Consider the following 106,443-nt stretch of genomic DNA (forward strand, 5'->3'; position numbering starts at 1 on the left):
CCACGGGATCCCGGTGTAGAGCACGAACAAGATCCCGCACAACACCTTGCGGTCATCGAGGGGCTTACGGCCCGGGAACCGGTGCCTGCGCGGTGCACGGGGCGGCAACAGCGGCTCGATCTCCGCCCACAACTCGTCCGAGACGATCCACGGCGGCTGTTCACCCCTCCTCACGGCCGAGCACTCTAGTCGATCGTCCATCAAGGACAAGACCCCTAGATCATTCTGTTAGGAGTTCTTAGTCAGCTGCCGAAAGGTTCCCCGTCACATACACGCCCTTACCTTGATGACCCTCGACCAGCCCCTCAGCCTGCAGGATCAGCAGAGCGGACCGGACCGGCTCGGCGGAGACACCGTAGTGCGCAGACATCTCGCGGAGCGAAGGCAGCTTGACCCCCGGGCCGTACTCGCCCGAGCTGATCTTGTCGCGGATGTCCTGAGCGATGCGCTGACGTTCTGGGATTCGGGGCATGGCAACTCCTGGTAGGCCCCAAGATCCTCCCACGCCGCCACCTCGGCAGCCAAGACTTCGCGTGCTTAGCATGTTCGGCTCTTGTCCTTTGCATGCTTTGCATTGTATGTTGAGCCCCGGAAGCCCGGCACTGGATCGCCTGGTAGGCAACCGGCCCTCCCGGTTGGGCATCCACCTCCGCTGGCACGGCTGACTTCGCTCGTCGGCTGTGCCAGCACCCCAACGCAAGCAGCCCCTGCTGCCGCACCCCGAACCGGCCGCAGGGCAGGGCAACCTCCGCCGACCGGAATCCGCGGAGGCCGCCCACCACACTTCGACGCGACCCGACGAAGGGCGGTCCCCCGTGCGCAACCTGTTCCGTCGGTCGGCAGGCCGACGCGACGACGAGCAACTAACCGCACAAGCCAACCGACGCCAGCCACTTCGCCCTTGGCAAATCCGTGAGCGCTGCTTCAACGTCCGCCGCCGCGGCCTCGACCCAGCCGAGATCCGCACCTTCCTCCACCAGGTCGCCGACGAACTCACCGTCGCCCAGACCGCTCTGCGAGCGGTGCAGGAAGAGAACGTCCGCATCAAGAACGCCCTGCGCACCTGGCAGAGCGCCCAGTCGGCGAACCACCGCTACCGATGACCGACCGCTGGGTGATCCACTTACCCGTGACCGCCCCCGACCTGCACCGCGCCCGCATCTTCGCCCGCACCGCCGCCCGCCTGCTCGCCCAGCTCAGCGCCCGAATAGAGCCCGGCGGCGTAACGGTCTCGACCGAAGACCAGCAGTCCCTACGCCATTGGGTCTTCTGCGACCGCCCACTACCCGGCGGCGGGCGCTGCGCCCTGCCGGTCGACCACACCTCGCCCTGCGCGCGACGCGCACCCTGGCTCACCCGCAGCTGAGCACGACCGATGCGCGGCCAGCGGTGGCGGAATGGCGGCGGTCCCAGCGGGTACGCGGACTGGAGGCAGGGCGGGTAGACGCCGTGCTGCGGAAGCGCCATCTCCGATCTGACGCACGAGAGAAGAGGGGCACGCGATGAAGGACAGAATCCTCACCCCGATCAAAAGGGCGACAAAGAGCATCCAGGTGCGCCGTAGACGGGGAGACTCCCTGATCACCAAGGCGAAAGCCACCCGGCCCGGCCGGGTCTTTCAGTAAGCCCGAGACACCGGACCGACCGGTCCGCTGAAGACAAGAACTGCCAGCGCGCTCGGCCTCCACGAAGGCCGAGCGCGCTCGTTTCCGCTCATGAAGACACCGGCGACCGACGCAGGTAGCGAGCACGGCGGCCGGCGTCCTGGAACCCGAGCCGCCGGTACAGCTCAGCCGCCGGGTTGTTGTCGTTGACGCAGAGCCACACCTCCCGCGCCCCATCGGCCGCCAGACCCCGCAGCGCACGAGCCACCAGATACGCCCCGACCCGCCGCCCCCGCCACTCGGGGACCACACCCACCTGGTCGACCCAGTTGTCGATGACGTTGACGAAGCCGACGGCGGCACCGTCGGGACCACGCGCGATGAGCGACAGGTCCGCCAGGTACTCGTCGTCCTCCCCCAGCTCACCCAGCCACTCCTCCGCCGTGGGCGAGGCGAAGTCGGGCCGGTCGGCGAACGACGCCCGGTAGGTCTCGAACAGCTCGGGACCGAGCGCCACCGGGTCGGCGGTCACGTCAACGGGCCGGGCGACCTCCGGGAGCGCGCCGAGGTCGTGCCGCTGCACCCACTCGGCGAAGGTCCGCTCGAAGCCGCGCGCCGTGAACAGGGCGTCCGCGCCCGGGTTCCACGACTCGGTGGTCACCAGCAGGTCGGCATCACCCGCCTGTTCGCCGGCCCAGCTCAGCAGTCGGCCGCCGAGGCCCCGCCCCCGCCAGTCCGGATGCACCAGGCCCGTGCTGGTGGCCGTCTGCCCGCCGAGGCCGACCCCCACGGCCGCGACCAGGCCGCCGTCGTGCCAGGCGCCGAGGGTACGGGTCTGGAGCAGCCGCGCCCGCACCAACGGGGTACGGGCGAACAGCGGCAGCCCACCGTCGACGGCCAGGCACGCCTCGGCCAGCCGGGTCAGCTCCGCGAGGTGTTTCTCGCCGAACTCTTCCCAGGTCAGAGCGTCCGTCCCGTCCATCCCTACCCCTGTCGTCAATGGCCCACCGGCCGGCCATCAACCGAGTACCGGCCGGTGACAAGGCCCGGCAGGCAGTAGGCACCGCGCCCCCGCTGGGTGTCAACCAGATTCGAGCCGGATGCGGTGTCGTACCCGCCTGGGAGCATCAGCCCATGGCGACCTCGAAGCAGCCGGTGACCGTGCCGACCGACGCCAGCGTCGACGATTTCCTGGCGGCCGTGCCGGACGAACGCCGGCGGGCCGACGCCGAGCGCCTCTGCGCGCTGTTGCGTGAGGTCACCGGCGAGCCCCCGGTGATGTGGGGCCCGAGCATCGTGGGCTTCGGCACCTACCGCTACACCTACGAGAACGGGCGCACGGGCGATTGGCCGCTGGTTGGCTTCTCGCCGCGCAAGCAGCAGCTCGTCGTCTACCTGGTGGGCGGGTTCGAGGAGCGCTACCCGTCGGTGCTCGCCCGGCTCGGTCCGCACAAGACCGGCAAGGGCTGCCTCTATCTGAAGCGACTCGATGACGTCGACGAGAGCGCCTTGCGCGAGCTGGTCGACCGCACGGTCCGGGCGCACAGGGGCGTCGACCGGGCCAGCCAACGCTGACCGGAGGCGGGGGTCAGCTCGCGACCTGCAACGGCGCTCGGCGAACGCCTGCGGCACGTTACGGGCCGCCTCCGGCGGCGTCGGGGCGCGTCAGTTCCAGACTGACGCGACGGCGGCGGCGTGTGCCGCGCCGACGGCCCGCCCGGCGCGGGCGGACGCCGCCCGGGTCGCCGGTGACAGCGCGTTGGGGCCGAACGCGTCGACGGACGCCTGGTCGGCGCTGATCACGTGGACGGTGGCCGAGGCGAGTGCGGCGATCTCGGCGTCGAGGTCGCCCCACGGCTGCGGCGTGTCCGCGAGGGTCGGCTGGATGATCAGCACGCGGTCGGCGCCGGCGGCCAGGTCGGCGTTGGTCATGGAGCGCACTCCGCCGTCGATGTAGCGGCGGTCGCCGATCTCGACCGGCGGCCAGATGCCGGGCACCGCGCAGCTCGCGGCGACGGCGTCGCGCAGGGTCACCCCGGACTCGCGGGTGAAGATCGCCTCATCGCCGGTCTCGGCGTCGACCGCGGGCAGCAGCAGGCGCCGGTCGGGCCACTGCTTCACGGGGAGCCGGGCGTCGATCGCGGCGAGCCGGAGGGCCGGGTCGACGGTCCGCGCGGCGAGGGCGATCTCGCCGAACCGGCGGCGGGCCTCCTGCGGCCCGGACACACCGGTCAGGGCGGCGGCGTAGTCGGCGAAGAGCTTCTCCGTATCGACGTCTACCTCGATCTCGGCGGTCTCGGGGCGCAGCTGGGCCGCGTACAGGTCGTCGAGCGCGACGCCGCTGGTGATCTGCGCGGCGACCGCGGAGCCGGCGGAGGTGCCCACGACCAGGTCGGCGGCGAGGATCCGGTCGGCGAGGGTGGGATCGGCGTCGGCGAGGCCGCGCAGGACGCCCAGCTCCCAGGCAATCCCGGCCACGCCGCCACCGGCGAGTACGAGTGCGTTCGTCATGATCGCCAGCCTTGCACAGCGGGCGGGCACGGTGGATCCCGTGATCCGTGACGGACGCCTCAGCGGGTCAGGTCGCGACCTGCAGCACCGCGTCGGCGAACGCCTGCGGCGCTTCCTGCGGCAGGTTGTGCCCGACGCCGCCACTCACGGTCCGGTGTTCGTACCGGCCGGAGAATCGTCCGGCGTAGACGGACGGGTCGAGGTGGGGTGCGCCGTTGGCATCGCCTTCGAGGGTGATGGTGGGCACCTCGATGCTCGGGTTCGCGGCCAGCTTCTCCTCCACCTCGTCGTACTGTGGCTCCCCGGCGGCGAGGGCGAGGCGCCAGCGGTAGTTGTGGATGACGACGTCGACGTGGTCGGGGTTGTGCAGCGAGGCGGCGCTCCGGTTGAACGTCGCGTCGTCGAAGGCCCACTTCGGGGACGCCGTCCGCCAGATCAGCTTGGCGAAGCTGTCGAGGTTCTTCTCGTACCCGTCCCGGCCGCGGTCGGTGGCGAAGTAGAACTGGTACCACCAGGCGAGTTCGGCCTGCGGCGGGAGCGGTGCGCGCCCCGACTCCTGGCTGGCGATCAGGTAGCCGCTCACCGAGACGAGGCCCTGGCAGCGTTCCGGCCACAGCGCGGCGATGATGTCGGCCGTGCGGGCGCCCCAGTCGAACCCGGCGAGGGTCGCCTTCGGCACCCCGAGGGCGTCCATGAAGGCCACGGTGTCGAGGGCCAGGGCTGCCGGCTGGCCGTTCCGCATGGTGTCGGCCGACCGGAACCGTGTCGTGCCGTACCCACGCAGGTGCGGCACGAGCACCCGGTGGCCGGCCGCCGTCAACCGGGGGACGACCTCGGCGAAGCTGTTGATGTCGTACGGCCAGCCGTGCAGCAGGAGCACGACCGGACCGTCCGGGAGGCCGGCGTCGACGTACCCGACGTCCAGCACACCGGCGTCGACCTGCCGCAGGTCGGTGAACAACGTTGACGATCCGCTGGCGTTCATTACCGGCCGCTCCTCGTGCTCGCCCCGCCGACGTCTGCACGCTAGAGCCGGGCGACGGCCACCGGCGGCGTTCCGGGAGAAGGCGTTCGCGGCGACTCCGGGATGGCTAGGATCGGCCCCCGCTGGTCAGGCAGCGGCACAGATGGTGGCCAGGGGCCGACCGAGCGGCACCCGGGCGCGCACCTGCACGCCACCGAGACCGGGTGCCGGGCAACCCGTTACCCGGTGTCACAGCACCCGGGTGACTCGCTCTCCCGCCATGCGGGCGTCGCGGTCAGCCGGGTTGAGGTTGGCGCAGAGCACCACCGACGCCTCGGCGGCGAGGGGGGCAAGCAGCCACTTCAGCGGCTGCTCGTGCTCGGCCACGTCGACCAGCAGCCGGTCGCCGGCGCGCAGGTCGAGCTGGTTGGCGTACTCCCGGGCCACCGCGCCCCACTCGCCGTAGCTGGTGCCGTCCGGGCTGGCCGGGTCCGTGGGGCGGAGAGCGGCCAGGTCGGGAGCGATCTCGGGGTGCCGGAGCACCTCCGGGGACCAGTCCAACCAGCCCGGCGGCACCTCGTCCAGCGGGCCGGGGCCGGTGCCGACGAGGTAGCGGTACGTCCCCTCGGGGACGTCCTCCAGCCAGTCGTCGAGCCGCTCCGGGGTGACGAACACCGCGTCGTACGGCAGGTCGGCGCCAGGTTCGAGGACCGCCAGCCCGGCCAGGGCCCGGGGCCGGAACGAGACCGCCAGCCCGACCGACCAGGCCCCGATGAGCACGGCCGCGGTACGCCAGTGCGGCGGCAGCAGCACGGCGACCCGGTCACCGGGGCGCAGCCCGCAGCCGTCCCGGAGCAGCCCGGCGCTGCGGGCCGACCATGCGCCCAACTGCTGGGCGGTGAGGTCGGTGCGCTCGCCGGTGGCACCGTCGAGGTAGCTGAGCAGCGGCTCGTCCGTCGCGACGGCGACGGGTGCGTGGTCGGCCATCGGGTGCACTCCTCCCTGGCGGTCAGCTCACCCTAGTGCGGTGTCCACTAACGTTCACCGGGTGTCCGGTGGGGGTTGTGGATCCTCGCCTTTTGGGCGAGCGACTCCCCACCGGGTGGTGGGGCGGGCCTCCGCGGGCCAACTGATCCTCGCGCCGCCTGGTGTGGGCGGCGGGGGTCACGTCGGGACTGGCCGGCACCGGGGAGGTGTCGTCCGGCTCGACGGTGCGTGACCACCCCGGGCACCCGAGCGGGTGTGGGGGTGGTGGTTCCGCCGCCCGGGGTGCGGGTGGCGATGGTGGCGGCCGCGACGAGGTCGCGGTGCCCGGTAAACGTGCAGTGTGGGCAGGACAGGGTCCGGCCGCGGGGTTTCGGTACCCGCCGCCGGCAGGCCGGGCAGGTCGAGGAGGTGCCACGTTCGTCGACGAGGTGGACGGTGATGCCGGCCAGGACAGCTTTGTCGGTGAGGACCTGCAGGAGCCGGCCGATCTGCCACTGCCGTAGCCGCAGGTTGTGCCGCCGCCCGGCCGGTAGGTCGAGCACGCCGCGCGGATCACCCACGTGCAGCACACCCACCCGCTGGCGTACCGCCCAGGACACGACCTGGCGGGCGGCCTCGTGTTGGGCCTGACGCACCCGGCGCCGGTGCCGGCCTTCGACCAGCCGCGCCCGACGCCGGTACTGGCGCCACCGCCGTGACCCCTTCTGCCCCGGTTTCGGGGCCCGCCGGGCGACCGCACGGCGGCGGGCCTTCGTGTCGGCCAGGTGCATGCGGTGTTCGCCGCGGATCGCCCGCCCCGACACCAACAGCCCCGCACCGTCGGGGCCGGCCACCGCGTACGGGTGGATGATCCCCAGGTCCACCCCGGCCACCCTGGCCGGGTCCGGTTCCTCACCGGGCGGGTACGTCGCCACCGGCACCTCAGCGGTCACGTCCAGGAACAGCCGGCCGCCCTCACACAGCAGCGTGATCGACCGGACCTGCTCGACCGGGTAGGGAAGAGCGCGCGCCAGCCGCACCCACAACGGTGCGGTGCCTCTCGCCGTCGGGATCCGCACCCGGGCACCGTCAAGGGTGAACGTGCTGTGATACCAGCGCACCGGCATCAACCCCCGCCGCCGGCGCGGGAAACGCGCCGACACGTCACCCACCTTGCGGCGTTTCGTCGCCGCGAACCAGGCATCGGAGAACCGGCGCAACACCGACCGGGCACCCGTCGAATCCAACTCCCCGAACGTGCCCGGCCCCGACACGGACAGCTCCCGACACAACTCCTGATAGCCCACCAGCGGCGCGTCGCGGCGGCGACGTCGCCACCCATTGACCTCCAACACACACGCCCACACGTCACCGGCCGAACGCAGCAACCCGAAACACCGCCGCCGCTGCCCTGACGTCACCCCCAACGCCACACGCGCGGTGCGATGCACCACCCGAGGCGCGGCAGGATCCCGACGACGAGGCACAACCCCACCCAACACCACCAGTACGACAAACTCCCCGGCAACCGACCCGGCGAACGTTTGTGGTCACGGCACTAGCCGGGTGAACCGGTCGACCAGGAGGCCCAGCCGCCGCTCGTGCTGCTCCCGCCGCAGCCGGCCGGTGCGCATCAGCGTGACCAGCCCGTGCAGCCCGCTCCAGAAGGTCTCGGTGAACGTCTCCAGGTCGTCGTCACCGGCGAACGGGCGCAGCGTCTCGGCCAGCTCGGCGAAGGCCCGGGCCAGCTCCACCGGCACGTCCTGGCTGGCGAAGGGCAGGCTGGTGGGGAGGATGAATATCGCGTCGTAGAGCGCGGGCCGGCGTTCGGCGAACGCCGCGTACGCCGTGGCGATGCCGGCCACCGCCTGCCGCGGGTCGGTGGCGGCGGCCCGGGCGGCGGCGAGTTCGGCGGCCAGATCACCGCTGCCCTCCACGGCGACCGCCGCCATGATGGCGTCCTTGCCCTTGAAGTGGCTGTAGAGGACGGGCTGGCTGTACTCGATCTCGGCGGCGAGCCGGCGGGTGGTGACCGCGTCCCAGCCCTCTGACTCGGCCAGTTCCCGGGCCGCGGCGACGATCGCCCGCTCCCGTTCCGCCCGCTCTCGCTCCCGCCGCGCCTGAATCGACATGACCAGAACTCTAGCACCGCTAGCCAATCTGCCGCCGCTCTGTTAGCGTCGCTCTCACATCTAGCACTGCTAGCCATCGGAGTCAGAGATGCTCAGCGCCATCGCCTACGGGCTCGCCGTCGTCCTCAGCCTCTTCTGCGTCTTCATCGGCGCCCGGTTCCTCCTCGCGCCGCAGGCATCGGCCGCCGGCTACGGCGTTCCGGTCAAGCCGGACGAGGACCCCGCCTACCTCACGATCAAGGGCCTGCGCGACCTCAGCTACGGCCTGCTCGGTCTCGCGCTGATCGCCTTCACCAACGCCGAGGCGGTCGCCTGGTACATGCTGATCGTCGCGATCAACCCGTTGGGAGACACCCTCATCGTGCTGCGCCGCGGCAGGAAGGCCATCGCCTTCGGCGTCCACTTCGCCACCGCCGTGGTCGTCCTGCTCAACGCCGTCCTGCTGTTCGCCCTCTGACCCGCACCGCCACGACAGGAGTAGCGCGATGTCCCTGATCACGCCCGACTTCGACCGGTCCGTCATCGTCCGTGACGCGGACGCCGAGGTGGTGGGCCGCGCCCCCACCACGATCCGGCTGCTCGCCGACAGCAGCGCCACCGGCGGGGCGCTCTCCACCCAGCGGGTCACCCTCACCGACGGCGCGGACGGCGCCCGGCCGCACCACCACGGCAACTCCGCCGAGCTGTTCTACCTGCTCGACGGCACCGCGCAACTGCTCTCCGGCGAGCAGGTCGTCACCGCCGAGCGCGGCGACCTGGTCATCGTGCCGCCCGGCGTGGCGCACGCGTTCGCCGCCGCCCCGGGCGAGAACGCCGACATCCTCATCGTGATCACCCCCGGCGTCGAACGGTTCGAGTACTTCCGCCACCTGGAGCGGATCGCCTACGGGAAGGTGCCGCCGGAGAGCCTGCTGGAGGTGCAGGAGCTGTACGACACGTACTTCCGGAGCAGTGACGCCTGGGACGCCGCCCGCCGGTGACCGACGATCGGGCCCGCGACCGTCGACTTTGGTCGCGGGTCCCGTCGTCCGACGGCCGTATCGGCGGACCCGGCAAACCCGGAACGGTGGGGCCATGACAACAAAGCGAAGTCGCCTCGCACCGGCGATCGCGTTGCTGCTGCTCGCCCCGTGGGCCGCCGAGTGCGCCTGGGGCGGCTTCACCCTCGCCGGCATGCCGTTCGTGGTGCTCGTGCTCGCCCCGATGTACGGGGGCGCCGCCCTGCTGATCCGCGAGACGGCCCGGCGGCTCGGCCTCGGCTGGCCCGGGATCGTGGCGCTCGCCGCCGCGTTCGGCGTGGTCCAGGCCGGCCTGGTCGACCAGTCGCTGTTCAACCCCGGTTTCCTCGCCCACACCGAGTTCGCCGACACCCAGCGCGTCGCCGAGGCGACGATGGTGCCCGGCCTCGGGTTCAGCGCCCGGCAGGTGGTCGACTACGTGGGCAACCACGTGGCGTTGAGCATCTGCGGGCCGATCGCGCTCGTCGAGTCCTGTCTGGGCGCGGACCGGCGGCTGCGCCCGTGGCTCGGCCGGCCGGGCCTGGTCGTGGTCGCCCTGCTCTGGCTGGGCGGCAGCCTGCTGGTCTTCACCGACGACGGCGGCCGGAAGAACTTCCTGGCCACCCCGACCCAGCTGGCGTTCGCCACCGCCGTGGCGCTGGCGCTGATCGTCGCCGCCCTGCGACACCGCCCGCGACCCGTCAGCCCGGACACCCCGCCCGCGCCGCGTCCGGCCTGGGTCGGGCTCGTGGTGGCCGTCGCGTACGCCGGTTCCGGGCTGGTGTCGGGCTGGCCGGGGATCGGCCTTGCGCTAGCCCTCGCCGGCATCGCGGCCGTTCTGCTCGTGCGGTGGTCCCGGCGCGCCGGCTGGGGGCAGCGGCACGTGCTCGCCGCCGGCTCGGCCAGCCTGCTCGTCGCCGCCGCGTACGCCTATGTCGTGCCCACCTATGCCCCGGCGACGCCGGCGGCGGCCCTGGTGGGTGACGTGGCGATCAGCGCGATCGCCCTCGCCCTGGTCGGCGGCGCGTGGTGGCGCCTGCGGCGGGTCAGCTGCCGGGCAGTTCCGGGCCGCCGTCGAGCAGCGGGGCCAGCAGGTCGCCCTGCTTCTCCACCCGCTTGAGCACCTCCGGGGCGGTGTAGGGGCGGGTCGACGGGCGCTTGCCGGCCGCGCCGGCCTCGACCTCGTCCCAGGTCAGCGGGGTCGACACCGAGGGCACGTCCTGGGCCCGCAGCGAGTACGGCGCCACCGTCGTCTTGGCCGCGTTGTTCTGGCTCCAGTCGATGAAGACCTTCCCGGGGCGCAGGTTCTTCGCCATCTTCGAGACGATCTGCTTTGCGTGCTCCTTCTCCAACTCCTGCGCGATCCGCCTCGCATACGCCGACACGTCGTCGGAGGACTGCGTGCCGGCGATCGGGCAGCAGAGCTGCATGCCCTTCTTCCCCGACGTCTTCGGATAGGCCGCCACCCCGTCGGCAGCCAGCCGGTCCCGCATAACCAGCGCCACCTGGCAGCACTGCCGCAGCGCGGCCGGGGCGCCCGGGTCCAGGTCGACCACCATCATGTCCGGGTGCTCACCGACCTTCCACTGCGGCGTGTGCAGCTCCAAGGCGGCGAGGTTGGCCAGCCAGACCAGCGTGGGCAGGTCGTCGGCGACCACGTAGTCGATGGTCTCCCGCCCCTTGCTCGACCCGGGGGCGGGCAGGTTCACGGTGCGTACCCACTCCGGGGTGGCGGCGGGCGCGTTCTTCTCGAAGAACGAGCCGCCGTCGACGCCGTTGGGGTAGCGGATCCGGGTCAGCGCCCGGTCCTGAAGGTGCGGCAGCAGCACCGGGGCGATCCGGGTGTAGTAGTCGATCACCTCGCCCTTGGTGAAGCCGGCCTTCGGGTAGAGGACTTTGTCCAGGTTGGACAGCTCCAGCGAGCGGCCCTCCACCTCCACCTTGAAGCGGTCAGCTGGCATCGTCGACCTCCTCGGCAGGCTTGTCCGGGCGCAGGCGCAGGATCCGGGGGAAGCGCAGCCGGCCGTCCGGCGTGCGCTGGCCGTACTTGACCTCCACCACGACCTGAGGTGTTACCCAGATCGCGCCGCGGGCATCCTCGCGCGGCACGTCCCCGGCGAACGGCGACCCGCCGGAGCGCAGCGGCTCCAGCTCGCGCAGCAGCTCACGCTCGATCGCCGCGCCGATCCCCCCGCCCACCCGGCCCCGGTAGATGAGCCGCCCGTCCGGGCCGGGCACCCCGACCAGCAGGCCGCCGACCTTCCGCGCGCCGGGCCGCCAGCCGCCGACCACGAAGTCGCCGGTGACCTCCAACTTGACCTTCACCCAGTCCGGCGAGCGCACCCCGGGCCGGTAGACCGCGTCGACCCGCTTGGCCATCACCCCCTCCAGGCCGTGCTCGCCGGCCGCCGCATAGGTGGCCGGACCGTCGGCGAAGACCGGCGGCACCGCCCACCGGGCGGCGCCGAGCCCCAGGGACTCCAGCGCGGCGCGCCGCTCCCGGTAGGGCCGGCCGGTCAGGTCCGCGCCACGCAGCCGGAGGACGTCGAAGATCATGTACGTGACGGGGACGGTCGCCGCGAGCCGGGCGGCCTTGGCCGCGTTGCGGACGTGCATCCGCTCGGCGAGGGCGGTGAACGACGGCTGGCCGTCGGTGAAGAGAACCACCTCGCCGTCCAGCAGGGCGTCGTCGACCTGCTCGGCCAAGGGGATCAGCTCGGGGTACGCGGTGGTGATCTCGACGCCCGAACGGGCATAGAGGTGCTGGTGGCCGCGGCTGATGTCGGCGAGCGCGCGGACCCCGTCCCACTTGAACTCGTACGCCCAGCCGTCACCGGCCGGGAGCTGCCCGGTCATCGCGAGCATCGGCTTCAACGGCGCGCCGGGCACCTTCTGACTGTAGTTGCACGCGGAAGCGCGTGCGTCCCGTTCGATCATTTGCGATTCTGGTCAGAACCGGGGAGAGGAGCGCGTCATGCGGGCGATCTGGAAAGGAGCGGTGTCGTTCGGCCTGGTGTCGATCGGGGTGAAGGTCTACTCGGCGACCGAGGAGAAGGACATCCGCTTCCATCAGGTGCACCGCGAGGACGGCGGCCGCATCCGATACAAGCGCACCTGCTCGGTCTGCGGCGAGGAGGTGACCTACGACGACATCGCCAAGGGCTACGACATCGGCGGCGGCGAGATGGTCATCCTCACCGACGAGGACTTCGCCGAACTGCCGCTGACCACCTCGCACGCGATCGACGTGCTGGAGTTCGTGCCGGCCGAGCAGGTCGACCCGATCCTCTACAACAAGGCGTACTTCCTGGAGCCGGAGGGCACGGCCACCAAGCCGTACGTGCTGCTGCGCGACGCGCTCGCCGACTCGGAGCGGGTGGCGATCGTCAAGGTGGCGCTGCGCCAGCGGGAGCAGCTCGCCACCCTGCGGGTCCGCGAGGGCGTGCTGCTGCTCAACACCATGCTCTGGCCCGACGAGGTGCGCCAGCCCGACTTCGGCTTCCTCGACGAGGACCTCAAGGTACGTCCCCCGGAACTGGCCATGGCCAGCTCGCTGATCGACTCGATGGCCGGCGAGTTCGAGCCGGACGCCTTCACCGACGACTACCGGGCGGCGTTGCAGGAGGTCATCGACGCCAAGGTCGAGGGTCGCGAGGTGGTCCAGCCGGAGGAGGAAGAGGCCGCGCCGGCCGCCGCGGTGGACCTGATGGCCGCCCTGAAGGCGTCGGTCGAGCGGGCCCGGGCGGCCCGGGGCGAGGCGCCGGAGGGCGGGGCGGGCGAGCCGACGCCGATCTCCGCGGCGCGCTCGGCGCAGAAGGCGGCCAAGGCCACGAAGGCGCCGGCCAAGAAGGCAGCCGAGAAGAAGGCCACGGCGAAGAAGGCGCCCGCCAAGAAGGCGGCGGAGAAGAAGGCCGAGCCGGCCAAGAAGACCGCCGCGAAGAAGGCCCCCGCCAAGAAGGCGGCCGAGAAGAAGGCGGTCCCCCGCAAGACCGCCTGACGTCGAGGGGCCGGGGCCCCGCCCCTCGACGGCGGTGGCTCAGCCCCGGCCGAGCTTCTCGGTCGGGGTGATCCGCACGATCACCCGCTCCTCGCCCGGCCGGCGGAACGGGTAGGTCTCCTGCCCCAGGTACTTCTGCGCCATCCGGTCGATGTGCTCGTCCGCCCCCTCGGTGACCAGCTCGGCGGTGCCCTTGACCCAGAGGGTGCGGAAGTCGTCCGCCTTGTCCACCACGGAGACCGCGACCACCGGGTTGCGGGCGATGTTGACGTACTTCTGCCGGCCCTTGGCGGTGTTGAAGACGATGTGCTCGCCATCGGTGTCCACCCAGACCGGGGTGACGTGCGGGGTGCCGTCGACCTCGATGGTCGCCACGTGGGCGAGCTGCGGTTCGGCGAGCAGGGCCAGGTCTTCTTCGGTGAGGATCGCCATGGTCGAGAACCTACCCCGCCCGCCCGATCGTCACCCGCGTTCCGCTGCCGCCCGCGCCGCAGCGAGCTGTCCGAATCCGGCCGGCCGAGGGAGCACCGCGGGCGTCCGGGCGGGTACCGTGTGCGCTGGCTTCGGCGGCGGCCCGCCGGAGGCGCACCCACCCCACCCAGCAGGGAGTCGACGTGAGCGAGCGCGTGGAGAACCGGTCGGCGGGCCAGAGCCCGGGCACCAAGGCAGAGCGGCGGCTGGCCGCCCAGCTGGCGGCGAAGAAGGCCGCCGAGGCGCGGCGCCGCCGGCAGTCGATGCTGGGTGCCGCCGCCGGTGTGATCGCCGTGGCGGCCCTGATCGGTGGCATCGTCTGGCTCAACAACGGCGACGACGACAAGGCGGCGAGCCCCACCGCGTCGGCCAGCGCGACCGCCCCGGCCGAGCCCACCGCGGCCCCGGAGCAGCAGTTCCCCGCGGACCTCGACCCGGCGCTGAAGACCAAGCCGACCGTCGAGGCGGGCAAGGGCGAGCTGACCAAGCTCGCCGTCACCACGCTCGTCAAGGGCAAGGGCCCGGCGGTCAAGGCCGGCCAGCAGATCACCACGAACTACGTGGGCGTGTTCTACAAGGACGGCAAGGAGTTCGACGCGTCCTGGAACAGCGGCCAGCCGGCCACCTTCCCGATCGGCGTCGGGCAGGTCATCCCGGGCTGGGACCAGGGCCTGGTGGGCGTCCCGGTCGGCAGCCGGGTGCAGCTGGACATCCCGGCCGAGCTGGCGTACGGCAAGGACGCGTCGGGCGGCCGTCCGGCCGGGCCGCTGCGCTTCGTCGTCGACGTGCTCGCCGCGCAGTAGCTCACAGCAGGCTTCCGCCCGGTCACCCAGCGGCAGTAGGTTCATGGTCACCGCGGGCGGTCCACCGCCCGCGGCGACCCGCCCACAACCGCGGAGGTGCACGTGGCGGCGCTGGACGACACCGGGCTGGCCCGGCTGATGTGGACACACTTCGAGCCGGTCCACGCGGTGACCTACTTCCACCCCCGGGCCCGCACGGCGTACGAGGCGGTCGGGTTGCGCGGCTACTGGCGGGGCTACTTCGCCGGCCGGGCCGCCCCGCTCGGGCCAGTCGGCGCGCCGACCGTGGTGGCCGCGTTCTTCAGCTTCGCGCCGTCGATGGTGGCTCGGGCGCTGCCCTCGGTGTGGCGGCTGGCCACCCCGGAGGAGGCGCTGCGCGCCCGGCTCACCGGCGCCGTGCAGGCGCTCGCCGAGTTCACCTACGAGCTGCCCGAGTCGCACCTGGTCGAGGCGGCCGACCTGCTGGAGGAGGCGGCCGGGCGGGTGGAGACGGCCGGCCGGGTGCTCGGCGCGGTCAACGCGGCCCTGCCCCGGGGCGAGTACCCGCTGGCCCGGCTCTGGCAGGCCGCCACCACGTTGCGCGAGCACCGGGGCGACGGGCACGTGGCGGCGCTGGTCACGACCGGCCTGGCGCCGGTGGAGGTGGTCGCCTGGCGGTGCCGGGTCGACCAGTCCCGCGAGTTCCACCAGCCGGCCCGGGGCTGGACCGACGAGGAGTGGGCCGCGGCCGAGGAGCGGCTGGTCGAGGCGGGCTGGCTGACCGCCGACCGGGCGCCGACCGAGCACGGCACCGCGACCTTCCGGGCCGTCGAGGAGGCCACCGACCGGGCGGCCCTCGGGCCGTGGCGGGCGCTGGGCGCGGAGCGGACCGCCCGGCTGCGGGAGCTGCTCGAACCGATCGCCACCCGGTGCCGCACGATCATCCCGCCGAAGGCACCGATCGGCCTGCCGGCGCAGCGCAGCGTGACCACCGACGCAACGAGCCCGGCCCGCTGAGCGGCGGACGGCGTAGCCTTCCGGGCATGTGGATCGTGGAACTTGCGTTCACCGAGGCGCCGGAGCGGCTCGCCGCCCGCCCCGCCCACCGCGCGCTCCTCACCGAGCTGCACGAGAAGGGCGTCGTCCGGATGGCCGGGCCGCTGCCCGACGACTCCGGCGCCGTGCTCGTCTTCGACGTGCCGGACCGGTCGGAGCTCGACCGCGTGCTCGCGGCCGACGCGTACTTCACCACGCCCGGCGTGGCGGTCGCCCGGGTCCGGGAGTGGGCGCCGTTCCTGACCTGACCCCGGGCCGTCCGGCAGGATGGGGTACGTGGTGGACGCGGTGCTCTTCGACCTGGACGGCGTGATCGTGGACTCCGAGCCCGTCTGGGAGGAGGTCCGGCGGGCGTACGTGGCCGAGCACGGGGGCACCTGGCAGCCGGACACCCAGCACCGGCTCATGGGGATGAGCACCGGCGAGTGGGCCGCGTACCTCAGCGGTGAGCTGGGCGTCGACCGCACCGCCGAGCAGGTCGCCACCGAGGTGGTGGCCGAGATGACCCGGCGGTACGCGCAGCGCGTACCCCTGATCGACGACGCCGACGCGGTGGTGCGCCGCACGGCCGCGCGGTGGCCGCTCGGGCTGGCCAGTTCCTCCCCCACCCGGCTGATCGCGGCAGCGCTGGACGCGACGGGCCTGACCGACGCGTTCGGCGCGACCCTGTCGACCGAGGAGACCGCCCGGGGCAAACCGGCGCCGGACGTGTGGCTCGCCGTGGCGGCACGGCTCGGCGTCGACCCGGCCCGGTGCGTGGCGGTGGAGGACTCCTCGAACGGGGTCCGCTCGGCGGCCGCCGCCGGTTGCCGGGTGGTGGCCGTGCCGCACGGCTCCTATCCCCTCGATCCGGACGCGGAGGCGCTGGCGGCCGCGCTGCTGCCCTCGATCGACGCACTCACCCCCGAGGTGGTGGAACGCGCGGCTTGCGCCTGACGCGACGGCGGCGGCCGGCTGACCCGACCGTCGGTGGAACGCCACGGGTGTCACCGCCGCCCTTTGACACCCGTGGCGTTCCACTCAAGGGGCTGATGTCCCTCCGCGCCCCGGTTGTACGGTTTCGGGGGCGCGCCGGATCGGAATGATCGCGAGGCGTCCGGGTAGCGCAGCCGGGCAGGACGGCGGAGGGGACGGCGATGAGGGCGATCGTGTACGAGAACAACGGGGACGCCTCGGTGCTCCAGCTGGTCGACCGGCCGGTGCCGGAGCCGGGCCCCGGCGAGGTGCTGGTGCGGATGGCCGTGGCCGGGGTGAACCCGACCGACTGGAAGGCCCGCCGCGCCTGGCCGCTGCCGCAGGGCTGGCAGATCCCCGGGCAGGACGGCGCCGGGGTGATCGAGGCGGTCGGCGAGGGCGTCGACCAGATCCTCATCGGCGAGCGGGTGTGGCTCTGGGAGGCGGCCTGGCAGCGGCCCTGGGGCACCGCCAGCGAGTACACGGTGGTCCCGGTCCGGCACGCGGTGAGCCTCGGTTCGGCCTCGTTCGACCTGGGCGCGGCGCTGGGCATCCCGTTCATGACCGCGCACCGATGCCTGACCGCCGGCGAGTTCATGCCGGACAAGCTGCACGCCGGCGCGTTGAGCGACCACGTCGTGCTGGTGCAGGGCGGGGCGGGCGCGGTCGGCAACGCGGCGATCCAGTTGGCCCGCTGGGCCGACGCGTGCGTGATCGCCACGGTGAGCAGCCCGGAGAAGGCGCAGCTCGCCGCGGCGGCCGGGGCCAGCTTCGTGGTCAACTACCGCGAGCAGGACGTGGTCGAGGAGGTCCGCAAGATCGCGCCCGACGGGGTGCACACGATCGTGGAGGTCTCCGCCGCCCGCAACGCCGCCGCCGACGTGCAGATGCTGCGTACCGGGGGCGCGGTCTGTGTGTACGCGGACGACGGTGGCGAGCAGGTGACCCTGCCGATCCGGCCGCTCATGATGCCGAACGCCCGCTGGCAGTTCGTGCTGATCTACACGGCACCGAAGGCGGCCAAGGCGCAGGCGGTGACCGACATCGCGGCGGCGGTGGCCCAGGGCGCGATCCGGGTGGGCGAGGAGGCCGGCCTGCCGCTGCACCACCACACGCTGGACGCGGCTCGGCCGGCGCACGAGGCGGTGGAGAATTCGGTGGTCGGCAAGGTGCTGATCACGACCAGCGACACCTGAGAACGCGAAACGTATTTCGCCATCATCGGGACAGAGACGAACAAGTTTCGCGAGAATGACATTGCGGGTCGCCCCGCATGGACGGGCGGCCCCGGCGCGGTGCGAACGCCGGGGCCGCCCTCTGGGGAGGAATGTCCATGAGAGGAACACGTCCCTACCCGTGCTGGCGACGGTACGCCGGAAAGTGTTACGGCGCGGTCAGTTCGCGTACGTCCAGGCCACCCTCCGCGTACCGGGAACGCACCACCTTTTTGTCGAATTTGCCGACGCTGGTCTTCGGCACCGCGTCGATGAACGCCCAGCGCTCCGGCAACTGCCAGCGCGCCACCGACGTCGCCAGGAACTCCCGCAGCTCCTCGGCGGTGACCGAGGCGCCCTCCCGGACCACCACGGTCGCGAGGGGCCGCTCGTCCCAGCGCTCGTCCGGCACGCCCACCACGCACGCCTCCAGCACCGCCGGGTGCGCCATGAGGGCGTTCTCCAGCTCGACCGAGGAGATCCACTCCCCGCCCGACTTGATCACGTCCTTGGCCCGGTCGGTGAGGGTGATGTAGCCGTCCGGCGAGAGCATGCCGACGTCCCCGGTCCGCAGCCAGCCGTCGCGGAACTTCTCCTCGTCCGGGGTGTCGTCGCCGACGTACCGGGCGGTCACCCACGGCCCGCGGACCTCCAGCTCGCCCACGGACGTGCCGTCGGCGGGCAGCGGCTCGCCCAGCGGGCCGACGATCCGCGCGGCGACGCCGGCCGGCACCCGGCCCTGGCTGTAGCGGTAGCGCCACGCCGCCTCGCCGGTCGCGCCGGCCGGCGCCCGGGAGACCGAGCCCAGCGGCGACATCTCGGTCATGCCCCAGGCGTGGATGACCTCGATCCCGTGCCGGTCGTGGAAGGCGTGCATGAGCGACGGCGGGCAGGCCGAGCCGCCGACGATCACCTCCTGGAGCGACGAGGTGTCCACCTCGTGGCTGTCCAGGTAGGTCAGCAGGTCGGTCCAGATGGTCGGCACCGCGCCGGCCAGGGTGGGGCGCTCGGCGGCGATCATCGCGGCGATCGGCTCGGCCTGGAGGAACCGGTCCGGCATGATCAGCGACGCGCCGGAAAGGAAGGCCGCGTAGGGCAGGCCCCAGGACATCGCGTGGAACATCGGGACGATGGCCAACTCCCGGTCCTTCGGGCCGAGGCCGAAACCCTCCGGCATGCAGACCTGGAGCGAGTGCAGGTAGATCGAGCGGTGCGAGTAGGCGACGCCCTTGGGGTTGCCGGTGGTCCCGGAGGTGTAGCAGAGCGCGGCGGCATCGCGCTCGTCCACCTCGGGCCACTCGTAGGTGTCCGGCCGGTCGGCCAGCAGGGCGTCCCAGTGATGTACGGCGATGCGATCGCCCGCCGCGGCCACCAATGGGGCGGGGTCGCCGCCGCCGACCACCACCACGTGCCGCACCGTGGTCATCTCGCCGATCACCCGGGCCAGCAGCGGGATCAGCGTGGTGTCGACCAGCACCACCCGGTCCTCGGCGTGGTTGGCGATGTAGGCGACCTGGTCCGGGAACAGCCGGAGGTTGAGGGTGTGCAGCACCGCGCCCATGCTCGGCACCGCGAAGTAGGCCACCAGGTGCTCGTTGTTGTTCCACATGAAGGTGGCGACCCGCTCGTCGCCGGTCACGCCGCACTCGTCGCGCAGCGCGTGGGCCAGCCGGGCGGCAGTCCTGCCGACCTCGGCGTACGTCATCCGACGGGGCTCGGCGCCGGTCCAGGTGACGACCTCCGCCGTGCCGTGCACGGTGGAGCCGTGTTCGAGGATCCGGGCGACCTGGAGGGGGGCGTCCATCATCGTGCTACGCATGGGTAACAACGTAGTGTCGCCGGTCACACGTACGGAACCCCCGGAACGGCCGAGCCCGATCGGGGAAGCTGCGTAGATTGTCCCGGTGAGCATCTCGTGGGCCGACTCGTACGTGGGGCAGCTCCGGGCCTTGGCCGGTGACCGCACCCTGATGTTCGTCGGCGCCCGCGCCGTGGTCCGGGACAACGCCGCCCGGGTGCTGCTGATCCAGCGCTCGGACAACGGCCAGTGGGCGCTGCCGGCCGGCGCCATGGAGCTGGGCGAGTCGATCGCCGACTGCGCCGTCCGGGAGGTCCGCGAGGAGACCGGGCTGCGCGCCCTGCGGGTCTGCGCGTTCGCCCTCTACACCGGCCCCGACTTCACCAACACCAACATGTACGGCCACACCTACCAGGTCTTCACCTCGGCGTTCCGGGTCGAGGAGTGGGACGGCGAGCTGGCCCGGGTGACCGACGAGACGATCGACGCGGGGTTCTTCCACCGGGGGGAGCTGCCCGCCCCGCTCTCCGGCAGCGTCCTCGAGACCCTCGCCGACCTGGACGTCTTCGAGCAGACCAACCGCCTCATCCTCAAGTGACGGCCCCGGCCGCCACCGGCCGCTCGTCCGGGGCGGCCCCGGTGTGGCCGCCCGGCCGGGCGCCGGACCGTTCCGCGCCGATCCCGGCCACCACCACGAAGGCGATGCCGGCCACCGCGCCGACGCCCGGCACCTGACCCAGCGCGACCAGGCCGACGACCAGGGCGATGGCGGGCTCCAGGCTCATCAGCGTGCCGAACGCGGCGGTGGTGAGCCGGCGCAGCGCCAGCAGTTCCAGCACGAACGGGACGACGGGCAGCAGCACGGCCAGCCCCAGACCGGCCAGGAGCACCGGCCAGGTCAGGTCACCGAACACCGACGGACCGACCACCACGGTGGCGACCACGGCGGCCACCGGCATGGAGACCGCCAGGCCGCGGATGCCCGAGACCTCATCGCCCACCCGCTGGGTGAGCAGGATGTACGCGGCCCAGCAGGCGCCCGCCCCGAGCGCGTACGCCACCCCGACCGGGTCCGCCCCACCGTGCCACGGCTCGGTGAGCAGCAGCACGCCGACCGCCGCGAGCGCCGGCCAGAGCTTGGCGCCGCCCCGACCGCGCGCCACGGCCACGCCCAGCGGCCCGAGGAACTCCAGCGCGCTGGCCGTACCCAGGGGCAGCCGGGCCACCGCCGCCATGAACAGCATGGTGACCCCGGCCGTCACCACGCCGAGCGCCAGGCAGGCCCGCAGTGCGGAGCGGGTGAAGGCCGACGGGCGGGGGCGGACCACGACCGCCAGCAGCACCCCGGCCCAGGCCAGCCGCAGCCAGGCGGCGCCCTCGGGGCCGACCCGGTCGAAGAGCCCCACCGAGGCGGCCAGCCCGAGCTGGACGCAGGTCATGGAGGCGACCGCCATGGCGGTGCCGGCGCGGGCCGGAGTCGCGGTGCTCATGCGGACAGTAGAACCGCTCCGGACCGCTCACGTCCACGTGCCATTCCTGGACGAATCATTCGGCAATCGTGAACAATCGCCGCCATGGACCTGCGTCGCCTCCGCCTGCTGCGGGAACTGGCCCGGCTCGGCTCGATGCGCCAGGTCGCCGACGAGCTGCACGTCACCACGTCGACGGTGTCGCAGCAGCTCGCCGTGCTGGCCCGGGAGGTGGGCACCGAACTGGTCGAGCCGCACGGCCGCCGCGTCCGGCTCACCCCGGCCGGGCGCCGGCTGGCCGAACACGCCGTGACGATCCTCGCCGCGGTCGACGCGGCCCGGCTCGACCTGGACGCGCGTGCCGAGCCGACCGGCACCGTACGCGTCGCCGGCTTCGCCATCGCCATCCGGCGCTCGCTGCTGCCGCTCACCGCCCGGCTGGCGGTGGACCACCCGCGGGTGCGCCTCCGCATCCACGAGCACGAGCCGGCCGAGGCGTACGCGGCGCTCGCCGCCGACGACGTCGACCTCGCGCTGACCTACGACTACAACCTGGCCCCGCTCTCGCCGGACCCCGCGTTGGACGCGACGCCGCTGTGGTCGGCGGCCTGGCAGCTCGGGGTGCCGGCCGGCGCGACGTCCGGCCCGGCGGCGGACGCACCGGCGGTCTTCGACCGGTTCCGCGAGGCGGACTGGATCGTCAACTCGCGCAACACGGCCGACGAGGTGGTGGTCCGGACCATCGCCTCGATGGCGGGCTTCGAGCCCCGGATCGTGCACCGGGCCGACAGCCTCGACCTGGTCCAGGACCTCATCGTCGCGGGACTCGGCGTCGGTCTGCTCCCCGGCGACCAGCCCACCGCGCCCGGCGTCCGCCTGCTGCCGCTGACCGGACCGCAGGCCCTGCTGCGCGCCTACGCCCTGACCCGCCGCGGCCGGGCGGCCTGGCCGCCGCTGGCGCTCATCCTCGACCTGCTCACCGCCGGGCCGCCGGACACCCGGTGACCCACGACCGCGCCCGCCCGCACGGGCGGCCGGTCAGAGCATCGTCTGGGACTTGGACTCCATGTCGGCGGCGGCCTCCTCCTTCGACTCCTTGGTGAGGGGCTTGCCGCCGGGGGCGGCCGCCTGGCCGCCGAGCGGGTCCGCGCCGCCGGTCGAGCCCTGCGGACCGGCGCCGCGCAGCTGCTCGTTCGGCATCAACAGGGTGACCAGCACGGCCAGGATGGCGATCAGCCCGGTGGTCAGGAAGACCAGGTGCAGCGACTCGACGAACGAGGCCTGGATGGCGGCCCGCACCGGCCCGGGCAGCGCCAGGACGGTCGCCGGGTCGTTGATCGAGACGTTGGCGCCGCCGCTCGCCGCCACGGCCGCCCGCTGGTCCGGCGGGAGCTGGGCGATCGCCGCCGGCAGCCGGCCGGCCAGCTCGCCGGTGAGCCGGGACGACAGCACCGCGCCGAGGATGGCCACGCCGAACGAGCCGCCCAGCGAGCGGAAGAACGTCGCCGACGAGGTGCCCGCGCCCAGGTCACGCGGGTCGACCGCGTTCTGCACGGCCAGGATCAGCGACTGCATGCACAGGCCCAGCCCGACGCCGATCACCACCATGTAGCCGAAGGCCGCCCAGAGCGAGGTGGCCACCTGCAGCTGCCGGAACAGCAGCATGCCGGCGACCAGCACGGCGGCGCCGGCCACCGGGAACCACTTGTACCGGCCGATCCGGCTCATCGCCCGCCCGGTGATGATCGAGGTGAAGATGATGCCGGCCATCATCGGCAGCATCAGCAGGCCGCTGCGGGTCGGCGAGGCGCCCTTGACGATCTGGAGGTAGAGCGGGATGAAGATGATCGACCCGAACATCACCAGACCGAGCACGAAGCCCGCCGAGTTGGCCAGCGCGAAGGTGGCGCTGCGGAACAGCCGCAGCGGCAGGATCGGCTCGCGTACCCGGGCCTCCTGGAGCACGAAGAGCGCGCCGAGCACCGCCCCGGCCACGAACAGCCCCATGATCACGCCGGAGCCCCAGGCGTACTCGTTGCCGCCCCAACTCAGCGCGAGCAGCAGGCAGCTCACCCCGGCGACCAGCAGCCCGGCGCCGATCCAGTCGACGGTGTGCTCCCGGCGCTGGAACGGGACCAGCCGCATGACGTGGTAGCAGACCACGATGGCGAGAATCGCCAGCGGCACGTTGATGTAGAAGATCCACCGCCAGTTGGTCTCCGCGAAGTAGCCGCCGACCAGCGGGCCGGCGACCGAGGAGATGCCGAAGACCGCGCCGAACAGGCCCTGGTAGCGGCCACGTTCCCGGGGTGGGACCACGTCCGAGATGATGGTGAACGCCAGCGTCAGCAGACCGCCCGCGCCGATACCCTGCACACCCCGGGTGACGATCAGCTGGGTCATGTTCTGCGACAGGCCGGCCAGCAGCGAACCGAGCAGGAACGTGCCGATCGAGAAGAGGAAGACCGGGCGGCGCCCGTAGAGGTCGGCCATCTTGCCGTACAGCGGCGTCGAGGCCGTGGAGGCGAGCAGGTACGCGGTGACCACCCACGAGTAGTGGTTGATCCCGCCCAGCTCGCCGACGATGGTGGGCAACGCGGTGCCGACGATGGTCTGGTCGAGCGCCGCCAGCAGCATGCCGGTCATCAGGCCGAGCATCAGCAGGCGGATCTGGCGGGCGTGCAGCACGGGACGAGCGGCCTGGGCTGTCATCCCGCTTCCTTTCCCACCGAGGGCGGAACATGCCCCCGGTGGGAGAAGAAGTCAGTGCTTCCCCTCGGCGAACTCCTCGACGATTTTGTCGCAGAAGGCCGGCAGGTCGTCCGGCTTGCGGCTGCTCACCAGGCCGTTGTCGGTGACGACCTCCTGGTCCACCCAGTTCGCGCCGGCGTTGGTGAGGTCGGTGCGCAGGCTCGGCCAGGAGGTGATCGTGCGGCCGCGCACCACGTCCGCCTCGACCAGCGTCCACGGCCCGTGGCAGATCACGCCGACCGGCTTGCCGGCCTCGAAGAACGACTTCACGAAGCGCACCGCGTCGGGGTCGGTCCGCAGGAAGTCGGGGTTCGCCACGCCGCCGGGCAGCACCAGCGCGTCGTACGCCCCCGCGTCCGCCTCCTTGGTCGTCACGTCGACCGGGTACTGCTTGCCGTGGTCGAGGTGGTTGAAGGCCTGGATCGAACCGGACTCGATCGAGACCAGCTCGACCCGGGCGCCGGCGCTCTCCACCGCCTCGCGGGGCTTGGTGTACTCGACCTCCTCGACGCCGTCGGCGGCCAGGAACGCGATGCGCTTGCCCTGCAGTGTCGCTGCCATGGTGGTTCTCCTCTCCGGGGTGTGCCTGCACCCGTTCCCGGGCGGGACCGGCCGAAACCGGACGCCGGGGGTGGCGTGGGGCGCAGGTTTGGCCGGTCCCGCTCGGGGGACCCGAAGGGGCATGGCAGGAGCAGCAGCGGAAGAGCGCCGGCTCGCCACCGTCGTGGCCGGTTGGCAGGGGCGTCCCGTGCTGGTCGTCGGCGATGCCATGCTCGACGAGTGGCGGTTCGCGGAGTCGGAGCGGCTCTGCCGGGAGGCGCCCGCACCGGTCCTCACGCTGCGTCGCCGGATCTCCGCCGCCGGCGGGGCGGCGAACACCGCGGTCAACGTGGCCGCGCTCGGCGGCCGGGCCGCCCTGGTCGCCCCGGTCGGCGCCGACGTGGCGGGTGACGAGCTGCACGACTGCCTCGACCGGGCCGGCGTCTGGGACCGCACGGTCAACCACCCCGGCCGCCCCACACCGGTGAAGCGGCGGATGCTCGCCGGGAACCAGATCCTGCTCCGCGAGGACTCCGGCGACCCGGACGACGCGCTCGACGACGACGGGGTGGCCCGTCTGCTGACCGCGCTGCACTGCGCCACCGAGGAGCTGCGGGCGGCGGCCGCCGGGCAGCCGCTCACCCTGGTCGTCTGCGACTACGGCCTGGGCGCGCTGCCCTCGGCGGTGCGCGCCTGGCTGATCGCCAACCGGGACCGGTACGCCACCGTGGCGCTCGACGCGCACGACCTGGCCGACTGGCGCGGCCTCAACCCGACCGTGGTGACCCCGAGCTTCGCCGAGGCGACCCGGCTGCTGGCCCGGGCGGCTGCCGGCTTCGGCGGTGGGCACCGGAGCGCGGCGCGCGGCGCGACCGCCGGTGACCTGCACCTCGACCACCTGGCCGACCCGGCCGACGGCCCCTCCGAGCTGGTCGTCGGCGCGGCGCCGGGTGGGGCCGGTGAACGGGAGCCCGGCAGCCCGCATCCGACCTCCGGCGCGCCGGGGACCGGGCGCGCCGGCGGAGCCCTGGACCCAGGCATGGCCGAGCACGGCGGCGGGGTCGCCGGCCCGACCGGCGAGCCGACGCCCGGTGAGGAGCGGGTCGCGCTGACCGGGGACGGGCTCAGCGTCACCGGCACCGGCGTGACCGTCAACGCGGCGGCCGGCGCGGGCGTGGACCGGGCGGTGCTGGCCCAGTCCCGCCTGGACGAGCTGCGCGAGCACACCGGCGCCGACGTCGTTGCGGTGACCCTGGACACCGAGGGCGCGGTGGTCGGCGGCGCCGACGGCGAACCGCGGCGCAGCCACAGCACGCCGGTCCCGGCCAGCCACGCGGTGGGGGCCGGGGACGCGTACCTGGCGGCGATGACCCTGGCGCTGGCGGCGGAGGCGAGCCTGCCGACCGCCGCGCAGCTCGCCCAGCTCGCCGCGACGATCACCGTCGGCGACACCGGCACCTGCGTGTGCCGCCGGGAGGACCTGCTCGACGCGCTGGGCAGCGGGCGGGAGGAGATCGGGCGCCCGACCCAGGTGGGCGCCGACGAGCTGACCGCGATCGTCGCGGAGCACCGCCGGGCCGGCCGGTCGATCGTCTTCACCAACGGCTGCTTCGACGTGCTGCACCCCGGGCACGTCCGCTACCTGACCCAGGCCCGCGCGCTCGGCGACCTGCTGGTCGTGGCGGTCAACTCCGACGGCAGCGTACGCCGGCTCAAGGGCCCGGACCGGCCGGTCAACCCGGTCGAGGACCGCACCGCCCTGCTCGCCGCGCTGGAGTGCGTCGACCACGTGGTGGTCTTCGAGGAGGACTCCCCGGCGAAGCTGATCGAGGCGGTCCGCCCGGACGTCTACGTCAAGGGCGGCGACTACCCGCCCGAGATGGTCCCGGAGGCCCCGCTGGTCCGCCGGCTCGGCGGCCAGGTGCGCACCCTCGGGTACGTGCCGGACCGCTCCACCTCGGCGATCATCGACCGGATCCGGGCGCACCCGGTGATCCCGCCGGTGGGCGAGGGCAGGCCGGCGTGAACCGACCGCTCGACCCCGGCGCGCCCGACGGGTTCCGCCGCCCCCGGCAGCTCGACGTGCTGATCCCCACCCGCAACCGCCCCGCCGAACTGGCGGTCACCCTCTCCGGGCTGGCCGCGCAGGAGGGCATACCGGACTTCGGGGTGGTGGTGAGCGACCAGTCCGACGGCGAGCCCGCGTACGCGCACCCGGCGGCGGCCACCATGGTCCGGGCGCTGCGCCACCGGGGGCACCCGGTGCTGCTGACCCGGCGGCTGCCCCGGCGCGGGCTGGCCGAGCACCGGGCCTACCTGCTGGACCGGTCGGCGGCCCGGTACGTGCTCTGCCTCGACGACGACGTCTGGCTGGAGCCCGGCACGCTGGCCCGGCTGGCCACCGCCATCCGGGAGCTGGGCTGCGGGTTCGTCGGCAACGCCGTGCACGGCCTCTCCTACGCCGACGACGTGCGCCCGGAGACGCACGGGCACTACGAGGAGTGGCCGGGGCGCCCGGTGCCCGAGCGGATCCGCCCCGGCACCCCGGAGTGGCAGCGGGCGTCCATCCACCCGGCGGCGAACCTGCTGCACATCACCGAGAAGCTGCGGCTGCCGGCCGGGGCGTGGCGCGCGTACAAGGTGTCCTGGATCGGCGGGTGCGTGCTCTACGACCGGGCCAAGCTGGTCGACTCCGGCGGCTTCGACTTCTGGCGCCGGCTGCCCGAGCGGCACCAGGGCGAGGACGTCGCCGCGCAGCTCGCGGTGCTGGAGCGGCACGGCGGCGCCGGCGTGCTGCCCAGCGGGGCCTACCACCTGGAGTCGCCGACCACGGTCACCGAGCGGGAGGTGGAGGCGTGGGAGGTCGTGGCCTACGAGCCCGACACCCCGCAGCCGGCCTGATACTCACTCCGCAGCAGGTCGCGGGCCGCCTCGACCACCTCGGCCACCGGCACGTCGGCCACGAACGAGTCGCGGTGCGGGCACACCCCGCCGCCCGGTCGGTGCGGATAGATGTCCCGCGTGCAGTCGACGCCGCAGACTGGGCAGCGGATGGTCCACGAGGCGATCGGCCGGTGCCGGACGCGCAGCGGAGTCGCCCCGTTGATCAGGTTGCCGATCCAGTAGACGCCGACCGTCGGCGCGCCCACCGCGGCGGCCAGGTGCAGCGGGCCGGTGTCGTTGGAGACCACCAGCGCGCAGCCCGCGTACGCGGCGGCCAGCCCGCCCAGGCTGAGCGTGCCGACCTGCGGGCGGACCGGCACGCCCGCCGCGGCGACCACCTCGTCCACCGTCTCCCGCTCGGCGGGGGTGCCGGTGACCAGCACCTCGTACCCGTCGCCGGCCAGCGCCCGGGCCACCTCCCCGAACCGCTCCGGCGGCCAGCGCCGCCGGCTGTCGGTGGCCCCCGGGTGCAGCGCCACCCGGGGCCGGGTCGGCTCGCCGAGCACCGCGCCGGCTTCGGCCCGGTCGGCGTCGGTCACCGCCAGCGCCGGGGTGATCGTCACCGCCTCCGCCCCGACCAGGGCCACCGCCTCCAGGTAGCGGATCACCTCGTGCTGGTAGTAGATGTACCGGATCCAGCGGTCCAGCGGCGGCGCGTCCTCGGCCCGCAGGCCGGCGGTGACCCGGGCGCCCAGCCCGGCCATGATCGGATTGGAGTTGGCGCCCCCACCGTGCAGTTGCAGGGCCAGGTCGAACCGCTCCGTGCGGGCCGCCGCCACGAAGTCCGCCAGGTCGGACGCCGGCTCGTCCGGGCCGGGTTCGCGGATGCCGGGCGCCGGCGGGACCACCAGGACCCGGTCCACCGGGCCGGGGCGGTCGCGCCAGAACGTCGCGTGCCACGGCGCGCCGAGCAGCACGATCTCCGCCGACGGGTACGCGGCCCGCAGCGCCTCCAGCGCCGGCAGCACGAAGATGAAGTCGCCGAGCGCGTTCGCCCGCAGCACGGCGATCCGCTCGACGTCGGGGACGCGCTCGCCGACCGGGCCGAGCACCGACGACGGCTCCAGGTCGCGGCGCGGCGACAGACGCGCCGCGCTGGCGTCGTCGGACGGCGGCTCCAGGTCGCGGCGCGGCGACAGACGCGCCGAGCTGGAGTCGTCGGACAGGGTGGTCACGCGACCCCTACGGCCGGTCGATCTCGTCGGCCGTGGTGTCCGGGTGGTGCAGCTCCCGGTCGGCGGCCGGGTCGACGAAGCTCCGCGTACCCCCGGAGGTCGCGTGCGGGCCGGTCCGGCCGACGGTGATGGTGCGCGGCGCGGGCCGGGCCGCCCGGGGCAGCCGCACCCGGAGCAGGCCGTGGTCCATCACCGCGTCGATCCGCTCCGGGTCCACCCGGGACGGCAGGTCCACCCGGTATTCGAAGCCCCGGGTGGTGAACCCGCCCGGGATGCCCTGATCGGCGTTGACCTCGGCCTCCGACCGGGCCCGCACGCACAGCTCCCGGTCGTCCAGCTCGACGGCCACCTCCTCGGGTGCCACGCCGGGCAGCCGGACGACCACCTCCCAGCCATCGGCGATCTCGGTCAGCTCCACGTCCGGGCTGCCGGCGCGGCCACCGACCAGCCGGCTCAGCTCGGCACGCAGTGACTGCAGCTCACCCATCGGGTCCCAGCCCTGCTGTCGACCCCGCCAGCCCCGCCCGCCACCACTCTGTTCCGTCATCGCACGTCTCCGATCCGCTGGGTCGCCGAAGGGGGTCGCAGCGAGCTGGGGGCGTTCAGGTCGTGCTCCGGGTCGACGCCCACACCCAGCCGGTCCACCAGTTCGCCGCCCAGCCAGGCGCTGACGCCGAGGATGGCCACGGCGACCACCTCGATGGCGATCAGGGCACCGCCGGCGGCCCGGGAGTCGGCGTTGAGCCGGACCACCCAGACCGCGGCGAAGAGCAGGATCACCGCGACGTTGGCGGCGGCGTGGGTGAGCCCGACCCGCTTGGCGCGGGTGCCGGTGGGCAGGGCGAGCAGGTCGAAGGCCCCGGCCGCCGCGGCCAGCAGGCCGCCGACCAGGCCGACCGTGATGTTCCAGTACGCGACCTCCCCGAGGAAGTCCGGCCCGCCCACGGTGTCGATCACGTCGAAGATCAACGCGGTCACCAGGAGGGCCACGGGGAACATCACCAGCATCGGATGCACGGGATGGCCGAGCACCTTCAGTCGGCTCTCCATCTCCGCCTCCACCGATCGCGTCCGGGCGCGCTGCGGCTCAGTCCGTACCCGCGGGCTCCGGGGGCAAACCTCGCCGTCGACGCGCTCTCCTAGGCTGACGATGGCGGAAACCGGCCGTTCGCGGGCCGGAATCGCCGTCAAGGTCAACGGACGGGGGAGGCAGACGTGACGACACGGGAGATCACCAGCCCGGAGGAACTGGCGGAGCTGCTGGGCGCGCCGACGCCGCGGGCGCGGGACAAGGAGCGCACGGTGCTGCACCAGCGGGACCGGGAATGGCTGGCCGCCTCGCCGTTCTGCCTGGTCGCCACGGCCGGCGCGGACGGCAGCTGCGACGTCTCCCCGAAGGGCGACCCGGCCGGCTTCACCCTGGTGCTGGACGAGACCACCATCGCCATCCCCGAGCGGCCGGGCAACCGGCGGGCTGACGGCTACCGCAACATCCTGGCCAACCCCCACGTCGGGCTGATCTTCCTGATCCCCGGTCGCACCGACACGCTGCGGATCAACGGCCGGGCCCGGCTGGTGACCGACGCGCCGTACTTCGCCGACATGGTGGTCAAGGGACACCGGCCGGTGCTCGCCGTCGAGGTGGCCGTCGAGCAGATCTTCTACCACTGCGCGAAGGCGTTCCTCCGCTCCGAGCTGTGGCGGCCGGAGACCTGGCAGCCCGACGCGCTGCCCACCCGCGCCCGGCTGGTCAAGGAGGTCGAGGCGCCGACGTCGGACCTCGCCGACCTGGAACGCCACTACGGCCCGGACTACGTCAAGACCATCTACGCCTGACCGCGCCCGGCCGCCACGGCCCTGCCGGTGCGGCGGCGATCAGTTCGACGGCGAGAAGCGCGCCGGCACGCCGATGTCCGACAACGCCCGAGCGAGGTGCGGGGCCGTGGTCTTGACGTAGGCCGCGCCGATGTGCGAGCCGCCGCGGTAGATGAGGACGTTGCCGAACACCACCGGACACTTCTCGGTCGGGCAGATGGCGTCGAACAGGTCGATCATCTTGACCTCGGGCATCCCCGCCACCGCCTTCCGCTGCATCAGGAAGGCGGGGTCCTGCTCGTGGCGCTCGCGGTCGAAGGCACAGGCCGAGAGGTGCTTCCGGTTCTTGTCGGCGCACTGCACGATCGCCGGGCCGGGATGGGGGTTGTTGGCGAGGACGACGACCTTCACTCCCGCGGAGTCCAGCGCCTTCCACGAGGACCGCACGCCCGCGATCATCGCGTCGACCGACTCCTTGCCCGCGGCGTCGAGGGCGCTCCCCGCCGACTGCGAGGTGACGACGTAGTCGGGACGTTCCTCGGCCAGCCTGCGCAGCAGCGTCCTGTTCCACTCCATGCAGTCGGTGTAGGGCTTGTGGGAACCATCGCCCTTGAGCACACGGGCGCTGGTGAACGGGCACGCCGCCTTGGCGGCGATCACCAGCTTCCAGTCGTTCTGCGCGGCAAGCACCTGGAACGCCGGCAGCCACTGGTCCATCTTGGAGTCGCCCACGAGGGCGACGGTGGTGGCCCCGTCCGGGTTGCCGTAGGTGCAGGACAGGACCTCGGCCCCGACGACCTGCTGGAAGCACTTGTCCCGGTTGGTGTCGGGCACATCCATGAATCCCTGCGTGAGTTTCAGGGGATCCGGCGCGATGAAGTCGAACCGCTCCGGGACCGGGCCGATCGGGGCGGTGCCGGGCGTGGTCGCCAGCAGCGCGGCGCCGGGCGCGTACCTGTCTCCGCTCGGCGTCGCGGCGGCCGCCCACGCGCCGGTCAGGACCAGGGCGAGGCCGGCGCAGATCCCGGCCATCGTGAAGTTGCCACCGAGGCTCAACGCGAGACGCGGCGACGTCGAGATCGCCCGCGAGTAGCGCAGTGGGTTCTCCACGAGCCGGAAGGTGATCCAGGCGGGGACCACCGAGGCGAGCGCCACCGCCAGGCCGCGCTTCAACGACAGATCGCCCCAGTACGCGCCGGCCACGATGAGCATCGGCCAGTGCCACAGGTACAGGGAGTACGACAGGTCACCGACCCAGCGGAACGGGCGCGTGCCGAGCACCAGCACCGGACCGCGGGAGCCCGCCGCGGCTCCGGCCGCGATCACCGCGGCGGCGCCGAGCGTGGGCAGCGCGGCCGCGTACCCGGGCCACGCCGTCGCCGCGGTCACCAGCAGCGCCGCTGTCACGATCGCGGCGAGACCGAGCCACCCGAGGATGACGGCCAGCGCCCGTGGCATGCGCGCGGCGCTGGTCGCGATCAGGGCGATGCCCGCCCCGATCGCCAGCTCCCACAACCGCGTCGTGGAGACGAAGAACGCCCGCTCCGAGGAGGTCGCCGTCTCCACGATCGACCAGACGAACGACGGCACCGCCAGGATCGCGAGACCGACCCACAGGACGGGCCGCACATTCGACCGCCGGAGCCTCCTCGCCGCGAGGATCGCGAGGATGATCAGCAGGGGCCAGACCAGGTAGAACTGCTCCTCGACGGCCAGCGACCAGAAGTGCTGGACCGGCGAGGGCGGAGCGTCCGCGGCCAGGTAGTCGACCGCGCGGTCGGCGAATCGCCAGTTCACCACGTAGATCGCCGCGGCGGCGATGTCGCCGCCGATCTCCTGCCACTGCCCCCGGGGGACGAACAGCCGGACCGCCACGGCGGTGGCCGCCAGCACTACCGTCGCGGCGGGCAGGATCCGCTTGGCCCGCCGCGCGTAGAACCCCAGCAACGAGACGCGGCCGGTGCGCTCGATCTCGGTCAGGAGCTGCCCGGTGATGAGGAAACCGGAGATCACGAAGAAGACGTCGACCCCGACGAAGCCACCCGGAAGGAACGGCAGCCCGGCGTGGTACAGCAGCACCAGCCCGACGGCCACGGCGCGAAGCCCGGCGACATCGCCCCGGAAGCGACTCGGCGAGGGCTCCCGGCGCGGCTCGGGTCCGGTTGCGGCGCCCGGCGACGTGCCGGATTCCGCCGGGACGGCCGACTTCTCGATGTGGGAGCTTCCCCGGGCGGGAACTGTCGTCAACTCCGGGGAAGTCATCACGATCCTCAAGCTTGGGGGCTCCGGCCTCGGAACGATAGCGGCTCGTCAGGTGGGTGGGCAATCGTGACTGCCCAGGTCAGCCTCACCTGCCGCACCGTCCATGCCGCACCCGGTCGCCGGCCGTTTGGGGGCTGAAGGTCGACGCTCCGACGGGAAGCAGAGCAACTTCTTCCGGCTGAAGAGCCCGGACCGCGAGGACGGCTGACAGCCCACCAACTCCGATAGGCCGGGTCGGCGCGCCGACCCGGGCCTTTCGGTTCGATTGGGCCGCATCCCCTGGGGTACGGATTCCGGTGCAGACCACTGAACGACAAGGAGTGCTCATGGTCACGAAGGTCGAGAAGTCCATCGAAGTCGACGTGCCGGTCAGCACCGCGTACAACCAGTGGACCCAGTTCGAGGAGTTCCCCCGGTTCATGGGTGGCGTGCAGGAGGTGCGCCAGCTCGACGACCGGCGGATGCACTGGGTCGCCGAGATCGCAGGCGTGAAGCGCGAGTGGGAAGCCAAGGTCCTGGAGCAGGTGCCGGACCGCACGGTCGCCTGGGCCGCCACCAGCGGCGCCACCAACGCCGGCGCCGTCCACTTCCGGCCGATCGGCACCGACCGCACCCAGGTCCGGCTCTGTATGGAGTACGAGCCGGAGGGGCTGGTCGAGAAGGCCGGCGACAAGTTGCACCTCGTGGAGAAGCGGGCCGAGGCCGACCTGGAGAAGTTCAAGGCGTACATCGAGGGCCGGGGCGCGGAGACGGGCGCCTGGCGCGGCACCATCGACGAGGGCCGTACCCTCGGCACGCCCGGCGTGGAGCACGCCGCGGCCTCGCGCGGCGACGACGGCAAGGCCGGCGTCTCGGCCACGGCGGTGGCGGCCGGCGCGGTCGCCGCGGGCGCGGCGGCAGCAGCGGCCGCCGCGGCGGCCAAGCACCGCGCGGAGACCGACGAGGAGCCCGGCTCGGAGCCCGAGACGAAGTACGTGGTGACGGACGTCCCCGCGCAGCGGACCGAGGCCTTCCCGCCCGACCCGGCTGACCCGCGCCGCACCCTGTAGACCTGTCACCTCCCTGCCGGAGCGAGCCCGGTGGACCGGCCCCCGCGCCGTGCCCGCCGGGCTCGCTTCGTGTGGCGCGTATCCTTGCCGCCCGTGACCGACCTCGGACCACGCCCACCGGAGATCACCGTTGCCACCCCGGCGGACCGCTTGCGGGTGGTCGACTCGCTGGTCGCCGCCTTCGCCGCAGACCCCGTCCTGACCCACCTCTTCCCCGACCCGGCCAGCTACCCCCGGCACGCCGCCGCCTTCTTCGGGCACCTCTTCGACAAGCGCGTGGGGCGGGAAACCATCTGGACGATCGGCGGGGGCGCCTCGGTGGCGATCTGGGAGCCACCCACCCCGTCGGAGCCGGGGCCGACCGACCCGCTGGCCGCCCACCTGCCCGCCGACGTCCTGGCCCGGGTGCGCGCCTACGACGAGGCCGTGCACGCCGCGCTGCCCGCCGGCCCGTTCTGGTACCTCGGCGTGCTCGGCACCCATCCCGGCAGCGCCGGCCGGCGCTGGGGCCACGCCGTCATGCGGGCCGGGCTGCGCCGGGCCGCGGCGGACGGGCTGCCGGCGGTGCTGGAGACCAGCAACCCGGCCAACGTCGAGCTCTACCGGCGGGCCAGCTGGCACGTGGTACGCGAGGTTGCCGAACCGCTGCCGACCTGGATCATGCAACAGCCGGCCTGACCACCCGGTCAGACGGCACAGCGAGTTCCTCACCGGCACGTGGCTCGCGCTGGCCGGGACGCTGGTGCTGGCCGCCGCCGTCTCGACCCTGACGGCGACACCGCAGCTTCCGGCGGCCGCCCGCCCGACCCCGGCGGAGCCGGCGCCGGTCGCCGAGGCCATCGCGATCAATCCGCCGACTCCCGCAGCTCCGCCCTCGATTTCCGCACCCGGTCCACACTGGACCGCCCGCCCGGCGCTGGTTCCCTGGTGGCGGCGCCCCTGGCCGGTGATCGGCGTGGCGGCTTCCGTCGCCGGAGTGGCCATCGTCGGAACGGTAATCTGGTACGCGGTTCAGGCGCGCGTCGAACAGGACCGCGACCTCGGCGCGCTGGTGGTGGCGGGCCCCGCCCGAATCGACGCCCACCACGCCGGCCGCAGTCGACGATCGCGTCGACATCACCCGGATCCTGCCGCTCGGCGAGGACTTCCGGTCCCTGATGCTCGTCGCGGAGGTACGCAACACCGTGCAACACGCCGCCGGCGCGGCGTGGACCCGACCGGACTCCGCCTCGGTGACGGTCACCCTGCTCCAATTCGACTCGGTGTCGGCGGCCGACCAGTTCCAGCAGTCCTACGTCGATCTCCAGCCGCCGACTCGCGGCCTCGGCGACCTGGTGGAGATCCCCGACGTGCCGGGCGCGATGGCCTTCACCGGCGAGGACCAGAGCGAGGTACGTGCGGTCGCGCACCGGGACAAGATCGTCGTGCTCGTCACCGTGGCCGGCGGACCGCCGGACGCCGTCACCACCATCGAGTCGCTGGTCCGCGAGCAGTACGGCCGACTCTGATCCCCGCGCCTGATGGAATCGAACCGTCGACCTACGCATTACGAGATCAAATTGCCAGCGCCGGCTACCTGGGAACATGGCCGTCTAGCTGCGGCAAGGCCTCTCGACATCTCGCACCGCTCCCCCGTCCTCCGCCGGCCCCTTGCGGACTGGTTGCGGACCGCTCGCATGCCAGATCGGGACCCTGCGCAGCCGCACGCTGGCCGACCTGGATATGGGGGCCGTGCGGGCGCTATAGCCCGATGTTGCTCTTCGGGCCCATGTATGACCCGGCGTTTGGCCACCCGGCCCGGGCCAACTTCACGAACCGCTCGTCGAACCCCAGCGACGGCAGGTCCGTCAGCTTGACGAACTCGACCGCACGGATCGGCCGGGTGTCTGCCCCGGCCTTGACCGCCCCCAGCTTGCCGCCCAGCCGGCGGCACCGAAAGGTGAGGTGAACGACCTGCGCCTTCACGACATCGCACACGTACAGCAGGTCCCCGACCCGGATCTCCAGACCGGTCTCCTCCCGCACTTCGCGCTCCAGCGCCTCCTCGATCGTCTCCCCGGGCTCCACCTTGCCGCCGGGCAGCGACCACGACCGGTCACCTTCGGTGTCCTGGTCCAGCAGCAGAATCTCGTCTTCCTCGATCACGATCGCGGTGACGCGAACATTCATCGCCACCGGCAGACCGTAACAATCCCAGACGGTCGAAGGGCACCGTCAGTTTGGAAGGACGAAGATCATGGCCGATGAGTTCCTGGTGGGCCAGGTCAAGGCACGCATAGCCTGACCGTTCATGCCCGGTGGTGAACCCATCCGGGGTACCGGCTACTGGCACGTGAGTGGCACGACGGGTCTGGCGAACCACGAACCTTGGTCCTCGGCGAGCGCGTGCGTCAGATAGCGCGTGTGGTGCTCCGGAAGCTGCGGTAGGGCGTCAAGTTCAAACCATGCCACCTGGATCGACTCGTCGTCGTTGACCCTCGCCGCGCCGCTGGTGGCCCTGCAACAGAAGACGACGTTCAGCCAGTACACCTGGTCGCCGTTGGCCGCGACGGAGAGATCTAGCGCCTCCACGCTGACCAGTCGTTCGACCGTCGCTGACACGCCGGTTTCCTCGCGCACCTCCCGGGCGGCTCCCGCCGCGGGCTGCTCGCCCGGCTCCAGGCATCCGGTGACCAAGGCCCATCTGCTGTTGTCGGATCGGCGGACCAGCAGGAGACGGCCCTGTGCGTCAAAGACGATGGCCGTCGCACCGTGTAGCGGCAACGGGTCGTGACCGATCTTCGATCGCAGTGCCAGGACGAACTCGGGGACAGGCATGGCGGCGACCCTAGCCAGGTCTACGTCACCACGCTGTCCCCATCCCTCGGATAGGTGCCGACAACTGCGGCGCCCGGTCGGGGTCAAGGGTGGCCGAAGGCCATCGGCGTGCCGACGCGCAGCGCCCTTGAGGTCGGGCGGGTGGCGTAGAGGATGGGGCACCTGGGGGATGGATCACGCCCTGGTCCTCGTCGTCATCGAACCGCGGGCGGTGCCCACGTGACTCAGGGGCAAGCAGCTCTGCTGCGCGGCAGCGATCGCCCCGCCGTCAACGGCCAGCAACCCCGATGGCGATCGTCCCGCCTCAGCCTCTCGTTCATGGCTCCTTGAAGCGTGGCCGGCCGGCCCGGCCGATGCCGGCCGCAGGTCGCCAGCAGGCCGGGGCCGGGCCGGCGCGGCCCGCTTGCGGGCCGCCTTGATGCTGCGAGACGGAATCAGGCACCACCCAATGTTTCGGCAACTGCCACGGCCGAGGAGGGAGCAGCATGAAGGCCCGGACCATCGAACCGCTGTGGACGGCTGAGGACGTGTCGACCTTCCTCGGCGTTCCGGTGAGCACCCTCTATCAGTGGCGATACCGCCGAATCGGGCCGCGTGCGTCTCGGGTCGGTCGTCACCTGCGCTACGACCCGGCCGATGTGCGGGCCTGGCTCGTCAAGCAGGCGGGGTAGCCGGTGAGCGTCGAGAAGCGGCCCAATCGGAAGTGGCGGGCTCGGGTCCGGGACGCGTCCGGGAAGGAGGTCGCTCGGCACTTCGACCGGAAGTCGGACGCGGAGCGGTGGGAGGCGTCTGCCAAGGCGGCCATCACGCGGGGCGACTGGATCGACCCCGCTCGGGCGCGGGTGACCGTGGGTGCCTGGGCGGCGCAGTGGATGGCGGCTCAGGTGCAGCTCAAGCCGTCGACCCGTGCCCGGTACGAGTTGGCGTTACGGCGGCAGATCCTTCCGACGTGGGAGGACATCCCGCTTTCGGCAGTCTCGTACGCGGAGGTAGCGGCCTGGGTGCAGCGGCTCACCGCCTCCGGCCTCGCCCCGGCAACGGTCCGGTACGCGCACCGGGTGCTGTCGCTGGCCCTGGCGCATGCCGTGCGGGACGGCCGGATGTCCCGGAATCCGGCAGATGGCGTTCGGCTACCTCGGGTCGTGCGGGAGGAACCGGTGTTCCTTGACCACGACCAGGTGGCGAGCTCGCGGAGGCGTGCGGGCGGTACGGGCTGCTGGTGCGGTTCCTGGCTTACACCGGGCTGCGGTGGGGTGAGGCGTCGGCGTTGCGGGTGTCGCGGCTGGATCTGCTGCGGCGGCGGGTGACGGTGGCGGTGGCGTTCGCGGAGGTCGGCGGGGAGCTGGTCGAGGGCACACCGAAGAACCATCAGCGCCGGTCGGTGCCGATTCCGCGGTTCCTCGTCGACGAGCTGGCCGCCCACGTCGCCAGCAAGCGTCGGGACGCGCTGGTGTTCACCGCTCCGAACGGCGGGCCGCTGCGTAACACCAACTTCCGGTCCCGGGTCTTCGCACCGGCTGCGGCGTCGGTCGGGCTGGCTGGGCTAACTCCGCACGACCTGCGGCACACGGCGGCGAGTCTGGCCGTGGCGGCGGGTGCCAACGTCAAGGCGGTGCAGCGGATGCTCGGGCACGCCTCGGCGTCGATGACCTTGGACGTGTACGCGGGGCTCTTCGGTGACGACCTGGACGCGGTCGCCAACCGGCTGGACGAGGCGGTCGCGGCGCGGGATGCGGACTATTTGCGGACTGGCACCGCCAGCGGCGGCGTTGTCGACCTCGGGAAACGGCGAAGCCCAGGTCGTTGACCTGGGCTTCTGTACCGAGCCGCCTGACGGAATCGAACCGTCGACCTACGCATTACGAGCGTGTTGGATGGGACTGACCTTCTCTGAATGTCCCTGCTCAGAGCCCTGATGTGAGCCCGGTTCAGGGCCAGTCAGAGAAGGTCAGTACACCGTCCTGTACACATTCCACAGATTACTCCGAGTGATTTAGCTGGTCGAGCCGGTGCCGAAGCCGCGCGTGTCGCGTCCGTCGCGGCGGAAGTCGCCGAGCTGGATGACCTCTCCCCCGGGCTCGTCGCCGGCGGCGAAGCCCTCCCACCACGCGTCGCGGCGGTGCTTCTGCACGACGTACTGCGTTCCCAGGTAACTGGTAGCGGCCATGGCCAGGAGGCCGGCCCCGATGTAGTAGGGCATGCGGTTGGCGGGGATGCCGGAGAAGACGAAGCTCCCAACGAAGGTGACGGACCAGATGCCGATGGTGATGCCCGCGGAAAGCCAGGTGGCGCCCAGCAGCATCTTGGTCGGGGGTTTCGGGGCGGTGCTCATGTGCTGATTCAACTCCGATCGTCGGTTGGGACGGGTTGATCGGAGGCGGGTGTTTCGCGGGCCGCCTGCCTCCTGCCGGGGGTCCCCGGCGCATCTGGCCTGCTCTCCGCAGCAGGCCGATGGTGAGGCTTAGGCGGGTCCGGGCTCGACGCAGATGTGCCGGCCTGTGGGGATGGCCGAGCGGGCGCGTACCTGCTCGAGGCGGTCGAGCACGGGCAGGGTGAGTCCGGTGGTGGTGTCGGCGTAGAAGTGCGTGTTGCTGCTGCCGGCCGCGTTGGTGGTGGCGGCGCCGGTGCAGCCGGGCTGGTCGGGTGCCGGCTTGGGTTTGCCGGGGCAGCCGGGTACAGCTTTCACCTTGGGTTGGGTGGTGGGTGCGGTGAGGCTGTCGATGAGCTGCCGGATCAGGTCCCGGTCCAGATTGATGGCGTGGCCGGTGTCCGTGCAGTCGGGTACGGGATCGGCTTCGACGGCGGCGGCGCCGGGGATTTCGCCGACGGTGGCGGTGTGCTCGACGTGGTCGGCGGTGGGGCCGATGACGACGGGCAGCTGCACCGGCAGCACGGGCGCCGGGGCGGCCACGGGCTTCGGCTTCGGCTTGGTGGCGGGTGCGTCGGGCAGCGGCGCCGGGTCGGTGGACGGCAGGATCATCGGCACGTCGGCGACCGGGGCGGGTGTCGGGGCCGGCGCGGTCGGGGTGGGCTCGACGACCGGCGGGGTTTCGACGACCGGCGGCACCTCGACGGGCGGCACCACCGGGGGCACGTCCACGACCGGCTGGGTCGGCGTCGGGGCCGGGGTGGGTTCGGTGGTGCGCGGCTCCGTGACCACGGGTTCGTCGGCCGGTGTCGGCTCGACGGTGGGGGTCGGCTCGACGGTGGGCTCGGCGGGGATGGTCGGTTCCTGCGTGGGCTCCGGCTCCGGCTCCGGTGTGGTCTCGGGCTCGGGTGCCGGCGGGGTGGGCGTATGGGCGGGCTCCTCAGCGGGCTCGTCCTGCCCCGGCTTCTCGGCTGCCACCTGGCCGACGGTCGCCTTGGCGCGGGTGCTGGCCTGGTTGGGGAGCCGCGCCGCCTGGTCGACTACACCCCCCGGGCAGTCGACCGCGGCGGCGGGCTTGTCGGAGGCGTGGGCGGCGTGGGTGGCGGCGTCGTAGGCCGCGGCGCCGGCGATCCCGGCGGCGGTGAAGGCGCCGGCCAGGAGCCAGCGGCGTGCGGTGTTGGTCATGGCGGTCACCTCCCCCACGGTGGTGTCTGCCTGTCCCGTCGGCGGGACTTCCCGTTGTGTCGTGCCTAGCAGTGTGGTCCGCGTTTGGTGGAAGTTCCATCTTGGCGCAGGACAAGAGTCTTCACACTATGCGAGTTGTGTCGGTGACGGCTTGTGCTGTCCGTCCGATGATCGACTGTCCGGTATGGCCGGATCGGACGTGAGGATCTCTTCGCTATCTGAGGATCTTGTCGACCGGCGGGTGGCGGACGGTGATCAGCGGGTGTCGCTCGACTTGCGACGCCGCTCGGCGATGAGCCGGTCCACCGCTTCCGGGGAGACCATCCGGTAGCCGCCCCGCTCGGTGCGGTACCAGTCGACGCCTTCCTCGCCCAGCTTCCTGTCGGTCAGGAGTCGGCGGATGGTCTGCGTGCTGTCGTGGTAGCCGGCGGCGATGAGGCGGTCGCGGACCTGGCTGATGGTCAGGTACCCGCTCTCGCCCATGTGGTCTCCCAGGTCTTCCAGGTCTTGCAAGTTGACCAATGGTCGCATGGCAAGGCCCAGCGCGGGAGCGATGGGAGGGCTCAACATGTCAGGCACTCTACCAACCTTTCCAACCTTTCCAAGATGTGTCATGCTGGCGGGCATGCCGAACTACCGAGCTGACCTCTACGCCGCCGGGGACCGGTTCACCGGGACCGAGCGGTTCGACGCCTCCAACCCCGTCGAGGCGGTCGAGATCGCGCGTCAGTGGGTCGTCGCGCTCGGCCTGGACCACGCGGTCCTCTACGCGTGCGACGGCACCGGCCTCACCCAGCACGTCGCCCAGGTGGGGGCCGCCCGATGAACTGGCCCAAGGTCCGCACCGTCGCCTTCGGGGTCCTCGCGGGGGTTGTCGCCTCCGCCGGAACGTTGGCCGTGACGGTGGCCGGGTTCGCGCTGTCGTACGACGCGATCCGTGCTGTCGGCATCGCCTCCCGGATCCGCACCGAGTGGGCGTGGCTGCTGCCCGTTTCCGTGGACGGGGCGATGGCTGTCGCGACGATCGCCGCGGTGGTCCTGCGGCGGATGACCGGCCAGACCGCCTGGTACCCGTGGGCCGTGGTGCTGGCGGGCGCCGGCATCTCGATCGCCTGCAACGGCCTGCATGCCGTCCCGCCCGCCGGTTCCGCTCTGGTGATCGAGGAGGCCAAGGTCCGGTTCGCGGTGTCGGCGATCCCCGCTGTGATGCTTGCCCTGTCGGTGCACTTGCTCGTGACGCTCGTTGAGGCGGCCAGCGTGTTCGGCGGTGACGCGCCACCGCGTCAGGATCTGACGCAGCCGGTTGACGCGCCGGTCGAGCGGGTCGCTGACGCGCCCGTGACGGTGCCGGTGACGCAGCTTCCGGCGGCGGTGACGCGGCCTGTTGACGCGGCCCTTGACGCGCCCGCGTCGATCGCGTCGAAGCCCGCGCAACCTGCGGTGACGCGGTTTGTGACGCAGGCTGACGCGCCGTCGCGACGCACCCGTGAGGTGGTGATGCGCCGGCCGGTGAGCGCCCCTCCGGCCGACCGTGACGCGGCGCTGGCGCAGGCGCTTGACGCGGTGCTGAAGGAGGGCGCGTCGATCCGTGGCGCGGCGCGTGACGCGGACGTGCCGGAGGCGACGCTGCGCCGCGAGGTGAAGGCGCGTCGCGAGATGACGCAGACCAACGGCCACCAGTTCGAGTTGGCCGCAGCGACCACGAAGGAGAGCTGACCGATGGAGGAGCTGACCGTGGTCGAGCTGATCCGCGAGTACGGCAAGGAGATGGACATGGCGGGCAGGTACACCGCCCTGCGGAGTTCCGCGGCGGCGGCGAGCCGGACCAAGGCGGCTCGCCTGTTGGCCGAGATCGTGCGACGCATCCCCACCCAGTAGAAGCCGCGGGTCCCGGTCCCACCTCCTACAGCCGGGCCGGGACCCGCATCCAACCCCGAAAGGAAGGAGCCCCATCATGACGGACCTCGTCCTGGCCCGTGAGCAGCGGGCCGAGTCCGACAGCCAGGTGGTCCTGGTCGCGCCGTCGGCGCAGTACGTGCACACCCGCTGGCCGAGTCCGGCGCAGATGACCGCGAACGGCGCGGTCGCCGCGATGGCGCTGGTCGGAGGCGGTCTGCTGGTCGGCGGGTTCACCGGCCGCGTGGACGTCGAGTCGCCGGTGACCTGGGTGGCGCTGGTGGTGCTGTACGCGCTCGCGTGGGTGGCGATCCGCGCCCGCCGTTCGGCGGACAGCCACCGCGCCGACGTGGAGGTGAAGCTGTGACCCAGACCGTGACGGATCGTGAGACTGCAGTCTGCAGTGCAGACTCCCCCGGCGTGCCCTCTGAGCGCGGGATCGTGCCGGAGAAGCCCGCAACTCTGCACCCTGCAATGACCGAGCGTGAGCGCCGGCCGTTCGACACGCGTGCGTGGCTGGCCAAGTTCGGCGCCTACTGCACCCCGCCGGCGTTGCTCACCGAGCGGCGTCCGGCTGTCGACACGATGCGTCTCTACGCGCGGCGTGGCCGGTACACCGGACAACTCCGCGGCCCGGCCCGCCGGCTCGGCCTCATCTGGCTTGCCATGGTGGCCGCCCCCGCTTTGGTGGCGGCCCGGACGTGGGAGTGGCTGATGGAGCGGCCGGCCCGCTTCGCGGTCACCGTCGTCACCGTCAAGCTGCTCTCCACTCTGCCCCCGGTCGCCTGGCTGGTCGACCACGTCATCCACCCCGGCGCCGACGTGGCGCTGCGGGTGTTCCTCTGAAAGGAGTCCCGGTGTCGAAGAACAAGACCGTGAAGCGGATTCAGCAGAAGGGGGTGAAGACCCTCGCCTGGTTCTCGCTGGGCATCGCCGCCGTCGGCGGGACCGCAGCGGCCGGCACCTTCCTCGGCGACTGGATCGAGAAGGCGGCGGACAAGCTGCCGTGGCACTGGGTGCCGGTGCTGGTGCTGCTGATCCTCGCGGTGACCACCGCGATCGACCTGCTGGTCGACATGACCCCGAACAACGCGGCCGTCTACTCAGTGATCGCCATGCCGTCCGTGGCCGGTGCGGCGCCCGGGAAGCTGGGCGACACGATCGGCGGCTGGTTCGACGGGCTGATGGGCTGGGTGAACGACGGCCTGGTCCAGTGGCTCGGCACGGACAGCGCCGTGGGGCTGGCCATCGCCTGCATCGTCGGCGCGCTGCTGATGGCCCGGCGGGTCATCAAGAAGTCCGCCGGCGTCCCGGCCGGGGCGTGACGCCATGGGTATCGAAGTCCTCTTCTGGATCTGGGTGCTGACCTGGATGGCGAAGACCGCCGCCACGGATGTGCTGCACGCGGTGAAGGGCACCCCGAACCCGCGCTACGAGCTGAAGAAGCAGCGCGCGGCGACGGCCGGCCAGACGGTGGCAGGTCAGCCGCGGTACGGCACCCGGGAGTGGCTGGGTGACCTCTACTCGGACGCTCTGGCCGCTCAGACGGAGAAGCGGCGGGCAGCGGTGAAGGCCAAGTCGGCGCCGGTGGACGACATGGTGGACGTCGTCCGCGAGCCCCCGGCCGCGCGAAAGCCGCCGGAGCCGACCGCCCCACCCGCGCGCCCCGAGCCACCGGCCCCGCCCCAGCCGCCGACCATCCCCGACAACCGCCCCCTCGCCCCCGTCATCCCGATGTTCCCCAACCCCAAGCAGATCGAGAAGGAGATCACCATGGCTAGCTCCGAGGTCACGGGCCTGTCCACCGCGATGGCGTTCGCCGACGCCGCCGCGTCCGCCCACAACTCGTTCGCCACCGCCGGCGCGGAGGGCTACGTCGGCGCCCTGGAATCCGGCGGCATGGGTGGCGCCGCCGTCGGCTCCGCCCGCGAGGCCATGGAGGCGTCCGGGGTCGCCGCCGCCAAATGGTCCGCGCACAAGTCCGAGCTGGAGCGGCAGATGAACGTCAAGGAGGCCTACCAGGGCCAGCAGGACGCCGCCGACAAGGACTTCCTGCTCGCCGAGTAGTCGCCCCGGCTCCTCCCGTGGGGCGCAGACATCCCCCGTCTGCGCCGCCGCGGTGGAAGCCGGGACACCGGACAGAAGGAGAACCATGCACACCACCGACACCCCGGTAGAGGGCGGCCTGCGGCAGCAGCTCGCCCCGCACGCCGCCGTGGGCGCCCTCGTCGTGGCCGCCGGGGCGGCGCGGATCGCCGCGCACGTCAGCGGCGACGAGCAGCAGGTCGCCCGGTGGGTGGCCGGTGCCGCGTTCGCCGTCGCCGTGGTGGCGGCGGCGCAGGTGCGTAGGCGGGTGTTCGGGAAGAAGGCCCGCCGCCGCGCCTACGCGTTCCTGGCGGTGGCCGGGGTGTGGCTGACCGGGGTGACCGTCGCCGGGCTGTCGTTGGGCGCGGTGGGGCTGCTGATGGCGTTCGGGTACGGGCTGTCGATGCACTGGTGGCGGCAGCACCCGGTCGGGCTGATCCAGCCGAAGGTGTCCCGGTCGGAGTACCAGCGGCTGTGGTCGGAGAACATCGGCTGCTCCGATGGGGTGCTGCCCGGGTCGCGGCTGACCAGCCCGGAGCCGTTCGCGTCCGGCTACCGGTTCGCTCTGCGGTTGCGGGCGGGCCGGCAGCACTACGGGATGGTCCTCGACAAGATTCGGGTCGTCCGTGGCGGGCTGAAGCTGCGGCCCGACCAGGAGCTGATCGTCGAGCGGCACCCGACCGAGGCGGAGCCGACGGCGCTGCTCACCGTCGTCACCCGTTCCCCGATCCGTGGTGACCAGGACTGGCCGGGCCCGGCGGCGTTCGAGCGGGACACCGGCTGCGTGCGGCTGGGCCCGTTCACCGACGGGGAGGGCGTCGCCCGGTGGAAGGCGTACACCGCGAACCGGCTGTGGGGCGGGTACGCGCAGGGCGGCACCGGGTCGGGCAAGTCGCGGCTCATCGAGTCGGTGGCCATGTCCCTGGCGGCGAGTGTCAGCCACCCGACGGTGATCCTGTACGGCGATGGGCAGGGCGGTGCGTCGTCGCCGCTGCTGATGAAGCACGCCGACTTCAAGGCGCGCACTCACGAGCAGATCCTCGCGATGCTGGAGGGGATGCACCTGGTGATGCTGCTGCGGCAGGACGAGAACGCCGTCGAGGGGCTGGAGGGGTTCACGCCCACCACCGACCGACCGGGCCTCCTGGGGATCATCGACGAGTGCCACAAGCCGCTGTCGAAGATGGAGAACCCGGCGCTGTGTCAGCGCACCCAGTATCTGGCGGCGACGATCGCCCGGGAGGGCGGCAAGGTCGGTGTGGCGCTGCTGCTGGCGTCGCAGTCCCCGACCCTGGACGCCTTCGGGGGCGCCGGGTCATCGAACGCGGAGGCGATCCGGTCGAACCTGCTGGCCGGCAACGGGGTGATGCTGCGGGGGAAGGACCCGAACGCGAAGACGGTGTTCAAGGTTGAGGTGGACCCGACGTCGTTCCCGCCGCTGCCGGGGTACGCCTACCTGATCGACCCGGACCCGGAGGCCCGGTCGGCGCCGTTCCGCGGCTACTACGTCAGCGACGAGCAGCGGAAGGTGTGGCCGAGCCGCATCGTGTGGCGGTCGCTGGACGCGGGGTCGGCGGCGGCGTGGGGGCAGAGCTACCTGCACCGGCACGAGCTGGCGGAGAACGCGTTGGAGGAGGCCCGCCGGCGGATCGCTGCCCGCCGCGCGGGTGTGGTGGTCCAGCCTGCCCCGGCGCCCCAGCAGGCCGCTGGTGGGGACGGCGACGCCCTGCAGGTGTTCGGTGGGGCGTCGTTCCCGTCGTGGTCGCAGATGGTCGCGCAGGCGCAGCAGGAGGCGCGGAAGGCGCTGCGGGAGGGCCACCACAAGGTGCTCACGGCGATCCGCGCTGGGCACACCGGCCCGAAGGCGATCCAGGACGCGACCGGCTACTCGGAGCGGCAGGTGCACAACTTGCTCGGTGAGTTGATGGAGGCGGGTGAGATCGCGCGGGGCGGGTACGGCCGGTACGAGCCGGCCCGAGCCGCCTGACCCGGACAGGACGAAGCAGCCCCACCGCAAGCGCGGTGGGGCTTTGTCGTTGACCTGGGCGACTATGGTGCCGGGGCATGACCCGTACCCGCATCCTTCCCGCGGTGGCCGTTCTGGTCGCCCTCGCCCTGGGCGGCTGCTCCGGCGGCGACGACAAGCCGTCAGCCCAGGCCACCAGTTCGTCGCCGACCACAGCCGCCGCCACATCCGCCGCTCCATCCCCGTCCAAGAACGGGCCCGACTCCCACGCCGTCAGCGCCTGTCAGAAAGCTGCTGCCGCCCTCGACGCTGACGGTGACGGGCTGGACGCGTACGCAGAGGTGGTGTCCGAGGCGCAGCAGTCCGGCGAGCAGTCCATCGTTCAGGCCGGCGTGTTCCTGGATGAGCACGTGAAGCTCGCGAAGGCTGCCCAGGGCGCCGACGACGAGGCGGCGATGGAGGCGGGGTTGGCTGCCAGCGCGCTGGACTTCACCGGAGCCTGCGCGGAGGTTGGCTTGGTGTACTGACCGCGGGCACGCGAAAGCGGCCCCCCTCGCCACGAAGGCGAGGGGGGCCGCAGTCTGTGCAGCGGAGGTCAGGCGGGCTTGTTGGGCACGGCGTAGACCAGGCCGAGGGCAGCGAGCGTGGCGAGGCCGACGCCCACCCATTCGGCGTTCGTGACGCGGTCGTCGGCGAGGGCTGTCCCGAAGGCGGTCAGGCCGGCGACGAGGCCGCCGACGACTGCCTTGGCGTAGGGCTTCCAGTTCACGGGTTCCTCCTGGGTACGGTTCGGGTGTGACGCGGTATCGGAAGACGGCCGCCGGGTGGGCGGAGATACCGGAGCCGTGCCAAGCCGGCCACCGGGACCCGGACGGCAACCCGGAGACCACCCCGGCGTGGGGTGCCTGTGAACGCTGTGGGGCGATGGGCCGCCAGTGGCGCTGCCAGCGGGAAGGCTGCGGGCGCAGGGTGCAGCACGAGCACGCCTGCGGCTAGCGGCGAGCCGGCTCCCGGTCACGCTCGCGGTCGCGCTGCGCCTGTGACAGCAGCAGGTGCGGCCAGTACAGGTGGGCGATGAACGCGGCGAACAGCACGAACGACGCGACCCGTTGGCCCGGCCAGCCCGGGAAGTAGTAGTTCACCAGGGTCAAGGCCAGCACGGCCGCGATCAGGGCCCGCCCGTACAGCATCCACCGGCCCTCGCTGGTCCGGTGCCACGCACCACCCGTCCGCAGGTGATACCGGATCGGGAAGGACGCCGCGAGGGCGAGCCCGATCCAGCAGAGCCAGATGTTCAGGGTGAGCCACCCCTGCCAGTGGAGGAAGTCAGTCACCGTGTGCCCCCAGCGCTGAGGCGATGCGAGGTGCCATGTGGTTCTCCCGGCGGATCTTCTCCTGGACGCGGTGCGCCTTGTCGACTTCCGGCTGCCGGGACAGGGCGCTGTTGAGCCGGCGTACCGCTTCGGCGACGGCGCTGCGTGCCTGCTCCAGCTCCTGCGGTTCCGGGTCGGGTGCCTTCCAGCGTCTACGCCTCATCGGCGCGCTCCGCTGCCGCTTTGATGGCCTGCCAGGCGTGGGCGGAGGTCTGCGAGTGCTCCAGCAGCTTGTCGACCTGGTCGCGGAGCACCCGGTTGGCTTCGACCTCCACGGCATGTGCGGCCTTCCACGCGGTCACGTCGTCTTTCTTCTCCGCGATGACCGTCTCGTACGCCTTGACGATGCGGTCGACGTGCGGTGCGGGGACCAGGAGGCCCTTGAGCACCAGCCCGACCACTGTGACGATGACGCCACCCAGCAGCGCCCACGGCCCCCCGCTGGCCGCCGCCGTGGGCAGCCATTCCACTACTGCTGGAGCCGGGCGACCAGCTCGTCGACGACGGCCTTGGCGTCGATGCCGCCGGACTGGTACTGCTGCACCAGCTCGGTCAGCTTGGCGTCCCGGGCGGTGTCGGCGTCGGCCATCCGGCGCACCTCAGCCAGGGTGGCGTCGTCGAGGCCGGGCAGGGTGGCGACGATGCCGTTGACCAGCTTCTCCAGCTTCGCGATCCGGCCGAGGGCCATCTGCACCCCCGGGTCGCCGAGCACCCGCAGCTTCGCGCGGTTAGCGATGTCGTCCTTGTCTTCGGGTGTCACGTCGTCCTCCAAGAGTCCCCAGGGCTGCGTGTTCTGCTCCGCCTTCACCGTCTGGTCGATGGAGACGTGGAAGTGCTTGTCGTGCGGGTTGACGCCGTCGTACGGCTCGGGCTTCCAGCCGCGCAGCCGGTGGTAGAGCTTCCGCTCGTAGATGACGTACCGGGCGGACGGGTGCCGCTTGATCGCGGCGAACACCACGTCGAAGTCGAGGCCGTCGTCGTCGAAGTCGGCGGCGTCGACCGAGCCGCGGATGTTCGGGTTGTGGTCGCTCTTGGTGGCTTGGTGCCGGGTGTCGCCGACCGTCCCGTCGGAGGTGTGGTCCCGGCCCGGCCAGCGGGCGTTGATCTCGTCGCGGAGCACCTTCAGCGAGGGTGCGAGGTGCCAGTCCACGGATGCCTCCTGGATGAGCTGTCGTAGCTGCGCCTGCTCGGGGTCCTGGCCGGCGAGGGTCCACTCGTCCTTGTGGAACCAGCACACCGTCCACGCCCCGTCGCTTTCCGCGGCGGCGACCATGTCGCGCATCCACTGGACGCGGCCGGCGCCGTCCCGGTCCGCCGACACGCGGATCGCCCCCAGCTCGGCGATCAGATAGGGCAGGCCCGTCCGCCTGGCGACGTCCCGGGGGATGGTGAGCAGGTCGTCGGGGGTGCGGTAGCCGGCGCCGTTGTTGTAGACGTCCCAGCCGACGAAGTCGACCGGCACCTTCACCAGCCACCGCATGTCCCCGGCGTTGTCCTGCCACCAGTAGCGGGTGTAGACGGGCCCGAGCAGGATCTCGTCCCGCATGGGGTGGCCGTCGAACGCGGGCACCAGTTCGCCCCAGCGGGCGTGGAACTGCTGCACCGTTGGGTCGCCGTACTTCTGCTGCTCCGGCTCATGGCCGTACGTCAACAGCAGCAGCAGGCCGGCCGGCTTCTTCGCCGCCCAGGCCAGCAGCTCCGGCACGCTGTTCGTCTTGAACGACAGGTGCACCAGCACCCCGGCGGGGATCGGTCCGAGGACCGGACCGTCCCAGGCGGGCAGCGGATTCCCGACGCCAACGAACACCCGCACGGCGGTGGTGCCCGGGTACATGGCCAGCATCTCCGCCACGGGGCGCCCGCCAGGGCACCAGCCGACACGGGTCACGTCATCACCCCGACACGTATTCGACGTACAGCCGGATCGGGAACGTGGCGTCCGCGTCGGCCACGATGTTGCCGGTGCCCGTCGCGCGGGTGCCCGTCCCCACGAACGTCTTGTTGCCGCTGGCCACCGCCGTGTACTCGGCCTCGACCGTGCCGTCCCAGCGTGTGCCCAGGCCGCCGGTGGTGGGGATGTTGATGCGCAGGATCTGCAACTGCGTGCCCGTCACGTTGTTCTCCCGGATGCGGGAGAACACGGTGTCGTTCGCCACCGTGGACACCCACGCCACCGTCCACCGGATCTTGTAGGTGCGGCCCTGCACCAGCGACACGGTGATCGAGTCGATGACCACCTCCGTGGTGGTGAACGCAGCCGAGTCCGACGTGCGGGTGGTGACCCCGATCCGCTCCCCAGGCCGCTGACCTGCGCGGACGATCTGCCCTGCCGGCATCTGCTACCTCCTGCTCACAACGCCACAACAGCGGCCTGATAGACGTCGACCGGGGTGCCGGCTGGCCACGCCCGCGCGACACCGTTCACGCCGCGCTGGGACACGATCGCGGTCTGCACGGAGCCGGTGCCGCCGATCGTTGACACGCGCATGACCTCACCGCCGACCTTCACCAGCATCGGGAAGTCCGCGGCGACGGTCGTCCACGGACCATTCCACGCGGTCGACTTGATCTCGAAGGATCCCCACGTGGCGTTCGGGATGGCACTGTTCAGAGTCGACCCGTCGGAGCCCTCACGGCTGACGTCCACGACGCCGACATCCCACGCGGCGGCCGGAGACGGGTTCACCTGCACCAGCCACGACCGAGGCCCGATCGTCTCAGACCAGCCCTCCACCAGCCGGTCCAACGGATCCGCCCCGTACTGGGCGGGCGGGTTGGTCCGCAGGATCCGCGAGCCGACACCACACGACAGCCACCCATCAACCAGCGCCGGATTCGCCGCCAGGTCGAGAGGGAACGTGTCCTCCCGCAGCTCGTCCACCGTGCCGAGGCGCACCCGCCACGACGCGTGATCCGCCAGCACCCCATCGGAGGCCACGCTCAGCTCCTCGGAGTCGTCGTACACCCCCGAGCGTTGCTGATGGGCGGCATCCAGGGCGGTGGCGGAAGCGCCGTTGACGCGGCTGACCGTCCACTCGTTGCGCAAACCCTGATCGTCGTACGTCGGCTCAAGCACGTTGTCGCTGCGGCCGGACACGGCGTAGGTGGCCAGGTCGATAGTCATGGCGGTCGGGGTGTTGTAGCGGGCCTCACGCGGTCGGTACGCCAACCCGTAGCCCAGCTCGTACAGCACCCCCATGTCGGCGGCCTCAGCCTCCCGCAGCAGGTCCATCACCCCTGCCGTGGGCTGCGGGCCCATCGGCTCGCTGTAGCCGGGCAGCACCGACACCGGAATGCCCTCCTCGGCGCACAGCCGCGCCACCCGGGTGGCGGCCGGCTCGCCCGGATTACCGAACGCCGCCGCCACACACGCGGGGTGGTTCGGGTTGGACGCCCACACCGCCAGATGCCCCTGGGCGATGTCCGCGCCGGCCTGCGCCGCAGCGGCCAGCGCGATCGACGTGACCGGCGGCACCGTCATGTTCCCGGTGGTGCTGCCGCCATTCACGCCCACGCCGTCGACGTAGACACCCCACGACACCTTCGTGCCGTCCTGCCACACGAACCAGCGCACATGATGCGGCTGACCGTCGAACAAGGTTGAGGCGGTGCCGCCGACCTCAGACTCACCGTTCATGGACACGTCCACGCCCTGCAAGTCCGGCAGCAGCGTCAACTGGGGCCAACCCAGCGCACCACCCGGCAGATACGACGGGTTCACGTCAACCGTCGAGTCACTGGCGTCCGTACCAGACCGGTACATGAAGTCAACACACCACTGGCTGGTCGCACCCATACGCACCGGCGCCCACACGATCGCCAGACCGTGGCTACCAGTCCTCGACAGCGCGTCAGGCAGCCACGGCGCCAGTTCACCCCGACCCCACTGCGCGAACGTCACCACCGCACCAGACGGGTGGGTGCCAACGAACGGGCGCATCGGCTCACCGCCCACCGCCGCGGTGCCCTCAGTCACCAGCTGCCCGTCCTCAAGCGGCCAGTAGGCGACCGGGCTGGTGGTGGGGATGAACCGTGCCGGGGCGGACCGGGCCGGCTTGACGCCCTGGTCGAGACGGCGCAGCAGACCCGAAGCGGTGATCCGCGCGGCGGACGCCGACTCACCCGGGCGGATCGGCAGGAAGGTGGGCTCCCACTGGTCGATGAACCTGTTCGCCAGGTCCACCCGCAGCGCGTAGTTCTTGTGCAGCGCGGTCACGGGCAGGGTGTTGGTGTTCCCGGCGACCAGCCACGACTGAAGGCCGGTCGCGCCAGCCGCGGTGATCGCCGTGTCGGTGGCGGTGAGCTGCCAACCCGCGGGCTCCGCACCGGCGGCGGACCACACCTTCATGGCCAGCTGCGTGCCGACCACCGACGCCCGCACACGCAGGTACGTGTTCGCCGCATAGGTCAGCGACGGGACCAGGTTGAGTACCGCGAGGTCGGTGAAGCTGCCCCCCACACACTTCGTGATTTTCAGCATGACGTTGGTGGCGCCCGGGTTGAACTCGCAGCGCAACCAGTAGTAGGTGGTCGTCGCCGAGTTGTACCGGAACAGGAACCCCGTCACCAGGGCGGCACCGGTGAGCAGCGCCGACGTGGCCACGTCGATCACCTGCTCCGAGTCGGCCAGCGAGGTGGCCAGGTAGGTGCGACGGATGTTGTTCACGGTCGGGTGGGCATGCCGGGCCACCCCGCCGGCGACGGAGAAGTCCGCTGCGGCGGTGCCGCCGGTCGTCCACGCCTGCCCGGAGGTGGCGGTGCCCCAGCCGCTGCTCACCGTCCGCGCGAACGTGTCCTCACCGCGGCGGAACCGTGCCCGCAGGGGCGTGCCCAGAGCCACGTTCGGCCAGTACGGGCTCATCGCGTTACGCGGGGTCAACGCCCCGTCGTCGTTGAGCAGCGTCGCCGACAGCGTGCCCGGCGACACCTGACCGGCACCAGACGACCGGCCAGCCCTGTTACGCATCGGCTCGTTCTTCAGCCGCGACGACAGGTCCGTCCACGACCAGGTGCCCGGATCAGCCAGCAGGTTCGCCCCGAAAGCGGCCTCCAACTCGACGGGCAGTTCCCGGTCATCCGGCCACACTGGCGCACCCCCCATCCATCCACGAACAGCCGATCATCCGACGCAGCCGGTGACCGCGTGTGCACACTGGACTAGTGACCAAAGCCCGCCGTATCTGGCTGACCCCCGCCAACGCTGTCCTCGCTCTCGCCGTGATGGCGCTGGTGGTCGTCACGTCCGCTGCCATCACCCAGAAGGTGCTCGGCAAGGAGGCAGCGCCGGCCGTGGTCGAACCGCCGCAGCCGAGCGTCTCGGTTTCGGTGCCGGGCGTCGACATCACCGGGGAGACGTACACGCTGGCCGGGAAGGTACGGCTTCAGCCCGGCCAGTTCACCCGCGATGAGGGCATCTGCCAGGGACCCGACTCCCCGGTGGTCGTCACCGACAAGACCGACGCGCTGATCGCCTACGCGCCCCTCCAAATGGGCAAGCCGACCGGCGGCGACTGCGAGGTGCCGTTCACCCTCACCGTCCCCGCCGGGCGGGGCAACTACGGGGTGGACGTGCCCACCGTCGGCCGGCTCGACTACACCGAGGCGGAACTGGCCAGGACGGTCGAGCTGGCCATCGGCTAGCTACCGAACGCCGCCTGCGAGCTCCCGCCGTAGTAGATGCGGGTGTGCTCCCGGATCGCCCGCACGATCGGATCCCCGTCACCGCCAACCCACTGCGCCGTCAATTGGCCCGGCGCCGGCACCGACGGCGACGAAGCCGGCAAGCCAGCCCCCGACGAACCCGACAGGGCGAACGTGCCCGCCAAATCAGACGCCGCCGACCGGGCAGCGCCGAGCGTGTCAGTGACCCCCGACGACAGCATCCCCACGATGCTGCGGCCAGACAGGTACGGGCTCCCCGACCCCGACAGCGGACCCCGCTTCGCCGGAGAGTGCGGCAGGTAGTCACTGACGGCCTGCGCCACCGCCGCACCCACACCGTGCAGCGCACCGAACTTCGACCACATGCCGTCGATCAGCCCCTGCACCACGTTCCGGCCGGCCTGGTACAGCATCCGACCCGTGTTACCCAACGCCGACACGATCCGGCCAGGAACACCACGCATCGTCGCCACCACCGACGACACCTGCCCCGACGCCCCCGACCGCAGCCGAGAGAACTCGCCGAGCACGAACGTCACCGGCGCGGCGACCGTCCGAAGCGCCCCCGTGACCTGACCGAACGCTTCCTTCACCCGGTCACGGAACCCGGTGACCTTGTTCTTCCACTCCTCGATCGTGTCGAACCACCCATCGACGGTGTCGATGGCGTCCTTCGTCTTCCGGATCGCCTCCGGCAGATCCTCTTTCAGGAACTTCCAGATCCGATCGATGAAGTCCCTGACCTTCTGCTGATTCTCGGGGTCCTTGAACCACTCCGCGATCTTGTCGAGCGTGAGCTTCAGGCCCTCCCACGGAGACTTCGAGGCGTCATGCTCCCCGAACAGGATCTGGACGATCGACCCGAAGATCGAGAAGATGTCACGGCCCATGTCGAAAACGTCCGACAGGATGGTCGACGCCTGCTCGAAGAACGTGTCCAGGCTGCCGCTCTTGTCGAGCTTCTCAATCCACTTCGAGAAGTCCTCGATCACCTTGCCGAGCTCGTCGCCGAGCCGCTCAACGAACGGCCCAGCCGCCCGCGACAGCCGGCCGAACGCGTCCACCAGCGGCCCCGCGACCGCCCGGCCGATGCGCTCCAACGCCTTCCGCGCGGACTCGGCCCCCGCCGCCATGTTGTCGATGAACGACTTCTTCCGCAGCGACGCCGCGGCCTCCCTCGCCAGCCTGTTGAACGTGGACGCGTAGTCCCCGAGCGTCCTGTTGAGCTGCGGGAACCAGGCCGTGGCCAGCTTGCGCACCGACTTGTCGAGCCCCTCGAACAGCCGCTGCTGCACGTTCAACCGCAACCGCTCGAACGCCGGCTTCAACGACTTGATCGTGTCGACGAACTTCTGCGCCGCCGGCGCCAGCTTCATCAGCTCCTGCGCCGCCCCACCACCCCCAGACGGGGGCTTCTCGTTCGCGGCCTGCAACGCCTCCTGAGCCGACAGCAACTGCTCATTCGCCGCAGTCACACCCTCAACCGCGTCCTGCTGACGGCGGAGAGCATCCTGCACCTGGTCGGAACCCTCAACCCCGACCTTCGCGGCCTTCTTCTGCTCCTTGCCCAGGTCGTCGACCGCGTCCCGCGCATCCTCCAAATCGAGGACGGCGTCCTCGTACGCCGACAACGCATCCTTGATCTCATCGGAGCGGCCCGTAGCACGGGCGTCAGCCAGCGCCACCTCCGCGTCCTTGACCGCCCGGATCGCGTCCCGCTCGTCCTTATGGGCACGCTTGACCGACCGGTTCAAATCCTGGAGCCGCTCAACCTCATCCTCGCGGGCCCGCGTGACCGCCTGCTGCGCGAGGACCACCTCACGCTGCGCCCGCGCCAGAGACCGCTGCGCCGACTCCACCCCGCGGGTGGCCTGCGCGACCTGCCGCGCCCGCGCCGCCAGGTTCTCCCCGGCCCCACCACCACCGGAGGAAACCTCCTTGAAGTGGTCGGCGATACCCATCATGCCCAGCGACAACGCACCCAGAGCGGCCACGGCACCGGTGATGATGCCGGGCAGCGACCCGATCGCCCCGCCAACGAGGTAGACAGCCGGCACCGTGAACGTGGCGCCGGCCCACAACGCGACCAGCGCCGTCGCCAGCCCCGCCAGGCTGGACGTCGCGTTCGACACCACCCCCGCCATCGTCGACGCCGCCGACGAAACCTGACCGAGAGCGGAAGACACCCCCGACATGAGGGCAGTGCGGAACCTGTTCCGGTCAACCTCCGGCTCAACCTTCACCGACGCCTTGACCTTGTGGGACACCTCCGCGACCAGGGCGTGCAGCTTCGCCTCGTACTCCCGCCGCGCAGCCGGCTCGGTCGGAACCTCAACCTTCAGCTGCCGTTCGACGGAGGCGATCTGCGCCGCCAACTCCGACCGCAGCCCCGCAGTGTCAGCCCCGACCGGGATGTTGGCGTTGACCTCACGGGACAGGGCGGCGACCTGCCGACGCACCTGCGACTGGAACTCGCCGATGAGCGGATCCAGCTCAACCGGAAGCTCCGGCTCCTTACCCTTCGGCACCGGGATCTTGTCCGGCACATCCTTGGGGTCGACTTCGGGCTTCACCGGCAGTTTGGGCTTCTTCGCCTTCGGTATCGGCAGCTCATCCGGGACCGACTTCGGGTCAACGTCCGGCTTGACGGGCAGCTTGATGGGCTTCCGGTCGCCGAGCGCATCGGCGATGGCCTTGTCGAGGCCCGACCCGGAGAGCTCCTGCGCGATGGACTTCTGGAGGTTCTTCGCGAAGCCCTTCGCAGACGGGATGATCGTCACCCACGCCTGGCCCACCTCGGTACCCGCCACGAACGATCACCCCCCGTGCTTGATCAGGCCCAGTCGTTGCAGCCGGCCCACGTACTCGCGGCGCCGCTTCTCCGCCCGCGGATCCGGCCGACGGACCGGCTTCGGCCGCTGGCCCTTCCCACCGCCCCGCTGCCAGTTCGCGCCGAGCAGCGCATCCACGGCCGTAGCCAAGAGATGCTCGGTGACACCCCACCGGGCGGCGTCACCGTTGAGCGCGACACCGAGCGGCGACGTGACCGGCAGGTGCCGGATCAGCACCAGCAGCCGGCGAGGGCTCAGCGCCCCCGAGAAGAGGTGCCCGAGCCGGACGCCCGGGTAGTGCGCTTCGAGGGACGCTTCGATGGCCCCGCCGTGCTCCCGGAGGAGTCGGGCGAGGCCGTCGATTCCCCCTCGGTCGTCCCGTTGTGGTCGAGCCACCGCTTGAACAGGGCGGTCATCGCCGCGATCGGTTGCGGCAGCTCGTCGAACCGGTCGGCCTGCTCCGCGCCCATCGCGAGGCGGAACGCCTTGCGGATGGCCTCCACGTCACCCTCGTTGGCCAGCTCAACCACGCGCCAGTCGACGCCGGTCATGTGGGCGAGGGTCCACTCCTGGCCGTGCCAGGTGAACGTCAGCGGTGCTTTGGTTTCCTCGGCCGCCACGGCGTCGAGGTCGAACACGTCACTCATCGGATGGTGCTCCCTGCTTGCGGGCTTGCGGGCTAGAGCAGCGGCGGGCCCCGCGCCCGCTGACGGGCCCGCCGCTGCGCTCATGGGGTTACGGCGTGGCCAGGGTGTCGTCGGCGTAGTACCGGTACGCGACGTTCCCGGAACCGTCCACGTACGCCGACAGGGTCCACTCGTAGACCGTCACGTCACCCGACGACCACACCACGTCACCGCGCTCGGTGACCTCAGCCTTCGGCAGGTACACCCGCTGAAGGCGGGCGCCGTCGATGCCGTGCAGCACCCACGCCCGCACGTCCGCCGACGGCGGCTTCTCCTCAACGGAGACACCCTCAGCGGTCTGCGTGATCGTCGAGCCGGCGTACTGGATGCCCAGCGTCAGCATGTTCGTCTCGGCCGCCGCGAAGGTGAACGTCTTCGTGTACTGGCCGGGAATCTTTCTCGCCAAGGCGTTGCCCTGCCAGATGAACACGTCGGTGCGGTCCTGCGAGGTGGCCTCGGTCAGACCATCGCCGCTGACCGCCCCGATGGCCAGGAACCCGGCCGCCAGCGCCGTCGTGGCGTTGGTGGGCGCGGTGATGAGGCCCGGGGTGTCCGGGTCGTGGGTGTAGACGGCGCCGTCGGTGTACGCCCTGATGAGGTCGATGTCGACCGCCATGGGTCATCCTCCTGAATGCATGGTGAGGGCCCGGCGGTCGCCGGGTACTGGTCAGTCGCGGGCGCGAGCTGAGGGTTACGCGGGCCGTCCGCGCATGCCCACCTCGACGGTGAGCTGGGAGATCGTGCGCGTGCCGTCGGCCGGATCGGGGACAGGAACAGGCCCGGAGAACGTGGCCACGCGGTAGCAGACCACCGGCCGCGGCCAGCCAGCCACGGTCACCTCCTGGCCTTGGGCGCCGCGCAGCAGCGCCCACACCAACTGGGCCAGGTCGTTGCGGTTCTTCTCATCCGACGAGCCGCCGGTCTGGAACCAGACCTGCGCCTGCAACCGCGGCGAGTCGGCCACCTCGTGGAGCTCCACCCCGCCCAGCCGGCGCAGCCGCACGTACTTCCCCGGGGACTGCGCGGGCGCCACCTTGGTGCCCACCGTCACCCCCTCCGCGTACGGCTCCGAACGCTCAGCCAGGCGGGCACGCAGCCACGTCACCGCCACCAGCTCCGCGTCCGGGTACAACGCCACCGGCCGCATCAGGCACCCCGGGCAGCGTCGATGGACGAGGTGAGGACCCCGTGCTTGGCTTCGACAGCGAGGCCAGACGGGTGGTCGAGGATCACCCGAGCGCGAGCACGTCCCGCCCCGGCACCGACATCGACCGCCACCGGCAGCGGAACCCGTCCGGGCGTACCGTCCACCCGGATCCCGGCCGACTCCACCTGCTCGGCGACAGCCTCCGCCTTCCGGCCCAACATCGCCTGGACGCCCTCGGACCGCAGCAGGTCCCGCATCCCGCGCCGGTTCAGCTTGACGCGCACCCTGGTAGCCACTACCCCTCCACCCGGTTGCAGTAGACGACCACCCCGAACGCCATCCCCGTGAACGGGTTCACCCAGTCGAACGGCTCCCCGACCACCTCATACGCCCGGCCGCGAACCTCCAGCCGGTCCGTCGCCTTCACATCGACGCCGGACGGCATGAAGACGACCAGGTCGGACAGGACCGCGTTCCGGTCGGCGAGGATCTCACTGCCTCGTGTGCCCTGCGCGACCGCGCACCCCTCGTACGGGATGCTCCCAGCGGTCGACCAGTCGCCGACCGGGTTGCCGTACCCGTCGTCGACCAGTTGCGCGCGCAGCACTGTCACCGTCTCCCCGTGCGGGAAGATCACGGCTCCACCACCTCGTACAGCGGGAAAGAGCCGGTCAGGTCCGCCCCGCACGAGCAGTACAACGCCCCGAACATCAGCGCGCAGATCGGCGAGTGGATGCTGCCGCCACCGGGGGCGGTGTCGACCGCGAACGCCGCCGCCGGCCCCGCAGTGCGGCACAGCGCCTGCAACGCCTCGATCTCGCTGGGCCACAGGTTGAACCCCGACCGCTGCCGCGTGTCCGTCGAGACGGAGTACGGGCCGGCGGTCTGCTGCTGGAACGCTCCCGCCCCAGCTTCCGACCACCGCTTGACCGCACCGATCAGGATCAGCTTCGCCTCGGCGAGCTGGTCCGCGGTGGGGGCGGGGTCGATGGACGCCAGGCAGGGGGCGACCCGCGACGCCTTCGCGTTCGCGCCGGCAACCATCACGTCGACCAGCTCCGCGGATTGCAGGCTCGCGGGCAGGTCGGACACCTGGATGATCTGACCGGCGGACGTCGGGTCAGGGCCAGCGGGGATCGGCATGGGTCACCTCCTGGGTCGGGTTGGCGGTGGAGTGCGACCGGAAGCAGGTCAGGCCAGCGACACCATGCTGTTGCTGCCGAAATCAAGCAGCGACTGCATCCCCAGCGTCGTCAGGTTGACCAGACCAATGCAGCCGTAGCGGAACGTGAAGTGCTGACCGGCCGACATGGTGTGCTGGAGCCAGATGTTCGCGCTGGTCATGCCAGCCGGGACGGTGAACGGCCAAAGCAGCGGGGGGAGACGGTACGTGCCCGGCGCGATGACGTACCCGACGGGCCGCGTGGTGAGGGCGCTCGTGACCTGCGCGCCTACCTGATCCACGACACGGATGTTCACCGCGCTGACCGCGGTCGCCGCCGACTCCCAGTTGCCGGACACGTCATCGACCTCGGCCAGCAGGCACAGCGCCAGCCGGTCACCTGCGGCCACGGGGGTAGCGGGCGACGACAGTGTGCGCACAGTTGCCGCCGCCGCGTCGATGTCCACTTGCGCCCACCTGCCAGCGGGCAAGCGGCCGGTCGTGTCCGTCGCCAGCGAATACGTTGGGGCGGTGCCAGTGCCGCCCGGCCACTCAAACCAGCCCGACGGGCGCACGCTGCCGGAGTCGCACAGCGCGTCGGCGATGAGGTTGCCCGGCTGCCCCTCCGACGTGACCCACCCCGGCCAGGCCGGACCGCTGCCACGGATCGCCGCCGCGACGACCCGGGCGATCCGCAGATGACCGAGGTCGTTCGGGTGGGTGCCGTCGCCCGAGTCGTATGCGGACGCGAGCCGACCCGTGGTGGTGTCGGCAAGGGCCGCCCACACGTCCACAACCTGAGCGCCGAACATCGGCGCGAATACGCGCAGCCACGCGTTGTAACCCTCGGTGCTGGTGTGCTGCGCCGCCGGGGCGCTCGCCGCGCGGGGCGGGACAGTGCCCACCAACACCCGCCCGAGGGCGCGCAGCCGGGTGATGATCTGCGTCATCGTGCTGGCGTAGCTGGTGAGGGACACACCCTGAGCGGCGTCATTCGTGCCAGCCAAGACGAAGAACGACGTCGCCCCCGACGTTTCCACCGCAGCCAGCCGCGCCAGCATCTGGTCACTGCGCTCGCCCGCGACACCGGCCTCGAACGAGTCAGGGCGGATGAGGCTGTGCCCCGCTAGCGCAATCGCGCGTGGAGCGTAGGCGTACGCCCCGTTGGTGGCGGCTGACCCGTTGGTGATGGAATCGCCGATGAACGCCCACCGGTGCCCCCACTGGGCCACGCTGCGAAGCACAGAGCCCGGTGCGTCCCCTGCCGCCACGGTGCCCGCCGTGGTGCCCACGCCGAGCGTGGCCGCCCCGCCCAGGCCCAGATTGGTGCGGGCCGTCGCCGTACTGGCCAGGTCGGACAGGTTCGCCGCCCGCTGCGACGAAGACGCGATAGCCGCAGCCTGCGCCGCATTGGCCTTCGCCTGCGCCCCGGTCGGTGTCTCAGCGGCACCGGCGGTGCCCTCCACCACGGTCACCCGCCCAGCGAGCGCATCGAGCCGGTCGTCCGTGCGGGCGTACACCGGCCACGCCGGACCGTTGTCGACCACCACCCACAGCGTGTCCACGCCGTCGGGAAACTGCACCAACGGCAGCATCGAGTACGCGTCAATCGTCACGACACTGCCCGCAACCGGACTGCCATCCAGCCACAAAATGTCCGCAAGCTGCGTTGCCGCCGCGTCCGAGTAGACGGTGGCAGGCCGGTTCCGCTTCGACTTGAAAGCGTCCCCGACGATGACCTTCACCTCACGGCTGGCCTCGTCCGGGCCGATCAGACGCGCCATGCTGCCGCCCTTCGATCAAGGTTGGGTGCTGGGGTGGCCGGATAGTGCCGGCCACCCCAGGGCACCGCTCTCATGTCACTTCGCGGCGCGGACGGTACCGGTCCGCCTCTTCCCGGCCGTCGTTGCCTTCTTGGCCTCGCCGCCGTCGTCGGCAGAGCCGGCGGCCGGCTGATCGAGCGGGGCCCACCCGGAGCCGAGCCGCTCCGCCTTCTCATCGCTGACATTCACCACAACACCGGTGGTGGCGTTACGCAGCCGCGGCATGTCAGGCCTCGTCCACCGCGTTGACGATCTTCCCGAAGGCGTTCAGGTCCATGATCACCCAGCCGTACACGACCTCCGTACGCAGCGCGATCTGGTTCTTCCGCTTCAGGTCACCCTGCCCGTCCGGGTCACCGAACCGGATGATCTCCACCGGCACGTTGCGCTGGACGCCCCACACGAGCTGCGACCAGTCACCGAGCAGCGCCTTGACCTTGGTGTCGGTCGCCTCCGGCGTGCCGGAAACCGTCGAGGTCGAGTAGGCGCTCAGCCCCTTGAAGTTGGTGATGGCGTTGCCGAAGCCCAGCTCGGGGAACTTCAGCCGGCCGTCGGGGTACCGCTCGGTGGCCAGCGTCCACGCGTACGACGGGTCGAACGCGACGCCGTTGGGCACGTACCCGTCAGCGATGATCAGACCGGCCGCGGTCTGGATCTCCATCTCCGGGCCCTGCGGCGCGTTCGCGCCGGTGCCGTCGAGGATCTCCACCGAGTTGGTGGTCTGCGTCAGGTACTCGGTGATCGACGTGACCGCCGCACCCGAGATCGGGTTGATCCGGTGGAACACACCCAGGTCCAGGGCGCGACCCAGCGCGTCACCCGCCGCGCGGGCGCAGGTGTTGAGGACACCCAGCTGGTAGTCCTCGTCGGCCCACTGGACTTCCTCGTTGAAGCGCAGGGTGACCTGCACCTTCTTCGGAGTGACAGTCTTGGTGCCGAACGCGACGCTCGACGACGCCTTGTCGGCGCCCTCAGCGACGTACTCGGCGCGCGGCCGGGTGTTGAACGTCATCAGGTCGGTGTTACCGAACAGCATCGGGGTCTGCCCGGAGAGAGCCGCGACGGCCGAGCCGGTCTGCGCCTTCTCCCAGAGCCCGGCCGCGATGTTCTTCGGCAGGACGAGATTGCTGCTGGCGAGTACGGCCACGGCCGTGCTCCTTCCTGGTCAGTCTCCGGCAGCGAACAGCGAACGGGCGAACTCCCGCTCGTCGCTCTCACCGGAAGTGGGGGACGTGCCCTCCCGGGGCACGTGGTTGCCTTGCTTCTTGCGGCCCTCGGCCTGCTGTCCGAGCCTCTCGGCGAGGCGGCGCATCGCGTCCTCGTCGGTGATCGAATCGAGCAGCGCCGCGTCGTCCTTGCTGAGCTTGTGCTCCAGCGCGACCTCGCGGCGCAGCGCACGAGCCTCTGCGTCCCTGGCGGTCTGCTCGGCCTTCGCCAGCCGCTCCGCCGCCTTGTCCGCCTCGGACTTGTTCGCCTCTTCGATCTCCGCGAGACGCTTCGCGGCGTCGGCGTTCGCCTTCGCCTTCCGCTCCCAGTCGCGGGACTTCGCCTTCCAGTCGATCTCGTCGGGCCTCGTGTCCTGCGCCTGTGCAGCCGCAGCCTGCGCGCCCTCGCCGGTTTCGACGGTGGTGTCTTCGGACATGTGTTCTCCCGTGCGGGATAGCCGGGCCGCCGTGCGGCAGTCCCAGCAGTCGGATGGATCAGCCCGCCATGCGGCGGGAAGTCAGTTGATGCCCAGGTCCTCGCGCATCTGGGCGAGGATCGCCTTCGGGTCACCGCCGGCCTTGCCACGGGCGGCGCTGTACTCCTCCAGCAGCGCATCCACGTCATACGGCTCCGGCTGGCCAGGCCACACCGGCGTCGGGACACAGTCGCACTTGCTGTGGTAGCTGTTCGCCAGGCCGCCGGCGTCCTCTTCCGAGTGGTAGACGGCGCCCCGCGAGGCCAGCAGCCGGCAGAACGCGCACGTCGTCGCCCCTGACGGGACCCGCGCCCACCTCGCGTCGGCTGGGTCGAGGTCGACGCTGTCCGCGATCGTCTGCCGGCCCGGCTGCAACACCAGCCGCTGCACACCACCCGACAGATTCGCGAGCGCCTGCTGCGGGTCCGGCTGGCCGCCGAACAGCGGCCCGACCGCCCACCGGGCCACCGCCGCCGCCTGACCCTCCGGCGGCGGGTCCGCCATCCGCGCCCGGAACCGGCCCGGCACATCAGCCGCCAGCCGCAGCTCGTCGTACCAGTCGGCAGCAGCCAACGCCGCCGCGTCCCCGTACGTGGCCACCAGATCGGCGGTGAACGACTCCATCTCCGCCACCGGGACATCACCCGTCAGCAGGGAGAGCAACTGCTCCCACCAACTGACCAGCTCGGCCAGCGCCAGCGTCACGACGTCGGTCTGCGAGGACCGGAACGCCGCCACGTCAGCGGCCGTCGCCACCGTTGCCCTCCAACGCCGTCACGGCCGGGTTCTGCCGCGCCGCCTGCGCCGCCGCAGCCAGCGCGGTCACCCGCTGCTGCGCCTGCGCCCGCCGCCGATCCGCCAACGCCCGATCGATCTGCTGGGCATCCAGGCCCAGCAGCTCCAGCCCAACCTCGGTGTCAGCCAGCCACGGGATCGCCGAGAGCTGCTTCATGCCCGCGTCGGCCTGCGCCGCCCGGGACAGGAACCGCGGGTCACGCCACTTCGGCTGGATCGTCGACCACTCCGCCGGGACATCCTCGGCCTTGACGCCGTTCGCCATCGCCAACGCCCGCACCGCCGCACGGCGCAGGTACGGCGCCCAGTCGGCCGTACAGCCCTCCGCCTCCGCGATCAGGTGCTGCTGCGACGCGTCGTACGCCTCCGCGGACGTGGGGTTCGCCATGTCGGTGATCGCCACCGCCGTGTCCGGCAGCGACGTGGCCCGGGCGAACATCTTCGCGTAGGCGTTCAGCGCCTCGAGGTGCGGCGCCGGTGAAGTGGCCGGGAACTGCTTCACATCCGCCCGCGGCGTCTGCGCGTCCTCGTCGTCCGGGACACCCTTGATGCGGCCCATCACGACCTGCCAGGACTGCTTCAGCGTCCCGTCGGCGTTCTTGAAAATCGACTCGTCGGCGCCCAGCATCCACAGATCCGGGATGGCGTAGATGTCGCTGTGCGCCTCCAACCGGATCAGGGCCCGTACCGCCTGGTCCTGCAACGCCATGACCTCGCGGGAGATCCGCGACGACCCGAACGCCCGCCCGAGCCGCGGCTTGTACGGCAGCGGCTCCGCCGGCACACCGTAGGCGTGCTCCTGCACGTCCACCGACCAGCCCGACGAGTCCTTCTCCGCGACGACCGTCCGGCCATCCAGGTACAGGGCCAGCGAGGTGGGCTTCCCGTCGTCGTTGCGGCCCGTCACCGACAGCAGGTTGTCCAGCCGGCGGGTGCGGGTGTTCCACACGCCGGTCGCGTTCAACGCGTCCCGGAAGTGGATCAGCGCGTCCGGCTCTCCCTCCCCGCCGACCGTGTTCACCACGAACGCCGTCGAGTGGATCAGCGACGAGATGGCGCCCTGCGACACCTCCGAGCCGAGGTTGTTGCCCTCCCACACCTCACGGAAGCCGAGGTCATCCAGGTTGCCGCCCGGCCACACGAACCCGTCGAGGTTGCAGCGGCGGGCCAGGATGTCCACCGCCTTACCCGACCAGCCCAGCACAATGCCCAGCCGCCAATACTGCGGCGGGATCACCGACCCGACCAGCCGCACGGCCTTCTTCATGTCGTAGTAGGCCGACCGGAGCCGATTCCGCTCAGCCTTCGCCGCGAGCCGCTCCAACAGCAGGTTCAGGGTGCGGTTGTCGTCGTCGGAGACGCCCGGCAGGGTGATCCGGTCCGTCACAACACCACCGCCCTCCGTCTGCCCTCACCGCGACCCGCGCCCGCCCGCATGGGCTTGCGCGGCTTCGTCATCTGCGCCCCGATCAGGGCGAGGGTCCCCGCCTGAATCGGCGTGATATCCGACTCGGCCGTCTTCCGCGACCACACCCACATGCCCGTATCCCCGAGGGGACGCTTCCCCGCCGGCAGCGCCGCCGAGGTGAACTGCGGCTGCCCGATGTGCCATAGCCAACCCGTCACAATCCCGTCGAGCACCCGAGAGCAGCCGGCACCCAGCTCGGCGACCTTCACCGGGGACACCTCGAGCTTGGTGCCCTTGAAGAACCACCGGTCCGCGCGCTTCTCGAGCAGCGCCGCCACCGGGCCCGCCACGTCCACGACGATCGCCCGGATCTGCGGGTTGGCCGCCACCGTCGCCTCGAGGTGCGGCACCAGCCACGCAACACCCCGGCCCCGGGTGTGCTGGTCGTCGTCCAGCTCGAAATGCCAGTCCCCGTCCGCGCGCTGCCCGGCCAGGGACACCGAAGCCCACGTCAAGTCCGGGCCGCATTCGACGCCCAGCGCGAAACGGTCGACGGCGATCGAATGCTCGTCGGCCTGGTCCCGCCACGACGGCCCCGGGATGATCCCATGCTTCGCCGCACCGGACCACATGCCCAGCCGCTCCATAGCGAACTGGTCGTCCGTCATAGACGCCCGCTCGGCCTCGATCGCCTCGCGGGAGATGCGGTACCCGTACGCCGGGTTTGCCTTCGCCCAGGTCGCCGGGTCGTCGAGGTTGTCGTCGGGGTCGGCGGACCATTCGAGGTAGGCCATCCGCGAGCCCTTGCCCGTGACGCCCTGCTCGCGGATCTGCGCGAACACCTCACCGTCATCCTGCGGGGTCGGCGGTGTACCGAGCAGCCACGCCTGCGGGTTCTCCCGCGCAGACATCGTCGGCAGGATCGACGACCACGCCGGCCGACCCAGGATCTGCGCCTCATCCAGCAGCAGACAGTCGGACGAGAACCCGCGGCTACCCGCGATCGACCGGGCCTTGATTTTGATCGTGTGACCGGACGTGAACCGGATGTGCTCCCGGTTGATCGCCTTCATCACCGACTCGACACGCCGCGACAGCGACGGGTTCTCGTCGATGATGTCCAGCAGCCGCTGGAACACCTCCCGCGCCGTGTCCGTCTGGTGCGCCGAGCAGATGATGGTCTTCTCATCGAACAGCAGCACCCCAGCCAGCGCCCGCGCCACGATGAGCTGCGACTTGCCATTCTGCCGAGGGGTACTCACCCCGACGATCCGGGCAGCCCAACGGCCGTCCGACCGCTCGCCCATCGCGGCCTGAAGGACCGTCTCTTGCCACTCGTCGAGGGGCACGCCGAGGCTGGCCGACAGGTCGGCTACGTCTTCCCAGGCGTTAGCCCGAACGCTTGGCGCGTGGCTGACCCGGGGCGGCCGACCGGCGAGCGTTGCGCCGCTGCGCGATCTCGTCAACGGCGTCACCCTTCTGCTCCGGTGGCGCCAGTTCATCAATCTCGGCGAGCACGGCCCGGTACTCCCGGGACAGCGACGCAAAGTCACGCACCGGAACGTCGCCAGACAGCGCTGCCTCAATGGAGGTGCGGAGGGCCGTCAGCCGGTCAAGCCGCGACGCGGTTTCCTCGGGCTGAGTTGCATCCACGGTGCGCCGTCCTGAGGTTCGATGGGGCGTGGTTCGGGATGAGCGCCAGGGACTGCGGTTCGATGTGGTCCAGCGACGGCGCGTCGCGGTGCAGGTGATGCACGGCCAGGTCCACCGGCCCCCCGCACAGTTGGCAGGTCCAGTCGTCGCGCTCGTAGATCGCGATTCGATCGGCGGGGGCGATCCAGTGGTGTCGGTAGGCCGGCGGTAGGTAGGCCACCGTCGACTCCGCCTTGGCCCGACGGCAGTCGGCGCAGCGACAACCCCGGTCGTATGCGCCCCGCGTTCCGCAAGGGCTGCGCCAGCATCCCCGGCATCGCGCCTCGCCCGGCGGTCGGCTGGTTGAGCTGCGCCAGATCAGCTTCCCGCAGCCAGCACATGGAACGTCGGCTCTTCTTGGCACGAGGGATCCCAGGGATGCGGGAGCCCTCGGCGTGAGGGCTCTGTGTGTGCAAGCCGCCTAAGCCGGGAAGTGCGGGCCGGGGCGGGGGTGGGGGGACCTCCCCCTGGGCCGAGGTCAGCGGGGCCGGCTCAGGCTGCCTGAGCGGCGCAGAACGGGCCCACCGTCAGCGCGGTCGCTCTTGGCGCGGTTGCATCGGCGATGGGCTGGCTGCTTGTTGTCGAGCGTGTCGCTGCCACCGCGGTTGCGCGGCACGATGTGGTCGACGACGAACTCGCCTGGGTCCATGTACGGCAGCTCGTAGTCGATCGACTCTCCGCACAGCGCGCATGGCGGCCTGCCTCTGGCGATGGTCTTGCGGTGCCGGTCCCGGATGGTGGTGTTGCGCTGCTGGGCCATGGCTACCCGGGCCAGTGGGCGACGCAGCCGGCCAGCAGCCCACCGCAGACAACAGCCAGGACGGCGGCGAGCAGCGCGTAGGGGATGCGCACCGTGCCACCCCCTGGACGTGCTGAAGCCCCGCTGTCCTGGGGGGATGCGGGGCTTCAGAGACACCTCTAGCGCTGTAGATCTATCGTCCGCACTGGTCAGGCCGCTGTCAAGCGGCCACACCTGCGGCACGCCGGTAGGCGACGTCAGCCACCACCGCACGCACCTCACCGACCCGGTACAACGGCCGACCCCGCTCATCCACCCCACGCGCGGTGATCCGCCCCCGGTCGGCGTAGTTACGCACCATCGACGGCGTCACCCTGCGATCCAGCACCGTCAACGCCGCAGCAACCAGCGAGGCGTGAGCGAGCACCTGGTCGGCTTCGTCGAGCAGCCACTCGCGTCGCTCGCCCACGTCGTGCCGGGTCTTGCAGGCCGGGCAGCGGACCGTGCCGTCGTCGGTGCGCGCGTACAACTCCTCAGCGCAGAGCACGTCTCTGCCGGCTTCGTCCACGTCGGTCTGCTCGCGGCAGGGCCCGGCGTACCAGAGCGGCGGCGGGGCGTCCACAACCTGCACGATGATCCGGCAAGCGTCACCCAGCTCGTCGAGCGCCTCCCTGCCCTCGGGGCGGTGCCGCAGCCAGCCGAGCTGGCCGAGCAGATACACGGCGGCGCGGGCCACCGGGTGCGGCACGGACCGGGTGCGGATCAGCGAGCATGTCTCGTGCCGGCAGCCGGCCCCAGAGCGGCACAGCGGCCCGATCACAGGCCCGGGGCGTACCGGGCCACCACCGCGCTCCTCGGCTACGTGACGGGCCCACGTGACGATCGTGTTGCTGGCGTCGAGACCGCGAGACCGGGCCGACGGGTCGAACGGCAGCGGGGTCACCTTCAGCCCACCGTCCGGGCGCCCGTCGGGGTCGTCGTCGGGCAGGGTGCGGCCGTGCCGGTCGGAGTAGCGGGCGAGCCGGGCCACGGTCACCTCGACCTCGCTGGCGACCGCGGTGACGGCTGCGAGGTGCTCGGCGGTGCGGTTGGCGCAGCGGGGACACACGTAGGCGGTGTCCGGCAGCGGCTTCTCGCACAGGTCGCAGGTGGAGGTGATGTCGCTCGGCATGGTGTCGATCCCCCGGGTTGTAGGCTGGCCGGTGGGTAGAGCGGGCGCCTACTGGGTGTGCTGCTCCGGTGGGCCAGGGCTTGGGCGAAGCTCCTGGCCCACCGTCGTTTCAGCGGGCGGTGATGATCTGCCACACGAGGTCGAGCAGGATCCTCATGGCCGCACCTCCCTTCACAGTCCGATGCCGGAGGCGGGGTTCTTCCGCCACCGGTCCACTTCTTCGAGGTAGCCGAACAGGGCCGCGGAGCCCTCTTTCCAGCCGCCGTGCCGGGCGATGCGCACGAGGTCGGCGTCGGGTGCGGCGTAGGCGGCGGTGGCGAACCCGCGCCGCAGGCTGTGCCCCGAGTAGGCGGCAGCGGCGTCCAGCCCCGCAGCCTCAGCGGCGCGGCGGATGATGTTGGCGACGGTTTCGCCGGTGATCCGCCCGTCGGTGTCGCCGCGTCCGGTGGCGACGTGCCCGAGCCGGCCGTGTCGGTCGATACGCACGAACAGCGGCCCGTCCTCGCGGCCGTGGTGGGCGAGGGCGGTGCGCCACTGCTCGACGGCGCGGACGGGGCAGGTCGCGAGGTTGGAGCCGTACGGCACGGCGACGATGCGACCCCGGCCGTCCTTGTCAGTCTTGGACAGCCGGACGGTGACCTGCAGCCCCTCGGGGTGGGGTTCGAGGTCGGCGAGGTTGAGGGCGGCGATCTCGGAGCGTCGTGCGCCCATGGCGAAGCCGAGGACGATGACGGCGCGGTCGCGGACACCGACGAGCGTGTCGGGGTCGAGGGTGGCGACCATGGCCCGCAGGGCGGTCAACGTGAGGGCGGGGGCCCGTTTCACGGTGCCGCCGGCTTTGGCGTACCGCTTCCGGTAGCCGCGCAGCACCTCCCGCGCCCCACGCCGGTCGGGTTCACCGTGCCCTGCGGCTTGGTGGGCTTTGGTGATGGCGGCCAGCGCCTTGCCGATGGACGACGGGGCCAGCTCGCGGCCGGCGAGGTGCGCGGCGTATTCGGCGAGGGTTTCCCCGGTGGCGGGCAGCGGGGTGCGCTGCTGGGCGGTGGCCCAGGTGGTGAAGCGGGCCCATTCTTCGCGGTAGGCGCGGCGGGTGTTGGCGGGGGTGGCTTCGTCGATGAGCTGCCAGGCGGCGTCGGACAGGTGGGTGTCGCGTGGGGCCGGTACGCGGTTGAGGGGCGTCAGGTCAGTCACGGCCGCCACTCCTCGCGGTAGCCGGGCCGGTCGGCGTACGGCAGGGCGAGCGTCTTGACAGTCTCGCAAGGCGGCGTGTAGAGGCACACGTTGCAGATGGGGTCAGTTCCGTCCGCGTCATCGCAGCGGTGCAAGCTGAGGATGCGCCGCTTGGCGTCGACCTCGGCGAGCGCCCGGACCGGCTCCCACCGCTGCGCGTGGGCTGTCAGCGCGTGCAGATTCACCGACGGATTTCTGGAGGCAAACCACCACTCACCTCGCTGGCGCGCTTCTCGGGCGATCCGCTCGTCTTCATCCAGCTGCGTGCGTAGCCATGTCGATAGGTCAGTCATCGTTCGTCTCATCCCTCTCCCAGTCGGCTTGTTCCTCTGACATCCCGGTCAGCTTCGGCCCGAGCAGTCGGGCACCCCGCTCCCGAAGCGCCACAGCGTCAGGTGTGCCGAGCGATGAGGCTTCGAGGAGCCGGGCGACCCGCTCGCCCAACTGCGGCGCGACGACAAGGTCAGTCACGGGTGGCGACCTCAACCCGAAGCCGCTCTACCTCTGCGACAAGGCGGGCCATCACCAGCCGGTAGTTTCCGGTTGGGCAGGTGCACTTCACGGGCAGACCGGCGTCGCAGAGGCCGCACTGCTGGATGAAGGCCAGCGCGTCGGCGACGACGTCCCGGTCGGCGTTCTCCCACGGATCGCCCGGCACGTCGGCTGCGTTGTCGGGGGCGGCGTCCTCCCACTCGTCACCCAGCCCGTCGTCGTGCGGCCCAGTGTGGCCCTTTGGCAGGTTGCAGCACCACGTGGCACCCGACGACACGACGTGACCGGCGAGGCACATTCCGTCGAGCTTGCTCATCTCGGTCTCTCCTTGATCAATCCAGGGGAGCAGGTCAGTCGCGGCTGGCGGCCTTGGTGGCTTCGAGACGCCAGTCCTCCACGTTGAAGTCCCTCGGGTCCAGGTCGGGGTCGATCTCGCCCGGGTTGACGCCGTAGCGGACGAGCACCTCGGTCAGCCAGTCCTCGTACTCGCCGTTGAGCGCGCCCAGTTCTGGAGTCAGCTCCCAGATCAGCGCGGTGACGTTCGGAGCGTCCATGAGCAGCACCGGGTCCGGGTCCTCGATGAGCGCGGCGGCGGCGGCGGTGGAGGCGACGGCGGCGAGAGCCAGGTAGCCGATGTCGGGTCGGGAGCCGGGCTCCGGGTTGGGCGTGAGGTTGCGGATCTCGCGACGGAAGGTGGCCCAGCAGGCGAGGGCCTGGGCGGCGTAGTGCCGCACCCACGCGTCGCGGGTGGCGTCGTCCTCGGTGGCGGGAGCGGGGGCGATCCGGTTGGCGGTATTGATCGGTGATTCGGTCGTGGTGGTCATCTCGATCTCTCTTTCTGGTTCGTGGGAAGGACAGTTATCGCGATTCAGGGCGCTCGTTCGGCGGTACGTACGTCTCGCTCATCGACGCCTTCTTGCCGGCCTCGGTCAGCCAGGCCATGACGGTCAGCGGCGCGACGCCGGACTTCCAGCCGATGAGGCCGATGTCGGCGAGCTGCCCGATGTGCGAGCGGAACCGGGCGGGGAAGGTCCACAGGGTCTCGCCGGTGCGGTAGCGGGCGGCGAGGACTTCGAGGATTAGGTACTGGGTGGGCGGCAGCTCGTCGGTGTCGAGCGGGGCCACGGTCGCTTCCTTGCTCATCTCAGGGTCTCCTCGGTCAGTGGGTGAAGTGGGTGGGCCGGAAGCTGTGCCACAACCCCGGGCCCTCGGCGGGCGGACCGTCGCTCTCCGTCGGCCGGGCCACTTCGTTGGAAGTGGCACAGGCCGTTCATGCGGCCACCGCCTCGGCTCCGAGGTGGGCAAGAAGCTGCTCCCCCAAGAAGCGGGAGTAGGCGGGCGGGATGCCGAGGGACAGGCCGCGGGGCGATGCCCACGGGGCGCCCATCTCGACGCTGGTGACGTGGAAGCCGGCGAGGGCGTAGCCGTAGGCGGCGAGTCCTTCCCCGCCGAACAGGTCGAGCAGTCGGGGGCGGGTCACTGGTTCACCTCCGGGTCGATGTCGTTGAGGCCTTGGCAGTCGTGGTCGCAGCGGGGTGTCACGCAGTCCTCGCAGCGCCCGTCGCCGCAGTCGGCGCAGATCCACTCGCTCATCGGACGGCCTCCAGTCCGGGGAGGGCGATGTCGGTGGTGCCCTCGGGTGTGGCCGCGGTCGGCAGGTACGGGGCGACGGCGGGCCGCGGCTCGGTGGGTTGGCCGTAGCCGGCGGCGCGGAGGAGGGTGACGGCGTCGGCGAGCAGCATCCGCACCGGGAACACCGCGCGGCCCGGGGGCGGCACCACCTCGGTCACCAGCGCGCCGAGTTGGAACGCGTGCATGTAGGCCCACCACCTGCCGGCGTTGGACGGCCCGACCCCGCGACGCTGGACCACGAGGACACCTACGGCGGCCTTGGCGTTGACGACCTCGGTGGTCAGCTCGGCCATCCAGGTGAGGATCGTCAGGTCGCTGGCTGCCTTCGCGGCCTCCCCGCCTTTCACTTCCCAGCAGACGGCGGGGGTGCCGGTGATGTCGCCGGCGTCGAGGGCGCCGCGGAGGCTGCGCCTCTCTGCGTGCGGGTACCCGTTGGCGACGAGGTAGCGGACGACGGCGGTTTCGGCTTTGGTGCCGATGTCGCGGGGCCGGGTCACGCTGCCACCTCCACCCGGTCGAGGTCCCGCTTGCACTCGTGGTCGTCCTTGTGGCCGGCCGGGCGGGCGCAGGGCACGTCCCCGCAGCAGAAGGTGGAGCAGGCGTCGGCGAGCAGGAGCGGTGCCGTCTCGTCCCGCTCGGAGGCGCACGCCACGCACTGGATGGACACCCACGGCTTGCCGGAGGTGTTGATGTCGCCGGGGAACATGACGTGCCGCAGGTAGCGGTGGCCGGGAGCGATGGTCTTGCGGCGGCAGCCCTCGCAGCGGTGAGCGATGCGGGCGGTGCGGGCCTGGGTGGTGTTCACGGTCGGGTCTCCTTGTGGGCGCGGGCGAGTCGGTGGAGGGCTTCGCGGCGGCGGGCGGCGATCACGCGGACACCACCTTCAAGCCGTTCCGCTTCGCCGCCATGCGGCACTGCGGGCAGATCGGCTCGCGGGTGCTCGGGTGGAGGGCAGCCCCGCCAGGCACCCGGTGATCGCATTCCGGGCCGCGGCGGGCCGCTTCGAGTGCTTCGGCGACGGATGCCCGCTTGGCGGCGGCGCGGTGTTCGGTGAGGAGCTGGTTGAGGTCTCCGTCGGTGGCCATGCGGCGGAGGAGGCCGGGGAGGCTGCGGGGCTTCCGCTCGTTGGCGACCCGCTTGGTGATCGCCTCGGCTTCCTCGAGGTTGGCTCCGGTGCTTTCGATGACGATCTGTTCGGGAGCGTTTGGCGACTGCTGCTTGGCTGCGGTCTGGCTATAGGTCTGGAAGTGGTCTGGCTTGTGTCCACCTCCTGCACTAGCCCGGTCCACCTCACGGACTAGCCCTAGTCCGTCTCCTGCACTAGCTAGTCCAGGAGGTGCACTAGCTAGTCCGTCTCCTGCACTAGCCGGGACGGTCAATCGGTACCGGGTCCGCTCCTTCTCCATCTGCGCCTGCCGCTTGGTCGGGCGGGCCCGAACCACCCAGCCGTCCCGCCTGGCGGACCGCTCCATCGCGTTGAGATGCGTGGCGAGGGCACTGCGGGACAGCCCGGTCATCACCTGCAGGGTCGACAGCGACGGGGAGAACTTCGCCGGGATGACTCCGCCGGGCCAGTCGGCGAGGACGGCGAGGGCGAGCAGGATCAGCCGGGCCGGGGCAGGCAGGTCGGACCCCAGCACGGCGCGCTCGAATTCCCACCGCTTCACTCGGCCGGCTCCTGCCCGGCGCGGTCGGCAGCAGCGACCTCACGCAGCAGCTCGATCAGCTCGCGGCGCGTCTCGTACGTGTTGACCCGGCCGTCGGCGTCCTTGTACGGCGGGACGTAGCCGTTCCAGTTCCGGGCGTGCGACAGGCTGAGGATCTGGCAGAGCCGCTTGCACGCCCAGTCGTACGCCAGCACCCGTTCACGGCGGTTGGCGATCTCGTTGCGCTGCTGGCGGTACTGCGGCAGCCACTCCCGTAGCCGCTGGGCGGCGGCCGGGCCCCGCATGAACGGCATCTGCGGCCAGATGGACGACGCGCGTGGGGAGTTGTTGGAGGCCATCAGCGGGCATCCCCTTCCTGGACCGCTGAGCGGTGGTCGTTGAGGTGGTGCTCGAGGGCGTCGGCGGCGGCGACCACCGCGGTGACCGGGTCGGGCTCGCGGATGAGCACGGTCACGGTGCAGAGCGGGCAGTCGACGGTGGTCGCGGTGCCGCGGTGGTCGCCGGTGCTCATGCCGCCGCCTTCGCCTTGGCCTTGCGGGTCTGCCAGCGCTTGGCCTGGTACGCCTGCCGGTTCATGAAGGTGCTGTCCCAGCTGCGGAGCTTCGGCACCCGGCAGTGCCGGCAGCCGGTGAGCTGGCGGCGGGCGTCGGGGAGGTCGTCGACCGGGTAGCCGCAGTCGCAGGTGGGGCAGCGTCCGCCGCGCTCGTTGTAGGCGACGCCGGCGCGGATGACGCCGAAGGGCTTCCGGTCGGGCTCCCCCACGAGGCAGTTCTCGTCGCGGCGGGCGGGGCAGACGGCGCAGAGTTGGAGGGCGAGGCGGTTGCCGGGGTCGCCGGTGTCCCAGAACTCCGGCGGCTGCCCGACGCAGCGGGCGATCACCTGGGCGGTCACGACTCGGTCCCCCGGCGCTGGCGGCCGACCCGGTCGACCATGTCGAGCAGCGACTCCTCGTCGCCGACCTCGTTCTCCAGCCGGGCCCCAGCCAGGCGGTGCTGCTGCAACTCCACCCGGATCTGCCGCAGCCGACCCAGCGACGTGCGCGGGTCGATGATCTCGTCGCGGTAGTCGGCAGGCTTCGGCGCCGGCCGCTCCCCCCGCTCGTGGCCGCGGTCGATGTCCGGGTCCTGAGTGGGGATGTGCAGCGACGACAGGAACACGGTCCGCTGCGCCACCGAGATGGCCTTCGCGGTGGCCTTGTCCTGCGTGTCGGTGGCCTGCCCGGCGGACTGGATGGTGGTGGGCAGGACGTCGCCCTTCGGGCCCATCACGGTCCACTCGACCTGGACGCGGCACTCCTGGATGGCCTTGCCGCCCGAGGTGCGCGCCTCCACGTACTCCACGGACAGCAGCCGCGACGGCAGCATCAGCACACCGTGGCGGCGCAGCGCCGGCCCGACCGCGTTGACGACCCGGTCGACGCCGCGGAAGTCGTACCGGCCGCCCGAGTCGGCGCGCTGGTCCTTCTTCGCGATGGACTGCACGTCGGACATGACCCGGGCGAACGCGACCTGCACCGGCACCTCGGGGGCGTCGTGGATCTCGTTGTCGTCGTAGTCGACGTCCTCGAGCGGGGCCATCCGCATGGTGGGCCGCTCCGGGGTCTGCTCCGGGCCGCTGGTGCCCGGCTCGGTGGCCGCCGGCCAGCCGTTCGCGTCGGCTTCGACGCGGTCTCGCAGGGTGCTCACTGGGTCTCTCCCGTCCGGCGGAAGTCCGGCGCCAGCCGGATCTGGTGGTGGGTCTTTTCGGTCACGCAGTCGGCGTAGGCGTCGGGCCACTGCTCGGCGAGCCGGTCGAGGTCGACGTCGCGCTTGCTGACGGGGTTGAACTCGTAGGCCAGCTCCCCGCCGAAGGTGACCGTCTGCGCCCCCGCGGCGAGGCGGGCGAGGATCGCGCGGGATTCCTTGAGCGCGCGCTCGGCGGCGCCCTTGCGGGCGGACCGCTCGGCGTACTCCATGACCTCGCCGACCTCGTCGAGGTCGATCTCGCCGACGCGCTGCGGGTGGGTGAGGGCGTCCATCTCCAGCAGCGCCGCCGCTTTCGACAGGTCCCAGTCGGGCTCGACGCCAGCGAGCAGGTGCTCGGTGCGGAACCGATCGACCTCGCGGAGCACGTACGCCTCCATGCGGTCGTCGTGCTGCACGACGGTCTGCTTGAACTCGTTGCCGCCGATGAGAACGGCGACGTGGATGTGGTCGTATCCGGTCACCCGCATCTGCCAGGTGGTTTGGGCGAGCACGTCGTCGGGGACGTCGCGGCGCCACCGGCTGGCCTTGAAGGCGCTGCGGCACTTCACCTCGAGGGCGCACCTGGTGCGGACGGACCGGTCCATCGGGCACTCGAGGACCTGCCGGTCGAGGGTGGCCATCTGCCACGGCTGGTCGACGTGGGCGACCAGGCCGACGCGCTGGATGACGGACCGATTCCGGCGGGCCCACTCGCGGGCGACGGGCTCCTCGAGGACGGTGCCCCAGAACGCGGCTTCGCCGGCGTCGTCAACCAGCTCGCCGCGCTTGTCGCGGTAGACGTGCACGGCGGTGTTGTGGTCGGCGACGCCGAGGATGGCGGCGACGTCGCTGGAGCCGATGCCGTCGCGTCGGCGGGCGAGCCACTGGTCGCGGGGGGCGTCGGCGGGCAGGACGCGGGTGGCGGTGGGTGTGATGCGGCGGCTGGTGGTCGGCGTGGTCATGCCATCTCCTCCGCGTGCTTGCGGGTGGCTTCCTCGTTGAGGTCGAAGCGGTTGCAGTCGGGGCACTGGCTGCCGCCCTCGATGTAGAGGGGGTCGCTGACGGGCCAGCGGTCCTCGGCCAGCTCACAGGTCACGCAGGTGTTCATGCGGCACCCCACCGGTGCTCGGTGCCGGCGCCAATGCCCGCCATGTTCGCCATGGCCAGCGTCCGGCTATCCCAGTAGTCCGGGTCGACGCCAGCGCACTCCGGGCAGTAGGCGACCTTCTCGCCCTTGCCGTTGGTGCCGAGTCGCCAACCGGCTGCCCGGGCGACCTCCTCGACGTAGAAGGGCTTGTCGGCGCTGCCATCGAGCGACTCGCCCAACTCGCAGTAGGTGCAGGTGAACCGTTGCTTCATGCGGCTGCCCTCCGGGTCTTCAGTGCGCGGGCGCGGTCGAGGACGGTGTCCCAGTCGGGCACCTGGTAGCGGTGGTCGTCCGCGTCGTGCCGGCGGCGGGGAACGCCGCAGCCGGGGACGGCGCAGGCCAGCGGGGTGATCACGCCGCCTCCTGCTTGAGCAGGGGGACGCGCCGGTCGCCGGCTTTGCGGGCGCGGCGGAGGGTGTCGCGCAGGGCGTGGTACTCCATGCCGAGTTCGGGGGCGATGTCGGCGATGGGGCGGGTGTCGCCGCCGGCGGCGAGCCACGCCTTGATGACCTGCTCGCGGGTGCGGCTGCTTTCGGGGCATTTGCAGGTGATCGGCCCGCGGTTGCTTTGGCGGATGCGCGGGTGGCCGCAGCGGTGGCAGAGTTTGACCTCGTTGAGGTGGTCGCTCCAGGGGATGCCGCGGCGGATGGTGCCGGGGGTGATTTCGCAGGTGTCGTCGTCCATGGCGGGGCAGGTTTGGCAGAGGGCCATGGCCTGCCGGTTGCCGTCGTTGCCGAGGTCCCACATCTGGGGCGGGTTGGTGACGCAGGGCCTCGGGTCGAGGCCGGGGGCGACGAGGCCGCGGGGCTCGGGCCGGACGAGGGTCAGGGGAGTCATCGGACGCTCCCGGTGTTGACGGTGTTCACGAACGGGGTGCGGTCGGTCTGGGCGGCGGCGATGTCGCGGAGCCACTGGGCGGCGAGGTTGCGGATGGCGTGGTCGTCGAGGGGGACGTAGACGCGGGCGGCCATCTCGTCGTGGACGGGGGTGGTGACGGTGGTGGGTCGCCAGGTGCTGGCGATGTAGAGGGCGGGGCGCCGGCTGATGCCGGTGGGGGTGACGGTCTCGGCGGGCATCAGGCCACCTCCTTCCGGGCCTGCATCGCGGCGTAGCTCTCCACCCCGGCGCACTCGTGGCTGCTGCTGCGGTCGAAGACCTTCTGCGCGTCGCCTCGGCCGGTGCTGGTCCACCCGCAGTGCTTGCAGGTGACGCGGGCCGACGGACTGCCGGACGAGAAGAGGAAGAGGCGCTCCTTCACTTGGCCACCTCGCCTCGGGCCTTGCCCAGCACCCGGCGGATCTCGTCGAGGGGGATCGCGATGCCGAGGTCGCCAAGGGGGTCGCCGTCGGTGACCATGAGGAGCGACTCGACGGCCTCGACGACCTTGCGCAGCTTGTCGTTCTCGTTGGCGTGGGCGGTGTTGTCGCGGGTGAGGCGCTGCACTTCGGTGTCGGCCTTGTGGAGCTTGTCGGCCAGCTCGGCGACCTGGGCGCGGAGCTTGTCGGCCTCCATGACGAGGTTCCCGACCTGGTCGCCGGCCCGCCGGAGCGACTCAAGGTCGCGGGCGTACAGCAGGTTGCCGTCGATGACGTCGTAGATGCCATCGCCGTTCGCGCTGATGTACTCGCGGACGCGGGCGGCGGCACGGACCGGGCTGGGCAGGTCCCGGCTGTCGTCGTCGATGTCGTCGGGCTGGCCGGGGAGCACGTCGATGTGGGTGAGGGCGATGCAGGACGACTCGCCGCGCACCCGGACGACGGGGGTGTGGCCGCCGAGCAGCCATGCCTTGCCGTCGGTCAGGTTGTACTTCGGGGCGTCGTCGCGGGTGCCGGTCCAGTAGGCGACCCAGGTGACGCTGCCGTTGGTGGCGTTGAAGTCGTCGACCACGCTCTGCGGGTCGGTCGTGGTGGTGGTCATGGTCAGTTGCTCCAGATCAGGAAGGCGAAGAAGAGGACCCAGCCGAGCGCGCCGAGCAGCACCGCGAGGGGCAGGCCGCGGAAGACGCGGGCCTCGGCGGGGTGGGGCAGTCCCTGCGGGCCGGTGACTTCGTTGCACCACCGCTCGTGCGGGGTGAGGGACCCGGCCCAGCAGATGGGGCACTCGCGGACGCTGGGGTTGAGCTGCGGGGTGGGCTTGTGGCGGCGGACGATCCGCGGCAGCGGCACGGCGGTCATCGCTGGTCACCGCCGTTCGCGATCTCCAGCAGCACGTCTGCGTGGCACGGCTGGTCGAGCGGGCACCAGCAGGCCAAGTCTTGGCCGGCCAGTTCCTGCCGGATCAGGTGCCGACCGAGCGGGTTGTCGATGCCGTAGCGGAAGGTCTCGACGACGGCGGCCGGGTCCATCGGCCCGTAGGGGGCCCACGGCGATCGCTCGCCGACCTTCCACGGGTTGCCCCACTTGGTGGGCCGGCCGACGTAGACGGTGTTCTCGGGCATCCGCCAGCCCTTGGTGCGCTGGCGCTGAATCCGCTTCGGCATCACGCCACCTCGCGCAGGTCGGTGTCGGCGCCGCGGGCCTGCCGGGACCGGGCGATCGCGGCGTGCAGGTCGACGACGGTCTGCCGGGCGCTGGCGCACAGCTCGTCGACGGTGGGCCGGCGGGGTTGCCAGGGGCCGGTGAGGATGGGCGGGTCGTCGCCGGCGGCGGTGGGGGCGGGTGCCGCGCCGGGGCGGTTCAGGTGGGCGGTGAACACGTCGAGGTCGACGGCGTCGAAGCTCATCGCGGCACCGCCCAGTTGCGGAGCTTCACGGGCAGGTTCTCGGCGGCGCACGCCGGGCAGTCGGCGGTGCACACCTCCACCCAGTGGGTGAGCCGGTAGCAGAGGTGGCAGAGCCGCTTGTTGTGGGCCGAGCAGCACTGCCCGGTGGAGAGGGCGTTGGCGCAACGGACGCAGAGGGAGTTCACAGCGCACCTCCGGTGGTGGCGGTCCAGCGGGTGGGCGGGGCCATCGCGGTGCGCCGCTCGTCGGCCACCTCGTTGGCGATGCGGCGGAACTCGCAACCCGGCAGGGCCTCCACGCGGGCGACCTCACGGGCGAGCTGCTCGTCGGTCATGGCACCCACGTGGGCGGCGTACTCGGCGCACGCCTCGGCGACGGTGAGCGGCCGGATGGCGGCCAGCTCGGCGCACAGCCGCGGGCTCACTGGGCACCGCCGCGGATCGCCTTGACGTAGTCGTCAAGCCACACGGGCAGGCACTGGCAGTCGTCCTCGGCGTCGTGGTGGAACCCGATGCACCGGTCATCGACGCAGCCGCACCGGTCCCCGCCCCATCCGTGGTCGCCGAAGTAGTGCCGGGTGTAGCCGGCGATCGTGCCGTACCACTTGATGGTTTCGCGGGCCTGCTTGGTCAGTGCGCTCACAGCGCACCGCCCGCGAGGTCCGTGCGGTACAGGTCGGTCAGCGCCGCGAACACGGCGTCGTTGTCGCCCAGGTCGACGTACTCGCGCATCCGCGTGTAGAACGCCTTGCCCATCGCGTCGATGACCTCACCGGAGTCGTCGATGACGCGGACGTGGTTGCCGAGGACGTCGTACTCGATGGCCCCGGCCGGACCGCGGACGGCGAAGGTGGGGGAACCGTCGGCGGGGTGCTCGCCCGTGGTGGTGGTGAGCTGGTTCATGGGATACTCCCTTTCGGTACGGCGGCCCCGCGGCTCTTGGTTGGGTGTGCGGGGCTGCTTGCTGTCCGGGCCCGGGTGGGCGCCGGGGGCTTCAGGCGGCGTCGACCGTCGCTTCGTGCTCGATGAACTCGGCTATCCAGTCGCGGTGGACCAGGCGACGACGGCCGAGCTTCGTGCTCTTGAGTCGCTTCTCGGCGATGTACCGGTGCACCTGCCGCTCCGTGATTCCGCCGAGCAGCACGGCGACCTCATCGAGGGGGTAGAGCAGGCGGAACGGCACCTGGGCGTCCCCGTTCTCGGGGATCTGGGGCTCTGCGTTCCCGAACATGGGGAAAGACTACGCCTGACTGGGATCCCCGAACAGGGGGACACCTCAACTTTTTGGCCACCCTTTTTCTGGCCGGACGTGCCGTAGGGTGTAGCCCATGCAGGCCAGTTCAGCCAGGGTCATGGACGAGCTGACTCGTCCTACGCATCCTCACCGAGTTCGGGGATCTGCCCGATCTCGGGGGGACGGTCCCGATCTCGGGGCCTATGTTGCTCACATGGTGTCTCTCGAAGCGCGTCGTGCTGCCTTCGGACGGTTCGTACGACGGGCACTCGAAGACGCGAAGGATCGGCGGATCACCATCAAGGAGATCGAGCGCCGCACCGGCGTCGGCTCCACCACCTTCTACCGATGGCGCGACGGTGAATGGACCGCCGACCCGCGCCCCAGTCAGGTCGACGGGTTCTGCGATGGCTTGGACATCCCGAAGCGGGCCGCTTACCGGGCGCTCGGTTGGGGCGACGACGGCAAACCCGCCACCGAACCTGAGGCGGTCCTCGACCCGGAGCTGCGGGCCATCCAACGCCGCCTGATGGACCCCAGCGTCTCCGACGCGACCAAAGAGTCCATCCGGAACATGCTGCGTCTCATCATTGGGAACGGAAGCGGCGGACGGCGGGCGGCAGGCGACTGACGGTGCCGAGGCTCCCCTACCCCACCATCCAGCAGGGTGCCGACGGCTACTGGCACGCCTACGTCGTCGTCGGCACCAAGCCCAACGGCCGAGCAGACCAGCGGCACGTGCGCCGCAAGACCCGCGAGGACGCCATCGCCCGCGTGGACGAGCTGCTCGCGCAGCGGCGTACCGGCGCCGTCACCAAAGCCGGCCGCGCGCCCACCGTCCAGTCGTGGATGGAGGTGTACCTGACCGATGTGGCGCCGCGCCGCTGCAACCCGGCGACTCTCTACGACTACCGGTCGAAGTGCCGGAACTGGATCTACCCGCATCTGGGGAAGACGCGGCTGGACAAGTTGAAGCCGGAGCAGCTCGACGCCATGTACCTGGCGATGGAGCGGCAGGGCAAGGCGTCCAGTCACGCGCTGAAGGTGCATCGCATCATGACGCGGGCGTTGGAGGTGGCGCTGCGCCGCGGGCTGGTCGGTCGGAACGTGGCGAAGCTGATCGACGCCCCGTCGGGGAGGTCGCCGAAGATGGCGTTCCTCACCGAGCAGGAGGCCATGCGGGTGCTGGCTGCTGCGGCGGGGGAGCGGAACGCGGCGCGCTGGTCGGTGGCGTTGGCGTTGGGGCTGCGGCAGGGTGAGGCGCTGGGGCTGCGCTGGTCGCACGTCGACCTGGACGTGGGCCATATGGAGATCCCGAAGCAGCTGCGCCGGCGGATCTACGAGCACGGCTGCGGCGGGACGTGCGGGCGCAAGCGGGGCGCGGATTGCCCGCAACGCTCCGAGGGCGGGTTGCAGCTGGTCGACCCGAAGGGTAAGAGCGAGCGGACCCTGCCGATCCCGGCGCCGCTGGTGGCGAAGCTGCGCACCCACCGGCGGCTCCAGCTGGCCGAGCGGCTCGCCGCTGGGGAGTGGTGGCAGGACGGCGACTTCGTGTTCACCCAGAACGACGGCCGGCCGCTGGATCCGCGGCAGGACTATCAGGCTTGGCGGGACCTGCTCGACGCGGCCGGGGTGAAGCGGGTCCGCCTGCACGACGCGCGGCACACGGCGGCGACGTTGATGGTGGCGCAGGGCGTGGACCTGCACGTCGTGAAGGACGTGCTGGGGCACACGGACATCCGCACCACGCAGGGCTACGCGAAGGTGGTGTCGGAGCTGACCAGGGAGGCTACGGACCGTATGGGCCGGCTGCTGCTCGGCGGGGCGTAGTACACCTGCCCGTACACTGTTGATCTCTGAGGGCATGAGAAAGGGCCCCTGGCTCCCGGGATGTTTCCCGAGGCCAGGGGCCCTTTCCGTTGCCGAGCCGCCTGACGGAATCGAACCGTCGACCTACGCATTACGAGTGCGTCGCTCTAGCCGACTGAGCTAAGGCGGCAACGATCGTCAAGTGTACGGCACACCCCGCCGGACGCCGAACGGGATCCCCCCGACCTCCGAACCGGACATCCGGGAGTTTCGGTACGTGCGCGGGAGAGACTTCGCGGTCGGTCCGGACTACCCTGCGGCGGGTGAGTGACGATCACGTACCGCCGCAGCAGCCGATCCCCGAGGCGCACCCGGGCGAGCGGGCCAGCCGACGACCGCGCAGCCTGGACCCGCTGGAGCTGGGCTTCACCCCGCGGAAGCCGGTCCCGTGGCTCGCGCCGCTGCTGCTCATCAGCACCGGGCTGCGGACCCTGCTGGCGATGCTGTTCGGGGCGTACCTGGACAAGCGCGAGTTGCAGAACGCGTTCGGCGACGACACGTTCCGGCAGGTGGGGCCGGATGGCGGGCTCTGGCTGGACTACGTGGCCGACCTGGGCGACGGCTTCGACGCCACGTACTCGGTGGCGTACCTGCTCGCCCAGCCTGAGCTGGAGGTCGAGGGGCACCGGCTGCCCCGGGCGCAGACCCTGGTGATGGGGGGCGACCAGGTCTACCCGTCGGCGGCCTACGAGGCGTACGAGGACCGGTGCAAGGGGCCGTACCAGGCCGCGCTGCCGATCGCGCCGCCGCAGCGGCCGACGCTCTTCGCCGTGCCCGGAAACCACGACTGGTACGACGGCCTGACCGCGTTCCTGCGACTGTTCGTCCGCTCCCGGGACCGGCACTTCGCGGGCTGGGGCACCGGCCAGTCGCGCTCGTACTTCGCCGTGGAGTTGCCGGCCGACTGGTGGCTGCTCGGCCTCGACGACCAGTCCGGGTCGTACCTGGACGACCCGCAGCTCACCTACTTCGACGAGGTCGCGCGGAAGCTCACCCCGCGGTCCAAGGTGATTCTGGCGGTGCCGGCCCCGACGTGGGTCAAGGCCCACGACCATCCCACCGCCTACGACTCGATCGACTACTTCATCCGTACGATCGTCGCGCCCACCGGCGCGCAGGTGCGGCTGCTGGTCTCCGGCGACCTGCACCACTACGCCCGCTACACCAGCCCCGAGCGGCAACTCATCACCTGCGGGGGCGGCGGCGCCTACCTCTACCCCACCCACCAACTGCCCGAGCGGCTGGAGGTGCCGCCGCGGGACACCCTGGCCCGCCGGTCCAGCCGCACCCGCGAGTACGACCTGGCCGCCCGCTATCCGGACAAGGCCCGCTCCCGGCGGTACGGGTGGGGGATCTTCGCCCGGCTGCCCTTCCGCAATCCGGGTTTCACCACCCTGCTGGGCACCCTGCACACGCTGCTGATGCTGGCCATGGCCGGGGTGGCGGGGAACCACGTCGGCACCACCGAGCAGCGGCTGTTCAGCGTGCCGCTGGTGATCATGCTGGCGGTGACCCTGCTGGGTGCGGCGTTCTTCGCCAAGCCGCCCAGCGCCGGTGGGAAGCGGCACGCCCGGCACTGGATCCTCGGCGTGACGCACGGGCTGGCCCACGTGGCGCTGGCCGCCGGCGGCACCTGGCTCTGGCTGCAGCTGCCGTTCTACGACTGGCCGTGGCCGCTGCCGGCGGTCGCCGCTGCCGTCCTGTACGGGCCGGTGAGCGGGCTGGTCGCCAGCCAGCTGGTAGCGCTCTACCTGCTGGTGGCGGGGTCGTTCGGGGTGAACGTCAACGAGCTGTTCGCCGGCCAGGGCATCGAGGACTCGAAGTCGTTCCTCCGCTTCCGCATCGACCCGGACGGCACCCTGACCATCTACCCGATCGCGGTCGACAAGGTCTCCCACGCCTGGCAGCTGAACGCCGACCAGTCCCCCGCGTCGAGCTGGATCCTCCCGAAAACCCCCCTGACCCCCCGCCTGGCCGAGCCCCCCATCGTCCTCCGCTGAGGCGCGCGCCCCAGCCCAGCCCACTCAGGTTGATCGCGAGGTTAGCGGCACGAAAGAGATCGAACTCGCCGCTAACTTCATGATCAGCGCGGGAGGCGGGGGGCGGGGGATGGGTCAGGAGTAGTGCTGGTCGTGAGCCTGGCGGGGGGCGCAGACGGAGGCGCGGCTGCACGAGCAGCGGGAGCCGTCGGCGTCGAGGCGGACGGTGACCGAATCGCGGGGGACGCTGTGGCCGACGACCTTGCCCTCGCCCTCGGGGGTGGCGACGCGGCTGCCGATCGTCGGCGCGGACTCCTGGAAGCGCTGGTAGAGCGGATGCTCGTACTTCAGGCAGCACATCAGCCGGCCGCACGCGCCGGAGATGCGCAGCGGGTTGAGCGGCAGGTCCTGGTCCTTGGCCATCCGGATGGTCACCGGTTCGAAGTCGGTGAGGAAGGTCGCGCAGCACAGGTCCCGGCCGCAGGAACCGATCCCGCCCTGCACCCGCGCCGAGTCCCGGGCGGAGAGCTGCCGCAGCTCGACCCGGCAGTGCAGGGTCGCCCCCAGGTCGCGGACGAGGGAGCGGAAGTCGACCCGGTGCGGCGCGGTGAAGTAGACGGTCGTCCGGTCGCTGCCGGTCTCCGGCGTGGCGAAGACGTGGTCGATCGCCACCACCTTCATCGGCAGGCCGTGCTCGCGGATCAGCCGCTTGGCGGCCACCTTGGCGTCGGCCTTGCGCCGGCGCAGCAACTCGTCGCGGCGCAGGTCCTCGTCTCCGGCCAGGCCGGCGACGCGGGGGAAGCCGGCGGTGTCCTCACTGACCCACTGCGCGGCCCAGACGCACTCGGCCACCTCGGGCCCCTCGTCGGTGGGCACCAGCACCTTGTCGCCCACCTGCGGGCGCAGCTCGCCGGGGTCGAGGTAGAAGAGGCGCCCGTACCGGTTGAAACTGACCGCGCAGAGCATGCCCATGCCCACCACCCTACGACCTTCGGACGGTTCCGGGCCGGCCGCCCGTCGCCGTCCGGTCACCCGGCGCAGCGATCCATGATTGTCGACTCGACCGAACCGACCCCGACCCCTCGTGTCGTGATCCTCGCCCGGACGGTTGAAACATGAGTCAGCTACGGGACAAACGGCGGTCGGCCGCGTTGAGTGAAGCCATACCTGCGGGGGGTGCAGGGGAAGGCCACGGCGTCGCCGCCGGAGCCCGGCCACGGCCGGTTCGGTGTGCGACGCCGTGGACCTGCGAGGCCCCGGTCAGTGCCCGATCCGGGTGGTGCCGCCGTAGCGGGGCGCGGTCGTGATCCGGTCCCGCCAGGTCGTCTCGGCCAGGCTCGGCGCCCACTGCCGCAGCAGCGTCTCCGCGCCGTCGTAGGCCACGCCGAGCACGCCCAGCACCCGGGTGGCGATCTCGGCGGCCGCGAAGGCCCCGGACCGACCGGCCTCGGCGCCCGGGCGGGTGGCGGCGTGCACCGTGACCGCCTCGGCCGAGCGCAGCGCCTCGGCCAGCGCCCGGGCCAGCGCGGCCCGGCTCCCCTCCACCCAGTCGGCCAGCGCATCGGCGTAGCCGGCGGTCGACTCCAGCCGCCCGACCAGGCTCTCCGGCCCCTCGTCAAGGTGCCGGAGCAGGGCGGTGCGGGCCTCGCCGTAGGCCGCGGCGGCCGGCCCGGACCAGGCGACCGGGTCGGCGAGGACGGCGCAGGTGTCGTCGTAGCCCCGGACGAGCCGGCGCACGGCGTGGCCGGCGCCGGTCAGCGGCGCGGGGTGCAGGTCGAGGAACTCGCGCACGGCGGCGCCGGGCAGCACCTGCATCCGGCGCAGCAGCGGCCAGAGCCGGTGCCCCTCGGGTGCGCCGGCGGCGAGCAGCGCGTCGACCCGGGCGAGCAGGTCGAGACCCGGCTCGGCGAGGCGGTCGAGGGTGTCCATCACGCCTCCCGCGCCAGCCGCCGCGCGACGGACTCGTCGGTCCCCGGGTAGCGGTCGGCGGCGCTGCGCAGGGCGGCCGCGGCGGCCGCCAGCCGGGTGGCGGCGGCCTGCGCCTCGCGGGCCCGGTCGCCGGTGGCCGCGGTCCACTGCCGGTGCAGGGCGCGGCCCACCTCGCCGGGCCGGCCGGTGGCGTGGGCGCCGAACGCGGGGTGGGGCGGGTCGGTGGCGGTCACCGTGTGGGCGAGCGTGGCGAGGGCCGCGCCGGCCTCGTCCAGGCGGGCGGCCAGGGCGCGCAGCGTCTCCATGTCAGGCTCCCGCCAGCGGCCGGTAGGCCGCGAAGGTCTCGTTGTGCAGCTTCTCCCGGGCCCACTGCGCCGCGTCGGCGGCGGCGGTCACCGCGGCCTGCACCGAGCCGGCGACGTCCCGGGGGCTGCGCTGGTGCAGCGGGCCGAGGAAGCGCACGTCGGTGATCCGGCCGCCGGCCGTCACCACCACCTCGACGAGGCCGTCCGGCGAGCGGACGGTGACCTCGACCGTCGCCACCGCCTGGTCGAACTCGGCCTGGAGGGTCTCGATGCGCCGGTAGCGCCGCACCGCCTCCTCGATCCAGGCCTCGTCGATCTCCCCCCGTGGCATGGGCGGACTCCTCCCGGCTGACCTCGTCACTGAGCGTGCCGCAACCGTCACCGCGCGGCCACACCGGACCGTACCGCAGTCAACAAAGCCTGTCGATGCCCTGTGGACAACCTCGACCGGCGGTGGTCAGCCCTTCCACAGGGCGAGCATCATGGCCTCCACCGCGATCCGCGGCTTGACGTTCGCCTCGATCGCCGCCCGGCACTCCAGCACGGCTTCCAGCCGGCGCAGTGCCCCATCGGCGTCCCACTTCTGCGCGCCGGCGCCGGCCAGCGCCGCGGTGTCGGTGTGCACGGGGGCGACCGGCGCCCGCAGCGCCATGGTGAGCGCGTCCCGGTAGAAGCCGGCCAGGTCGACCAGCGCCCGGTCGAGCGCGTCCCGCTGGGCCCGGGTGGCCCGCGACTTCTGCCGCCTCTCCAGGTCCTTGAGCTGCCCGGCGGCGCCCCGCATGGCCCCGGCCGCACCCCGGCCGGTCCCGCCCGCGCCGAGCGCGGTCTGGAGTGCGGCCCTCTCCGCCTCGTCGATCTCGGCGACCGATGCGGCGGCCTCCGCCTCGGCCGCCTCGATCAGCGCGGAGGCGGCGTCGAACGCAGCTCCGACCCCGGTCAGCCGGCGCGGCACGGCGAGCACGGCGTCACGGCGCTGCCGGGCCTCCGGGTCGCTGGCCAGCCGCCGGGCCCGGCCCACGTGTCCCTGCGCCGCCGCGGCGGCCCACTCGGCCACGTCGGGGGCGATGCCGTCCCGGCGTACGAGCACCTCGGCCACCGCGCCGGCCGGCGGCTGCCGCAGCGGCACGACCCGGCAGCGGGACCGGATGGTCACGGAGATGTCGTCCGGGTGGGTGGAGGGGGCGCAGAGCAGGAAGACGGTACGCGGCGGCGGCTCCTCGACCGCCTTGAGCAGTGCGTTGCCGGCGGCCTCGGTGAGGCGGTCGGCGTCCTCGATGATGACGACCTGCCAGCGGCCGCCGGACGGCGTGCTGGCCGCCCGCAGCACCAGCGCGCGCATCTCGTTCACGCCGATGGAGAGCCCCTCGGGCACCACCAGCCGCACGTCGGCGTGGGTCCCGCCCAGGGTGGTGTGGCAACCGGGGCAGTGGCCGCAGCCGGTGCCGTGCACGCACTGCAGGGCGGCGGCGAAGGCGCGCGCGGCCACCGACCGGCCGGAGCCGGGCGGTCCCGTGAAGATCCAGGCGTGGGTCATCCCGGCGCCGGGCTCGACCTCCGGGCCGGGGCCCGACTCGTCGAACTCCTCGGCGAGCGCGTCGAGGTCGTCGTCGCCGCCGGTCGGGCCCGCTCGGCCGGCCGCCACCGGGGCGGCGGCGCGCAGCAGGGCTGCGGCCGAGGCGGCGGCCCGCCGGAGCGTGGCCACCGCCTCGTCCTGCCCGACCAGGTCGGCGAAGACGTCCGTCATCGGTGGGGGCGTTCCATCGTCACCAGCTCCGCGTCGGATAACTCGGGCTGGACCGTGGTGTCGGGGCCCTGGGCCGGGCGGGGGTGCACGATGCCGGCCGGGTCGACGAGGAACTCGTCCACCCGCCGGGCGACCGCCGCGGTGATCTCCTCGACCGGGCGGGACGCGTCGAGCACCAGGTAGCGCTTGGGGTCGGCGGCGGCCAGGTCGAGGAAGGCGTAGCGGACCCGCTCGTGGAACGCCACCGACTCGGCCTCCAGCCGGTCGGCCGCCTGGCTGCGGGAGTCGACCCGGGACCGGCCGGTGTGCGGGTCGACGTCGAGGAGCACCACGAGGTCGGGCTTGAGCCCGCCGGTGGCCCACGAGGAGAGCCAGGAGACCTCCTGCACGGGCAGGGTCCGCCCGGCCCCCTGGTACGCCAGCGACGAGTCGACGTACCGGTCGCTGATCACGACTGCGCCGCGTACCAGCGCCGGCCGGACCACGGTGGCCACGTGGTGCGCCCGGTCGGCGGCGTAGAGCAGCGCCTCGGCGCGCGGCGAGGGGGCGTCCTCGCCGGAGGTCTCCAGCACCAGCGCGCGGATCCGCTCGCCGATGGCGGTGGCCCCGGGCTCGCGGGTGACCACGACGTCCCGGCCCTGCTCGCGCAGCCGGTCGGCGAGCGCGGCGAGCTGGGTGGACTTGCCGGCGCCCTCGCCGCCCTCGAAGACCACGAAGAGGCCGCTGGAGACGAAGGGCTCGGACGGCATCAGCGGGCGGCCCCGGATCGAGCCCCAGAGGTCGGCGAGGACCGGCACGCCCTTCTTGTCGTCCATCTGGCCGAAGGCGCTGATCCCGGCGAAGATGCCGGCGGCGCCCGCGGCGAGCAGCAGCAGGCGGGTCGAGGAGACCGAGATGCCCAGGTCGGCGATGGTCAGCTGGCGGGAGCCGCCGACGCCGACCAGGAGGCTGCTCAGCGCGATGGCCAGGATCAGCACCAGCCGGGTGCCGATCTGCACCACCGCGAAGACCCTGCCGCGCACCTCGTCGGCGACCTCGCCGCCGAGCAGCGTGGTGCCGGCCAGGAAGGCCATGCCGGCGCCCGCGCCGACCAGGATCGCGCCGAGCATCGCCATGGACAGGTGGATGGCGAAGGCGAGCACCAGCACCGAGGCGCTGGCCAGCACGATGCTCATGCCGAACCAGCGGCGCCGGGACATGTCCCGGACGATCATCGGCCCGAGCCCGATGCCCAGCGCCAGGCCGACGAAGATCGCGCCGAAGAGCAGTGAGAAGGCGGCGTCACCGGCGCCGAGCGAGCTGGCGAAGAACTTCGCGGTGCCGACCACGATGCCGCCGCCGGCGAAGGCGCCGAAGATGCCCAGCACGAGGCCGCGTACCAGCGGGGTCTGGCCGATGTATTTCCAGCCGTCGGCGAACTGGCGGAACATGCTCTGCTCGACGCGCTCCGTCTCGCCGCGCTGGGCCTCGCTGATCTCCTTGATCCCGAAGGCCACCACCAGCGCGGTGGCCAGCCGGGAGAAGGCGTTGAACCAGAGGGCGAGCTGGGCCGGCTCGGCCCAGTCGGGCAGCTCGCCGCCGACCGCCCCGCGCACCCCGCGGTCGAGCACGGCCAGGGCGATGGCCGCGGCCACCGGGGTCAGGCCGTACGTGGTGATCAGGGTGAGCTGGTTGGCCGTCTCCAGCCGGGTGCGCGGGATCAGGTTGGGGACCGCGGCCTCCTTGGCCGGGATCCACAGCAGGGTGACCGACTCGATCAGGAACGTGGCGATCAGCGCCCAGCCGACCACCAGCCCTCCCGCGGCGCCGGTGAGCGCGTAGAGGGGGATCGAGGCGAAGAGCACGAAGCGCAGCAGGTCGCAGATGACCATCGTCCACCGCCGGTCGAACCGGTCGGCGAAGACGCCCGCCACCGGACCGAGCACCAGCGCCGGGAGCAGCCGGATCGCGGTCACGCCGCCGAAGGCGGCACCCTGGGCGGTGCTGCCGGAGACCTGGGCGGCGGCGAAGAGGGCGGTGGCGAGCAGGCCGAGCCAGTCGCCGAAGGAGGCGACGCCGAGCACGATCCACAGCCGGCGGAACGGCCGGATGCGCAGCACCGACCGGATGGCGGCCGCACCGGAGCGGTCGGCAGGCGACGACACGCCGGGCGACTCGCCGTTGTTCTGGCTTTCGATGGCCGTACCTCCACGTGCCGGCCCAGAGCTGGGCATCCCCGGTGGAACACTCTAGTCGCGGCGAGCTGCGACCCCCTTCGCGACATTCGCCTGCTCGCCGAGCCTAGGCCGCCGGCACCACCGCCCGCAGCCCGGACAGACGCGAGGGTATTTCGCATTGGCGTCCAGACAGTTAGCGTGCACACGTGGCCATCGACCGTGACAAACTTCGCGATCGCCTCGATCGGGCGACCGCCCACCTCGACCCGCCGTACGCGGTGGTCGACCTCTCCGCCTTCGACGCCAACGCCGGCGCGCTGGTCGACCGGGCCGCCGGCAAGCCGGTGCGGATCGCCAGCAAGTCGGTCCGGGTCCGGGAGCTGCTGACCCGGGCGCTGGCCCGGCCCGGCTGGCGCGGTGTGATGGCGTTCGCCCTCCCCGAGGCGCTCTGGCTCGCCCGCAGCGGCGTCAGCGACGACGTGCTGGTCGCCTATCCGACCGCGGACCGGAGGGCGCTCGCCGAGCTGGCCGCCGACCCGGCGCTCGCCGACGCGGTGACCCTGATGATTGACGACGCCGGGCAACTCGACCTGGTCGACCAGGTCTGCCCGCCCGGTCGCCGGCCGGCGCTGCGGGTCTGCCTCGAACTGGACGCCTCCTGGCGGCCCCTGGGCGGCCGGGTGCACGTCGGCGTGCGGCGCTCGCCGGTGCACAGCGCCGGGGCGGCCGGCACGCTCGCCGCCGCCGTCGCCGGCCGGCCGGGCTTCCGGCTGGTCGGCCTCATGTCGTACGAGGCGCAGATCGCCGGCCTCGGCGACGCCCCGCCCGGGCAGGTGGTGCTCGGGACGGCCATCCGGGTCACCCAGCGCGGGTCGTACCGGGAACTGCTGGCCCGCCGGGCGGCCGCCGTCGCCGCGGTACGCGAGCACGCCGACCTGGAGTTCGTCAACGGCGGCGGCACCGGCAGCGTGGCCGCCACCAGCGCCGACCCCGCGGTCACCGAGGTCACCGCGGGCTCCGGCCTGTACGGGCCGACGCTCTTCGACGCGTACCGTGCCTGGCGGCCCACCCCGGCGGCGTTCTTCGCCTGCGCGGTGGTCCGCCGCCCGGGACCCGGGCTGGCCACCGTGCTCGGCGGCGGCTGGATCGCGTCGGGCCCGGCCGCCGACAGCCGACTGCCCCGGCCGTGGCTACCGGCCGGGCTGAAGCTGCTGGGCGCTGAGGGCGCGGGCGAGGTGCAGACCCCGCTGGCCGGCGACGTCGCCACCGCCCTACGGATCGGCGACCGGGTGTGGTTCCGCCACGCGAAGGCCGGTGAGGTGTGCGAGCACGTCAACGAGGTGCATCTGGTCGACGGCGACAGCGTGGTGGCCACCGTGCCCACCTACCGGGGCGAGGGCCACGCGTTCCTCTAGATGGTGACGGCGGGCCCCCCGCGCACCTCGGGAACCCGCCGCTCGTCGTCCCGCCCGGTCGCACCCGGGCGTCGCACCTTGCCGTCACCGCCGGCACGAGCGGTGACGTCCCGCTCAACCCTGCTGGACGGCCTCCGTCCGGGCGTCGACCTGCCGGTGCAGGTACTCCCGGATGAGCGCCTTCGCCTCGACCAGCACCCGCTCGTCGCCCTCGGTCTTCCGCCGGAACGCCAGCTTGATCAAGGAGTCGGCGGCCTCCACCGCGACCTCCAGGTGGAACCGGAGGTCCGGCACACCGGCCAGACCGAACCGCTCTGTGAGCACCCGGGCGAGCTGATCGGCGATCACCCCGTTGTTGTCCCGCTGCTCGTCGAGCAGGTGCAGGTCGACCACGTCGCCGAAGTGCAGGGTACGAAAGCCCGGGACCGTGCGGTGCATCGAGATGTACTCGTCGATCGCCGCGTCGACCCCGTCCCACCAGTAGGTCAGGTCGGCGGAGGAGAACCGCTCGTCGAGCCGCTGGAGATAGGACTCCATTGTGCGCAGCGTCAGCGCCTGCACGATGGCCCGCTTGTCCGGAAAGAACTGGTAGACCGACCCGATCGCCACCTCGGCACGCTCGGCGAGCAGGGTCGTGGTCAAGCCCTCGTACCCCACCTCGTCGACGAGCTCGGCGCAGGCGTCCAGCATTCGCTGGACCCGCGCGACACTTCGACCCTGCACCGGAACCCGACGCAGCGGCCCGGTCGTGGCGGCTGGTGTGGACACTCGGCGCCACCCCCCTTCGACGGATGAACATATCTGCACGTCACGAGTCTGTGACTACCGGTACAACGAGCCGGGCTCGATTGCGGTATTTACCAGGTACAACGTTCCTGATATGAAGTCAGTTCATATTCACCTCGAGGAGCGTCCGATGGCCGGCACGGCAGCCGCCTGGTCCAACTGGGCCGGCAACCAGCGCAGCACCGCCGCCCTGACGGTGCGCCCACGCACCGTCGAGGAGGTCGCCGAGGCGGTCCGCCACGCCGCCGACACCGGCCGGACGATCCGGGCGGTGGGCAGCGGACACTCCTTCACCGGCACCGCCGTCGCCGACGGACACCGGCTCGACCTCGCCGACCTGGACACCAAGGTCACCGTCGACACTGCTCGCCGCCTGGTCACCGTACCGGCCGGAATGACCCTGCACACGCTCAACGACCTGCTCGCCGCCCACAACCTGGCACTGCCCAACCTCGGTGACATCGACGCGCAGACCGTCGCCGGAGCGCTCTCCACCGGCACCCACGGCACCGGCGCGAAACTCGGCTGCCTGTCCACCTTCGTCACCGCGCTGACCCTGGTCACCGGGACCGGCGAGGTGCTGCGCTGCTCCGCCGACGAGCACCGCGACGTGTTCGCCGCCGCCCGGGTCGGGCTCGGCGCCGTCGGAGTGCTGGTCGAGGTCACGCTGCGCTGCGTCGACGCGTTCGTGCTCCGCGCCCACGAGCGGCCGGCGGCGCTCGCCGCCGTGCTCGACGACCTGCCCGGCCTCATCGAGCAGCACGACCACGCCGAGTTCTACTGGTTCCCCTACACCGACCGGGTGCAGGTGAAAACCAACGACCGGTCACCCGCCGACGACCGGCCGCTGCCCCGCTGGCGCGGCTGGTTGGACGACGAGTTCCTCTCCAACACCGTCTTCGCCGGGGCCTGCCGGCTGGGCCGCGTCGTGCCCGCGCTCGCCCCCGGGATCAGCGCGATCTCCGCCCGGGCCCTCACCGAACGCACCTACACGGGCCGCTCCGACCAGGTCTTCTGCACCCCGCGGCGGGTCCGCTTCGTGGAGATGGAGTACGGCCTCCCGCGCGCCGCCCTGCCCACCGCGCTGGCGGAGTTGCAGCGCATCGTGGACGGGCTGCCGTTCAAGGTGCTGTTCCCGGTCGAGGTGCGGTTCACCGCCGCCGACGACATCTGGCTCTCCCACGGATACGGGCGGGACTCCGCGTACGTCGCCATCCACCAGTACGTCGGCATGCCGTACGAGCCGTACTTCCGGGCGTTCGAGAAGGTCGCCACCGAACTGGGCGGCCGCCCCCACTGGGGCAAGCTGCACTGGCGGAACGCAGAGTCCCTGACTACCGCCTACCCGAAGTTCGCCGACTTCCTGGTCGTCCGCGACCGCCTCGACCCCGACCGCCGCTTCACCAACCCCTACCTGGACCAGGTGCTTGGCGCCTGACTCCCGAAGATCGTGGCAGGAAGCGGCCGCTGGGCCCACTTCCTGCCGCGATCTCGTCAGTCGGTCTCGGTGCTCGCGGTGGCCTTCTTCGGGGCCGCCTTCTTGGCCGGGGCCTTCTTGGCGGCGGTGGTCTTCGCGGTCGTGGTCTTCTTAGCGACCGTGGACTTGGCGGCGGCCGTCTTCTTGGCCGCCGTCGTCTTCTTGGCCGGGGCGGCCTTCTTCGCCGCCTTCTTCTTCGGCGCCGGACCCTTCGCCCGCTTCTCGGCGAGCATCTCGGAGGCCTCCTCGAGAGTCAGCGCCTCCGGGGTCTGCGCGCGCCGCAGCGAGGCGTTGGTCTCCCCGTCCGTGACGTACGGGCCGAACCGCCCGTCCTTGATGACCAGCGGCTTCTCGGTCGCCGGGTCGTTGCCCATCTCCCGCAGCGGCGGCGCGGCGGCCCGGCGCTGCCGGGTCTTCGGGGCGGCCAGCAGGGCGAGCGCCTCGTCCAGCGACACGGTGAACATCTTGTCTTCGGAGTCCAGCGAGCGGAACTCGTCACCGCGCTTGACGTACGGGCCGTAGCGGCCGTTGTTGGCGACCACCTCGTTGCCCTCGGGGTCGGTGCCGATCAGCCGGGGCAGGCTGAGCAGCTGCAACGCCTGGTCGAGGGTGAGGCTGTCCGGCGACTGCGAGCGCAGCAGCGAGGACTTCCGCTCGCCGCTGGCCACGTAGGGGCCGAACCGGCCGGACTTGAGCAGGATCGGCTCGCCGGTGGCCGGGTCGTCGCCGAGCTTGCGCTCGCCCCCGCCGCCGAGGAACAGCTCGTGCACCTTCTCCGGGGTCAGCTCGTCGGGGGCCAGCCCCTCGGGGATCGGTGCCCGGTCGCCCTGGCCGCCGCCCTCCTCGCCCTCCGCGGGGGGCGCGGGCTGCTCGCCCGGCATCGTCCGCTGGAGGTACGGCCCGTAGCGGCCGACCCGCACGACGACCTCGCGCCCGTCGTCCTCGGTGAAGAGCGGGATGGAGTTGACGCTGCGCGCGTCGATGTCGCTGAGATTCTCGGTGACCAGCTTCTTCAGGCCGCCCGCGTGGGCGATGGCCTGGTCGCCGGTGCCGTTGGCGCTGCCGAAGTAGAAGGAGGTGAGGAAGTCGACCGCGGCGTGGTCGCCGCCGGCGATCTCGTCCAGCTCGTTCTCCATGGTGGCGGTGAAGTCGTAGTCGATGAGGCGCGGGTAGTGCCGCTCCAGCAGCCCGATCACCGCGAACGCCAGGAACGACGGGATCATGGCCTGGCCGCGCTTGGAGACGTACCCGCGGTCCTGGATGGTCTGCATGATCGACGCGTACGTCGACGGGCGACCGATGCCCAGCTCCTCCAGGGCCTTGACCAGCGACGCCTCGGTGTAGCGGGCGGGCGGCTGGGTGTGGTGACCCTGGGGGGCCAGCTCGTCGGCGGTGAGCGGCTGGTCCTTGGTCAGGGTGGGCAGCCGCCGCTCGGCGTCCTCGGCCTCGGCGTTCTCGTCGTCGCTCGACTCGACGTACGCCCGCAGGAAGCCCGGGTCGGTGATGGTCTTGCCGGTGGCGCCGAAGTCGGCCTCCTCGCCGGCGGAGGAGAGCGCCCGGATGCGCACCGAGACGCTGGAGCCGACGGCGTCGGTCATCTGCGAGGCGATGGTGCGCCGCCAGATCAGCTCGTAGAGCTTGAACTCCTCGGCGGACAGCTCCTTGGCCACCTCGCCCGGGGTGCGGAAGTTGTCCCCCGCCGGGCGGATCGCCTCGTGCGCCTCCTGCGCGTTCTTCACCTTGCCGGTGTAGCGCCGCGGCTCCGGCGGCACGCTGCGCTCGCCGTAGAGCTCGCCGATCTGCCGGCGGGCCGCCGCGATGGCGGTCTCCGACAGGTTCACCGAGTCGGTACGCATGTAGGTGATGTAGCCGTTCTCGTAGAGCCGCTGCGCGGTGCGCATCGTCTGCTGGGACGAGAGCCGCAGCTTGCGGGCCGCCTCCTGCTGGAGGGTGGAGGTGATGAACGGCGCGTACGGGCGGCGGCGGTAGGGCTTCTCCTCGACCCGGGTGACCGTGAACGGCCGCCCGTCCAGCCGCGCGGCCAGCCCCCGGGCCCCGCTCTCGTCCAGGTGCACCACCCCTGCGCCGGCCCGGACCCGGCCCGTGGTGGGCTCGAAGTCCTTGCCGGTGGCGATCCGGTCGCCGCCCAGAGCGATCAGGGTGGCGTTGAAGGTGCGCGGCCCCTCGCCGGGGTTCGCGACCGCCAGGGTGGCCAGGATGTCCCAGTACTCGGCGGTGCGGAACGCCATCCGCTGCCGCTCCCGCTCGACCACGATGCGGGTCGCCACGGACTGCACCCGGCCGGCGGAGAGGCCGCTGCGGACCTTGCGCCAGAGCACCGGGGAGACCTCGTAGCCGTAGAGCCGGTCGAGGATGCGCCGGGCCTCCTGGGCGTCGACCAGGTCCCGGTCGATCTCCCGCGGGTTGGCCACCGCGGCCTGGATGGCCGGCTTGGTGATCTCGTGGAACACCATCCGCTTGACCGGCACCTTGGGCTTCAACGTCTCCACGAGGTGCCAGGCGATCGCCTCGCCCTCGCGGTCCTCGTCGGTCGCGAGGAAGATCTCGTCGACTTCCTTGGCCAGCGACTTCAGCTTGGTGATCTGCTTCTTCCGGTCGGCGGAGACCACGTAGAGCGCGGCGAAGCCGTTGTCCACGTCCACGCCGAGCCGGGCCCAGGGCTTGTCCTCGTAGGCGGCCGGGATCTCGGCGGCGTTGCGGGGCAGGTCCCGGACGTGGCCGAAGCTGGCCTCCACGACATACCCCGGGCCGAGGTAGCCCGAGATCGTCTTGGCCTTCGCCGGTGACTCGACGATGACCAGACGGGTGGTTCCAGCGTTGCTCGGCACGTCTCTCCCCGACCTCACTCCTACGCAATGCCCACTTCGGGGCGTGTTGCACCCTGCCGGACCACCGGCGGTCCGGATGTCCAACGTAACGCGCCGTCCGCGTTCCGGGTTTCGTGGGCGGCAAATGATCAGGTGGCGTCGACCATCGGCCGCACCCCGCCGGACGGCGCCACCGTACACCGTGGGTAGGGCGCCGAGCGGGTCACTGTGACGATCACGCACCCATGGCGGAGGGGACACCGGTCGTTTTCCTGGGCAAAGCTCCACACGGCGTGTCCGGGATCGGACAGCCGGCGGGGTTGCGCCCGGAAGGTCAGTCGTGCGTCCCCGGCCACTCGGCCGCCGGCACCGCCCGCGGCCGGTCCCCCACCAGCTCCGCCAGCCGGTTCACCCGCCGTCGACCGGTGATCCGGTACGCCGGCCCGCCCTCGTCCGCCTCCACGAACGCGGCCGGCAGCCCCACCGCGGCCAGCGCGGCGCGCACCGGCGGCCAGCACTCCTCGTCGGTCGGGCCGAGCCGGAGCCGGAACCCGGCCGGGTCGGCCGCCCCGGCCGCGGCGAGCCAGAGCCGCAGCCGCCGCCCGTTGAGGTGGAACCCCGCCGGGGGCCGCTTGACCGTGCCGCGCAGCCAGGCCAGCGCGAGGGGGGACAGCGTGGTGGCGTACGCGGTGCGCACCAGGTGCCGCCCGTCCCCGGTCGGCTCCCAACTCGCCGGGATCCCCCGGGCGCCCAACTCGGCCACCAGCACGTGCACCCGCCAGGCGGCGTCCACCACCACCGAGACCCGGGCCGTCCCGCCCATCCGGACCACCTCGCCCGGCCCGGCGAGCAGGCCGGCGAGGTCCGCCAGCGACGGATCGGCCGCCTCGGTGGAGAACAGCGAGGGCTGGCGGGCCGGGTTCGGGGAGGGAGAAGGGGTCAGCGACACTCCGGGACCTCGTCGAAGGCCTTTTTCAGCTCCGGTGAGTTGAGCCGGCTGGTGTCCAGCGCGCTCGCGTCGTACTCCTTGTTGAGCGTGTCCACGGCGGCCCGCACCCCGTCGTAGAACGGGCCGGCCTGAGCGGTGTCCAGCCGGTCGATGGTGTCCCGGGCCCGTCCGTACGCGTCCCGCACCTTGCTGAGCGAGGCGCGGAACCCGGCGGAGATCTCGTCGCCGTGGTCGGTCTCCGGCACGCCCGCCTCCTCGACCTTGCGCCGGGCGGTCTCGCTGGCCTCCTCCGCCCCGGCGAAGAGCCGGACCAGATTCTCCTTCGCCTGCGCCGGGGTGGTCTGCGCGGTCATCTGCTGCTGAGTGCTGCTCGTCAGCTTGTTGATCTCGGCGCGCCACGGGCTGAGTGCCTGGCAGACCGACGCGGCCCAGGCCTGCGGGCTGGGGCCGCCGCAGCCGGCGACGACGAGGACCAGCGTGGCCAGGACCACCGTGAGCTTTCCGGCGGTTGCCGCCCGGCGCGTACGCATGCGAAGCAGCGTACGACCTTGCGGTGGAAGTGCCACCGGTCAGGTTTCGTGCACGGGACCGCCGGACGGCACGGTTCCCGGCCGGCCGAGGCCGACCGGGAACCGTCGCGTCGCCCGGGTCAGGCGTTGACCGTCTCCGGGTGCTGGTCCGGGGTGCCGGCGTCGCGGTCGGAGTCGTCCATCGCGATGCCCTTGCGCTTGCTGAACACCACCGCGGCCACGATGACCAGCGCGGCCACCACGGCGATCGTGATCCGCAGCGCCGGGTTCCGGTCGTCGCCCACGCTCCAGGCCACCACGGCCGGGGCGATCAGCAGCGAGACCAGGTTCATCACCTTGATCAGCGGGTTGATCGCCGGGCCGGCGGTGTCCTTGAACGGGTCGCCGACGGTGTCGCCGATGACGGTCGCGGCGTGCGACTCGGAGCCCTTGCCGCCGTACGCGCCGTCCTCCACCAGCTTCTTGGCGTTGTCCCAGGCCCCACCGGAGTTGGCCAGGAAGACCGCCATCAGCGTGCCCGCGCCGATCGCACCGGCCAGGTACGAGGCCAGCGCGCCCGGGCCGAGGCCGAAGCCGACCGCGATCGGGGCCAGGATGGCCAGCAGGCCGGGGGTCATCAGCTCGCGCTGCGCGTCCCGGGTGCAGATGTCGACGACCTTGCCGTACTCGGGGCGCTGGGTGCGGTCCATGATGCCGGGCAGCTCGCGGAACTGCCGGCGGACCTCCATCACCACGGCGCCGGCCGAGCGGGAGACCGCGTTGATGGCCAGGCCGGAGAAGAGGAAGACCACCGCCGCGCCGATGATGAGGCCGACCAGGTTGCGCGGGTTGGCCACGTTCAGGAAGTTGATGATCTCGTTGTCGACTGCGGCGTCGCCGATCGTCAGCCCCCGGGCGTCGGCGACCGCGGACTTGAGCGTGTCGGTGTACGAGCCGAACAGCGCGGTCGCGGCCAGCACCGCGGTGGCGATCGCGATGCCCTTGGTGATCGCCTTGGTGGTGTTGCCGACGGCGTCCAGCTCGGTCAGCGTCCGCGCGCCGTGCTCGTCGATGTCGCCGGACATCTCGGCCACGCCCTGGGCGTTGTCCGAGATCGGGCCGAAGGTGTCCATGGCGACGATGACGCCGACGGTGGTGAGCAGGCCGGTGCCGGCCAGCGCCACCGCGAACAGCGACAGGGTGATGGAGCTGCCGCCGAGCAGGAACGCGCCGAAGACGCCGGCGCCGATCAGCAGCGCCGAGTAGACCGCCGACTCCAGGCCGACGCTGATGCCGGCGAGGATGACGGTGGCGGCACCGGTCTGCGAGCTCTTGCCGATGTCCTGCACCGGGCGCCGGTTGGTCTCGGTGAAGTAGCCGGTGAGGGCCTGGATCGCGGCGGCGAGCACGATGCCGATCACCACCGCACCGATGGCCACCAGCCGCGGGTTGCGGTCGACGTCGGTGAGACCGCCCTCCAGTTCGCCGAAGGTCGCCGGCAGGTAGGCGAACGCGGCGATCGCCACCAGCACCGCGGCGATCAGCGCCGAAAGGTAGAAGGCCCGGTTGATCGCGGTCAGACCGTTGCGGTCCGAGGTGCGCAGCCGGGTGATGAAGACGCCCACGATCGCGACGAGCACCCCGATGGTGGAGATGATCAGCGGGAAGACCAGGCCGGTCTCGCCGAACGCGGCGCGGCCCAGGATCAGCGCGGCGACCAGGGTGACCGCGTACGACTCGAAGAGGTCGGCGGCCATGCCGGCGCAGTCGCCGACGTTGTCACCCACGTTGTCGGCGATGGTGGCGGCGTTGCGCGGGTCGTCCTCCGGGATGCCCTGCTCGACCTTGCCGACCAGGTCGGCGCCGACGTCGGCGGCCTTGGTGAAGATGCCGCCGCCGACCCGCATGAACATGGCGAGCAGCGCGGCGCCGAAGCCGAAGCCCTCCAGCACGGTCGGGGCGTCACCCCGGAAGATCAGCACGACCAGCGCCGCACCGAACAGGCCGAGGCCGACGGTGAGGAAGCCGACCACGCCACCGGTGCGGAAGGCGATCTTCATGGCGCCCTCGCGCCCGCCTTCCCGCTCCCGGGCGGCCGCGGCGACCCGCAGGTTGGCGCGGGTTGCCAGCCACATGCCGGCGCCGCCGATGAACGCGCTGAACCCGGCGCCCACCACGAAGAAGAGCGACCGGCCGATCTTCACCCAGGTCTCGCTGCCGTCGGTGTCGTGCACCGGCAGCAGGAACAGCAGCACGACGGCGATGACCACGAAGATCGCCAGGGTGCGGAACTGCCGCAGCAGGTACGCGGACGCGCCCTCCTGCACCGCCCCGGAGATCTCCTGCATGTTGGTGGTTCCCGTACCGGCCGCCAGGACCGCCCTGGTGAGGGCAGCCGCGAAGACGAGGGCCACCAGCGCGAGGACCGCGGCGATGACGACGTACGTCACGTTGGCTCCGGTAAGGGACAGTGCGCCGCCGTCGGCGGCCAAGGTCCCGGACATCTATGTCCTCCTGTACCGAACACTCGCGCCGGCCGGTGAGACGCACGGACCGACGCCTGGATTGCGGACTCGCAAGCGCGCGCCAACCCACCCCGGCGGACCAGCGATGAACACCCATTCCCGCTGGCTGCGGGAAGGGTCACTTGCTGACAACCCGGGTACTGTAGCCCTCCGGCGTGGTGAGGGTCACACCGAGGGGCCACCGTGTCTCGATGATCTTCGTAACTGTGCTATGTGAAGAAATCTGATATAAGGGCCGGGCAGCACGACGAGGCCGCGCCCCCGAGGGGAACGCGGCCTGCGGAAGAAGAACAGGGTCAGGCGCGGCCGACCGGCCACACCATCCGGACCTCGGTGCCGACGCCCTCGTCGACCGGACGGACCTGGAGGTCCTCGACGAAGCCGGCGAGCAGGGCGAACCCCACGCCGGTGGTCAGCGCGTCCTCGCTGAGCGACTCCTTGGCCAGTTCGTCCGGGGGCAGCGCGGCGAGGCCGATGCTCGCCTCGATCGGGGCGCAGTCCACCACCCGCACGGTGTACGCCCCGCTGTCGGACATCTCCACGTAGACCGGGTCGGGCACCCCGTACTGCCGGTGCAGCGCCACCGCCCGGGTGCACGCCTCGCCGATGGCCAGGCGGACCTCGTCGAGCAGGTCCTCGCGCACCCCGGCCCGGCGGGCCACCGCGACACCGACCAGGCGGGCGGTGCGGACGTGCACCGGAGCCGGGGAGAACGAGAGCTTGACGGTCGCCATCACGCGCCGGCGCCGGTCGGGTCGGCGTTGATCGCCGCGTCGACCGTGGGGTGCAACGGGAAGACCTGGTCCAGGGCCGTGATCCGGAAGATCTTGAGCAGCGGCTCCTTGTCGCAGACCAGCGCGAACGAACCGCCGGCCGAGCGGAGCCGCTTGAGCGCACCCACCAGCACGCCGAGGCCGGTCGAGTCGAGGAAGTCCACCCGGCCCAGGTCCACCACGACCCGGCGGGCACCGCCGTCGATCAGCTCCAGGAGCCGTTCCCGCAGGCGCGGCGCGGTGTAGACGTCCACCTCACCGCCGACCTCGAGCACCGTGTGCTCCCCCACGGTGCGGGTCGCCAGCGACAGCTCCATCGGTCCCTCCTCGGTAAGCTCTTCAGGGCATCTAACCATCCCCCCGCGCGGCCCCTTCCAGGTCACCGGCGGAGGCTTCCCCATACCCACGCCCCCCGGTTTTCAATTCCGAACACCAGTGCGAGAGTGCAGGACGTGACTACCGACAGCTTCAGCTCGGCGCGTCTGCCGCCGCGCCACGACCTGAAGCAGTCGACCGACGGCTCCAGCTCGGCGGGTCTGGCGCCGCGCCACGACCTGGAGCCGTCGTCCACTGCCACCGCGCCGACGGGCGGCGGGCCCGGGCGGCCGCCGGGCGAACTGCTGCGCCGGCTGCGCCTGCGGCACGCCGCCGACCCGGTCACCCACGTCGAGCGGGTGCCGGCCCGGGCCGGCGAGCCGGCGCCGTGGCCGGACTGGGCCCCCGACGAGCTGCGGGTGGCGTTCGCGCGACGCGGCGTGGTCGCCCCGTGGCGGCACCAGGCCGAGGCCGCCGAGCTGGCGTACGCGGGGAAGCACGTGGTGGTGGCCACCGGGACGGCGTCCGGCAAGTCGCTGGCGTACCAGTTGCCGGCGCTGGGCACCCTGCTCGCGGACCCGCGCGCCACGGTGCTCTACCTGGCCCCGACCAAGGCGCTCGCCGCCGACCAGCTCCGCGCCGTCGCCGGCCTCGAGCTGGAGGGGGTACGCCCCGCCACCTACGACGGGGACACCCCGCGCACCGAGCGGGAGTGGATCCGCCGGCACTCCCGGTTCGTGCTGACCAACCCCGACATGCTGCACCACGGCGTCCTGCCCGGGCACGCGCACTGGTCCGGGTTCCTGCGCCGGCTCGCGTACGTGGTGGTCGACGAGTGCCACACCTACCGGGGCGTGTTCGGCTCGCACGTGGCGCACGTGCTGCGGCGGTTGCGCCGGCAGTGTGCGCGCTACGGGCGTACCCCGGTCTTCGTGCTGGCCTCCGCCACGTCGGGCGACCCGGCGACGGCGGCCGGGCGGCTCACCGGCCTGCCCGTCACGGCCGTCACCGAGGACACCTCGCCGCGCGGCGGGGTGACCTTCGCGCTCTGGGAACCGCCGCTGCTGCCCTCCTCCGACGCCCACTCCCCCGACGCCGACCTGCTCCAGGTCCGCCGCTCGGCGCTGCGGGAAACCGCCGACCTGCTCACCGACAGCGTGATCGAGGGGGTACGCACGCTCGCCTTCGTCCGGTCCCGGCGCGGGGCCGAGGTGGTCGCCGCGAACGCCCGGCGGGCACTCGACGAGGCGGTGCCCGGGCTGGGCGACCGAGTGGCCGCCTACCGCGCCGGCTACCTGCGCGAGGAGCGCCGCGAGCTGGAACGCGCGCTGCTCACCGGCGATCTGCTCGGGCTCGCCTCCACCAACGCCCTGGAACTCGGCGTCGACCTGGTCGGGCTGGACGCCGTGCTGATCTGCGGCTGGCCGGGCACCCGGGCCTCGCTCTGGCAGCAGGCCGGCCGGGCCGGCCGCTCCGGCGACGAGGCCCTCGCGGTGCTGGTGGCCCGGGACGACCCGCTCGACACCTACCTGGTGCACCACCCCGAGGCGCTGTTCGGGCGGCCCGTCGAGTCGACCGTGTTCGACCCGGCCAACCCGTACGTGCTCGCGCCGCAGCTCGCCTGCGCCGCGCACGAGGCCCCGCTCACCCCGGCCGACCTGGAACTCTTCGGCGAGGGCGCGAAGGAGGCGGTCGACTCGCTGGTCGAGGCGGGGGCGCTGCGGCAGCGGCCCACCGGCTGGTACTGGCGGCACCGGGAACGCCCCGAGGTCGACCTGCGCGGCGAGGGCGGGGCGCCGGTCTGCGTGGTGGAGGAGTCCACCGGCCGGCTGCTCGGCACCGTCGACGGCGGCTCCTCGCACTTCCTGCTCCACTCGGGCGCCGTCTACCTGCACCAGGGCGTCTCGTACGTGGTCGACTCGCTCGACCTGGCCGACGGGTGCGCGCTCGTGCACGCCGAGGAGCCGGACTGGTCCACCCACGCCCGGGACGTCACCTCGCTGTCCGTGGTGTCCGTCCGGTCGTACGTGGACGCCGGGCCGGTCGGGCTCTTCCTCGGCGAGGTGGACGTGACCAGCCAGGTGGTGTCGTACCAGCGGCGGCGGATCGCCACCGGCGAGGTGATCGACACCCGGCCGCTCGACCTGCCGGCGCGGGAGCTGCGCACCGTCGCGGTCTGGTTCACGCTCTCGCCGGAGTCGCTGGCTCGTGCCGGCGTCGAGGCGGCGGACATCCCGGGTGCGCTGCACGCCGCCGAGCACGCCGCGATCGGCCTGCTGCCGCTCATGGCGACCTGCGACCGGTGGGACATCGGCGGGCTCTCCACCGCCCTGCACCCGGACACCGAGGCGCCCACGGTCTTCGTCTACGACGGCCACCCCGGCGGGGCGGGTTTCGCCGAGCGGGCGTACGGGACGGCCGCCGCCTGGCTGCGCGCCACCCGGGACGCGATCGCCGAGTGCGGGTGCGAGTCGGGGTGCCCGTCCTGCGTGCAGTCCCCGAAGTGCGGCAACGGCAACAACCCGCTCTCCAAGCCGGACGCGGTCAAGGTCCTCGACGTGGTCCTCGCGAACCTGGCGGCGGCCGAGGGCGGGCGCGGGGCGGTGCTGCCCCGGCAGGAGGGGCGGGCGGCGGACTGACCTCCTGATCGGTGGTCCTGGTTGGTGGACGGGCGCATGAGTGGGCCGGCATCGGGGCATTGATGCATGGGAGCGCTTCCATATCCCCGAGACTCCTCGCCCGGAGGTACCGCCGTGGCCGACACGATCGCCGAGACCGTCGACCTGCTCTACACGATCGACCAGGAGAACCTCACTCCCGACCAGCTCATCGCGCTGGGCACCGCGCTGGCCAACCTGGCCCAGGCGGAGCGCCTGGAGCAGATCAACGAGCGCCTGCGCGGCATCCACCAGGTGCTCAACGCCTGGGCCATGAAGGCGACCGTCGACGGCGGCCGCTGACCGTCGGGCGGCGGCGGGTGGACGGCGGTCGATCCGGCTCAGCGGACAGAGCGTGCGGGCTGCGGGCGGACGGTGACGCCCTGGCTGTGCGAGACTCCGGCGTTCACCTCTTCAAGGAGACCAGATGCAGCTCGACAGCTTGCAGGCCCAGCAGCGGTTCATCGTCCGGCAGCGGATCCGGATGATGGTCAACCAGTACGAGGTCCACTCGGTGGCGCCGGACGGCTCGGAGGGCGGGCTGCTCGCGTTCGCGCAGCAGAAGCGGCTCGCGTTCAAGGAGCAGGTGACCATCTACACCGACGACTCCAAGCAGTACCCCCTGCTCGGCTTCAAGGCCCGGCAGCGCCTCGACCTCGGCGCCACGTACGACGTGACCGATCACGCGGGCACCCCGATCGGCCTGTTCCGCAAGGACTTCGCCCAGTCGCTGCTGCGCTCCACCTGGCACGTCGAGCAGGCCGGCCTGCCGCAGATGACCGGGCAGGAGCGCAGCCTGCCGGTGGCCCTGCTGCGCCGGTTCGTCGACTCGCTCTCCTGGCTGCCCTACCACTTCGACTTCGTGGCGAACGGCCAGCCGGTGTTCTCGGTCGACAAGAAGTGGGGCCTGCGCGACCGCTACGTGGTCGACATCCACCACCCGCAGATCGACCGGCGACTCGTGATCGCCATGGCGGTCGGCCTGGACGCCCTCCAGTCCCGCTGACGCCGACAGCTCGGCCGGCACACGAGCGGCGCGGCTGAGCACCCGGCCGGTGTCGGGGCGGCGCGCTTCCGCTCCGACACCGGCGGCGGTTGTCAGGGCGGCACGCTCCCGCTCCGACACCGCCGGCGGTCGTCAGCCTCGGGCCGGGCCGGCCCGGGAGGTGGCGGTCGCCGCGCGGGCGAGCCAGGGCAGTGGGGCGACCCTCACCTCCGTCGTGACGACGACGTCGAGACCGTCGAGCCGGCAGGCCGTCAGCCGGCCGCCGTTGGCCGCGGCCAGGTCGGCGGCCCGTCCACACGCCGCCTCGGCGCCTTCGAGGGCCCGACCGGCACCCGCGAGCGCCCCGAAGTCGGCGGCGTTCCGGGCCTGGTGGCGCGCACACCGGGCCGCGCCGAGCCCCGCGCCGAAGAGCCCGACCAGCACGAGCACCAACCCCACCGCGAGCAGGCACACGGTCGCCCCGCCCCGGTCGGCGCCCGGGCGTCCACGCCCGTTGACCACCCTCGCAGCCCCGCTAGCCCAGCAGCGTCCCTGACCTGCCGGGCGGATGCCGTCGCGCGCAGTCACGGTTGCGGTCCGGGGGCGCCGGGCTCGACGGCGGCCACCGCGGTGCCCGACACGGTGAGCCGGGGCAGCCGGGCGCCGAAGCTCCGGACCGGCGCCCGGACGGTCACGGTGACACGGTCGCCGGCCACGGTCACCGAGATGTCCGCGCCGGTCGGGGCGTATCGGGAGCCGGCCGTCGACCCCGGCTCACCCCGGGCGGCGGCGAGCGCCGCCTCCCGGGCCGCGTCCACGCAGCCGGCCCGCGTGGTGACCGCGTCGACCGCGGTGAGGCCGGCGAAGAGGAGAAGCATCAGCGCCGGCAGGCCGGCCGCCAACTCGGCCGTGAACGAGCCCCGCTCCCGCGCACCCCACGGCCGTCGTCCGCCGATCCGTCCCGGATGCCCGGGACCCGCCGTGGTGGACGGGGAATCCGGGTCCGGGCCGGGCCGGCGGCCGGCCCACCGGCGACCGGTCACTTCAAGGCCCGGTCGATGACGGCGGTGAGCGCGGACTGCACGTTGCCGGAGGTGAGCACCTTCAGCAGGATCCCGGCGAAGGCGACCGCAGCGAGGGTGCCGACGGCGTACTCGGCCGTGTTCATCCCGGCGTCGCCGCGCAAGCGGGTGAGGAGTTTGCGCATGTCGTACTTCCTTTCTCGGGGGTTCACAGCACGTCGCCGAGGACGGCGACGATCACCGGCACCAGACCGGCGAGAATGAAGGCGGGCAGGAAACAGAGCCCGAGGGGCAGCACGATGAGCACCCCGGCCCGTCGGGCGGCCGCCTCGGCCGCGGTCGAGCGGTCGGACCGCAGGTCGTCGGCGAGCCGGGTGAGCGCGCCGGCCAGCGCCGCGCCGCTGCTCGACGAGCGGATCGCACCCGTCACCAGGCGC

138 protein-coding genes, 1 tRNA gene and 1 pseudogene (1 of these 140 only partly in view) are annotated in these 106,443 nt (G+C 72.0%); 42 read left to right on the forward strand and 98 right to left on the reverse strand.

Annotated elements, in window-relative coordinates; all coding sequences use genetic code 11:
* Both ACFYPD_RS09110 and ACFYPD_RS09115 read right to left on the reverse strand, forming a co-directional pair.
* The coding region (locus ACFYPD_RS09110; protein ID WP_387112289.1) for a transposase at positions 1-201 on the reverse strand (201 nt) is incomplete at its 3' end.
* 37 nt (positions 202-238) lie between these two features.
* Positions 239-472, reverse strand: a complete 234-nt coding sequence (locus ACFYPD_RS09115) for a winged helix-turn-helix domain-containing protein (RefSeq protein WP_387110627.1) — start codon at positions 470-472, stop codon at positions 239-241.
* 352 nt (positions 473-824) lie between these two features.
* On the opposite strand from ACFYPD_RS09115, the gene ACFYPD_RS09120 reads away from it, so the two are divergent.
* Together ACFYPD_RS09120 and ACFYPD_RS09125 are read left to right on the forward strand one after the other, a co-directional pair.
* Positions 825-1,103, forward strand: coding sequence for a DivIVA domain-containing protein (locus ACFYPD_RS09120; RefSeq protein ID WP_387112291.1), 279 nt, complete (start codon positions 825-827; stop codon positions 1,101-1,103).
* Positions 1,100-1,366 carry a hypothetical protein gene (locus ACFYPD_RS09125; protein ID WP_387110629.1) on the forward strand — a complete coding sequence of 89 codons (267 nt, stop codon included), beginning with the start codon at positions 1,100-1,102 and terminating at the stop codon, positions 1,364-1,366. Before ACFYPD_RS09120 ends, ACFYPD_RS09125 begins: the two co-directional genes overlap by 4 nt.
* 347 nt (positions 1,367-1,713) lie before the next feature.
* On the opposite strand, the gene ACFYPD_RS09130 is transcribed toward ACFYPD_RS09125, so the two are convergent.
* Positions 1,714-2,586 carry a GNAT family N-acetyltransferase gene (locus ACFYPD_RS09130; RefSeq protein ID WP_387110631.1) on the reverse strand — a complete coding sequence of 291 codons (873 nt, stop codon included), beginning with the start codon at positions 2,584-2,586 and terminating at the stop codon, positions 1,714-1,716.
* Positions 2,587-2,738: 152 nt separating this feature from the next.
* On the opposite strand from ACFYPD_RS09130, the gene ACFYPD_RS09135 reads away from it, so the two are divergent.
* Entirely contained in the window at positions 2,739-3,179 is a 441-nt protein-coding gene (locus tag ACFYPD_RS09135; RefSeq protein WP_387110633.1) for a DUF1801 domain-containing protein, read from the forward strand.
* Between the two features lie 90 nt (positions 3,180-3,269).
* On the opposite strand, the gene ACFYPD_RS09140 is transcribed toward ACFYPD_RS09135, so the two are convergent.
* The 5 genes from ACFYPD_RS09140 to ACFYPD_RS09160 all read right to left on the reverse strand — a co-directional run bounded on the left by ACFYPD_RS09140 (position 3,270) and on the right by ACFYPD_RS09160 (position 8,177).
* Positions 3,270-4,115, reverse strand: coding sequence for a patatin-like phospholipase family protein (locus ACFYPD_RS09140; protein ID WP_387110635.1), 846 nt, complete (start codon positions 4,113-4,115; stop codon positions 3,270-3,272).
* Positions 4,116-4,182: 67 nt separating this feature from the next.
* Positions 4,183-5,100 (reverse strand): alpha/beta fold hydrolase, encoded by a 918-nt coding sequence (locus ACFYPD_RS09145; RefSeq protein WP_387110637.1) that lies wholly within the window; start codon positions 5,098-5,100, stop codon positions 4,183-4,185.
* A gap of 228 nt (positions 5,101-5,328) precedes the next feature.
* Complete coding sequence (locus tag ACFYPD_RS09150; protein ID WP_387110639.1) at positions 5,329-6,066, reverse strand: TIGR03089 family protein; 738 nt, start codon at positions 6,064-6,066, stop codon at positions 5,329-5,331.
* Between the two features lie 47 nt (positions 6,067-6,113).
* On the reverse strand, positions 6,114-7,550 hold the full coding sequence (locus ACFYPD_RS09155; protein WP_387110641.1) for an RNA-guided endonuclease InsQ/TnpB family protein: 1,437 nt from the start codon (positions 7,548-7,550) through the stop codon (positions 6,114-6,116).
* A gap of 45 nt (positions 7,551-7,595) precedes the next feature.
* Positions 7,596-8,177, reverse strand: coding sequence for a TetR/AcrR family transcriptional regulator (locus tag ACFYPD_RS09160; protein WP_387110643.1), 582 nt, complete (start codon positions 8,175-8,177; stop codon positions 7,596-7,598).
* An 88-nt stretch (positions 8,178-8,265) separates the two neighbouring features.
* Between ACFYPD_RS09160 and ACFYPD_RS09165 the strand changes: the two genes are divergently transcribed.
* The 3 genes from ACFYPD_RS09165 to ACFYPD_RS09175 all read left to right on the forward strand — a co-directional run bounded on the left by ACFYPD_RS09165 (position 8,266) and on the right by ACFYPD_RS09175 (position 10,295).
* Positions 8,266-8,634 carry a DUF4267 domain-containing protein gene (locus ACFYPD_RS09165; protein WP_387110645.1) on the forward strand — a complete coding sequence of 123 codons (369 nt, stop codon included), beginning with the start codon at positions 8,266-8,268 and terminating at the stop codon, positions 8,632-8,634.
* 28 nt (positions 8,635-8,662) lie between these two features.
* Entirely contained in the window at positions 8,663-9,157 is a 495-nt protein-coding gene (locus tag ACFYPD_RS09170; RefSeq protein WP_151464479.1) for a cupin domain-containing protein, read from the forward strand.
* A 94-nt stretch (positions 9,158-9,251) separates the two neighbouring features.
* Complete coding sequence (locus ACFYPD_RS09175) at positions 9,252-10,295, forward strand: hypothetical protein (RefSeq protein WP_387110647.1); 1,044 nt, start codon at positions 9,252-9,254, stop codon at positions 10,293-10,295.
* On the opposite strand, the gene ligD (ACFYPD_RS09180) is transcribed toward ACFYPD_RS09175, so the two are convergent.
* Both ligD (ACFYPD_RS09180) and ligD (ACFYPD_RS09185) read right to left on the reverse strand, forming a co-directional pair.
* Positions 10,222-11,136, reverse strand: a complete 915-nt coding sequence (gene ligD / locus ACFYPD_RS09180) for a non-homologous end-joining DNA ligase (protein WP_387110649.1) — start codon at positions 11,134-11,136, stop codon at positions 10,222-10,224. The genes ACFYPD_RS09175 and ligD (ACFYPD_RS09180) overlap by 74 nt on opposite strands.
* On the reverse strand, positions 11,126-12,064 hold the full coding sequence (gene ligD, locus ACFYPD_RS09185; RefSeq protein ID WP_387110651.1) for a non-homologous end-joining DNA ligase: 939 nt from the start codon (positions 12,062-12,064) through the stop codon (positions 11,126-11,128). The genes ligD (ACFYPD_RS09180) and ligD (ACFYPD_RS09185) overlap by 11 nt, the downstream gene beginning before the upstream one ends.
* Positions 12,065-12,149: 85 nt before the next feature.
* Here ligD (ACFYPD_RS09185) and ACFYPD_RS09190 point away from each other — a divergent pair, with 85 nt between their 5' ends.
* On the forward strand, positions 12,150-13,172 hold the full coding sequence (locus ACFYPD_RS09190; RefSeq protein ID WP_387110653.1) for a Ku protein: 1,023 nt from the start codon (positions 12,150-12,152) through the stop codon (positions 13,170-13,172).
* Between the two features lie 39 nt (positions 13,173-13,211).
* Here the strand turns inward: ACFYPD_RS09190 and ACFYPD_RS09195 are convergent, their stop codons facing one another.
* Positions 13,212-13,604, reverse strand: a complete 393-nt coding sequence (locus ACFYPD_RS09195) for a PPOX class F420-dependent oxidoreductase (RefSeq protein WP_387110655.1) — start codon at positions 13,602-13,604, stop codon at positions 13,212-13,214.
* A 182-nt stretch (positions 13,605-13,786) separates the two neighbouring features.
* Here ACFYPD_RS09195 and ACFYPD_RS09200 point away from each other — a divergent pair, with 182 nt between their 5' ends.
* The 5 genes from ACFYPD_RS09200 to ACFYPD_RS09220 all read left to right on the forward strand — a co-directional run bounded on the left by ACFYPD_RS09200 (position 13,787) and on the right by ACFYPD_RS09220 (position 17,631).
* Positions 13,787-14,446, forward strand: a complete 660-nt coding sequence (locus ACFYPD_RS09200) for an FKBP-type peptidyl-prolyl cis-trans isomerase (RefSeq protein ID WP_387110657.1) — start codon at positions 13,787-13,789, stop codon at positions 14,444-14,446.
* A gap of 138 nt (positions 14,447-14,584) precedes the next feature.
* A complete protein-coding gene (locus ACFYPD_RS09205) occupies positions 14,585-15,442 on the forward strand; it encodes a hypothetical protein (protein WP_387112294.1) in 858 nt (285 codons plus the stop codon).
* A gap of 26 nt (positions 15,443-15,468) precedes the next feature.
* Positions 15,469-15,729 carry a YciI family protein gene (locus tag ACFYPD_RS09210; protein ID WP_387110659.1) on the forward strand — a complete coding sequence of 87 codons (261 nt, stop codon included), beginning with the start codon at positions 15,469-15,471 and terminating at the stop codon, positions 15,727-15,729.
* Between the two features lie 28 nt (positions 15,730-15,757).
* Positions 15,758-16,417: an HAD family hydrolase gene (locus ACFYPD_RS09215; protein ID WP_387110661.1), complete on the forward strand. Its 660-nt coding sequence runs from the start codon at positions 15,758-15,760 to the stop codon at positions 16,415-16,417.
* A gap of 200 nt (positions 16,418-16,617) precedes the next feature.
* Positions 16,618-17,631: an NADPH:quinone reductase gene (locus ACFYPD_RS09220; protein WP_387110663.1), complete on the forward strand. Its 1,014-nt coding sequence runs from the start codon at positions 16,618-16,620 to the stop codon at positions 17,629-17,631.
* A gap of 187 nt (positions 17,632-17,818) precedes the next feature.
* Here ACFYPD_RS09220 and ACFYPD_RS09225 read toward each other — a convergent pair whose 3' ends face one another.
* Complete coding sequence (locus ACFYPD_RS09225; RefSeq protein ID WP_387112297.1) at positions 17,819-19,453, reverse strand: fatty acid--CoA ligase; 1,635 nt, start codon at positions 19,451-19,453, stop codon at positions 17,819-17,821.
* Positions 19,454-19,553: 100 nt separating this feature from the next.
* Here ACFYPD_RS09225 and ACFYPD_RS09230 point away from each other — a divergent pair, with 100 nt between their 5' ends.
* Complete coding sequence (locus ACFYPD_RS09230) at positions 19,554-20,045, forward strand: NUDIX domain-containing protein (protein WP_387110665.1); 492 nt, start codon at positions 19,554-19,556, stop codon at positions 20,043-20,045.
* Here ACFYPD_RS09230 and ACFYPD_RS09235 read toward each other — a convergent pair.
* On the reverse strand, positions 20,038-20,937 hold the full coding sequence (locus ACFYPD_RS09235) for a DMT family transporter (RefSeq protein WP_387110667.1): 900 nt from the start codon (positions 20,935-20,937) through the stop codon (positions 20,038-20,040). The genes ACFYPD_RS09230 and ACFYPD_RS09235 overlap by 8 nt on opposite strands.
* An 84-nt stretch (positions 20,938-21,021) precedes the next feature.
* On the opposite strand from ACFYPD_RS09235, the gene ACFYPD_RS09240 reads away from it, so the two are divergent.
* Positions 21,022-21,921 (forward strand): LysR family transcriptional regulator, encoded by a 900-nt coding sequence (locus tag ACFYPD_RS09240; RefSeq protein ID WP_387110668.1) that lies wholly within the window; start codon positions 21,022-21,024, stop codon positions 21,919-21,921.
* 33 nt (positions 21,922-21,954) lie between these two features.
* On the opposite strand, the gene ACFYPD_RS09245 is transcribed toward ACFYPD_RS09240, so the two are convergent.
* Both ACFYPD_RS09245 and ACFYPD_RS09250 read right to left on the reverse strand, forming a co-directional pair.
* Positions 21,955-23,628, reverse strand: coding sequence for an MDR family MFS transporter (locus tag ACFYPD_RS09245; protein ID WP_387110670.1), 1,674 nt, complete (start codon positions 23,626-23,628; stop codon positions 21,955-21,957).
* A gap of 51 nt (positions 23,629-23,679) precedes the next feature.
* A complete protein-coding gene (locus ACFYPD_RS09250) occupies positions 23,680-24,228 on the reverse strand; it encodes a type 1 glutamine amidotransferase domain-containing protein (RefSeq protein ID WP_387110672.1) in 549 nt (182 codons plus the stop codon).
* 121 nt (positions 24,229-24,349) lie between these two features.
* Here ACFYPD_RS09250 and rfaE2 point away from each other — a divergent pair, with 121 nt between their 5' ends.
* Together rfaE2 and ACFYPD_RS09260 are read left to right on the forward strand one after the other, a co-directional pair.
* A complete protein-coding gene (rfaE2, locus tag ACFYPD_RS09255; protein ID WP_387110673.1) occupies positions 24,350-26,233 on the forward strand; it encodes a D-glycero-beta-D-manno-heptose 1-phosphate adenylyltransferase in 1,884 nt (627 codons plus the stop codon).
* Entirely contained in the window at positions 26,230-27,108 is an 879-nt protein-coding gene (locus ACFYPD_RS09260) for a glycosyltransferase family A protein (RefSeq protein ID WP_387110675.1), read from the forward strand. Before rfaE2 ends, ACFYPD_RS09260 begins: the two co-directional genes overlap by 4 nt.
* Here the strand turns inward: ACFYPD_RS09260 and ACFYPD_RS09265 are convergent.
* The 3 genes from ACFYPD_RS09265 to ACFYPD_RS09275 form a co-directional block, all read right to left on the reverse strand.
* Positions 27,078-28,217: a glycosyltransferase family 9 protein gene (locus ACFYPD_RS09265; RefSeq protein WP_387112300.1), complete on the reverse strand. Its 1,140-nt coding sequence runs from the start codon at positions 28,215-28,217 to the stop codon at positions 27,078-27,080. The genes ACFYPD_RS09260 and ACFYPD_RS09265 overlap by 31 nt on opposite strands.
* Positions 28,218-28,332: 115 nt before the next feature.
* Positions 28,333-28,872 (reverse strand): Hsp20/alpha crystallin family protein, encoded by a 540-nt coding sequence (locus tag ACFYPD_RS09270; RefSeq protein WP_387110677.1) that lies wholly within the window; start codon positions 28,870-28,872, stop codon positions 28,333-28,335.
* Positions 28,869-29,375, reverse strand: coding sequence for a DUF2231 domain-containing protein (locus tag ACFYPD_RS09275; protein WP_387110679.1), 507 nt, complete (start codon positions 29,373-29,375; stop codon positions 28,869-28,871). The genes ACFYPD_RS09270 and ACFYPD_RS09275 overlap by 4 nt, the downstream gene beginning before the upstream one ends.
* 165 nt (positions 29,376-29,540) lie before the next feature.
* Between ACFYPD_RS09275 and ACFYPD_RS09280 the strand changes: the two genes are divergently transcribed.
* On the forward strand, positions 29,541-30,161 hold the full coding sequence (locus tag ACFYPD_RS09280) for a pyridoxamine 5'-phosphate oxidase family protein (RefSeq protein ID WP_387110680.1): 621 nt from the start codon (positions 29,541-29,543) through the stop codon (positions 30,159-30,161).
* 39 nt (positions 30,162-30,200) lie between these two features.
* On the opposite strand, the gene ACFYPD_RS09285 is transcribed toward ACFYPD_RS09280, so the two are convergent.
* On the reverse strand, positions 30,201-32,234 hold the full coding sequence (locus ACFYPD_RS09285) for an acyltransferase family protein (protein WP_387110682.1): 2,034 nt from the start codon (positions 32,232-32,234) through the stop codon (positions 30,201-30,203).
* A gap of 494 nt (positions 32,235-32,728) precedes the next feature.
* Between ACFYPD_RS09285 and ACFYPD_RS09290 the strand changes: the two are divergent.
* The 3 genes and pseudogenes from ACFYPD_RS09290 to ACFYPD_RS09300 all read left to right on the forward strand — a co-directional run.
* Positions 32,729-33,178: pseudogene (locus ACFYPD_RS09290) on the forward strand (SRPBCC family protein); the annotation flags it as partial.
* 366 nt (positions 33,179-33,544) lie between these two features.
* Positions 33,545-34,129, forward strand: coding sequence for a GNAT family N-acetyltransferase (locus ACFYPD_RS09295; protein WP_387110684.1), 585 nt, complete (start codon positions 33,545-33,547; stop codon positions 34,127-34,129).
* A gap of 479 nt (positions 34,130-34,608) precedes the next feature.
* Entirely contained in the window at positions 34,609-34,959 is a 351-nt protein-coding gene (locus ACFYPD_RS09300) for a hypothetical protein (RefSeq protein WP_387110686.1), read from the forward strand.
* 232 nt (positions 34,960-35,191) lie between these two features.
* On the opposite strand, the gene ACFYPD_RS09305 is transcribed toward ACFYPD_RS09300, so the two are convergent.
* Together ACFYPD_RS09305 and ACFYPD_RS09310 are read right to left on the reverse strand one after the other, a co-directional pair.
* Positions 35,192-35,620, reverse strand: coding sequence for an NUDIX domain-containing protein (locus tag ACFYPD_RS09305; RefSeq protein ID WP_387112303.1), 429 nt, complete (start codon positions 35,618-35,620; stop codon positions 35,192-35,194).
* A gap of 153 nt (positions 35,621-35,773) precedes the next feature.
* Positions 35,774-36,268 (reverse strand): NUDIX domain-containing protein, encoded by a 495-nt coding sequence (locus ACFYPD_RS09310; RefSeq protein WP_387110687.1) that lies wholly within the window; start codon positions 36,266-36,268, stop codon positions 35,774-35,776.
* A 485-nt stretch (positions 36,269-36,753) separates the two neighbouring features.
* Here ACFYPD_RS09310 and ACFYPD_RS09315 point away from each other — a divergent pair, with 485 nt between their 5' ends.
* The 3 genes from ACFYPD_RS09315 to ACFYPD_RS09325 all read left to right on the forward strand — a co-directional run bounded on the left by ACFYPD_RS09315 (position 36,754) and on the right by ACFYPD_RS09325 (position 38,075).
* The gene (locus tag ACFYPD_RS09315) at positions 36,754-36,939 is read left to right on the forward strand and encodes a helix-turn-helix transcriptional regulator (protein WP_387110689.1); all 186 of its coding nucleotides are present in this window, start codon (positions 36,754-36,756) and stop codon (positions 36,937-36,939) included.
* Positions 36,940-37,116: 177 nt separating this feature from the next.
* Complete coding sequence (locus ACFYPD_RS09320) at positions 37,117-37,575, forward strand: tyrosine-type recombinase/integrase (protein ID WP_387112306.1); 459 nt, start codon at positions 37,117-37,119, stop codon at positions 37,573-37,575.
* Positions 37,488-38,075 carry a tyrosine-type recombinase/integrase gene (locus ACFYPD_RS09325; RefSeq protein ID WP_387110690.1) on the forward strand — a complete coding sequence of 196 codons (588 nt, stop codon included), beginning with the start codon at positions 37,488-37,490 and terminating at the stop codon, positions 38,073-38,075. Before ACFYPD_RS09320 ends, ACFYPD_RS09325 begins: the two co-directional genes overlap by 88 nt.
* Before the next feature lie 186 nt (positions 38,076-38,261).
* Here ACFYPD_RS09325 and ACFYPD_RS09330 read toward each other — a convergent pair whose 3' ends face one another.
* The 3 genes from ACFYPD_RS09330 to ACFYPD_RS09340 all read right to left on the reverse strand — a co-directional run bounded on the left by ACFYPD_RS09330 (position 38,262) and on the right by ACFYPD_RS09340 (position 40,304).
* On the reverse strand, positions 38,262-38,600 hold the full coding sequence (locus tag ACFYPD_RS09330; protein ID WP_387110692.1) for a hypothetical protein: 339 nt from the start codon (positions 38,598-38,600) through the stop codon (positions 38,262-38,264).
* Between the two features lie 129 nt (positions 38,601-38,729).
* The gene (locus ACFYPD_RS09335; protein WP_387110694.1) at positions 38,730-39,821 is read right to left on the reverse strand and encodes a hypothetical protein; all 1,092 of its coding nucleotides are present in this window, start codon (positions 39,819-39,821) and stop codon (positions 38,730-38,732) included.
* Between the two features lie 255 nt (positions 39,822-40,076).
* Positions 40,077-40,304 carry a hypothetical protein gene (locus ACFYPD_RS09340; protein WP_387110696.1) on the reverse strand — a complete coding sequence of 76 codons (228 nt, stop codon included), beginning with the start codon at positions 40,302-40,304 and terminating at the stop codon, positions 40,077-40,079.
* Between the two features lie 142 nt (positions 40,305-40,446).
* Here ACFYPD_RS09340 and ACFYPD_RS09345 point away from each other — a divergent pair, with 142 nt between their 5' ends.
* The 9 genes from ACFYPD_RS09345 to ACFYPD_RS09385 all read left to right on the forward strand — a co-directional run bounded on the left by ACFYPD_RS09345 (position 40,447) and on the right by ACFYPD_RS09385 (position 46,295).
* Positions 40,447-40,647: a hypothetical protein gene (locus tag ACFYPD_RS09345; protein WP_387110698.1), complete on the forward strand. Its 201-nt coding sequence runs from the start codon at positions 40,447-40,449 to the stop codon at positions 40,645-40,647.
* On the forward strand, positions 40,644-41,537 hold the full coding sequence (locus tag ACFYPD_RS09350; RefSeq protein WP_387110700.1) for a DUF2637 domain-containing protein: 894 nt from the start codon (positions 40,644-40,646) through the stop codon (positions 41,535-41,537). The genes ACFYPD_RS09345 and ACFYPD_RS09350 overlap by 4 nt, the downstream gene beginning before the upstream one ends.
* 3 nt (positions 41,538-41,540) lie before the next feature.
* Positions 41,541-41,699 (forward strand): hypothetical protein, encoded by a 159-nt coding sequence (locus tag ACFYPD_RS09355; RefSeq protein ID WP_387110701.1) that lies wholly within the window; start codon positions 41,541-41,543, stop codon positions 41,697-41,699.
* A gap of 76 nt (positions 41,700-41,775) precedes the next feature.
* The gene (locus ACFYPD_RS09360) at positions 41,776-42,084 is read left to right on the forward strand and encodes a hypothetical protein (RefSeq protein ID WP_387110703.1); all 309 of its coding nucleotides are present in this window, start codon (positions 41,776-41,778) and stop codon (positions 42,082-42,084) included.
* A 107-nt stretch (positions 42,085-42,191) separates the two neighbouring features.
* Positions 42,192-42,563 carry a hypothetical protein gene (locus ACFYPD_RS09365; protein ID WP_387110705.1) on the forward strand — a complete coding sequence of 124 codons (372 nt, stop codon included), beginning with the start codon at positions 42,192-42,194 and terminating at the stop codon, positions 42,561-42,563.
* A gap of 11 nt (positions 42,564-42,574) precedes the next feature.
* Complete coding sequence (locus tag ACFYPD_RS09370; protein WP_387110707.1) at positions 42,575-43,042, forward strand: hypothetical protein; 468 nt, start codon at positions 42,575-42,577, stop codon at positions 43,040-43,042.
* Between the two features lie 4 nt (positions 43,043-43,046).
* Positions 43,047-43,784, forward strand: coding sequence for a hypothetical protein (locus ACFYPD_RS09375; protein ID WP_387110709.1), 738 nt, complete (start codon positions 43,047-43,049; stop codon positions 43,782-43,784).
* An 85-nt stretch (positions 43,785-43,869) separates the two neighbouring features.
* Positions 43,870-45,789 carry a hypothetical protein gene (locus ACFYPD_RS09380; RefSeq protein ID WP_387110711.1) on the forward strand — a complete coding sequence of 640 codons (1,920 nt, stop codon included), beginning with the start codon at positions 43,870-43,872 and terminating at the stop codon, positions 45,787-45,789.
* A 77-nt stretch (positions 45,790-45,866) separates the two neighbouring features.
* Entirely contained in the window at positions 45,867-46,295 is a 429-nt protein-coding gene (locus ACFYPD_RS09385) for a hypothetical protein (protein ID WP_387110713.1), read from the forward strand.
* A gap of 68 nt (positions 46,296-46,363) precedes the next feature.
* Here the strand turns inward: ACFYPD_RS09385 and ACFYPD_RS09390 are convergent, their stop codons facing one another.
* From ACFYPD_RS09390 to ACFYPD_RS09420, 7 genes are all read right to left on the reverse strand, one after another.
* Positions 46,364-46,537, reverse strand: a complete 174-nt coding sequence (locus ACFYPD_RS09390; protein WP_387110714.1) for a hypothetical protein — start codon at positions 46,535-46,537, stop codon at positions 46,364-46,366.
* A gap of 223 nt (positions 46,538-46,760) precedes the next feature.
* Positions 46,761-47,102, reverse strand: a complete 342-nt coding sequence (locus tag ACFYPD_RS09395; protein ID WP_387110716.1) for a hypothetical protein — start codon at positions 47,100-47,102, stop codon at positions 46,761-46,763.
* A complete protein-coding gene (locus tag ACFYPD_RS09400; protein WP_387110718.1) occupies positions 47,095-47,304 on the reverse strand; it encodes a hypothetical protein in 210 nt (69 codons plus the stop codon). Before ACFYPD_RS09400 ends, ACFYPD_RS09395 begins: the two co-directional genes overlap by 8 nt.
* On the reverse strand, positions 47,294-47,611 hold the full coding sequence (locus ACFYPD_RS09405) for a hypothetical protein (RefSeq protein ID WP_387110719.1): 318 nt from the start codon (positions 47,609-47,611) through the stop codon (positions 47,294-47,296). Before ACFYPD_RS09405 ends, ACFYPD_RS09400 begins: the two co-directional genes overlap by 11 nt.
* Positions 47,611-49,029: a hypothetical protein gene (locus tag ACFYPD_RS09410; RefSeq protein WP_387110721.1), complete on the reverse strand. Its 1,419-nt coding sequence runs from the start codon at positions 49,027-49,029 to the stop codon at positions 47,611-47,613. The genes ACFYPD_RS09405 and ACFYPD_RS09410 overlap by 1 nt, the downstream gene beginning before the upstream one ends.
* Positions 49,030-49,033: 4 nt before the next feature.
* Positions 49,034-49,477 carry a hypothetical protein gene (locus tag ACFYPD_RS09415; protein ID WP_387110723.1) on the reverse strand — a complete coding sequence of 148 codons (444 nt, stop codon included), beginning with the start codon at positions 49,475-49,477 and terminating at the stop codon, positions 49,034-49,036.
* Positions 49,478-49,491: 14 nt separating this feature from the next.
* A complete protein-coding gene (locus tag ACFYPD_RS09420) occupies positions 49,492-51,807 on the reverse strand; it encodes a hypothetical protein (protein WP_387110724.1) in 2,316 nt (771 codons plus the stop codon).
* Here ACFYPD_RS09420 and ACFYPD_RS09425 point away from each other — a divergent pair.
* Positions 51,797-52,072, forward strand: a complete 276-nt coding sequence (locus ACFYPD_RS09425) for a hypothetical protein (RefSeq protein ID WP_387110726.1) — start codon at positions 51,797-51,799, stop codon at positions 52,070-52,072. The two genes, ACFYPD_RS09420 and ACFYPD_RS09425, sit on opposite strands and share 11 nt — an antisense overlap.
* Positions 52,073-52,301: 229 nt before the next feature.
* On the forward strand, positions 52,302-52,781 hold the full coding sequence (locus ACFYPD_RS09430; RefSeq protein WP_387110728.1) for a hypothetical protein: 480 nt from the start codon (positions 52,302-52,304) through the stop codon (positions 52,779-52,781).
* On the opposite strand, the gene ACFYPD_RS09435 is transcribed toward ACFYPD_RS09430, so the two are convergent.
* The 49 genes from ACFYPD_RS09435 to ACFYPD_RS09675 all read right to left on the reverse strand — a co-directional run bounded on the left by ACFYPD_RS09435 (position 52,778) and on the right by ACFYPD_RS09675 (position 79,780).
* Positions 52,778-55,612, reverse strand: a complete 2,835-nt coding sequence (locus ACFYPD_RS09435) for a hypothetical protein (protein ID WP_387110730.1) — start codon at positions 55,610-55,612, stop codon at positions 52,778-52,780. The two genes, ACFYPD_RS09430 and ACFYPD_RS09435, sit on opposite strands and share 4 nt — an antisense overlap.
* 6 nt (positions 55,613-55,618) lie before the next feature.
* A complete protein-coding gene (locus ACFYPD_RS09440) occupies positions 55,619-55,870 on the reverse strand; it encodes a hypothetical protein (RefSeq protein ID WP_387110732.1) in 252 nt (83 codons plus the stop codon).
* A 17-nt stretch (positions 55,871-55,887) separates the two neighbouring features.
* Complete coding sequence (locus ACFYPD_RS09445) at positions 55,888-56,271, reverse strand: hypothetical protein (protein ID WP_387110733.1); 384 nt, start codon at positions 56,269-56,271, stop codon at positions 55,888-55,890.
* 97 nt (positions 56,272-56,368) lie between these two features.
* A complete protein-coding gene (locus ACFYPD_RS09450) occupies positions 56,369-56,935 on the reverse strand; it encodes a hypothetical protein (RefSeq protein ID WP_387110735.1) in 567 nt (188 codons plus the stop codon).
* Positions 56,936-57,010: 75 nt separating this feature from the next.
* A complete protein-coding gene (locus ACFYPD_RS09455) occupies positions 57,011-57,457 on the reverse strand; it encodes a hypothetical protein (protein ID WP_387110736.1) in 447 nt (148 codons plus the stop codon).
* An 8-nt stretch (positions 57,458-57,465) separates the two neighbouring features.
* The gene (locus ACFYPD_RS09460; protein WP_387110737.1) at positions 57,466-57,762 is read right to left on the reverse strand and encodes a hypothetical protein; all 297 of its coding nucleotides are present in this window, start codon (positions 57,760-57,762) and stop codon (positions 57,466-57,468) included.
* Complete coding sequence (locus ACFYPD_RS09465) at positions 57,762-58,103, reverse strand: hypothetical protein (protein ID WP_387110739.1); 342 nt, start codon at positions 58,101-58,103, stop codon at positions 57,762-57,764. Before ACFYPD_RS09465 ends, ACFYPD_RS09460 begins: the two co-directional genes overlap by 1 nt.
* The gene (locus ACFYPD_RS09470) at positions 58,100-58,609 is read right to left on the reverse strand and encodes a hypothetical protein (protein ID WP_387110741.1); all 510 of its coding nucleotides are present in this window, start codon (positions 58,607-58,609) and stop codon (positions 58,100-58,102) included. Before ACFYPD_RS09470 ends, ACFYPD_RS09465 begins: the two co-directional genes overlap by 4 nt.
* A gap of 48 nt (positions 58,610-58,657) precedes the next feature.
* Complete coding sequence (locus ACFYPD_RS09475; protein ID WP_387110743.1) at positions 58,658-60,412, reverse strand: SGNH/GDSL hydrolase family protein; 1,755 nt, start codon at positions 60,410-60,412, stop codon at positions 58,658-58,660.
* A 75-nt stretch (positions 60,413-60,487) separates the two neighbouring features.
* Positions 60,488-60,676: a hypothetical protein gene (locus ACFYPD_RS09480; protein WP_387110745.1), complete on the reverse strand. Its 189-nt coding sequence runs from the start codon at positions 60,674-60,676 to the stop codon at positions 60,488-60,490.
* A gap of 1 nt (position 60,677) precedes the next feature.
* Positions 60,678-61,598, reverse strand: coding sequence for a hypothetical protein (locus tag ACFYPD_RS09485; protein WP_387110747.1), 921 nt, complete (start codon positions 61,596-61,598; stop codon positions 60,678-60,680).
* A gap of 18 nt (positions 61,599-61,616) precedes the next feature.
* Positions 61,617-62,093 (reverse strand): hypothetical protein, encoded by a 477-nt coding sequence (locus ACFYPD_RS09490; protein ID WP_387110749.1) that lies wholly within the window; start codon positions 62,091-62,093, stop codon positions 61,617-61,619.
* An 81-nt stretch (positions 62,094-62,174) separates the two neighbouring features.
* On the reverse strand, positions 62,175-62,888 hold the full coding sequence (locus tag ACFYPD_RS09495; protein ID WP_387110751.1) for a hypothetical protein: 714 nt from the start codon (positions 62,886-62,888) through the stop codon (positions 62,175-62,177).
* Complete coding sequence (locus tag ACFYPD_RS09500; RefSeq protein ID WP_387110753.1) at positions 62,872-64,314, reverse strand: phage portal protein; 1,443 nt, start codon at positions 64,312-64,314, stop codon at positions 62,872-62,874. The genes ACFYPD_RS09495 and ACFYPD_RS09500 overlap by 17 nt, the downstream gene beginning before the upstream one ends.
* Positions 64,311-65,684 carry a terminase large subunit domain-containing protein gene (locus ACFYPD_RS09505; protein ID WP_387110755.1) on the reverse strand — a complete coding sequence of 458 codons (1,374 nt, stop codon included), beginning with the start codon at positions 65,682-65,684 and terminating at the stop codon, positions 64,311-64,313. The genes ACFYPD_RS09500 and ACFYPD_RS09505 overlap by 4 nt, the downstream gene beginning before the upstream one ends.
* A 40-nt stretch (positions 65,685-65,724) precedes the next feature.
* Entirely contained in the window at positions 65,725-65,988 is a 264-nt protein-coding gene (locus ACFYPD_RS09510) for a hypothetical protein (RefSeq protein ID WP_387110757.1), read from the reverse strand.
* Positions 65,948-66,391, reverse strand: coding sequence for an HNH endonuclease (locus ACFYPD_RS09515; protein WP_387110759.1), 444 nt, complete (start codon positions 66,389-66,391; stop codon positions 65,948-65,950). The genes ACFYPD_RS09510 and ACFYPD_RS09515 overlap by 41 nt, the downstream gene beginning before the upstream one ends.
* Positions 66,392-66,505: 114 nt before the next feature.
* A complete protein-coding gene (locus tag ACFYPD_RS09520; protein WP_387110761.1) occupies positions 66,506-66,787 on the reverse strand; it encodes an HNH endonuclease in 282 nt (93 codons plus the stop codon).
* 199 nt (positions 66,788-66,986) lie between these two features.
* A complete protein-coding gene (locus ACFYPD_RS09525; protein WP_387110763.1) occupies positions 66,987-67,937 on the reverse strand; it encodes a hypothetical protein in 951 nt (316 codons plus the stop codon).
* Positions 67,938-68,108: 171 nt separating this feature from the next.
* Entirely contained in the window at positions 68,109-69,128 is a 1,020-nt protein-coding gene (locus ACFYPD_RS09530) for a tyrosine-type recombinase/integrase (RefSeq protein ID WP_387110765.1), read from the reverse strand.
* Positions 69,125-69,460: a DUF6221 family protein gene (locus ACFYPD_RS09535; protein WP_387110767.1), complete on the reverse strand. Its 336-nt coding sequence runs from the start codon at positions 69,458-69,460 to the stop codon at positions 69,125-69,127. Before ACFYPD_RS09535 ends, ACFYPD_RS09530 begins: the two co-directional genes overlap by 4 nt.
* Positions 69,453-69,638 (reverse strand): hypothetical protein, encoded by a 186-nt coding sequence (locus ACFYPD_RS09540; protein WP_387110769.1) that lies wholly within the window; start codon positions 69,636-69,638, stop codon positions 69,453-69,455. Before ACFYPD_RS09540 ends, ACFYPD_RS09535 begins: the two co-directional genes overlap by 8 nt.
* Positions 69,631-69,975, reverse strand: a complete 345-nt coding sequence (locus ACFYPD_RS09545; protein WP_387110771.1) for a hypothetical protein — start codon at positions 69,973-69,975, stop codon at positions 69,631-69,633. Before ACFYPD_RS09545 ends, ACFYPD_RS09540 begins: the two co-directional genes overlap by 8 nt.
* Positions 69,976-70,009: 34 nt before the next feature.
* Positions 70,010-70,483, reverse strand: a complete 474-nt coding sequence (locus tag ACFYPD_RS09550; protein ID WP_387110773.1) for a hypothetical protein — start codon at positions 70,481-70,483, stop codon at positions 70,010-70,012.
* Positions 70,484-70,517: 34 nt separating this feature from the next.
* A complete protein-coding gene (locus ACFYPD_RS09555) occupies positions 70,518-70,802 on the reverse strand; it encodes a hypothetical protein (RefSeq protein ID WP_387110775.1) in 285 nt (94 codons plus the stop codon).
* A gap of 127 nt (positions 70,803-70,929) precedes the next feature.
* A complete protein-coding gene (locus ACFYPD_RS09560; RefSeq protein ID WP_387110777.1) occupies positions 70,930-71,139 on the reverse strand; it encodes a hypothetical protein in 210 nt (69 codons plus the stop codon).
* 109 nt (positions 71,140-71,248) lie between these two features.
* On the reverse strand, positions 71,249-71,788 hold the full coding sequence (locus ACFYPD_RS09565) for a hypothetical protein (protein WP_387110779.1): 540 nt from the start codon (positions 71,786-71,788) through the stop codon (positions 71,249-71,251).
* The gene (locus ACFYPD_RS09570) at positions 71,785-72,096 is read right to left on the reverse strand and encodes a hypothetical protein (RefSeq protein WP_387110781.1); all 312 of its coding nucleotides are present in this window, start codon (positions 72,094-72,096) and stop codon (positions 71,785-71,787) included. The genes ACFYPD_RS09565 and ACFYPD_RS09570 overlap by 4 nt, the downstream gene beginning before the upstream one ends.
* Positions 72,097-72,157: 61 nt before the next feature.
* Entirely contained in the window at positions 72,158-72,958 is an 801-nt protein-coding gene (locus tag ACFYPD_RS09575; RefSeq protein WP_387110783.1) for a hypothetical protein, read from the reverse strand.
* Positions 72,955-73,296: a hypothetical protein gene (locus tag ACFYPD_RS09580; protein ID WP_387110785.1), complete on the reverse strand. Its 342-nt coding sequence runs from the start codon at positions 73,294-73,296 to the stop codon at positions 72,955-72,957. Before ACFYPD_RS09580 ends, ACFYPD_RS09575 begins: the two co-directional genes overlap by 4 nt.
* Positions 73,296-73,469 carry a hypothetical protein gene (locus tag ACFYPD_RS09585; protein WP_387110787.1) on the reverse strand — a complete coding sequence of 58 codons (174 nt, stop codon included), beginning with the start codon at positions 73,467-73,469 and terminating at the stop codon, positions 73,296-73,298. The genes ACFYPD_RS09580 and ACFYPD_RS09585 overlap by 1 nt, the downstream gene beginning before the upstream one ends.
* Positions 73,466-73,849, reverse strand: a complete 384-nt coding sequence (locus tag ACFYPD_RS09590) for a hypothetical protein (RefSeq protein ID WP_387110789.1) — start codon at positions 73,847-73,849, stop codon at positions 73,466-73,468. Before ACFYPD_RS09590 ends, ACFYPD_RS09585 begins: the two co-directional genes overlap by 4 nt.
* The gene (locus ACFYPD_RS09595; protein WP_387110791.1) at positions 73,846-74,643 is read right to left on the reverse strand and encodes an ERF family protein; all 798 of its coding nucleotides are present in this window, start codon (positions 74,641-74,643) and stop codon (positions 73,846-73,848) included. The genes ACFYPD_RS09590 and ACFYPD_RS09595 overlap by 4 nt, the downstream gene beginning before the upstream one ends.
* The gene (locus ACFYPD_RS09600) at positions 74,640-75,644 is read right to left on the reverse strand and encodes a YqaJ viral recombinase family protein (protein WP_387110793.1); all 1,005 of its coding nucleotides are present in this window, start codon (positions 75,642-75,644) and stop codon (positions 74,640-74,642) included. Before ACFYPD_RS09600 ends, ACFYPD_RS09595 begins: the two co-directional genes overlap by 4 nt.
* Entirely contained in the window at positions 75,641-75,790 is a 150-nt protein-coding gene (locus ACFYPD_RS09605; protein WP_387110795.1) for a hypothetical protein, read from the reverse strand. The genes ACFYPD_RS09600 and ACFYPD_RS09605 overlap by 4 nt, the downstream gene beginning before the upstream one ends.
* A complete protein-coding gene (locus ACFYPD_RS09610; RefSeq protein WP_387110797.1) occupies positions 75,787-76,041 on the reverse strand; it encodes a hypothetical protein in 255 nt (84 codons plus the stop codon). The genes ACFYPD_RS09605 and ACFYPD_RS09610 overlap by 4 nt, the downstream gene beginning before the upstream one ends.
* Positions 76,038-76,184, reverse strand: a complete 147-nt coding sequence (locus ACFYPD_RS09615) for a hypothetical protein (protein WP_387110799.1) — start codon at positions 76,182-76,184, stop codon at positions 76,038-76,040. The genes ACFYPD_RS09610 and ACFYPD_RS09615 overlap by 4 nt, the downstream gene beginning before the upstream one ends.
* Positions 76,181-76,666 (reverse strand): hypothetical protein, encoded by a 486-nt coding sequence (locus ACFYPD_RS09620; RefSeq protein ID WP_387110801.1) that lies wholly within the window; start codon positions 76,664-76,666, stop codon positions 76,181-76,183. The genes ACFYPD_RS09615 and ACFYPD_RS09620 overlap by 4 nt, the downstream gene beginning before the upstream one ends.
* Positions 76,663-76,905: a hypothetical protein gene (locus ACFYPD_RS09625; RefSeq protein WP_387110803.1), complete on the reverse strand. Its 243-nt coding sequence runs from the start codon at positions 76,903-76,905 to the stop codon at positions 76,663-76,665. The genes ACFYPD_RS09620 and ACFYPD_RS09625 overlap by 4 nt, the downstream gene beginning before the upstream one ends.
* A complete protein-coding gene (locus ACFYPD_RS09630) occupies positions 76,905-77,087 on the reverse strand; it encodes a hypothetical protein (RefSeq protein WP_387110805.1) in 183 nt (60 codons plus the stop codon). Before ACFYPD_RS09630 ends, ACFYPD_RS09625 begins: the two co-directional genes overlap by 1 nt.
* A complete protein-coding gene (locus ACFYPD_RS09635; RefSeq protein ID WP_387110807.1) occupies positions 77,084-77,746 on the reverse strand; it encodes a hypothetical protein in 663 nt (220 codons plus the stop codon). Before ACFYPD_RS09635 ends, ACFYPD_RS09630 begins: the two co-directional genes overlap by 4 nt.
* A 2-nt stretch (positions 77,747-77,748) precedes the next feature.
* Complete coding sequence (locus ACFYPD_RS09640; RefSeq protein ID WP_387110809.1) at positions 77,749-78,003, reverse strand: hypothetical protein; 255 nt, start codon at positions 78,001-78,003, stop codon at positions 77,749-77,751.
* Positions 78,000-78,308: a DUF4326 domain-containing protein gene (locus ACFYPD_RS09645; RefSeq protein WP_387110811.1), complete on the reverse strand. Its 309-nt coding sequence runs from the start codon at positions 78,306-78,308 to the stop codon at positions 78,000-78,002. Before ACFYPD_RS09645 ends, ACFYPD_RS09640 begins: the two co-directional genes overlap by 4 nt.
* Positions 78,308-78,550 (reverse strand): hypothetical protein, encoded by a 243-nt coding sequence (locus ACFYPD_RS09650; RefSeq protein WP_387110813.1) that lies wholly within the window; start codon positions 78,548-78,550, stop codon positions 78,308-78,310. Before ACFYPD_RS09650 ends, ACFYPD_RS09645 begins: the two co-directional genes overlap by 1 nt.
* On the reverse strand, positions 78,547-78,735 hold the full coding sequence (locus tag ACFYPD_RS09655) for a hypothetical protein (protein ID WP_387110815.1): 189 nt from the start codon (positions 78,733-78,735) through the stop codon (positions 78,547-78,549). Before ACFYPD_RS09655 ends, ACFYPD_RS09650 begins: the two co-directional genes overlap by 4 nt.
* Positions 78,732-78,974 carry a hypothetical protein gene (locus ACFYPD_RS09660; RefSeq protein ID WP_387110817.1) on the reverse strand — a complete coding sequence of 81 codons (243 nt, stop codon included), beginning with the start codon at positions 78,972-78,974 and terminating at the stop codon, positions 78,732-78,734. Before ACFYPD_RS09660 ends, ACFYPD_RS09655 begins: the two co-directional genes overlap by 4 nt.
* On the reverse strand, positions 78,971-79,192 hold the full coding sequence (locus ACFYPD_RS09665) for a hypothetical protein (protein WP_387110819.1): 222 nt from the start codon (positions 79,190-79,192) through the stop codon (positions 78,971-78,973). The genes ACFYPD_RS09660 and ACFYPD_RS09665 overlap by 4 nt, the downstream gene beginning before the upstream one ends.
* Positions 79,189-79,452, reverse strand: a complete 264-nt coding sequence (locus ACFYPD_RS09670; RefSeq protein WP_387110821.1) for a hypothetical protein — start codon at positions 79,450-79,452, stop codon at positions 79,189-79,191. The genes ACFYPD_RS09665 and ACFYPD_RS09670 overlap by 4 nt, the downstream gene beginning before the upstream one ends.
* Positions 79,453-79,543: 91 nt before the next feature.
* Positions 79,544-79,780 (reverse strand): helix-turn-helix domain-containing protein, encoded by a 237-nt coding sequence (locus ACFYPD_RS09675; protein ID WP_387110823.1) that lies wholly within the window; start codon positions 79,778-79,780, stop codon positions 79,544-79,546.
* A 217-nt stretch (positions 79,781-79,997) separates the two neighbouring features.
* On the opposite strand from ACFYPD_RS09675, the gene ACFYPD_RS09680 reads away from it, so the two are divergent.
* Entirely contained in the window at positions 79,998-80,414 is a 417-nt protein-coding gene (locus ACFYPD_RS09680; RefSeq protein ID WP_387110825.1) for a helix-turn-helix domain-containing protein, read from the forward strand.
* Between the two features lie 2 nt (positions 80,415-80,416).
* Entirely contained in the window at positions 80,417-81,613 is a 1,197-nt protein-coding gene (locus ACFYPD_RS09685; protein WP_387110827.1) for a tyrosine-type recombinase/integrase, read from the forward strand.
* 95 nt (positions 81,614-81,708) lie between these two features.
* On the opposite strand, the gene ACFYPD_RS09690 is transcribed toward ACFYPD_RS09685, so the two are convergent.
* Positions 81,709-81,782 (reverse strand) — tRNA-Thr (locus ACFYPD_RS09690).
* Between the two features lie 133 nt (positions 81,783-81,915).
* Between ACFYPD_RS09690 and ACFYPD_RS09695 the strand changes: the two genes are divergently transcribed.
* A complete protein-coding gene (locus tag ACFYPD_RS09695) occupies positions 81,916-83,652 on the forward strand; it encodes a metallophosphoesterase family protein (protein WP_387110829.1) in 1,737 nt (578 codons plus the stop codon).
* Positions 83,653-83,766: 114 nt separating this feature from the next.
* On the opposite strand, the gene ACFYPD_RS09700 is transcribed toward ACFYPD_RS09695, so the two are convergent.
* The 6 genes from ACFYPD_RS09700 to tmk all read right to left on the reverse strand — a co-directional run bounded on the left by ACFYPD_RS09700 (position 83,767) and on the right by tmk (position 89,672).
* Positions 83,767-84,603 (reverse strand): stage 0 sporulation family protein, encoded by an 837-nt coding sequence (locus tag ACFYPD_RS09700; RefSeq protein ID WP_387110831.1) that lies wholly within the window; start codon positions 84,601-84,603, stop codon positions 83,767-83,769.
* Positions 84,604-84,891: 288 nt separating this feature from the next.
* Positions 84,892-85,560, reverse strand: a complete 669-nt coding sequence (locus ACFYPD_RS09705) for a hypothetical protein (RefSeq protein ID WP_387110833.1) — start codon at positions 85,558-85,560, stop codon at positions 84,892-84,894.
* Entirely contained in the window at positions 85,560-85,865 is a 306-nt protein-coding gene (locus ACFYPD_RS09710; protein ID WP_387110835.1) for a hypothetical protein, read from the reverse strand. Before ACFYPD_RS09710 ends, ACFYPD_RS09705 begins: the two co-directional genes overlap by 1 nt.
* A 1-nt stretch (position 85,866) precedes the next feature.
* Positions 85,867-86,196: a YbaB/EbfC family nucleoid-associated protein gene (locus ACFYPD_RS09715; protein WP_099162865.1), complete on the reverse strand. Its 330-nt coding sequence runs from the start codon at positions 86,194-86,196 to the stop codon at positions 85,867-85,869.
* Positions 86,197-86,322: 126 nt separating this feature from the next.
* On the reverse strand, positions 86,323-87,609 hold the full coding sequence (locus tag ACFYPD_RS09720) for a DNA polymerase III subunit delta' (protein WP_387110837.1): 1,287 nt from the start codon (positions 87,607-87,609) through the stop codon (positions 86,323-86,325).
* Positions 87,606-89,672 carry a dTMP kinase gene (gene tmk, locus ACFYPD_RS09725; protein ID WP_387112309.1) on the reverse strand — a complete coding sequence of 689 codons (2,067 nt, stop codon included), beginning with the start codon at positions 89,670-89,672 and terminating at the stop codon, positions 87,606-87,608. Before tmk ends, ACFYPD_RS09720 begins: the two co-directional genes overlap by 4 nt.
* Positions 89,673-89,971: 299 nt before the next feature.
* Between tmk and ACFYPD_RS09730 the strand changes: the two genes are divergently transcribed.
* Positions 89,972-91,180 carry an amino acid deaminase/aldolase gene (locus ACFYPD_RS09730; protein WP_387110839.1) on the forward strand — a complete coding sequence of 403 codons (1,209 nt, stop codon included), beginning with the start codon at positions 89,972-89,974 and terminating at the stop codon, positions 91,178-91,180.
* Positions 91,181-91,294: 114 nt separating this feature from the next.
* Here ACFYPD_RS09730 and ACFYPD_RS09735 read toward each other — a convergent pair whose 3' ends face one another.
* A complete protein-coding gene (locus ACFYPD_RS09735) occupies positions 91,295-91,870 on the reverse strand; it encodes a TetR family transcriptional regulator (protein WP_387110841.1) in 576 nt (191 codons plus the stop codon).
* 226 nt (positions 91,871-92,096) lie between these two features.
* Between ACFYPD_RS09735 and ACFYPD_RS09740 the strand changes: the two genes are divergently transcribed.
* Positions 92,097-93,404 carry a D-arabinono-1,4-lactone oxidase gene (locus tag ACFYPD_RS09740; RefSeq protein ID WP_387110843.1) on the forward strand — a complete coding sequence of 436 codons (1,308 nt, stop codon included), beginning with the start codon at positions 92,097-92,099 and terminating at the stop codon, positions 93,402-93,404.
* A gap of 56 nt (positions 93,405-93,460) precedes the next feature.
* Here ACFYPD_RS09740 and topA read toward each other — a convergent pair whose 3' ends face one another.
* The 6 genes from topA to ACFYPD_RS09770 all read right to left on the reverse strand — a co-directional run bounded on the left by topA (position 93,461) and on the right by ACFYPD_RS09770 (position 101,344).
* Positions 93,461-96,292, reverse strand: coding sequence for a type I DNA topoisomerase (gene topA / locus ACFYPD_RS09745; protein ID WP_387110845.1), 2,832 nt, complete (start codon positions 96,290-96,292; stop codon positions 93,461-93,463).
* Positions 96,293-96,605: 313 nt separating this feature from the next.
* The gene (locus tag ACFYPD_RS09750; protein WP_387110847.1) at positions 96,606-97,220 is read right to left on the reverse strand and encodes a hypothetical protein; all 615 of its coding nucleotides are present in this window, start codon (positions 97,218-97,220) and stop codon (positions 96,606-96,608) included.
* Positions 97,211-97,750 carry a hypothetical protein gene (locus ACFYPD_RS09755; protein WP_387110849.1) on the reverse strand — a complete coding sequence of 180 codons (540 nt, stop codon included), beginning with the start codon at positions 97,748-97,750 and terminating at the stop codon, positions 97,211-97,213. The genes ACFYPD_RS09750 and ACFYPD_RS09755 overlap by 10 nt, the downstream gene beginning before the upstream one ends.
* A 119-nt stretch (positions 97,751-97,869) precedes the next feature.
* A complete protein-coding gene (locus tag ACFYPD_RS09760) occupies positions 97,870-100,233 on the reverse strand; it encodes a sodium-translocating pyrophosphatase (protein WP_387110851.1) in 2,364 nt (787 codons plus the stop codon).
* A 317-nt stretch (positions 100,234-100,550) separates the two neighbouring features.
* On the reverse strand, positions 100,551-100,991 hold the full coding sequence (locus ACFYPD_RS09765) for an ATP-binding protein (protein WP_387110853.1): 441 nt from the start codon (positions 100,989-100,991) through the stop codon (positions 100,551-100,553).
* Positions 100,988-101,344, reverse strand: coding sequence for an STAS domain-containing protein (locus ACFYPD_RS09770; protein WP_151462042.1), 357 nt, complete (start codon positions 101,342-101,344; stop codon positions 100,988-100,990). Before ACFYPD_RS09770 ends, ACFYPD_RS09765 begins: the two co-directional genes overlap by 4 nt.
* A gap of 183 nt (positions 101,345-101,527) precedes the next feature.
* Between ACFYPD_RS09770 and ACFYPD_RS09775 the strand changes: the two genes are divergently transcribed.
* The 3 genes from ACFYPD_RS09775 to ACFYPD_RS09785 all read left to right on the forward strand — a co-directional run bounded on the left by ACFYPD_RS09775 (position 101,528) and on the right by ACFYPD_RS09785 (position 105,005).
* A complete protein-coding gene (locus ACFYPD_RS09775) occupies positions 101,528-103,981 on the forward strand; it encodes a DEAD/DEAH box helicase (RefSeq protein ID WP_387112311.1) in 2,454 nt (817 codons plus the stop codon).
* Between the two features lie 114 nt (positions 103,982-104,095).
* Positions 104,096-104,302, forward strand: a complete 207-nt coding sequence (locus ACFYPD_RS09780; protein ID WP_107079467.1) for a hypothetical protein — start codon at positions 104,096-104,098, stop codon at positions 104,300-104,302.
* Positions 104,303-104,426: 124 nt separating this feature from the next.
* Positions 104,427-105,005: a hypothetical protein gene (locus ACFYPD_RS09785; protein WP_212838366.1), complete on the forward strand. Its 579-nt coding sequence runs from the start codon at positions 104,427-104,429 to the stop codon at positions 105,003-105,005.
* Positions 105,006-105,137: 132 nt separating this feature from the next.
* Here ACFYPD_RS09785 and ACFYPD_RS09790 read toward each other — a convergent pair whose 3' ends face one another.
* The 4 genes from ACFYPD_RS09790 to ACFYPD_RS09805 form a co-directional block, all read right to left on the reverse strand.
* Positions 105,138-105,506 (reverse strand): Rv3654c family TadE-like protein, encoded by a 369-nt coding sequence (locus ACFYPD_RS09790; protein WP_387110855.1) that lies wholly within the window; start codon positions 105,504-105,506, stop codon positions 105,138-105,140.
* Between the two features lie 62 nt (positions 105,507-105,568).
* Positions 105,569-105,940 (reverse strand): TadE family type IV pilus minor pilin, encoded by a 372-nt coding sequence (locus tag ACFYPD_RS09795; protein WP_387112314.1) that lies wholly within the window; start codon positions 105,938-105,940, stop codon positions 105,569-105,571.
* An 83-nt stretch (positions 105,941-106,023) separates the two neighbouring features.
* Positions 106,024-106,191 carry a DUF4244 domain-containing protein gene (locus ACFYPD_RS09800; RefSeq protein WP_013283643.1) on the reverse strand — a complete coding sequence of 56 codons (168 nt, stop codon included), beginning with the start codon at positions 106,189-106,191 and terminating at the stop codon, positions 106,024-106,026.
* A 23-nt stretch (positions 106,192-106,214) separates the two neighbouring features.
* Positions 106,215-106,443: the 3' portion of a type II secretion system F family protein gene (locus ACFYPD_RS09805; protein WP_387110857.1), read on the reverse strand. 506 nt of this gene lie beyond the right edge of the window; the window shows 229 of its 735 coding nt (coding positions 507-735); the start codon falls outside the window, past its right edge — the gene reads right to left on this strand; its stop codon occupies positions 106,215-106,217.

The sequence above is a fragment of the Micromonospora sp. NPDC005299 genome (assembly GCF_042872345.1).
GTDB lineage: Bacteria > Actinomycetota > Actinomycetes > Mycobacteriales > Micromonosporaceae > Micromonospora.

Coding starts and splice junctions, on each gene's coding strand:
- ACFYPD_RS09680 (WP_387110825.1), top strand. CDS start 79,998: ATGGTGTCTCTCGAAGCGCGTCGTGCTGCCTTCGGACGGTTCGTACGA.
- ACFYPD_RS09160 (WP_387110643.1), bottom strand. CDS start 8,177: ATGTCGATTCAGGCGCGGCGGGAGCGAGAGCGGGCGGAACGGGAGCGG.
- ACFYPD_RS09275 (WP_387110679.1), bottom strand. CDS start 29,375: ATGGAGAGCCGACTGAAGGTGCTCGGCCATCCCGTGCATCCGATGCTG.
- ACFYPD_RS09480 (WP_387110745.1), bottom strand. CDS start 60,676: ATGCCGCGGCTGCGTAACGCCACCACCGGTGTTGTGGTGAATGTCAGC.
- ACFYPD_RS09585 (WP_387110787.1), bottom strand. CDS start 73,469: ATGAGCACCGGCGACCACCGCGGCACCGCGACCACCGTCGACTGCCCG.
- ACFYPD_RS09645 (WP_387110811.1), bottom strand. CDS start 78,308: ATGCCGAAGCGGATTCAGCGCCAGCGCACCAAGGGCTGGCGGATGCCC.
- ACFYPD_RS09205 (WP_387112294.1), top strand. CDS start 14,585: ATGTGGACACACTTCGAGCCGGTCCACGCGGTGACCTACTTCCACCCC.
- ACFYPD_RS09365 (WP_387110705.1), top strand. CDS start 42,192: ATGACCGAGCGTGAGCGCCGGCCGTTCGACACGCGTGCGTGGCTGGCC.
- ACFYPD_RS09520 (WP_387110761.1), bottom strand. CDS start 66,787: ATGGCCCAGCAGCGCAACACCACCATCCGGGACCGGCACCGCAAGACC.
- ACFYPD_RS09310 (WP_387110687.1), bottom strand. CDS start 36,268: ATGCCTGTCCCCGAGTTCGTCCTGGCACTGCGATCGAAGATCGGTCAC.
- ACFYPD_RS09605 (WP_387110795.1), bottom strand. CDS start 75,790: ATGAACACCTGCGTGACCTGTGAGCTGGCCGAGGACCGCTGGCCCGTC.
- ACFYPD_RS09735 (WP_387110841.1), bottom strand. CDS start 91,870: ATGCTGGACGCCTGCGCCGAGCTCGTCGACGAGGTGGGGTACGAGGGC.
- ACFYPD_RS09415 (WP_387110723.1), bottom strand. CDS start 49,477: ATGCCGGCAGGGCAGATCGTCCGCGCAGGTCAGCGGCCTGGGGAGCGG.
- ACFYPD_RS09470 (WP_387110741.1), bottom strand. CDS start 58,609: ATGCCGATCCCCGCTGGCCCTGACCCGACGTCCGCCGGTCAGATCATC.
- ACFYPD_RS09330 (WP_387110692.1), bottom strand. CDS start 38,600: ATGAGCACCGCCCCGAAACCCCCGACCAAGATGCTGCTGGGCGCCACC.
- ACFYPD_RS09375 (WP_387110709.1), top strand. CDS start 43,047: ATGGGTATCGAAGTCCTCTTCTGGATCTGGGTGCTGACCTGGATGGCG.
- ACFYPD_RS09175 (WP_387110647.1), top strand. CDS start 9,252: ATGACAACAAAGCGAAGTCGCCTCGCACCGGCGATCGCGTTGCTGCTG.
- ACFYPD_RS09125 (WP_387110629.1), top strand. CDS start 1,100: ATGACCGACCGCTGGGTGATCCACTTACCCGTGACCGCCCCCGACCTG.
- ACFYPD_RS09670 (WP_387110821.1), bottom strand. CDS start 79,452: ATGAACCAGCTCACCACCACCACGGGCGAGCACCCCGCCGACGGTTCC.
- ACFYPD_RS09755 (WP_387110849.1), bottom strand. CDS start 97,750: ATGCGTACGCGCCGGGCGGCAACCGCCGGAAAGCTCACGGTGGTCCTG.
- ACFYPD_RS09800 (WP_013283643.1), bottom strand. CDS start 106,191: ATGCGCAAACTCCTCACCCGCTTGCGCGGCGACGCCGGGATGAACACG.
- ACFYPD_RS09235 (WP_387110667.1), bottom strand. CDS start 20,937: ATGAGCACCGCGACTCCGGCCCGCGCCGGCACCGCCATGGCGGTCGCC.
- ACFYPD_RS09130 (WP_387110631.1), bottom strand. CDS start 2,586: ATGGACGGGACGGACGCTCTGACCTGGGAAGAGTTCGGCGAGAAACAC.
- ACFYPD_RS09600 (WP_387110793.1), bottom strand. CDS start 75,644: ATGACCACGCCGACCACCAGCCGCCGCATCACACCCACCGCCACCCGC.
- ACFYPD_RS09580 (WP_387110785.1), bottom strand. CDS start 73,296: ATGGCCTCCAACAACTCCCCACGCGCGTCGTCCATCTGGCCGCAGATG.
- ACFYPD_RS09620 (WP_387110801.1), bottom strand. CDS start 76,666: ATGACTCCCCTGACCCTCGTCCGGCCCGAGCCCCGCGGCCTCGTCGCC.
- ACFYPD_RS09170 (WP_151464479.1), top strand. CDS start 8,663: ATGTCCCTGATCACGCCCGACTTCGACCGGTCCGTCATCGTCCGTGAC.
- ACFYPD_RS09340 (WP_387110696.1), bottom strand. CDS start 40,304: ATGGGCGAGAGCGGGTACCTGACCATCAGCCAGGTCCGCGACCGCCTC.
- ACFYPD_RS09475 (WP_387110743.1), bottom strand. CDS start 60,412: ATGGCGCGTCTGATCGGCCCGGACGAGGCCAGCCGTGAGGTGAAGGTC.
- ACFYPD_RS09640 (WP_387110809.1), bottom strand. CDS start 78,003: ATGACCGCCGTGCCGCTGCCGCGGATCGTCCGCCGCCACAAGCCCACC.
- ACFYPD_RS09305 (WP_387112303.1), bottom strand. CDS start 35,620: ATGAATGTTCGCGTCACCGCGATCGTGATCGAGGAAGACGAGATTCTG.
- ACFYPD_RS09225 (WP_387112297.1), bottom strand. CDS start 19,453: ATGGACGCCCCCCTCCAGGTCGCCCGGATCCTCGAACACGGCTCCACC.
- ACFYPD_RS09555 (WP_387110775.1), bottom strand. CDS start 70,802: ATGAGCAAGGAAGCGACCGTGGCCCCGCTCGACACCGACGAGCTGCCG.
- ACFYPD_RS09625 (WP_387110803.1), bottom strand. CDS start 76,905: ATGCCCGCCGAGACCGTCACCCCCACCGGCATCAGCCGGCGCCCCGCC.
- ACFYPD_RS09785 (WP_212838366.1), top strand. CDS start 104,427: ATGCAGCTCGACAGCTTGCAGGCCCAGCAGCGGTTCATCGTCCGGCAG.
- ACFYPD_RS09245 (WP_387110670.1), bottom strand. CDS start 23,628: ATGACAGCCCAGGCCGCTCGTCCCGTGCTGCACGCCCGCCAGATCCGC.
- ACFYPD_RS09350 (WP_387110700.1), top strand. CDS start 40,644: ATGAACTGGCCCAAGGTCCGCACCGTCGCCTTCGGGGTCCTCGCGGGG.
- ACFYPD_RS09145 (WP_387110637.1), bottom strand. CDS start 5,100: ATGAACGCCAGCGGATCGTCAACGTTGTTCACCGACCTGCGGCAGGTC.
- ACFYPD_RS09760 (WP_387110851.1), bottom strand. CDS start 100,233: ATGTCCGGGACCTTGGCCGCCGACGGCGGCGCACTGTCCCTTACCGGA.
- ACFYPD_RS09770 (WP_151462042.1), bottom strand. CDS start 101,344: ATGGAGCTGTCGCTGGCGACCCGCACCGTGGGGGAGCACACGGTGCTC.
- ACFYPD_RS09550 (WP_387110773.1), bottom strand. CDS start 70,483: ATGACCACCACGACCGAATCACCGATCAATACCGCCAACCGGATCGCC.
- ACFYPD_RS09545 (WP_387110771.1), bottom strand. CDS start 69,975: ATGAGCAAGCTCGACGGAATGTGCCTCGCCGGTCACGTCGTGTCGTCG.
- rfaE2 (WP_387110673.1), top strand. CDS start 24,350: ATGGCAGGAGCAGCAGCGGAAGAGCGCCGGCTCGCCACCGTCGTGGCC.
- ACFYPD_RS09380 (WP_387110711.1), top strand. CDS start 43,870: ATGCACACCACCGACACCCCGGTAGAGGGCGGCCTGCGGCAGCAGCTC.
- ACFYPD_RS09240 (WP_387110668.1), top strand. CDS start 21,022: ATGGACCTGCGTCGCCTCCGCCTGCTGCGGGAACTGGCCCGGCTCGGC.
- ACFYPD_RS09715 (WP_099162865.1), bottom strand. CDS start 86,196: ATGCCACGGGGGGAGATCGACGAGGCCTGGATCGAGGAGGCGGTGCGG.
- ACFYPD_RS09385 (WP_387110713.1), top strand. CDS start 45,867: ATGACCCGTACCCGCATCCTTCCCGCGGTGGCCGTTCTGGTCGCCCTC.
- ACFYPD_RS09300 (WP_387110686.1), top strand. CDS start 34,609: ATGCTCGTCGCGGAGGTACGCAACACCGTGCAACACGCCGCCGGCGCG.
- ACFYPD_RS09135 (WP_387110633.1), top strand. CDS start 2,739: ATGGCGACCTCGAAGCAGCCGGTGACCGTGCCGACCGACGCCAGCGTC.
- ACFYPD_RS09635 (WP_387110807.1), bottom strand. CDS start 77,746: ATGACCACCACCACGACCGACCCGCAGAGCGTGGTCGACGACTTCAAC.
- ACFYPD_RS09400 (WP_387110718.1), bottom strand. CDS start 47,304: ATGAGGCGTAGACGCTGGAAGGCACCCGACCCGGAACCGCAGGAGCTG.
- ACFYPD_RS09360 (WP_387110703.1), top strand. CDS start 41,776: ATGACGGACCTCGTCCTGGCCCGTGAGCAGCGGGCCGAGTCCGACAGC.
- ACFYPD_RS09210 (WP_387110659.1), top strand. CDS start 15,469: ATGTGGATCGTGGAACTTGCGTTCACCGAGGCGCCGGAGCGGCTCGCC.
- ACFYPD_RS09720 (WP_387110837.1), bottom strand. CDS start 87,609: ATGACGGACGTCTTCGCCGACCTGGTCGGGCAGGACGAGGCGGTGGCC.
- ligD (WP_387110649.1), bottom strand. CDS start 11,136: ATGCCAGCTGACCGCTTCAAGGTGGAGGTGGAGGGCCGCTCGCTGGAG.
- ACFYPD_RS09150 (WP_387110639.1), bottom strand. CDS start 6,066: ATGGCCGACCACGCACCCGTCGCCGTCGCGACGGACGAGCCGCTGCTC.
- ACFYPD_RS09270 (WP_387110677.1), bottom strand. CDS start 28,872: ATGACGGAACAGAGTGGTGGCGGGCGGGGCTGGCGGGGTCGACAGCAG.
- ACFYPD_RS09710 (WP_387110835.1), bottom strand. CDS start 85,865: ATGGAGACGCTGCGCGCCCTGGCCGCCCGCCTGGACGAGGCCGGCGCG.
- ACFYPD_RS09195 (WP_387110655.1), bottom strand. CDS start 13,604: ATGGCGATCCTCACCGAAGAAGACCTGGCCCTGCTCGCCGAACCGCAG.
- ACFYPD_RS09700 (WP_387110831.1), bottom strand. CDS start 84,603: ATGGGCATGCTCTGCGCGGTCAGTTTCAACCGGTACGGGCGCCTCTTC.
- ACFYPD_RS09450 (WP_387110735.1), bottom strand. CDS start 56,935: ATGGCGGTCGACATCGACCTCATCAGGGCGTACACCGACGGCGCCGTC.
- ACFYPD_RS09650 (WP_387110813.1), bottom strand. CDS start 78,550: ATGAGCTTCGACGCCGTCGACCTCGACGTGTTCACCGCCCACCTGAAC.
- ACFYPD_RS09250 (WP_387110672.1), bottom strand. CDS start 24,228: ATGGCAGCGACACTGCAGGGCAAGCGCATCGCGTTCCTGGCCGCCGAC.
- ACFYPD_RS09335 (WP_387110694.1), bottom strand. CDS start 39,821: ATGACCAACACCGCACGCCGCTGGCTCCTGGCCGGCGCCTTCACCGCC.
- ACFYPD_RS09345 (WP_387110698.1), top strand. CDS start 40,447: ATGCCGAACTACCGAGCTGACCTCTACGCCGCCGGGGACCGGTTCACC.
- ACFYPD_RS09425 (WP_387110726.1), top strand. CDS start 51,797: ATGTTGTTCACGGTCGGGTGGGCATGCCGGGCCACCCCGCCGGCGACG.
- ACFYPD_RS09355 (WP_387110701.1), top strand. CDS start 41,541: ATGGAGGAGCTGACCGTGGTCGAGCTGATCCGCGAGTACGGCAAGGAG.
- ACFYPD_RS09140 (WP_387110635.1), bottom strand. CDS start 4,115: ATGACGAACGCACTCGTACTCGCCGGTGGCGGCGTGGCCGGGATTGCC.
- ACFYPD_RS09740 (WP_387110843.1), top strand. CDS start 92,097: ATGGCCGGCACGGCAGCCGCCTGGTCCAACTGGGCCGGCAACCAGCGC.
- ACFYPD_RS09705 (WP_387110833.1), bottom strand. CDS start 85,560: ATGGACACCCTCGACCGCCTCGCCGAGCCGGGTCTCGACCTGCTCGCC.
- ACFYPD_RS09525 (WP_387110763.1), bottom strand. CDS start 67,937: ATGCCGAGCGACATCACCTCCACCTGCGACCTGTGCGAGAAGCCGCTG.
- ACFYPD_RS09220 (WP_387110663.1), top strand. CDS start 16,618: ATGAGGGCGATCGTGTACGAGAACAACGGGGACGCCTCGGTGCTCCAG.
- ACFYPD_RS09675 (WP_387110823.1), bottom strand. CDS start 79,780: ATGTTCGGGAACGCAGAGCCCCAGATCCCCGAGAACGGGGACGCCCAG.
- ACFYPD_RS09490 (WP_387110749.1), bottom strand. CDS start 62,093: ATGTCCGAAGACACCACCGTCGAAACCGGCGAGGGCGCGCAGGCTGCG.
- ACFYPD_RS09535 (WP_387110767.1), bottom strand. CDS start 69,460: ATGACTGACCTATCGACATGGCTACGCACGCAGCTGGATGAAGACGAG.
- ACFYPD_RS09165 (WP_387110645.1), top strand. CDS start 8,266: ATGCTCAGCGCCATCGCCTACGGGCTCGCCGTCGTCCTCAGCCTCTTC.
- ACFYPD_RS09190 (WP_387110653.1), top strand. CDS start 12,150: ATGCGGGCGATCTGGAAAGGAGCGGTGTCGTTCGGCCTGGTGTCGATC.
- ACFYPD_RS09610 (WP_387110797.1), bottom strand. CDS start 76,041: ATGAAGCAACGGTTCACCTGCACCTACTGCGAGTTGGGCGAGTCGCTC.
- ACFYPD_RS09115 (WP_387110627.1), bottom strand. CDS start 472: ATGCCCCGAATCCCAGAACGTCAGCGCATCGCTCAGGACATCCGCGAC.
- ACFYPD_RS09315 (WP_387110689.1), top strand. CDS start 36,754: ATGAAGGCCCGGACCATCGAACCGCTGTGGACGGCTGAGGACGTGTCG.